Annotated in this window: 105 protein-coding genes, 5 pseudogenes and 1 riboswitch (2 of these 111 running past the window's edge); of the genes and pseudogenes, 28 read left to right on the top strand and 82 right to left on the bottom strand. The window is 57.0% G+C overall.

All coding sequences use genetic code 11. From position 1 onward, the window contains the following. Nucleotides 1–377: the 5' end (the start) of a Fic family protein gene (locus CVV65_RS01850; RefSeq protein ID WP_232796679.1), read on the bottom strand. Its footprint begins 682 nt before the window's first position; the window shows 377 of its 1,059 coding nt (coding positions 1–377); the start codon lies at nt 375–377; the stop codon falls past the left edge of the window. A 312-nt stretch (nt 378–689) separates the two neighbouring features. Here CVV65_RS01850 and CVV65_RS01845 point away from each other — a divergent pair, with 312 nt between their 5' ends. Next, a complete protein-coding gene (locus CVV65_RS01845) occupies nt 690–2,561 on the top strand; it encodes a PepSY domain-containing protein (RefSeq protein WP_100666702.1) in 1,872 nt (623 codons plus the stop codon). Between the two features lie 232 nt (nt 2,562–2,793). On the opposite strand, the gene CVV65_RS01840 is transcribed toward CVV65_RS01845, so the two are convergent. Continuing rightward, nucleotides 2,794–3,273, bottom strand: a complete 480-nt coding sequence (locus CVV65_RS01840; RefSeq protein WP_100666701.1) for a type II toxin-antitoxin system HicB family antitoxin — start codon at nt 3,271–3,273, stop codon at nt 2,794–2,796. Between the two features lie 699 nt (nt 3,274–3,972). Then, nucleotides 3,973–4,293, bottom strand: coding sequence for a DUF6922 domain-containing protein (locus tag CVV65_RS16660; protein ID WP_157935339.1), 321 nt, complete (start codon nt 4,291–4,293; stop codon nt 3,973–3,975). 166 nt (nt 4,294–4,459) lie between these two features. Between CVV65_RS16660 and CVV65_RS01830 the strand changes: the two genes are divergently transcribed. From CVV65_RS01830 to CVV65_RS01815, 4 genes are all read left to right on the top strand, one after another. Beyond that, nucleotides 4,460–4,795 carry a nucleotidyltransferase domain-containing protein gene (locus tag CVV65_RS01830; RefSeq protein WP_100666700.1) on the top strand — a complete coding sequence of 112 codons (336 nt, stop codon included), beginning with the start codon at nt 4,460–4,462 and terminating at the stop codon, nt 4,793–4,795. Continuing rightward, the gene (locus CVV65_RS01825) at nt 4,761–5,204 is read left to right on the top strand and encodes a nucleotidyltransferase substrate binding protein (RefSeq protein WP_100666699.1); all 444 of its coding nucleotides are present in this window, start codon (nt 4,761–4,763) and stop codon (nt 5,202–5,204) included. Before CVV65_RS01830 ends, CVV65_RS01825 begins: the two co-directional genes overlap by 35 nt. A gap of 113 nt (nt 5,205–5,317) precedes the next feature. Then, nucleotides 5,318–5,527: a type II toxin-antitoxin system HicA family toxin gene (locus CVV65_RS01820; RefSeq protein WP_232796746.1), complete on the top strand. Its 210-nt coding sequence runs from the start codon at nt 5,318–5,320 to the stop codon at nt 5,525–5,527. Nucleotides 5,528–5,566: 39 nt separating this feature from the next. Beyond that, complete coding sequence (locus tag CVV65_RS01815; protein WP_100666698.1) at nt 5,567–5,977, top strand: type II toxin-antitoxin system HicB family antitoxin; 411 nt, start codon at nt 5,567–5,569, stop codon at nt 5,975–5,977. A gap of 270 nt (nt 5,978–6,247) precedes the next feature. Here CVV65_RS01815 and splB read toward each other — a convergent pair whose 3' ends face one another. Continuing rightward, the gene (gene splB / locus CVV65_RS01810) at nt 6,248–7,273 is read right to left on the bottom strand and encodes a spore photoproduct lyase (protein WP_100666697.1); all 1,026 of its coding nucleotides are present in this window, start codon (nt 7,271–7,273) and stop codon (nt 6,248–6,250) included. Nucleotides 7,274–7,437: 164 nt separating this feature from the next. Here splB and CVV65_RS01805 point away from each other — a divergent pair, with 164 nt between their 5' ends. Next, the gene (locus CVV65_RS01805) at nt 7,438–8,583 is read left to right on the top strand and encodes an IS630 family transposase (protein WP_100666696.1); all 1,146 of its coding nucleotides are present in this window, start codon (nt 7,438–7,440) and stop codon (nt 8,581–8,583) included. A gap of 317 nt (nt 8,584–8,900) precedes the next feature. Here the strand turns inward: CVV65_RS01805 and CVV65_RS01800 are convergent, their stop codons facing one another. The 14 genes and pseudogenes from CVV65_RS01800 to rfbB form a co-directional block, all read right to left on the bottom strand. Then, nucleotides 8,901–9,401 (bottom strand): DUF4411 family protein, encoded by a 501-nt coding sequence (locus CVV65_RS01800; protein WP_100666695.1) that lies wholly within the window; start codon nt 9,399–9,401, stop codon nt 8,901–8,903. 2 nt (nt 9,402–9,403) lie between these two features. Beyond that, nucleotides 9,404–10,549 carry an ImmA/IrrE family metallo-endopeptidase gene (locus tag CVV65_RS01795; protein ID WP_100666694.1) on the bottom strand — a complete coding sequence of 382 codons (1,146 nt, stop codon included), beginning with the start codon at nt 10,547–10,549 and terminating at the stop codon, nt 9,404–9,406. A gap of 224 nt (nt 10,550–10,773) precedes the next feature. Then, entirely contained in the window at nt 10,774–12,138 is a 1,365-nt protein-coding gene (locus tag CVV65_RS01790) for a sugar transferase (protein WP_100666693.1), read from the bottom strand. 11 nt (nt 12,139–12,149) lie between these two features. Beyond that, nucleotides 12,150–13,109, bottom strand: coding sequence for an NAD-dependent epimerase/dehydratase family protein (locus CVV65_RS01785; RefSeq protein ID WP_100666692.1), 960 nt, complete (start codon nt 13,107–13,109; stop codon nt 12,150–12,152). Nucleotides 13,110–13,284: 175 nt separating this feature from the next. After that, nucleotides 13,285–14,382, bottom strand: coding sequence for a glycosyltransferase family 4 protein (locus tag CVV65_RS01780; RefSeq protein WP_100669104.1), 1,098 nt, complete (start codon nt 14,380–14,382; stop codon nt 13,285–13,287). 222 nt (nt 14,383–14,604) lie between these two features. Then, nucleotides 14,605–15,669: a hypothetical protein gene (locus tag CVV65_RS01770; RefSeq protein WP_133121188.1), complete on the bottom strand. Its 1,065-nt coding sequence runs from the start codon at nt 15,667–15,669 to the stop codon at nt 14,605–14,607. 549 nt (nt 15,670–16,218) lie between these two features. Beyond that, the gene (locus CVV65_RS01765) at nt 16,219–17,271 is read right to left on the bottom strand and encodes a glycosyltransferase family 4 protein (RefSeq protein WP_100666689.1); all 1,053 of its coding nucleotides are present in this window, start codon (nt 17,269–17,271) and stop codon (nt 16,219–16,221) included. Between the two features lie 522 nt (nt 17,272–17,793). Further along, nucleotides 17,794–18,090, bottom strand: a pseudogene (locus tag CVV65_RS01760) (transposase); the annotation flags it as partial. Between the two features lie 277 nt (nt 18,091–18,367). Beyond that, entirely contained in the window at nt 18,368–19,216 is an 849-nt protein-coding gene (locus tag CVV65_RS01755) for a glycosyltransferase family 2 protein (RefSeq protein WP_100666688.1), read from the bottom strand. Then, nucleotides 19,213–20,016, bottom strand: a pseudogene (locus tag CVV65_RS01750) (glycosyltransferase family 2 protein); the annotation flags it as partial. The pseudogene CVV65_RS01750 and the gene CVV65_RS01755, both read right to left, overlap by 4 nt. A gap of 62 nt (nt 20,017–20,078) precedes the next feature. Continuing rightward, the gene (gene rfbA / locus CVV65_RS01745; RefSeq protein WP_100666686.1) at nt 20,079–21,011 is read right to left on the bottom strand and encodes a glucose-1-phosphate thymidylyltransferase RfbA; all 933 of its coding nucleotides are present in this window, start codon (nt 21,009–21,011) and stop codon (nt 20,079–20,081) included. Between the two features lie 12 nt (nt 21,012–21,023). Continuing rightward, nucleotides 21,024–21,590: a dTDP-4-dehydrorhamnose 3,5-epimerase family protein gene (locus CVV65_RS01740; RefSeq protein ID WP_157935338.1), complete on the bottom strand. Its 567-nt coding sequence runs from the start codon at nt 21,588–21,590 to the stop codon at nt 21,024–21,026. Between the two features lie 5 nt (nt 21,591–21,595). After that, a complete protein-coding gene (gene rfbD / locus CVV65_RS01735) occupies nt 21,596–22,456 on the bottom strand; it encodes a dTDP-4-dehydrorhamnose reductase (RefSeq protein ID WP_100666684.1) in 861 nt (286 codons plus the stop codon). Next, on the bottom strand, nt 22,453–23,475 hold the full coding sequence (gene rfbB / locus CVV65_RS01730) for a dTDP-glucose 4,6-dehydratase (RefSeq protein ID WP_100666683.1): 1,023 nt from the start codon (nt 23,473–23,475) through the stop codon (nt 22,453–22,455). The genes rfbD and rfbB overlap by 4 nt, the downstream gene beginning before the upstream one ends. Nucleotides 23,476–23,674: 199 nt before the next feature. Between rfbB and CVV65_RS01725 the strand changes: the two are divergent. The 3 genes and pseudogenes from CVV65_RS01725 to CVV65_RS16875 form a co-directional block, all read left to right on the top strand. Beyond that, nucleotides 23,675–24,538: pseudogene (locus tag CVV65_RS01725) on the top strand (IS4 family transposase); the annotation flags it as partial. Continuing rightward, nucleotides 24,444–24,713 (top strand): annotated as a pseudogene (locus CVV65_RS17365) (hypothetical protein); the annotation flags it as partial. The pseudogenes CVV65_RS01725 and CVV65_RS17365, both read left to right, overlap by 95 nt. A gap of 48 nt (nt 24,714–24,761) precedes the next feature. Next, on the top strand, nt 24,762–25,037 hold the full coding sequence (locus CVV65_RS16875; RefSeq protein WP_198592214.1) for a hypothetical protein: 276 nt from the start codon (nt 24,762–24,764) through the stop codon (nt 25,035–25,037). A gap of 223 nt (nt 25,038–25,260) precedes the next feature. Here the strand turns inward: CVV65_RS16875 and CVV65_RS01720 are convergent, their stop codons facing one another. After that, a complete protein-coding gene (locus CVV65_RS01720; protein ID WP_100666682.1) occupies nt 25,261–25,623 on the bottom strand; it encodes an EAL domain-containing protein in 363 nt (120 codons plus the stop codon). A gap of 124 nt (nt 25,624–25,747) precedes the next feature. After that, on the bottom strand, nt 25,748–26,122 hold the full coding sequence (locus CVV65_RS16655; RefSeq protein WP_157935336.1) for an EAL domain-containing protein: 375 nt from the start codon (nt 26,120–26,122) through the stop codon (nt 25,748–25,750). 51 nt (nt 26,123–26,173) lie between these two features. On the opposite strand from CVV65_RS16655, the gene CVV65_RS17360 reads away from it, so the two are divergent. Continuing rightward, nucleotides 26,174–26,488, top strand: coding sequence for a helix-turn-helix domain-containing protein (locus CVV65_RS17360; RefSeq protein WP_157935335.1), 315 nt, complete (start codon nt 26,174–26,176; stop codon nt 26,486–26,488). Further along, nucleotides 26,460–27,026 carry an IS630 family transposase gene (locus CVV65_RS01710; protein WP_100666680.1) on the top strand — a complete coding sequence of 189 codons (567 nt, stop codon included), beginning with the start codon at nt 26,460–26,462 and terminating at the stop codon, nt 27,024–27,026. Before CVV65_RS17360 ends, CVV65_RS01710 begins: the two co-directional genes overlap by 29 nt. A 151-nt stretch (nt 27,027–27,177) precedes the next feature. Here the strand turns inward: CVV65_RS01710 and CVV65_RS16480 are convergent, their stop codons facing one another. From CVV65_RS16480 to CVV65_RS16870, 5 genes are all read right to left on the bottom strand, one after another. Then, nucleotides 27,178–27,873 carry a glycosyltransferase family 4 protein gene (locus tag CVV65_RS16480; RefSeq protein ID WP_133121187.1) on the bottom strand — a complete coding sequence of 232 codons (696 nt, stop codon included), beginning with the start codon at nt 27,871–27,873 and terminating at the stop codon, nt 27,178–27,180. 772 nt (nt 27,874–28,645) lie between these two features. Continuing rightward, nucleotides 28,646–28,993, bottom strand: coding sequence for a hypothetical protein (locus CVV65_RS17045; protein WP_100666678.1), 348 nt, complete (start codon nt 28,991–28,993; stop codon nt 28,646–28,648). After that, nucleotides 28,977–29,177 (bottom strand): hypothetical protein, encoded by a 201-nt coding sequence (locus CVV65_RS17040; protein WP_232796677.1) that lies wholly within the window; start codon nt 29,175–29,177, stop codon nt 28,977–28,979. Before CVV65_RS17040 ends, CVV65_RS17045 begins: the two co-directional genes overlap by 17 nt. A 21-nt stretch (nt 29,178–29,198) precedes the next feature. After that, a complete protein-coding gene (locus tag CVV65_RS17035) occupies nt 29,199–29,690 on the bottom strand; it encodes a GDP-mannose 4,6-dehydratase (protein WP_232796676.1) in 492 nt (163 codons plus the stop codon). Nucleotides 29,691–30,814: 1,124 nt separating this feature from the next. Then, the gene (locus CVV65_RS16870) at nt 30,815–31,162 is read right to left on the bottom strand and encodes a hypothetical protein (RefSeq protein ID WP_198592083.1); all 348 of its coding nucleotides are present in this window, start codon (nt 31,160–31,162) and stop codon (nt 30,815–30,817) included. Nucleotides 31,163–31,494: 332 nt separating this feature from the next. Between CVV65_RS16870 and CVV65_RS01670 the strand changes: the two are divergent. Beyond that, nucleotides 31,495–32,707: pseudogene (locus CVV65_RS01670) on the top strand (IS256 family transposase). Nucleotides 32,708–32,709: 2 nt separating this feature from the next. Here CVV65_RS01670 and CVV65_RS01665 read toward each other — a convergent pair. The 8 genes from CVV65_RS01665 to CVV65_RS01630 form a co-directional block, all read right to left on the bottom strand. Continuing rightward, nucleotides 32,710–33,255 (bottom strand): hypothetical protein, encoded by a 546-nt coding sequence (locus CVV65_RS01665; RefSeq protein ID WP_133121186.1) that lies wholly within the window; start codon nt 33,253–33,255, stop codon nt 32,710–32,712. A 35-nt stretch (nt 33,256–33,290) separates the two neighbouring features. Then, nucleotides 33,291–33,875, bottom strand: coding sequence for a Druantia anti-phage system protein DruA (locus CVV65_RS01660; protein ID WP_157935334.1), 585 nt, complete (start codon nt 33,873–33,875; stop codon nt 33,291–33,293). A gap of 135 nt (nt 33,876–34,010) precedes the next feature. Further along, the gene (locus CVV65_RS01655; RefSeq protein ID WP_100666672.1) at nt 34,011–34,799 is read right to left on the bottom strand and encodes a hypothetical protein; all 789 of its coding nucleotides are present in this window, start codon (nt 34,797–34,799) and stop codon (nt 34,011–34,013) included. 438 nt (nt 34,800–35,237) lie between these two features. Continuing rightward, nucleotides 35,238–38,054 carry an ATP-dependent DNA helicase gene (locus CVV65_RS01650; protein ID WP_100666671.1) on the bottom strand — a complete coding sequence of 939 codons (2,817 nt, stop codon included), beginning with the start codon at nt 38,052–38,054 and terminating at the stop codon, nt 35,238–35,240. Then, nucleotides 38,051–38,767 (bottom strand): hypothetical protein, encoded by a 717-nt coding sequence (locus CVV65_RS01645; protein WP_100666670.1) that lies wholly within the window; start codon nt 38,765–38,767, stop codon nt 38,051–38,053. The genes CVV65_RS01650 and CVV65_RS01645 overlap by 4 nt, the downstream gene beginning before the upstream one ends. 283 nt (nt 38,768–39,050) lie before the next feature. Next, complete coding sequence (locus CVV65_RS01640) at nt 39,051–40,769, bottom strand: hypothetical protein (protein ID WP_100666669.1); 1,719 nt, start codon at nt 40,767–40,769, stop codon at nt 39,051–39,053. Nucleotide 40,770: 1 nt separating this feature from the next. Next, nucleotides 40,771–41,205, bottom strand: coding sequence for a hypothetical protein (locus CVV65_RS01635; protein WP_100666668.1), 435 nt, complete (start codon nt 41,203–41,205; stop codon nt 40,771–40,773). A 259-nt stretch (nt 41,206–41,464) separates the two neighbouring features. After that, entirely contained in the window at nt 41,465–41,671 is a 207-nt protein-coding gene (locus tag CVV65_RS01630; RefSeq protein WP_100666667.1) for a hypothetical protein, read from the bottom strand. A gap of 243 nt (nt 41,672–41,914) precedes the next feature. Between CVV65_RS01630 and CVV65_RS01625 the strand changes: the two genes are divergently transcribed. Continuing rightward, on the top strand, nt 41,915–42,364 hold the full coding sequence (locus CVV65_RS01625; RefSeq protein WP_100666666.1) for a hypothetical protein: 450 nt from the start codon (nt 41,915–41,917) through the stop codon (nt 42,362–42,364). 71 nt (nt 42,365–42,435) lie between these two features. On the opposite strand, the gene CVV65_RS01620 is transcribed toward CVV65_RS01625, so the two are convergent. The 4 genes from CVV65_RS01620 to CVV65_RS01600 form a co-directional block, all read right to left on the bottom strand. Continuing rightward, the gene (locus CVV65_RS01620) at nt 42,436–42,975 is read right to left on the bottom strand and encodes a flavodoxin domain-containing protein (RefSeq protein ID WP_133121185.1); all 540 of its coding nucleotides are present in this window, start codon (nt 42,973–42,975) and stop codon (nt 42,436–42,438) included. Between the two features lie 222 nt (nt 42,976–43,197). Then, on the bottom strand, nt 43,198–43,665 hold the full coding sequence (locus CVV65_RS01615; RefSeq protein WP_232796675.1) for an Rpn family recombination-promoting nuclease/putative transposase: 468 nt from the start codon (nt 43,663–43,665) through the stop codon (nt 43,198–43,200). A gap of 276 nt (nt 43,666–43,941) precedes the next feature. After that, on the bottom strand, nt 43,942–45,402 hold the full coding sequence (gene ltrA, locus CVV65_RS01605; RefSeq protein ID WP_157935332.1) for a group II intron reverse transcriptase/maturase: 1,461 nt from the start codon (nt 45,400–45,402) through the stop codon (nt 43,942–43,944). Between the two features lie 686 nt (nt 45,403–46,088). Then, on the bottom strand, nt 46,089–47,288 hold the full coding sequence (locus CVV65_RS01600) for an RNA-guided endonuclease InsQ/TnpB family protein (RefSeq protein ID WP_100666662.1): 1,200 nt from the start codon (nt 47,286–47,288) through the stop codon (nt 46,089–46,091). A 22-nt stretch (nt 47,289–47,310) separates the two neighbouring features. On the opposite strand from CVV65_RS01600, the gene tnpA reads away from it, so the two are divergent. Both tnpA and CVV65_RS01590 read left to right on the top strand, forming a co-directional pair. Continuing rightward, a complete protein-coding gene (gene tnpA, locus CVV65_RS01595; protein WP_100669103.1) occupies nt 47,311–47,727 on the top strand; it encodes an IS200/IS605 family transposase in 417 nt (138 codons plus the stop codon). Continuing rightward, complete coding sequence (locus tag CVV65_RS01590; RefSeq protein ID WP_232796674.1) at nt 47,724–48,212, top strand: Uma2 family endonuclease; 489 nt, start codon at nt 47,724–47,726, stop codon at nt 48,210–48,212. The genes tnpA and CVV65_RS01590 overlap by 4 nt, the downstream gene beginning before the upstream one ends. Nucleotides 48,213–48,865: 653 nt before the next feature. Here CVV65_RS01590 and CVV65_RS01585 read toward each other — a convergent pair. Genes CVV65_RS01585 through CVV65_RS01565 form a run of 5 tightly spaced genes read right to left on the bottom strand, consistent with a single transcriptional unit; the run spans nt 48,866 to nt 54,454 of the window. Next, nucleotides 48,866–50,221, bottom strand: a complete 1,356-nt coding sequence (locus CVV65_RS01585) for an MFS transporter (RefSeq protein WP_100666661.1) — start codon at nt 50,219–50,221, stop codon at nt 48,866–48,868. A gap of 54 nt (nt 50,222–50,275) precedes the next feature. Continuing rightward, nucleotides 50,276–51,073, bottom strand: a complete 798-nt coding sequence (locus tag CVV65_RS01580) for a LamB/YcsF family protein (protein WP_100666660.1) — start codon at nt 51,071–51,073, stop codon at nt 50,276–50,278. Between the two features lie 19 nt (nt 51,074–51,092). Then, nucleotides 51,093–52,070, bottom strand: coding sequence for a 5-oxoprolinase subunit C family protein (locus tag CVV65_RS01575; protein ID WP_232796673.1), 978 nt, complete (start codon nt 52,068–52,070; stop codon nt 51,093–51,095). Then, nucleotides 52,057–52,791: a 5-oxoprolinase subunit PxpB gene (pxpB, locus tag CVV65_RS01570; protein ID WP_100666659.1), complete on the bottom strand. Its 735-nt coding sequence runs from the start codon at nt 52,789–52,791 to the stop codon at nt 52,057–52,059. Before pxpB ends, CVV65_RS01575 begins: the two co-directional genes overlap by 14 nt. Continuing rightward, complete coding sequence (locus tag CVV65_RS01565) at nt 52,775–54,454, bottom strand: thiamine pyrophosphate-dependent enzyme (protein WP_407928400.1); 1,680 nt, start codon at nt 54,452–54,454, stop codon at nt 52,775–52,777. Before CVV65_RS01565 ends, pxpB begins: the two co-directional genes overlap by 17 nt. 722 nt (nt 54,455–55,176) lie before the next feature. Between CVV65_RS01565 and CVV65_RS01560 the strand changes: the two genes are divergently transcribed. The 3 genes from CVV65_RS01560 to CVV65_RS01550 all read left to right on the top strand — a co-directional run bounded on the left by CVV65_RS01560 (nt 55,177) and on the right by CVV65_RS01550 (nt 58,610). Beyond that, nucleotides 55,177–55,935 (top strand): IclR family transcriptional regulator, encoded by a 759-nt coding sequence (locus CVV65_RS01560; RefSeq protein ID WP_100669101.1) that lies wholly within the window; start codon nt 55,177–55,179, stop codon nt 55,933–55,935. Between the two features lie 96 nt (nt 55,936–56,031). Then, on the top strand, nt 56,032–57,789 hold the full coding sequence (locus CVV65_RS01555; RefSeq protein WP_198592081.1) for a methyl-accepting chemotaxis protein: 1,758 nt from the start codon (nt 56,032–56,034) through the stop codon (nt 57,787–57,789). 182 nt (nt 57,790–57,971) lie between these two features. Next, complete coding sequence (locus CVV65_RS01550; protein WP_100666656.1) at nt 57,972–58,610, top strand: TPR end-of-group domain-containing protein; 639 nt, start codon at nt 57,972–57,974, stop codon at nt 58,608–58,610. A 123-nt stretch (nt 58,611–58,733) separates the two neighbouring features. Here CVV65_RS01550 and CVV65_RS01545 read toward each other — a convergent pair whose 3' ends face one another. The 3 genes from CVV65_RS01545 to CVV65_RS01535 form a co-directional block, all read right to left on the bottom strand. Beyond that, on the bottom strand, nt 58,734–59,774 hold the full coding sequence (locus CVV65_RS01545; RefSeq protein WP_100666655.1) for a zinc-dependent alcohol dehydrogenase family protein: 1,041 nt from the start codon (nt 59,772–59,774) through the stop codon (nt 58,734–58,736). A gap of 303 nt (nt 59,775–60,077) precedes the next feature. Continuing rightward, a complete protein-coding gene (gene galE, locus CVV65_RS01540; RefSeq protein WP_198592182.1) occupies nt 60,078–61,091 on the bottom strand; it encodes a UDP-glucose 4-epimerase GalE in 1,014 nt (337 codons plus the stop codon). A gap of 201 nt (nt 61,092–61,292) precedes the next feature. After that, a complete protein-coding gene (locus tag CVV65_RS01535; RefSeq protein ID WP_232796672.1) occupies nt 61,293–62,897 on the bottom strand; it encodes a multicopper oxidase family protein in 1,605 nt (534 codons plus the stop codon). Nucleotides 62,898–63,056: 159 nt separating this feature from the next. Here CVV65_RS01535 and CVV65_RS01530 point away from each other — a divergent pair, with 159 nt between their 5' ends. After that, complete coding sequence (locus CVV65_RS01530; RefSeq protein ID WP_100666653.1) at nt 63,057–64,040, top strand: multicopper oxidase family protein; 984 nt, start codon at nt 63,057–63,059, stop codon at nt 64,038–64,040. A gap of 240 nt (nt 64,041–64,280) precedes the next feature. On the opposite strand, the gene CVV65_RS01525 is transcribed toward CVV65_RS01530, so the two are convergent. The 3 genes from CVV65_RS01525 to CVV65_RS01515 all read right to left on the bottom strand — a co-directional run bounded on the left by CVV65_RS01525 (nt 64,281) and on the right by CVV65_RS01515 (nt 67,707). Continuing rightward, on the bottom strand, nt 64,281–65,411 hold the full coding sequence (locus tag CVV65_RS01525) for a Fic family protein (protein WP_100666652.1): 1,131 nt from the start codon (nt 65,409–65,411) through the stop codon (nt 64,281–64,283). Between the two features lie 249 nt (nt 65,412–65,660). After that, nucleotides 65,661–65,855 carry an Rpn family recombination-promoting nuclease/putative transposase gene (locus CVV65_RS01520; RefSeq protein ID WP_232796671.1) on the bottom strand — a complete coding sequence of 65 codons (195 nt, stop codon included), beginning with the start codon at nt 65,853–65,855 and terminating at the stop codon, nt 65,661–65,663. A 190-nt stretch (nt 65,856–66,045) separates the two neighbouring features. Continuing rightward, the gene (locus CVV65_RS01515) at nt 66,046–67,707 is read right to left on the bottom strand and encodes a sigma-54 interaction domain-containing protein (RefSeq protein WP_100666651.1); all 1,662 of its coding nucleotides are present in this window, start codon (nt 67,705–67,707) and stop codon (nt 66,046–66,048) included. Between the two features lie 224 nt (nt 67,708–67,931). Between CVV65_RS01515 and CVV65_RS01510 the strand changes: the two genes are divergently transcribed. The 3 genes from CVV65_RS01510 to CVV65_RS01500 all read left to right on the top strand — a co-directional run bounded on the left by CVV65_RS01510 (nt 67,932) and on the right by CVV65_RS01500 (nt 72,125). Continuing rightward, nucleotides 67,932–68,855, top strand: a complete 924-nt coding sequence (locus CVV65_RS01510) for a proline dehydrogenase family protein (protein WP_100669098.1) — start codon at nt 67,932–67,934, stop codon at nt 68,853–68,855. Beyond that, nucleotides 68,852–70,393: an L-glutamate gamma-semialdehyde dehydrogenase gene (pruA, locus tag CVV65_RS01505; RefSeq protein ID WP_100666650.1), complete on the top strand. Its 1,542-nt coding sequence runs from the start codon at nt 68,852–68,854 to the stop codon at nt 70,391–70,393. Before CVV65_RS01510 ends, pruA begins: the two co-directional genes overlap by 4 nt. 316 nt (nt 70,394–70,709) lie before the next feature. Next, complete coding sequence (locus tag CVV65_RS01500) at nt 70,710–72,125, top strand: amino acid permease (protein WP_100666649.1); 1,416 nt, start codon at nt 70,710–70,712, stop codon at nt 72,123–72,125. A 202-nt stretch (nt 72,126–72,327) separates the two neighbouring features. Here the strand turns inward: CVV65_RS01500 and CVV65_RS01495 are convergent, their stop codons facing one another. The 4 genes from CVV65_RS01495 to CVV65_RS01480 all read right to left on the bottom strand — a co-directional run bounded on the left by CVV65_RS01495 (nt 72,328) and on the right by CVV65_RS01480 (nt 75,387). Then, complete coding sequence (locus CVV65_RS01495; protein WP_232796670.1) at nt 72,328–73,242, bottom strand: Rpn family recombination-promoting nuclease/putative transposase; 915 nt, start codon at nt 73,240–73,242, stop codon at nt 72,328–72,330. Between the two features lie 256 nt (nt 73,243–73,498). Further along, nucleotides 73,499–73,858, bottom strand: a complete 360-nt coding sequence (locus CVV65_RS01490) for a YolD-like family protein (RefSeq protein ID WP_232059545.1) — start codon at nt 73,856–73,858, stop codon at nt 73,499–73,501. Nucleotides 73,859–73,876: 18 nt separating this feature from the next. After that, the gene (locus tag CVV65_RS01485) at nt 73,877–75,154 is read right to left on the bottom strand and encodes a DNA polymerase IV (protein ID WP_100666648.1); all 1,278 of its coding nucleotides are present in this window, start codon (nt 75,152–75,154) and stop codon (nt 73,877–73,879) included. Then, nucleotides 75,130–75,387, bottom strand: coding sequence for a YhjD family protein (locus CVV65_RS01480; RefSeq protein WP_133121183.1), 258 nt, complete (start codon nt 75,385–75,387; stop codon nt 75,130–75,132). Before CVV65_RS01480 ends, CVV65_RS01485 begins: the two co-directional genes overlap by 25 nt. 941 nt (nt 75,388–76,328) lie before the next feature. On the opposite strand from CVV65_RS01480, the gene CVV65_RS01470 reads away from it, so the two are divergent. Beyond that, the gene (locus tag CVV65_RS01470; RefSeq protein ID WP_100666646.1) at nt 76,329–76,970 is read left to right on the top strand and encodes a hypothetical protein; all 642 of its coding nucleotides are present in this window, start codon (nt 76,329–76,331) and stop codon (nt 76,968–76,970) included. Between the two features lie 183 nt (nt 76,971–77,153). On the opposite strand, the gene galU is transcribed toward CVV65_RS01470, so the two are convergent. From galU to CVV65_RS01445, 5 genes are all read right to left on the bottom strand, one after another. Further along, nucleotides 77,154–78,074, bottom strand: coding sequence for a UTP--glucose-1-phosphate uridylyltransferase GalU (gene galU / locus CVV65_RS01465; RefSeq protein ID WP_198592079.1), 921 nt, complete (start codon nt 78,072–78,074; stop codon nt 77,154–77,156). Nucleotides 78,075–78,383: 309 nt separating this feature from the next. Beyond that, nucleotides 78,384–79,679: an FAD-dependent oxidoreductase gene (locus tag CVV65_RS01460; protein ID WP_100666644.1), complete on the bottom strand. Its 1,296-nt coding sequence runs from the start codon at nt 79,677–79,679 to the stop codon at nt 78,384–78,386. 18 nt (nt 79,680–79,697) lie between these two features. After that, a complete protein-coding gene (locus CVV65_RS01455) occupies nt 79,698–80,231 on the bottom strand; it encodes a peroxiredoxin (RefSeq protein WP_407928399.1) in 534 nt (177 codons plus the stop codon). A 172-nt stretch (nt 80,232–80,403) separates the two neighbouring features. Continuing rightward, a complete protein-coding gene (gene tnpB / locus CVV65_RS01450) occupies nt 80,404–81,705 on the bottom strand; it encodes an IS607 family element RNA-guided endonuclease TnpB (protein WP_100666643.1) in 1,302 nt (433 codons plus the stop codon). Further along, nucleotides 81,702–82,280, bottom strand: coding sequence for an IS607 family transposase (locus tag CVV65_RS01445; RefSeq protein WP_100666642.1), 579 nt, complete (start codon nt 82,278–82,280; stop codon nt 81,702–81,704). The genes tnpB and CVV65_RS01445 overlap by 4 nt, the downstream gene beginning before the upstream one ends. A 200-nt stretch (nt 82,281–82,480) precedes the next feature. Between CVV65_RS01445 and CVV65_RS01440 the strand changes: the two genes are divergently transcribed. Continuing rightward, nucleotides 82,481–82,939 (top strand): PepSY-associated TM helix domain-containing protein, encoded by a 459-nt coding sequence (locus CVV65_RS01440; protein ID WP_100666641.1) that lies wholly within the window; start codon nt 82,481–82,483, stop codon nt 82,937–82,939. A 275-nt stretch (nt 82,940–83,214) separates the two neighbouring features. Continuing rightward, on the top strand, nt 83,215–83,637 hold the full coding sequence (locus CVV65_RS01430) for a GtrA family protein (protein WP_100666640.1): 423 nt from the start codon (nt 83,215–83,217) through the stop codon (nt 83,635–83,637). A 157-nt stretch (nt 83,638–83,794) separates the two neighbouring features. Here CVV65_RS01430 and CVV65_RS01425 read toward each other — a convergent pair whose 3' ends face one another. The 18 genes from CVV65_RS01425 to CVV65_RS01340 form a co-directional block, all read right to left on the bottom strand. Next, nucleotides 83,795–85,096 (bottom strand): efflux RND transporter periplasmic adaptor subunit, encoded by a 1,302-nt coding sequence (locus tag CVV65_RS01425; RefSeq protein ID WP_100666639.1) that lies wholly within the window; start codon nt 85,094–85,096, stop codon nt 83,795–83,797. Between the two features lie 21 nt (nt 85,097–85,117). Next, on the bottom strand, nt 85,118–87,481 hold the full coding sequence (locus CVV65_RS01420; RefSeq protein ID WP_232796669.1) for an ABC transporter permease: 2,364 nt from the start codon (nt 87,479–87,481) through the stop codon (nt 85,118–85,120). Further along, nucleotides 87,478–88,182, bottom strand: coding sequence for an ABC transporter ATP-binding protein (locus tag CVV65_RS01415; protein WP_100669094.1), 705 nt, complete (start codon nt 88,180–88,182; stop codon nt 87,478–87,480). Before CVV65_RS01415 ends, CVV65_RS01420 begins: the two co-directional genes overlap by 4 nt. A 94-nt stretch (nt 88,183–88,276) precedes the next feature. Next, a complete protein-coding gene (gene purD / locus CVV65_RS01410) occupies nt 88,277–89,569 on the bottom strand; it encodes a phosphoribosylamine--glycine ligase (RefSeq protein WP_100666638.1) in 1,293 nt (430 codons plus the stop codon). A 22-nt stretch (nt 89,570–89,591) separates the two neighbouring features. Then, nucleotides 89,592–91,130: a bifunctional phosphoribosylaminoimidazolecarboxamide formyltransferase/IMP cyclohydrolase gene (gene purH / locus CVV65_RS01405; RefSeq protein WP_100666637.1), complete on the bottom strand. Its 1,539-nt coding sequence runs from the start codon at nt 91,128–91,130 to the stop codon at nt 89,592–89,594. After that, nucleotides 91,115–91,825, bottom strand: coding sequence for a phosphoribosylglycinamide formyltransferase (gene purN / locus CVV65_RS01400; RefSeq protein WP_232796668.1), 711 nt, complete (start codon nt 91,823–91,825; stop codon nt 91,115–91,117). The genes purH and purN overlap by 16 nt, the downstream gene beginning before the upstream one ends. Then, nucleotides 91,822–92,982, bottom strand: coding sequence for a phosphoribosylformylglycinamidine cyclo-ligase (purM, locus tag CVV65_RS01395; protein ID WP_100666636.1), 1,161 nt, complete (start codon nt 92,980–92,982; stop codon nt 91,822–91,824). The genes purN and purM overlap by 4 nt, the downstream gene beginning before the upstream one ends. Beyond that, nucleotides 92,979–94,466 carry an amidophosphoribosyltransferase gene (gene purF, locus CVV65_RS01390; protein WP_100669093.1) on the bottom strand — a complete coding sequence of 496 codons (1,488 nt, stop codon included), beginning with the start codon at nt 94,464–94,466 and terminating at the stop codon, nt 92,979–92,981. The genes purM and purF overlap by 4 nt, the downstream gene beginning before the upstream one ends. Then, nucleotides 94,463–96,835 carry a phosphoribosylformylglycinamidine synthase subunit PurL gene (gene purL / locus CVV65_RS01385; RefSeq protein ID WP_100666635.1) on the bottom strand — a complete coding sequence of 791 codons (2,373 nt, stop codon included), beginning with the start codon at nt 96,833–96,835 and terminating at the stop codon, nt 94,463–94,465. The genes purF and purL overlap by 4 nt, the downstream gene beginning before the upstream one ends. Next, nucleotides 96,828–97,508: a phosphoribosylformylglycinamidine synthase subunit PurQ gene (gene purQ / locus CVV65_RS01380; RefSeq protein ID WP_100666634.1), complete on the bottom strand. Its 681-nt coding sequence runs from the start codon at nt 97,506–97,508 to the stop codon at nt 96,828–96,830. Before purQ ends, purL begins: the two co-directional genes overlap by 8 nt. A 2-nt stretch (nt 97,509–97,510) precedes the next feature. Further along, entirely contained in the window at nt 97,511–97,765 is a 255-nt protein-coding gene (gene purS, locus CVV65_RS01375; RefSeq protein ID WP_100666633.1) for a phosphoribosylformylglycinamidine synthase subunit PurS, read from the bottom strand. Beyond that, entirely contained in the window at nt 97,766–98,476 is a 711-nt protein-coding gene (purC, locus tag CVV65_RS01370; protein WP_100669092.1) for a phosphoribosylaminoimidazolesuccinocarboxamide synthase, read from the bottom strand. 29 nt (nt 98,477–98,505) lie between these two features. Next, nucleotides 98,506–99,822 carry an adenylosuccinate lyase gene (gene purB / locus CVV65_RS01365; protein ID WP_100666632.1) on the bottom strand — a complete coding sequence of 439 codons (1,317 nt, stop codon included), beginning with the start codon at nt 99,820–99,822 and terminating at the stop codon, nt 98,506–98,508. Between the two features lie 54 nt (nt 99,823–99,876). Then, a complete protein-coding gene (gene purE / locus CVV65_RS01360) occupies nt 99,877–100,395 on the bottom strand; it encodes a 5-(carboxyamino)imidazole ribonucleotide mutase (protein WP_013074858.1) in 519 nt (172 codons plus the stop codon). A gap of 321 nt (nt 100,396–100,716) precedes the next feature. Continuing rightward, a riboswitch (purine riboswitch) is annotated at nt 100,717–100,818 on the bottom strand. A gap of 118 nt (nt 100,819–100,936) precedes the next feature. Continuing rightward, nucleotides 100,937–101,143 carry a CLC_0170 family protein gene (locus CVV65_RS01355; protein ID WP_100666631.1) on the bottom strand — a complete coding sequence of 69 codons (207 nt, stop codon included), beginning with the start codon at nt 101,141–101,143 and terminating at the stop codon, nt 100,937–100,939. A 68-nt stretch (nt 101,144–101,211) separates the two neighbouring features. Next, on the bottom strand, nt 101,212–102,576 hold the full coding sequence (locus CVV65_RS01350; protein ID WP_100666630.1) for a Ger(x)C family spore germination protein: 1,365 nt from the start codon (nt 102,574–102,576) through the stop codon (nt 101,212–101,214). Then, a complete protein-coding gene (locus tag CVV65_RS01345; protein WP_100666629.1) occupies nt 102,539–103,669 on the bottom strand; it encodes a GerAB/ArcD/ProY family transporter in 1,131 nt (376 codons plus the stop codon). Before CVV65_RS01345 ends, CVV65_RS01350 begins: the two co-directional genes overlap by 38 nt. After that, nucleotides 103,617–105,458, bottom strand: coding sequence for a spore germination protein (locus tag CVV65_RS01340; RefSeq protein WP_100669091.1), 1,842 nt, complete (start codon nt 105,456–105,458; stop codon nt 103,617–103,619). Before CVV65_RS01340 ends, CVV65_RS01345 begins: the two co-directional genes overlap by 53 nt. 232 nt (nt 105,459–105,690) lie before the next feature. On the opposite strand from CVV65_RS01340, the gene CVV65_RS01335 reads away from it, so the two are divergent. From CVV65_RS01335 to CVV65_RS01325, 3 genes are all read left to right on the top strand, one after another. Beyond that, nucleotides 105,691–106,185, top strand: coding sequence for a DUF2231 domain-containing protein (locus CVV65_RS01335; protein WP_100666628.1), 495 nt, complete (start codon nt 105,691–105,693; stop codon nt 106,183–106,185). 120 nt (nt 106,186–106,305) lie between these two features. Continuing rightward, complete coding sequence (locus tag CVV65_RS01330; RefSeq protein WP_100666627.1) at nt 106,306–107,136, top strand: SDH family Clp fold serine proteinase; 831 nt, start codon at nt 106,306–106,308, stop codon at nt 107,134–107,136. 171 nt (nt 107,137–107,307) lie between these two features. Further along, on the top strand, nt 107,308–108,156 hold the full coding sequence (locus tag CVV65_RS01325) for a c-type cytochrome (protein WP_013074340.1): 849 nt from the start codon (nt 107,308–107,310) through the stop codon (nt 108,154–108,156). A gap of 137 nt (nt 108,157–108,293) precedes the next feature. Here the strand turns inward: CVV65_RS01325 and CVV65_RS01320 are convergent, their stop codons facing one another. From CVV65_RS01320 to CVV65_RS01290, 7 genes are all read right to left on the bottom strand, one after another. Beyond that, a complete protein-coding gene (locus tag CVV65_RS01320) occupies nt 108,294–108,974 on the bottom strand; it encodes a cyclase family protein (protein ID WP_100666626.1) in 681 nt (226 codons plus the stop codon). Nucleotides 108,975–108,979: 5 nt separating this feature from the next. Continuing rightward, on the bottom strand, nt 108,980–109,843 hold the full coding sequence (locus CVV65_RS01315) for a carbon-nitrogen hydrolase family protein (protein WP_100666625.1): 864 nt from the start codon (nt 109,841–109,843) through the stop codon (nt 108,980–108,982). 2 nt (nt 109,844–109,845) lie between these two features. Then, nucleotides 109,846–111,219, bottom strand: coding sequence for a purine-cytosine permease family protein (locus tag CVV65_RS01310; RefSeq protein ID WP_100666624.1), 1,374 nt, complete (start codon nt 111,217–111,219; stop codon nt 109,846–109,848). Further along, complete coding sequence (gene speB, locus CVV65_RS01305) at nt 111,212–112,177, bottom strand: agmatinase (RefSeq protein ID WP_100666623.1); 966 nt, start codon at nt 112,175–112,177, stop codon at nt 111,212–111,214. The genes CVV65_RS01310 and speB overlap by 8 nt, the downstream gene beginning before the upstream one ends. Nucleotides 112,178–112,434: 257 nt before the next feature. Beyond that, nucleotides 112,435–113,976, bottom strand: coding sequence for a sigma-54 interaction domain-containing protein (locus CVV65_RS01300; RefSeq protein ID WP_232796667.1), 1,542 nt, complete (start codon nt 113,974–113,976; stop codon nt 112,435–112,437). Between the two features lie 100 nt (nt 113,977–114,076). Beyond that, nucleotides 114,077–114,256 (bottom strand): hypothetical protein, encoded by a 180-nt coding sequence (locus CVV65_RS01295; protein ID WP_100666622.1) that lies wholly within the window; start codon nt 114,254–114,256, stop codon nt 114,077–114,079. 2 nt (nt 114,257–114,258) lie between these two features. Continuing rightward, nucleotides 114,259–115,343 carry the 3' portion of an NCS2 family permease gene (locus CVV65_RS01290; protein WP_100666621.1) on the bottom strand. Its footprint extends 298 nt past the window's final position, so the window shows 1,085 of its 1,383 coding nt (coding positions 299–1,383); its start codon lies beyond the right edge, outside the window — the gene reads right to left on this strand; it ends in the stop codon at nt 114,259–114,261.

The following is a 115,343-nucleotide window of genomic DNA, read 5'->3' as shown; positions in this document are numbered from 1 at the left end:
TTACCGGCATACTTCATCAGATCCCGGTGCAATTGGAGAATCAAATTTGAGGTTAACCGCATGTGTTCATGATGCTCGTGAATCATCCTCAACACGTCACGGTACCCCGCAATCTCGGCCTCCGACCGGGTTTGCGGCTCAGATGCGTGTCGCATGATGGACGTAAACCTTCGGGTCGGCACAACGATGCCCTCGATTCGGTTCGACGACTCCGTACTTTGAATGACGGCATACTCCCGCAACGTATCAAGCACCTGCGGGATTTGCCGCTGATACAACGCCTGCTTTCCGCGGTACTCGGCAATCCGGTTGGTCAGCACCACAATGCCTTTGCTGACAGGCCACCTTCCCATGACATCGGGCATAAACGAACGCACATGAACCACATCCGGTCGAGATAAATAGTATCATTTGATGGATACATTATAACCTTACTTTCATAGGTATAAAATACTGTTTTCGTAATCTGGAGTCAACAAACCGCTCCGCCACCGGAGTAACTGTTCACCACCAACCCAACCGGTTCCATTTTGAGCCCCTCCGAACACGCTGAATCAACGCATCCACCTCCGCCTGCCACGTTGAGGCTTCCTGCACTCCACCTTGACCGGAAACTATATCCAACCGTACAATAAAACCGAATATGTTTCGAACCATTCCCATCATTCCTATTTGGGAGGAGAAATTTGGTGAAACGGTTTTCTAAGATCGCTGTCTCGGCAGCAACCCTGGCCGTTCTCTCCACAGGGTATCCCGTCCCGAGCGGCCCCGTGCACGCCGCCCCGGGGCAAGTGCCCGGCCCTGCCGCGGCGCCCGACTCTGTCACCACACCGGACACCGTCGCGCCCGCCGGGCAAACGGGGACCCCGCCCGTCGCATCGGCGGTCCCTCCAACCGTTCCGCCGACGAAGGCGCCCACCCCGCCGCCGAACGCCATCAGCGAGAAAGAGGCGGTGGCCAAAGTTCGCGCCCTGTTTGACGGACTGGGAGAATTCCCCTATGTCACCGCGTACTATCTCCCGGGAGATCCCCGAGCCGGCATCTTTATGGGATCCAGACCCACATGGGATCTGACCTTTTTTGCGACCGATCCGTCCAAATTCCAAGGCCCGCCATCGGAGCCGCCGGACACGCTCAATGCAAGGGTTGATGCCATAACCGGCGCAATCCTGGACTTCTCACGGATGAACCCCGCGTGGACCGGCGATCGTCAGCCGGACAACCAACTGGCGCTTCAAGCCGCCACCGCTTTCTTGCAAAAGGTGGGCTCTCCTTTTCGCGATCAGGGGCTGGAGCGAATCGGCGGCGGCGGAATCACCCAAACCGCCACACCCGGAACAAAAACTTTACAGTGGCGGTTCGCAGTGGTAACGTTCAGCGAGAAAGTGCACGGCATTCCTTTCCCCCAAAATTCCCTGGACATCCGGGTGGATCAATTCGGTCATGTCATTGGGATGCAGATTATGCATCCATTTGACAGTTCGAAACTCCCCGACCCCTCCGGGGCCATCTCGTCGGACGAGGCGCAAAAATTGCTGGCGGCCCAACTCCAACTGGAAAAAATGTATCTCACGACGCCGTTCCATCTGGATTCTTCCGGGCAGCTCCAAAAGGGAGACCGGCCGGTCCTCGGCTATTTTCCCATGCGGCAGGGGAGCATCGACGCCTTTTCAGGGAAACCGTTTACCGGAGGACTTTCGATACCGCCGAATATGGAAATGAATAAAACCCTCTCCATCATCGGTCAGGGGCAGGCCCTTCAGGCCAAGGACAAAGACACGGCCGCACGCCTGGTGGCGGATTTCCTGCATATGGATCTTTCTGGGATGACTTTTGAGGAGCAGACACCGCCTCCGGACACCTTGAGCGGTTATCATCCGCGGGTGTTGACTTGGTCGCTCCGCCCGCCCGCGAGTTCCCCGGCCGCGCAAGGCTCAACCATTGCCCCCGCGGAACAGCCGAGCCACATCAACGCGGTGTTTGACGCCGACACCGGCCAGTGGCTGGACCTGAACGTGGATACCCAGATGCTTCGAGGCAAACCGGCGGTTCTGTCCATGGAACAAGGAGAAGCGAAGGCCCTCTCGTTCCTGCAGCAGATTTTGCCCAAGGGCAGCCAAACTGTTCAACTCGTTTGGGAAATGGACGGTTCCAAGCCACTGCCGAGCCCTCCGGACTGGTTCGACCCGGCCAAGGATCCCAACTTCATGCCGGAGCCGCTGCCGGTGTACACATACATCTTTCGTCCATTGGTTCAGGGCGTGCCCATCCTGGATCGCATCTACAATGTGCAAGTGGATGCAACCACGGGGCGGATCGTGGGATTCACACTGCCGCCCGCGTCATCGCCGGCGCTGCCGGATAATCGAGATACCATCACTCCGGAGCAGGCCAAAACGGCTTTTCTCCAGGCGCAGCCCATCCGGCTGGTGTACACATGGCCGGCATTCGGCAATCAGGCGGCCCCGCAAGGCCAGTTGGTGTACGAGTTCGATCCGAATCACCCGATCCAGTACATCGACGCCTTCACGGGGAAACTGGCATTTTTCGGCGGTCGTTAGGTGTATACCTTTCGGATTGGTCAAACGGACCGGTCCCTCCATCCCGCAACGGGCGGGTATGGAAGCGGGAGGGCGAAGCGGCGCGAGAACTGACTCCGGTCTGAAAAGGAGCATGGCACTGGTCGGCGAGCTTTGCGAGCAAAGGCCCCCGCTGTCCTCATTGGATCGGGGGCCTTTGATTTTGAGCCGTTTCAGCTTGTTTCCGGTGAACCCGAGCGATTGTCACCGATGTCTATTCTATCCAGTCCTCAGAGTCCGACGATCCCGACTTTATCGTGATACCAAGCTGCTTCATCAAAGCTTCTTGGAGGACGCGCGAAAAGTTAATGTGACGCTCTCCCACCGCTTTCTTTAACCAACTCGGCAGGGTCACGGTTTTTTTAACGGCCCGGGTTCGATAGTTTTCGCGGTAAGGTGGCATCCAGGCTCGAACCAGGACCACCTCTTGCTTTTCTTGCAGATCGAATCTCTTTCCAACGCTCGGTTTGGGAATCGGTCGGCCTTCTTCTTCGAGAATAGAGAGATATCCGGCCAACACGTCTTCCGCCAACCGATGTGCTTCCTGAACGTCCGAGCCGCCGGTGAAGCATCCGTCAAGGTCGGGAAACTCTACGGATACGCCGTCCTCCCCAAAGGTGAAAATGGCCGGGTAGAAATAGCTGTCGGGAATGTCACTTCTGAACTTTTCATCGGTCATTTTGTTACTCTTCATCGCTGTCCCACACCCACCCCAGGTTCGGAGATTTTATGAAGGTGTTTGCCGCCCCGAAGTAGAATTATAACATCCAGCGAGCTCGTCACAGACATCGGGAAAATCACGTTGCGTTTTCCAAGCCTTTTGAGTACTTGTAGAGGACACTTCCGATGGACCACGATCGAAAGCAATTTTGTCCCAATGAGTGGGGGAAAAAATGAGTGATGCAATTTGGCGCCGTATCCGCAGATATGTAGAACAGGGGCATGAAACGCCCAAAGTCGATCTCAAGTCGACCAATTCCCTCAAGTCTGATAAATGTCCACCCCACGCATACATTTTCAATTAATAGTTTTTCAAAAGGTGGACACCTCACCCCCTCTTCGTTTCGACAGCCCATAGTTTTCCACCCGGCCTCCCGTGCAGGGCATCGAAATCGGCAGGGGATGCAACCGGGCTTTTCACGGCTCCCGACGCTTAGTTCCACCGTTGTCCCGGTTCTTCTCTTGAGCAGGCATGAACGTTTGTCCGGTCAGTTCCTCAACCGCATGTTGCAGCTCTTGCATTGTAAAAACAGTTTGGCCGAAAAAAGCTTTTCGCCATCCTCCTCAAAAATTTCACCAGCCTCGCGAACGATATCCTCAAGGCTCATGATACCACTTTTTAACGGCGCGCGTTTCTGCGGTTTTGGGGTCGATTTGATCCAAAAACACGAGCCTACACCCCCGGAATTTTGCGAGTGGGTTTCCCCCGCTCCCCCTTGTGGAGCGGGGGAAGAGGCTTGCCCCAAAAGGCGATGGACCAAAAATTCGCCACGGGCCTGGGCAACTCCCGATTGCCCTCCAGGTCCTCGCGAACAACCTGCTCGAACCGGTCGCGGCCGTAGGTTTGGGCGGCCCACTCCACCTGTTCCCACGTACCCGCGACCATGACCGTTTTGATCACAAACTTCCAATTCCGGACCGGGTCAATGCTTTCGGGCACGTAGTTATGAAACAACGGCCAAAGAAATTCCGGTATGTTCTCAGGGATTGCCACTCCTCCGCGCCCCCTTTGCCTGTATTTTTATTATGGAGAATCCCGTGAATGATGTCCAACACCCCCCGTTGACAATCCCCACCAACATCAGGTAAAAGGTAGGCAACCGCCTGATCTCCTCGAACCAACTCCCGGTCGACGACCACCCTCGGAAAGGACGGTGCGGATGTTCATGGACCGCTTCGGTATCGGCGACCGTTTGTTGCAGGATATCGTCGCCGTCCTCAGCGGCAATGAACGCGTCGAACGCGCTGCCGTCTACGGTTCCCGAGCCCGGGGCGATTACCGCAGATCCTCGGATATCGACATCTGCCTGTACGGAGACAAACTGACCGCCAGGGATGTGAACCTGCTCCAGGACGCTTTCGAACAACTCCGAACCGCTCTCCGTTTTGACGTGGTTCACTATCAGCGGGTCTCGAATCCATCTTTAAAACAGGCCATCGACCGGGAGGGGGTGCAGATTTATGTCAACCAATCGGGTCTCCGAAAAATACCGTGATTACCAAAAAGCTCTTCGTCGGCTGGGCGAAAGTCTCACGATCGACCCGGATCAAGATATCGTCGTGGACGGCGTCATCCAACGATTTGAGTTTACCTTTGAGCTCAGCTGGAAGCTGATGCAAGCGTACCTGGCCCGAGAAGGTTTTGAGGTCAACAGCCCGTGGAGCGCGATTCGGGAAGCTTTTTCCGTCGGGCTGCTCGACGACGGGGACGGATGGATTGATATGATGCTGGATCAGAACCGTGCTTCCCACACGTATGACGAACAGACGGCGAGAGACATCTATCAGCGGATTAAAGAATCTCATTATCCGAAACTTTGCGACCTGGAGACGAAGATCGCCGGCTTTTTAAAGCAGGAAGGGCGAGAACCGAGAATCGATCGACCGGGCGGAACAGAGTCATGACGACCGAACACACCACAGCCATGTCTCCCGCCGGTGTTTCCCACGCCATCCATCCGAAGCTCTATACACGTATGGTCGTACGTATTATAATGGTCTCGAGAGTAAGTGGGGTGATGGAGCCGGTGAAAAGTTATTCGTCCCGAGAGCTCATTAAAATCATCGAGGCAGACGGATGGTACTTTGTGAGAGCCGTCGGTGACCATCACCATTTTAAACATCCAACAAAGCCGGGCAAAGTGACCATCACCCATCCCGTAAAAGATGTGCCGACCAACACAGTTCGAAGGATCTTTCAGCAGGCGGGCCTTCTACCTCCAAAATAGCACGCTGTCCTAGCGTAGATAGAGTGGGAGTGATCGCGCATGGCAAAGGATCGGTATGTGTATCCGGCAATATTCGAGTATGCCGACGACGGAATCTCCATCGAGTTCCCGGATCTTCCCGGATGTCTGCCATGCGGCCATACCACAGAAGAGGCCCTGAAAAATGCTCGTGAAGCACTGGCCCTTCACTTGTACAGTATGGAACGGGACGGGGACCCGATTCCGGAGCCGACACCGGTCAAGAAACTGCGTCCCGTGGAGAACCAGGTCATTGTTCTGGTTGAAGTGTGGATGCCGCCATTCCGTGACGAGATGGAACAACGTGCGGTCAAAAAGACCCTCACCATTCCCAAGTGGCTTGATGACCTGGCACGGGAACGAAATGTGAATTTCTCCCATTTGCTCCAGGACGCCTTGAAGCAATATCTTGGCGTGAAAGACCGCGTGTGATCCAACTGCCTCCACCGGGCCATCTGAGCTCGGTGCGATGATTTCGAGCTCAAGTTGACTGTTCTTGAACGCAACAACCAGTTCATGGACAATGACCGTCGCCGCAATGAGACTGTCCATCATCGGCAGTGTCAGTCCTTGCCGCACGGCTTGGTCTCTCAATCACCCCCGGAGAACCTTCTAAAAGGGGATCCTCTGGTCCTTGAAACGTGTCACCGGGCGACGGTGCCGACAGAACCGACGGCTTGGAGGGCTTTTCCCCATTCCGGATCACGTAAAATACTCAATGATCGCCCCGGGAACATAGTCGGCGATCCACCGGTGAAACCATTCCCGGATCTCCGCCTGTTGTTCGTCGGGATACACGAATTTGCCGATTCCGTAGCGGCCCCATTTATATTTGCGCCTTGACTCGTCCAGATCAAGCTTGGTCTTGGGATATCGTTTTTCAATGACCCGTTTTGCAGGGCGGGTGAAACGGTGCTGAATCAGTTCAAAGGTCACACCTTGGCGACGGTCCGGGGGCATGGCCCGGCTCACCCGCCTCACCAGCTCTTCATATTCCTCCCGCCATCCCTCGTACAGATAGATGGGCGCGATAATGAAGCCGAGGGGATAGCCGGCCTCCGCCACCCTGCGCGCCGCCGCCAGGCGCTCCTCGAGAGAAGCGGTGTTCGCTTCAAAATTCCGCACCACATAGTCGCTGTTCACGGAAAAGCGGATCCGGGTGTGACCGTTGTGGCGGGCGTCCAGCAGACTGTCCACCAGGTCGTACTTGGTCACAAACCGCAGTCGCCCGTATTCCTCTTGTCCCATGAATTCGATCAGCCGGCGCAGATTTCCCGTCAGGTGCTCCAGACTCAGGGGATCGGAGGTGCAGGCCGCTTCAAAACGAGTGATCCGGGGTCTGCGCTCGTCGATATAGCGATGCGCCCGTTCAAGGATTTCCGGAATGTTGACATACACCCGCACGTAGGGCTTGGCGCCCAGAGTGGTCTGCAAGTAACAATAGTGGCAGTGGCCGATACACCCGGTCGCGATGGGAATGGCGTATTCCGCCGACGGCCTGGAGGTGTCGAATTCCAGGCTCCGGCGAACCCCGACCACCAGGGTTCGTTTTGCGTTTCGATACCGCTGCAGGTCATCATCGCCGGGTATGCCGGTCACCCGGTTGTGGGACGTCGTGTAACGAATCTCGACGCCGAGATCCTGAAGACGACGGTAAATGTCCCGGCCAATAGGGTAGTCCAACGCCCGGGGTTCGAAAAAGGCGCGATCCGGAATGAACGGTTGCATCGTCTCTCCTCCGGGGACGCCGTGCCGTCAGCCTCCATCCAGCCGGGCTCCGGCGGGCGATATGATCTTCATCCCCTAGTAGATCGTTTCCCTTGTTTCGACAGCATTTGCAATCGACATATGATAGGGTAAGGTGACGATACGTGTAGAAATGAGGGAGCAGAATGCCGGGGCGTGTCTATCGAAAGTTGCATCCAGAAATTACACTGACGGAAGAGGAACGAATGCAGTTGGAACGCATTCGCCAATCCCGCTCGGAAAGTGTTCGCCATGTCCAAAGAGCGAGCATCCTTCTCCTGTGTGCGGACGGACAGAACAAGGCAGCCATTGCACGGGACTTGGGCATGAGCCTCGTTGCGGTCAACGGAACAATCCGCCGCGCTCGGAAAGTGGGCGTCTTGCAAGCCTTGGATGATCTGCCCCGCTCCGGTCATCCGGAGGTCATCACCCCGGAAGCGAAGGCTTGGCTGATCTCCTTGGCTTGCCAAAAGCCGACGGCCCTTGGATACCCGCACGAAGTGTGGACGTACAGCCTGCTGGCGCAACATGTCCGTGCACATTGTGAGGAGGCGGGACACCCGTCCTTGGCTCGCCTGGCGAAAGGAACCATCTCAAAAATTCTGAGAGCACAGGACATCCACCCTCACCGCATCGAATACTATCTGGAAAAACGCGACCCTGAATTTGACGCCAAGATGGCTGAGGTACTGGCGGTCTACCAAGAGGTGGAGATCTTACGGGAGGCCGGCGACCCGCAAGCTCCTCTGAAAGCCATTCTGTCATATGACGAAAAGCCAGGCATCCAGGCCATCGCGAACACGGCACCTGACCGACTCCCTAAACCGGGAGTGGGAGGAACGCTTCAGCGGGATCACGAATACGTCCGGTTGGGGACGCTCAGTGTTCTCAGCGGGATTGATCTTGTAACGGGCCATGTGCATCATTCGTTGTGCGAACGACACCGGAGTGCGGAGTTCATTGAGTTTTTGAAGGTGGTCGATGCGTACTATCCGCCCGGTGTAGAGATCCACATCATTTTGGATAACCACTCTGCTCATACGTCCAAGCAGACCCGAAGCTATTTGGAAAGCGTGCCGGGCCGTTTTACATTTGTGTTCACACCGAAACACGGTTCTTGGCTCAACATCATCGAATCTTTTTTCGCCCAAATGAGCCGGACTGTTCTGCGGCACATCCGGGTGAACTCGAAGGAGGAACTGCGGGAACGGATTGAACAGTACTTGGATGAACTCAACAAACACCCCGTTCCATTCCGATGGCGCTATGGGCTTCAAATGGTCAGAGAGTGACAAAACCTTTCAAGCATGTCGAATTATGCGGTGAACAGTTTTTCGGAAACGATCTACTAGTATGCCTCCAAAACCCTTCCCCACGTTCAATCTTCAGCGCGCGAACAACACTTCGGCTGCGTCTCCACCCACCTTCGCCTAACGTGTGCGATAACTCCTCGCGCCAAAATTCAGACGTAAGCCCACAGGTTCCCATCACCCATCCTGGAGCCCCTCCCCACTACGCCATTCCTATTTCTCCTGATTTACGATCGCCCGAATGTTAGTACTTTATTCCCGCTTATTGCAACATAACTTTGCACTCCGCAGGAGCAGGATCAGCCTAACCTCACGCCCAGTTCTCGAAGCATAGCAAAGGTATCGACACTTGTAACATCAAATGCGCGGCATACGTTTGGAATCGGAACCTTGCGCTTGATCTTGTCATCAAACTGCTCATGGGTGACGACAACATATCCACGCGTCCTCGCGAACGCAACGAGCCAACCATCCGCACCGCCCGCAAAATCCGCTTTCGCCGCATCCGAAAATTGACTCCGGCTGTGCACCCACTCCATAATTGAACGATAGCACTCGATGACGGAATGCTCTGCGGTGGAGACAAACCAGTCGTGAAACTCATTCTTTGCCCATTTGGCCAGGTCATCATTGCCCTTCTTGAGTTCCTCACTTACCCGATCGATACTCAACACGCGCCCTTGGATTGCATGTTCAATCAACGCTCTCCAAAATGCAGGAGCGAGATCAAAGGCATAGTATCTTCTGGCCGCCTCGATAAACACATTTGCGTCAAGTACATATGTTATCACATCCACCATGACTACTCCCCAGTATCAAGACGTTGGGCGTACCGTTCGAAGGATGTCCCGTATAACCCGGTCAGACGATACGCCTCATCATATAGAGTCCTACCCTCCTTCACGGAGCGGACAACAGCCTCCGCGAAGCGCCGGCTGATTCGAAGATGCTGCGTTAGATAGAAATTCCCACCGACATGATCCTGATCTTGACTGTCCCGTTCGCGGCTCACATAACCCCTGTAAAATTCCAGGAAGTCTTCACGGCTAATCAGGGCCAAATCAAGAGCCCTTCGTGCGATAACCAACTCACTGACCTTAAAATGGCGGGCAATCATTTGATAGGGTCTCGCCTCGTGTTTCATTTGGTCCCAAACCGACCGCAACTCCTCCGCAGGAACAAGGAACTCGGCGGCAGCGCGATCGCATTTTTGCTCCAGTTCGTCGTTCGCCGGCTGGAGTTCCCGCAGATCAAAGGCAGCGCTCTTACCGAACCAGATGTGTGCCAATTCGTGCGCCAAGGTAAACATCTGAGCCCCCTTAGCATCGGCACCATTCACAAAAACGAGGGGTGCGTATTCGTCAACCAGCACAAACCCCCGAAATTCCTTTACATCCAGTTTGCGGCGTGTATTGTTTCCCACGATACCGTTCACCACGACAAGGATACCGACATTCTCCATCTTCCTTTGCAACGCCCGCAGGGCTATCTCCCAAGTCGATTGCTTTTTTGCCCACCCGGCGTCAATGCCCAACGTCTTCCTCATCGCCCGAGCAATATCGCCGGGGTCACTCGCCGCACTTGCTGATCCAACAAAAGATAGCGGTTCCTGCCCTCGCTCCACGAGGTAGTCACGCATCCATGCCTGGCGTCTCTCCATCATGCGAACCGTTTCCAAAAGTCCAGGACTCGGTCGGGTCACGTGTTTACCGTCCAGAGTGCGAAACAGGTGTATCGGCAACCGCTCCTCAGGAGGCTCAGAAAGAAACAGATATCCGAGTGGGACGGAAGTCGCAACCGCGAAATTTTCAAGTTGCCGCAATGTTGGCTGGCTTTCCCCGCTAAGCCATTCAGGAAGTTTGGGAAACTTTTGTTGGAGCGCGATCGGGTCTGCCGTCCGGTCAATCGCCCATCGTAGCACCCGTTCGCTTACAGCCACGGTCGTCATCGGCCGACCTCCTTTCACTGGGGTCAGTAGAAAGCCAGAATAATAAACGGATTTTTTAGATCGCCTCCGGGTGGCCACCCCCCGGTCGTTGAGATGTTCTCCCATGTAAATTCGTCCGGTACGGCACATTTCATACCAGTGAGAGACTGAAGGGAGTACCACAACCGGGAATCGCCATCGTCCTCCATACTAGCATACTCGATCCTAATCTCGCGTGAATGTCCTCACCGCACCGCCTCTTTGGATACCTCTTCTCGGCGCACCCCCGCCGACCGGTCCCGGCGAAACAGGATCGCCAGGGTTTGAAACAGAATTTTGATATCCAACAAAATAGAATAATTTCGTATGTAAAGGAGATCGTACCGCAGTTTGTCTTCGGCCGTGGTACTGTAATTGGCCATCACCTGGGCCAGGCCCGTAATCCCCGGCTTCACCGCCATGCGGTACCCGTAATGGGGCAGGTCTTGCTCAAATTGCTCAACAAAATGACGCCGTTCCGGCCGAGGCCCCACCAGGCTCATGTCGCCTTTGAGCACGTTGAACAACTGGGGTAACTCATCCAACCGGGTCGAGCGCATCAGGCGCCCCAAGGGCGTGATGCGCGGATCATCCTCGGAGGCCAACACCGGGCCCGTCAACTTCTCGGCATCCCGCACCATGCTCCGAAACTTATAGAGCACAAAAGGTTTCCGCCGTTCCCCCAGCCGTTCCTGGCGATACAGGGCAGGGCCCGGAGAGGTCAACGGAACGAGCACGAACAGCAATATCATTAGGGGAGAAGTTAACATAATCAACACTGCAGACGCAACCACATCCATCAGACGCTTCACCGATCGCTGAAACGGAGACAGGGTCGGCGGCGTCACCGACAGCACCAGTAGGTCGTCGATCTGTTGCCACTGGGTCCCGGCCAAAAACAGCTCATAAGCATCGGGAACCAGCAGCACTTCCTTCCCACAGCGAACCCCGACCCGCAAAACAAACTCTTTGTGCTCTCTCGACAGCCGGGGCGAGAGCAACAGCACGTCCACATCATCCAGGATATCCGGTTCTTTTTCCAATTGGTCTGCCGTGGCCGTTCCCGCCACCGCAAACCATCCCGGCGCATGACGCGCCAGCTTTTCACGATACCGTGCCGCATCCAGCGACCCGGTGGACACGATGAGCACCCGGCGCTTGCCGCTGGTCATCCAATGGGTGGACCAAGCAACCACCCGGGCCGACATAGCCAGAATGGTCTCCAGGAACATCCCGAGGAAAATGACCGTGCGCGGAAAGGCGAATCCCCGGCCCCAGAAACTCAGGGCCATGATCACCAAGGCCAGCAACGCCTCGGACACGATCACCGATTGCAACATCTGAACCAGATGTTTCCTCGCCGTGGTGGCGTACAGATCGAAAAAATAAAAAATCAATAAGGCCGCCGCGCCAACCCAAGGGGCCAAAAAGAAGAATGGGTCAAGGTTCTCCGGCGGAATGCCGTGATGGAAACGCAGAACATAGGCGAGCATGAAGCTGCCGTACAAGATCGCGAGATCCAAGGCCATCCAGAGGATTTTCTTGACGATGCTGTCCCCGGAGGTATTCATGGCCCATCTCCTTACTTTAAAAAGCTGTCCTTGCCGACACCGGTCGGGGCACCAGCGAACCGCTGTTCATAATTCGCCAAGGTCCGCTCAAGCCCCTCCTGCAGCGTAAAGCTCGGCTCCCAGTCCAGCACCCGGCGTGCTCGATCGTTGGCAAGATAACTGTCACGGATATCCCCCGGTCGAGGCTCCCGATGAACGGCCCGGGCCTTCGAGCCCGACAATTGACGCAATGTATCCCACAGTTCATTCACCGAGGTGGGATGACCGGTTGCGATGTTCACCACTTCCCGAGACCCGAGGGTTATGGCCGCTACATTGGCCGCCGCCACATCTTCCACGTAGACAAAGTCCCGGGTCTGCTCCCCGTCCCCATCGATATAAGCCGTCTCCCCCCGCAACAGCTTGTCCACAAAGATTGAGACGACTCCGCCCTCCCCATTTGGGTCCTGGCGGGGACCGTAAACATTGGCAAAACGCAAAATCGTATAGTCCAGGCCGTACAAATCCGCATAACGTCGGATGTACAATTCCGGGGTGAATTTTGAAATGCCATAGAAGGAGGAGGGGAGGATCGGGTGCGCCTCGTCAATAGCCAGATACTGAGGCTCACCGTACACGGCGGCCGATGAGGCATAGATGATCTTCCGCACGCCGTATTCCCTGCACTGGTTCAACACGTTGACAGTACCCAGTACATTGACCCGCCCGTCGGCCAGAGGATCCCGGATTGACCTGGGCACATTGCTTTGCGCAGCGAGGTGAATCACCACCTCCGGACGAACATTCCCGAAGACATCGGCGAGGGATTGACATTCCACGGACTGAATATGTAACAGGGCCAAGGGATGGACCTGATCCTCTCGACCAGTGCTCAGGTCGTCCACCACCGCCACATCGTGGCCTTCTTCACACAGTCGGTCCACCACATGGGAACCGATAAAACCCGCACCCCCGGTTACCAACACCCGCACCCGTTTCACCTCCGCACCCCGATACTCGCGTTATTGAACCTCGGAGCATCGCCAACTCCCCAACGAATCCTATCGGCCCGAGACATACGAACAAAAGTTATTCTACGTCAAAGGACAAGGTTCGACAAGCCAATCCCCGCCCGCCAGGCACAAGAAAACAACTTTCAACGCCACCTCACCGCCGATGTTCGCGCAAAACCTCTTCATAGACTTGCCAGGTCCGATTTAGCATCTTGTCGAGCGTAAAATGCTGTTCATACCGACGCCTGCCGGCTTGTCCCATGCGTGTACGGAGGTCTGGATTGGTGATCAACCGCTTCAGCCGATCCCGCAGGGTCACCTCATCCCCCCGTGGCACCAAATATCCGGTCTCCCCGTCCACCACCGCCTCGCACACGCCTCCCACGTCCGACGCCACCACCGGCAGTCCCGCCCGCATCGCTTCCAAAATGCTGATCGGAAAGCCCTCCCAATTTGACGTCAACACAAACACGTGGGCTTTTGCCAAGAGTTCGGCCACATCTGCGCGGGCACCAAGAAAGGTGATTCGATGGCAAATCGAGGAGTTCGCTGTCAGGGCTTCCATTTCTCGGCGAGTTGGCCCATCGCCGACAAAGGACAAGGAAAACTCCCCATTGAGACCTTCAAGTGCTCGAATCAAAAGCGATTGATCTTTTGGTCGGGCAAAACGAGCCACCATCACAATGCGCGGCTCATCAGTGTTCGTCGGTTCTGCTCTCCGCGGCGTATCCGCAATCCCGTTGCGGATGGTCACCAAGGTGTTTTCATCGGCTATCCGATGCCGCAGAGCCAGGATGCGATCCGCTTCTGATACCGTAATGATCCGCTCACACCAGCGCCCCGCCCGCCGTTCGCTAACCGTGGCGACGATCTTGCGGCCCCACGGCACACCGTCTGCGAACGCCCATCCGTGGGCGGTAAACACCGCCGGTACCCCAGCCCTGTATGCCGCCAACCGCCCCAAAAACCCCGCCTTCGACGAATGAGCATGAACCAGGTCGGGCTGGAACTTGCGGATCAACGAATTGATTTCCCACAAAGCCAACCAATCCTTCGCAGGACTCACAGGCTGGACCAGATGGGGAAGCACATGAACGTCTATGCCGGAATCCCGAACCTGTTCAGCCAAATACCCTTCTTCCCCGACTCCCAGAACGATGTCGGCCCGACCCCGGAAACCGCGAATCAAATCCAACACATGCGTTTGCGCCCCGCCCTGCTCGCTGCGGGTGATGAGGTAGAATAGTTTCACCAAGCCACTCTCTCTTCCTTCCACATCTTGCTGACCTGTGTTCCGCTTAGCAGACGCAACACCCCTTCGGTGAGCGATTTACACAAAAAAAGAGGTACGGAAAAGTGCTCAGTAAATGTTTGGTAATGAACGGGTCCACGCGCATGCAACGCGTTCTTAGCAACTAAACACTGGTCCAACTCCATAATACACTGCCAAATCCCCCGGCCACAGATCGGGCCATCAAGACCGGTCGGCACAGAGGCGCCCTCCTTTTCCAGACGCAGGACTATCGTTAATCCCCCCACTCGTTAAGCGCACCCTACCTACCGCCCTAAGTAGCAAGGCAAACAGTAATATGGCTACGCTCCATTGGACAATGCCTGCAGTATCGCTCGTAAAACCGCCGCAAACCCAGCCCGCAAACACCACATAAAGCGTATAATCCCTGACCGTTTGAAGCCTAGACAAGTAACGATCAACAACGGCAGTAAGTAGGCCAGGAAGCCACCCAAGAAACAAACCAATCAAACCAAAATTCATGTACAGCTCTTGCGACATCGTTACATTAAAACCGAAATTTGTTTTCCAATAACTCTCGCCCCAATAATAGGAATTCAACGTATCAACTACTGTCGGCACATTCAGTTCGTTCCGTAATGACGGCGAAAAAAAACGCAAAGGAACAGCTAGATAGCCGGATCCCTCTAGTTCCCCGTTTCTCTTCACAAAGTCAATTACAACCGGCCAAACATCAGCATTATCAAAATTAGGCTTAGACAGTATATTCTCCCTTACAAAATCAGTGACACGAAGAGGCACGTTTTGGTCCTGATGTGTATCAACAGTGGGCCGTGATATGGTCAACACTTCGTTGACCACTGGTCTTATGGTAAATAAGAGTACCAAAGCCGCAACTCCAAATGTAACAGCTCTTTTCACACTTAACCGGTGGAGTCTGTCCAACATCCACAGAAATAATATAATCCCGATTAAAATAAAGCCGCGCTGGTACAAAAGTGACAGTAAAACCACGCATACACCGACTACAAGTGCACCCACAAGCAGGCGTAAAGGGGTCATCTTGTATTGTAGACGAACGAAAACTAACGGTAGAACCATCGTAAGTGGTATCACAGCAAGCGGGAAAAGATATTTTCCGAAAGGAACAACGGACGTGAGTGTTTGGCTTCTGCGGGTAGGCAACCACAACCCATGGGAAAGGAGGTGAATGGCCAAGACTGCCCCTAGCCCGAGAAGTAGCGATACTACTAATCCGGATTTTGATGGTTTAAGCTGAATCTTCACATGGTTACCCCATGTTGATCGGTATCTGATTAAGTAGCCAACAGCATAGGTAAACATAAACAGGAATTGGTATATCATTCCACTCTCATACGCCCAAGTTCCCCCGGCAGTAGGATACAAAGTATAACTATCAGCAATAGCACTCAACGCAGGCCGTATCCCGAAAGCTATACTGGCCATGATCAGAGTCAGATGAAACGTTGTCATGATCGGTCTAAATGTAATGAAAAAACATATAAGATAAAAAGCAACGTGCACCGCCGAAAGTACCAACCTGAATTCCGTATCACTCAAAGGTAACCACCCCCGGTCAGTCTCCTGAGGTCTACATGTGCATGGTCAAAATACAGTACGACATACATGTATCCGCACTACCTTTTCAAGTGTTAAAGTTCACCGTGCGCATCTATGTTCGGTAGACACGCAGAGGTTCTGGCAAGGTTCAAATAGACCGAATTGATTTCTCAACTATCGTTTCGGGGTAGGCCATGACGTCTCTACCTTGTTCCCCGCTTTCAAAGAACGTCCCCAGACGTGACTGACCATACGTCACCGAAGAATTGACATGTACATGTTCATAAAGCTATCAGCTAGTGAATCAAATTCGAGCTCACGTGGATAGACGGGCCGTCTGTGCAGCGCTTCGCCGATTCCTGCAACCAATGCGTTAACATCACCCGGAGGGACAAGTACACCATTCACCCTCGGAACATCTTCTATAAATCCCCCTAAAGAAGTTGCAACCACCGGCACATTGAAAGCAGCCGCAATCAAGGGAACGCTCGACTGCGTCGCATGTTTGTAGGGTAGAACACAAACTGAAGCCCATTGGAATAGATGAGCAACCTCTTTGTCATCAAGAAACCGGTTATGTAACTCAAAGACATCGGGGTGTTCTTTTATTTTTTGTAGAATCTCAGTCTCCAGGTTGCCAGGGCCCGCAATGACCACCCGTACCTTCCCTTTCAAGGCTAACCCAGCCTCAACCAATATATCAAGACCCTTATAAGCCTCTAATCTACCAAAAAATAGAACAATCGGCTCGCGTTGGATTCCTTGCTCCCTGTGCTTCAGAAATCTCCTTGCCAAGCTGCCATGAGGTATTATGTGAATGAAAGTTTCATCAATGCCCTGCTTAGCCAGTAGCGGCTTAAACCGTGCTGTATGGATGTGGATGGCTGTTGCCTGCTTCAGAGTGAATCCTCTCATTCGAGCATTCAGAGATTCCCATACATTTCCTGGATGTGGTTCTGGATCGTGTAGAGTTACAAGCAAAGGAACCCCAGCCTTTCTCGAAGCCCAAGCAAAAAAGAGTCCCCAAGGATATCCTTCGCCATTAAACAGATGGATTACATCGGGTTCTAATGCCTTGATACGTCTCCATACGCACCAAGCCTCTAAAATGTTTAACAGATGGAGCAGACGTCGACCACGAGTTTCCCCCATGTAAAAGCAATGTAACCGGTCGATACCCTCGGCATACTCGTAGTGAGAAGGGGCAAAAACGTAAAGTTCAACCTTGCCACTCAAACCCCTCGCGAGTTCACTAACATACTGCCCCATGGCCCCTCCCACGGACAATGCAATCACAACAACGCGCACGTTCTAATCCTCCTGAACCTGGATTTAAATATCCCCTACTCACACCCCGCCTAATCCACCAGTTGCTTATACACATGTATAAGTTTGTCCGCAACGCTATCCCACGATAAATGATCCAACACGTACTGTCTCAGACCCTCCTGAGGACCGTTTGTGTAAGCGTCCAGTACTGTTGCTTGTATGGATGATAGGGATCCTGGATCACAATAGTAGATTCTGGAGCCCACATAGTCATACAAAGTTGGGTATTTCCCGGACACGACGGCCGCTCCGCTTGCGGCAGCCTCCAGTGTAACCAAGCCAGGAGATTCAGTGATAAGGCTTGGGAGAACATGAACCCTAGGGGTCCTATGAAAAAGTCTTTGAGTCGGCGAAAATCTCCCATATGTAGTGTCCGCCTAACATTCAATGTACTATATATGCACGATCTTCATTGGATCAAGGACTTGTTCACAGGACCCATAGCAGATAGTTTCCTAAAAACTGTGCACCGCATAATTCGACATGCTTGAAGGGTCTTTGTCACTCCCTGATCACTTGAAGCCCATAGCGCCATCGGAATGAAACGGGGTGCTCGTTGAGTTCGTCCAAGTACCGTTCGATCCGTTCCCGCAGTTCCTCCTTCGAGTTCACCCGGATGTGCCGTAGAACAGTCCGGCTCATCTTGGCGAAACAAGATTCGATGATATTGAGCCAGGAACCGTGTTTCGGGGTGAACACACATGTAAAACGGCCCGGCACGCTTTCCAAATAGTCTCGGATCTGCTTGGACGTATGAGCGGAGTGGTTGTCCAGAATGATGTGGATCTCTACACCTGGCGAAGGCAAGCGTCTGTATGGGCTTGGCTGGATTCGGGCACGCCCGCAGACCACCAGCGAGACGGTCATCGCCCTTCAGATGCTGGTGATGAATCTGGAGCGCCGACTGCGAATTCTTTTGTGCACTTTTTTCGGATGGCTCTTCCGGTCAGGCCCCCTTTCCGTATGCGCCGATCGGAGATTCGTTCAGCAGGCCCTAAGTAGAGAATCAATCCATTCGTTTTTGGCTGTTCATCGGATTTGGTCTTTAAGTCCGAATGGAATCGTCCACCCTGTTTCATATTTTACTAGGTACAAACATTGACCTCACTATAGCCCTAACAGCCTTCCAATTCTTTTTTACGACAAGTTTAGCCAGACGCCCACCTACTCCAATGCTAATTGGAACCCATGGCATCACACAGTATCTTTGAAAGAAACGTTTGGCTGATCTATTGAAGTAAAAATGAAATGCCTCGCTACCTTCCCCTATCGACCCAGAAACTTTATGGAAAACCTTAGAATTTGGGGCTACTGCCAATTTCCACCCAGCTTTTCTTAAACGAAAACTTATATCGGTATCCTCCCAATACATAAAGTAGTCTTCGTCAAGATACCCTACATCTCGTAAGGCATCTGATCGGAGAAGGATACTCGCTCCAACAACATAGTCTAGACGTTGTGAGGGGACGGGAGTTATAAAATGTCCGGCCCTTCCAATCCATGTATTCACCCAACCACCACCCCAAACCTGGATCTTCTCAGGACAATTCATGTAATAAACTACCGAACCTACAGCACCGATGGTGACATCCGATTCTGCAACTTGCACAAGCTCAAAGAGAGCAGTTCGAGACACAGTAGTATCATTATTTAATAACCATACATATGCTGCATAATGATTCAAAGCATACCGAATCCCAATGTTATTGCCACGAGCGAATCCAACGTTCTCCTTGGCTTCCAAAATTATTACATTCGGATAATTTTTTCTTAGGAGCTCGACCGAACCATCATCAGATCCATTATCAATAACAATAATCCTGTAAGTTGGATACTCTAAATCCCGAAGAGATGTTAAGCAACGCGATGTGTCTTCATAACCATTCCAGTTTATAACAACGATATAAACCGACGGGCAGCTCACGTTTGTGTCACCTCGCGTTCATGTTCACGGACGATCTGTTCAGCCAGGTTCTGATAATCCCTGATTACACGTTCTCGACCTCCGTACCGCTGGAACTCCGTCAACTTAGTGAAAGTCGCTGCTCTGTAGAACATCATAAACAAAGATAGATACCAACCACGCCACCCGTCCCGGAAACCTTGCAACAAAACGTAGCGAATAAGAAACTCCTTTATCATTGTCCATATTATAGTTATCGTTGAGGGCCTTTGGCCTCGGTCATATGCCTGTACAGCTTCAATCGTGGTATACCGGTTCAATTTTTCAATAAATTGCGTGGCATCAATATAGTTGAAATGGATCAAAGCTAGACCCGGCTCGGTGTATTCTATCTCATACACACGTGCATCTGATGTGGGCTGAGGCGGCTTATGGATATCCTCACTCATGATCAGCATATTACGCTTAAAGAACCGCATATGCCTATCCTGACCCGGTCCCCAGCCACAAAAATACATTGGTGCTCCTAATAGATAGTTAAGCCTAGGTATCTTTACAACGTCTGCCCTATCATCCTCCACAATCTGACATAACATCTGGCTGAGAGACAGCGGAACGACTTCATCAGCATCTAGAACGAGAATCCAATCACCTTGAGTCCTGGATATAGCATAGTTACGCGCTGGTTCAACAAAGCCGATACGGTCATGATAAAAAACTTTAGCTCCATATTGCTTGGCAATCTCGGTCGTTCGGTCTTCACTATACATATCAACAACCACGATTTCATCTGCCCAATTCTTTACAGAGCGCAAAGCAAATGCTAAATTTTTTCTTCATTAAATGTATTTATGACCACAGAAATCCTAGTATCCACAACACTTCACCTCACCCGTGTTCGCCTCAACCAGTTAACATTTTTTCTGGACGATTCACCCAACCTCTTTACTTCGGTATACCAAAGGTATTCCAAGTACCCTCTGTAGTCCGTGTCCGGCATATCCCGGATCAATGCTTCCAGATCATCCAGCGAAATATATCCCACACGATAGGCAATCTCCTCAAGACACGCGATTTTGAGACCTTGGCGCCGTTCCACCGTGGCCACGAAATTCGCCGCATCGAGCAAACTCGGCGGGGTTCCCGTATCGAGCCAGGCGATTCCCCGCCCCATGATCTCCACCCGCAATTGTCCTCTCCGCAAATATTCCCGATTCACGTCGGTGATCTCAAGCTCACCCCTGGCGGACGGTTTGAGTGCCTTTGCGATCTGCACCACCTCATGATCGTAAAAATACAAGCCGGAGACCGCGTAATTCGATTTGGGCTGAGACGGCTTTTCCTCCAAACCGACAACTCGCTGATCCTCGTCGAATTCCACGACCCCGTAGCGCTCGGGATCTTTTACCCAATAACCGAAGATCACGGCCCCATGTTCAAGGAGGGTATGTCGACGGACCATCTCCCCAAGTCCGTGTCCGTAAAAAATGTTATCTCCAAGAATCAGACAGACCGAATCGTTCCCGATGAACGATTCCGCAATGAGAAATGCTTGAGCAATCCCCGCAGGTCTTTCCTGTTCCATATATGATAGTCTGATCCCCAACCGCGACCCGTCCCCCAAAACCCGCTGATAAAGGGGAAGATCTCTGGGTGTCGAAATCAGTACGATATCCCGGATCCCCGCCAATAAGAGAGTCGAAAGCGGGTAGTAGATCATGGGCTTATCGTAGACCGGCATGAGGTGTTTGCTGGCAACCGACGTCATGGGATGCAACCGGGTCCCCGAACCACCGGCCAACAGAATGCCTTTCATCGGTATCTCTCCTTACCCCTTCTGGATCTGCCAAAACGAATCACCCAATACATCCCACGGCAATCGGTTTTCATCGGGTTGCTCAGGATCAAATTGTTGGTTGACCAAGTACATCATGTACGCATCCTGAGCCCAAATGTTGGCCACACCGTGGGCAACACCGCGAGGGATGTAAAGGACCTGCGCTTTGCCCGCCCCCATCACGAAACGCATGGTGTTCCGATAGGTTGGAGAAGATGTCCGGACATCCAGCAGCCCCACCAACAATCGGACCGTGGGCGGGATAAACCAGACATCCTCTTGATTGAAATGAAAATGCCAGGCTTTCACCGCTCCCGGCAACACCACCGAATAGTTCACTTGGCGCACCTGAAATTCCGGCAATACGGCCAAACAACCTTGTTCGTCAAGTCGAGCCAACTCTGTAAAAGCACCTCCGTCATCCGTAAACCACCGCAGATCCAAGATCTGCACGCCCTCGATCCTGGGTTTGGGACCATACTCCTGGGTCGTCACAAGCTCGCGGTATTCAACCCCGATATCGTTCAGGGATAATCTGGGAAGCGCATGATCGTTCACAACTCTCACCCTTCTTTCTGTGCCTCGGTTAGATCGTGGCGCACAAAGTCCCGAAGCGCTTCCCGCCAGGGGCGTAAAGCCTCCAGCCCGTTCAGACGAATCGCCTGATGATCCAACACGGAGAAAGCGGGTCTTGCCGCCGCCCGCGCCAGTTCCCGCGAAGAAATGGGCTCCACCTGAACGTCACTGAATCCGGCCTCTTTGAAAATGGCCTTGGCAAATTCATACCAAGAACAACTTCCCGAGTTCGAAGCGTGGTAGGTGCCGAACAGATTGGTCGAAATCAGCCTTCCAATGAAACGGGCCAGATCCATGGTGTATGTTGGGGAGCCGATCTGATCGTTCACAACCCGGACAGGTTTTCCCTGACGGGTCAATTCCAGCATTGTCTTCACGAAATTTTTCCCGTTACGTCCGTATAGCCAGGAGGTGCGCACAATGAAATGCCGCCGATTGAAGAAAGCGGTCATCTGCTCCCCCGCCAATTTCGAACGTCCGTACACGTTAATTGGCGATGGGGTGTCGAACTCTGAGTACGATGGTTTCTTTCCGTCGAACACATAATCCGTACTGACATACACAACCTTCGCCCCCACCGCCTCTGCGGCCGCCGCCACGTTCCTCGCTCCGATGGCGTTTACCCGGAATGCTTCATCCGGATCTCTTTCGGCTTCGTCCACCCGGGTGTAAGCCGCGGCGTGGATGACCACTTCCGGACGCACATCCTCAATCACCCGAGACACTCGGTCGTTATCGGTCACATCCAGATCTCTGTGACTGAAGGGTACGACAGTGTCCTCGGTCTCCAACACCCGGATGAGGTCACACCCCAACTGTCCATTCGCACCCGTAACAATAATCTTCATCCTACAAACCCCATTCGCCTGCTGTATTGCCGTTCATAGTAGCGCATATAGTCTTTTGACTTTACCCTTTGCAGCCACTCTTGGTGGTCCAAGTACCATTGAATGGTCTGCCGTAACCCTTCTTCGAACCCATATTGGGGAGCCCAACCCAATTCCCTGCGAATTTTCGTCGCGTCGATGGCGTACCTGCGGTCGTGGCCCGGCCTGTCCTGCACATGTTGGATCAGTGATTCCGGCTTGTTCAACAGGCTCAGAATCCGTTTGACAACCTCAAGGTTCGTCCTCTCGTTATGTCCCCCGATGTTGTAAACCTCCCCGGGACGACCGTGGTGGATGACCTGATCAATCGCCCGACAGTGATCCAGTACATGCAGCCAATCTCTCACCTGTTGTCCATCGCCGTACACCGGTATCGAACGATTTTCCAAGGCATTGGAAATTGTAAGGGGAATGAGTTTCTCTGGAAACTGGAATGGTCCGTAATTGTTCGAGCAACGGGTGATGTTGACATCGATCCCATATGTATGATGAGCGGCGCGGACGAGTAAATCCGCACTCGCTTTGCTCGCCGAATAGGGACTGTTTGGGGACAAAGGCGTATCTTCAGTGAAATAGCCGTCGCCGTTGAGACTGCCATATACCTCATCGGTAGACACCTGAATATATTTGGAAACCCCAAACTCCCGAACGGCATCGAGCAAAACTTGTGTACCCAAGACGTTGGTACGGACAAAGGGAGAGGCATCAAGAATGCTTCGATCGACATGGGATTCCGCTGCAAAGTTGACTATGACATCAAACCCGTCGGAAACCAAATCGAATACAAGCAACCTGTCACATATGTCGCCCTTCACAAACTGGTGGCGCGGATCATCCTCGACGTTTTTTAGATTTTCAAGGTTCCCCGCGTAGGTCAATGCATCCACGGTGACGATTCGATAGGTGGGGTGCTCATTCAACATATAATGAACGAAGTTACTGCCAATAAACCCGGCTCCTCCGGTTACCAATAGTTTCATAACCAATTCCCCCCCCCAAGAATTGACCAACGCATATAACATGAGTATTATATAACTCAAGTTTCGCACCCAGCATGAACCTTTAGATCGTTGATTTCACTGGGTTTTTGAGTCATAGATAAGCAAAACATCCTCATCTTTTGCTAGACTGGAGTTACCAAGACCAGAATCTACGCCAAAAAGAGAGGATGTTTCCTACATGATACGTGATTCTCAGCATCCAGATCAACTCCAATCTATGGTAATGGCGTTCTTCAAAGAGTACCAGGTTGGGAAACTGCTTAGAAAATCCCATATCACGAAACAAGCCGGCATTTCTGTCCTGGAAGTCTTTCGCCTGCTGTTTACACTGGTCTTTTACCAGCGCATTCTGAAGAGTGTTCTGGAACATCAACTCATGGACAAGTTCGGCAAGGACACGGTGTATCGGTTCCTCAACTCTCCCCGGCACAACTGGCGGCGCTTTCTGCTGTTGCTCAGCTCTGCGGTGGTGCACCGCTTTGCCCGACTTACGTCCGAGAACCGAACCGATGTGTTCATCATCGATGATTCTCTGTTTAGCCGCAGCCGAAGTAAAAAGATGGAACTGCTGTCTAAGGTCTATGATCATGTGTCTCATCAGTTTGTACGAGGCTTTCGCATGCTCACGTTGAGTTGGTCGGATGGGAACTCGTTTGTCCCCTTGTGCTTGTCGTTGTTGAGTTCTGAAAACAAACGAAATCGGCTATGTGGCATCAACGAATCGGTCGATAAACGCACCTGCGGCTATAAGCGGCGACAGGAGGGGACACGCAAGGCCACAGACGTCATGTTCAAACTGCTGGAACAGGCTCAAGCCATGGGTATCTCGGCCAAATACCTGTTGTTCGATAGCTGGTTTTCCTACCCATCGACGATTCTGCAGGCCGTTCGCCACTCTCTGCACCTCGTGTGCATGCTCAAGAATATGCCCAAGGTCCGATACGGCTATGAAGGCCAGCACTTCAGGCTTTCCCAGCTGTACCAAGCGATCCGCAAGCGCCGGGGCCGAGCCAAGATTCTGGGCTCCGTCACCGTCCAGTTGGGAGAGGGAGAAAACGGGGCAGCCGGTAGCGGCCAAGATTGTGTTCGTGCGAGATCGAAGCCGTTCCCGCAGGTGGCTGGCGCTTCTATGTACCGACACTCACCTGGCCGACGAAGAGATCGTCCGGATCTATGGGAAGCGATGGGACATCGAGACATTGTTCAAGGTCACCAAATCCTATCTCCGACTGGCGAAAGAACTTCAGGGGCGCACGTATGACCAAATGTTCGCGCACACAACCATCGTGTTCACCCGCTCCATCATGTTGTCAGTAACCTCCAGAGACGCTCGGGATCCCCGAACCAGCGGCGGTCTGTTTTTCGATTGCTGTAATGAACTCGACGATCTACGATTTATCGATGCACTCAGACTCCTTCTGGAGTTGCTCAGAACCGCCTTGGATCGAATCATCACACAGGACCACGACGTGATCGAGCAGATTGTACAGCAGTTCATCGAGCATTTACCCATCACAATCAAGGCAAAACTCGCTGCCTGAGGTTGCGAAATTTGAGTTATATAATTTTCCTAGAACAGCCACCGCCCACAGCACACCCATGTTCAAACTGCGGATAACATAGAAAAGATCCAATGAGCGGGCCGGCTGTGCTATCGACATTATACGACAGTAGCAGGACAGGACCAAGATAGTGCCGCCATAGAATATAGACACGATACCTCCGTGACTGTGTACATGCGTCTCTGAGTTGTTGGCCCGTCATTTACGCCAATCTCATCCGACCGCGCGGCATCGCCTGATCACTCCAGCGCTCGGGCCGCCGGGCCGCCCGCCCGATCAGGCACCCTTGTCCAAGCTTCACACCCATATCCAGTAGGCAGGCGAACTCCTCGGCGGTCTCGATCCCTTCACCGATCACCCGGGTGCCCGCCTCCCGGGCGTAGTCCAGGAGCAGCGCCGCCATTCGTCGGGCCGCCGCATTGTCGGCGATGCCCCGCACCAAGAAACGATCCAATTTAAGAAACTTCGGCTGTAAACAGACGAGGGTCTGGAGGCTGTTGTACCCGGTTCCCGCATCGTCCACCGCCACCCAAAAGCCCTGGGACGTTAATGGTGGAGCAGGCAGGCGAACCGGCCGTAGTCCTCAATCGCCCCGCGCTCGGTCAACTCGAGCACAATTTGGGAAGGGGAAAAGCCGTAATCCTCCACTAGGCGCAGGGTGTGCCCGGGCCGAAACGAAGGGTCCAAAATCACATGGGGATGGATGTTGAGGAAGAGCAGGGCATCCTGCAGGTCTCACTTCTCCCGACCTGTTCCGCAAACCGGCACAGGGCCATATCCCGGCAACTGCGCTCCACGACGAACACCTGGGTGGACTGCCCGACATAACGGTAAAATGCCTCCGCATTGGCAAACGACGAGCTCAGCGGCGGCCGGTTCAACACCTCAAACCCGATAGTCTCCCCGTCGGCCAGAGGGATGATGGGCTGAAACAGTGTCACCATGTTGCGGTCCCGGATGAACCGCTCCAGCTCCCGACGCTGCACCGCCTCTTCATCAACTCCCACCTCCGCCGCACCCCTTCCCGCCCGGCGCACACCCATGCGGACAGCTCCTGTTTCCATGATCGGGGCCCCTGGGGCATTCTTCCTCTCCATAATCCCAATCAGCATGGATTGGAGGCCTTAAAACCCCGGTACAGAGGCGGACGACCGCGGACCTTTACCGAAGAACAAAGAGCCGCGATCATTGAGTTGGCCCAGATCCCGCCAAACACCTTGGGTTTGCCCTTTACCCATTGGTCACTGTCCAAGCTCAAAGAGGAGGCCGAAAGGCGGGGCATCGTGACCTCCATTAGCATTGAGACTATCCGTGTCATTCTGGAGGAAGCCGACATCACCTACCAGCATACCAAGACATGGAAAGCCTCGAATGATCCTGAGTTTGAGGTAAAAAAAACGAATCCAGTCGCTCTACCGGAATCCGCCTAAAGACGGACGGGTCATCTGCATTGACGAGTTTGGACCGTTGTCCATTCAGCCGTTTTCCGGTTGCGGATGGTACCCGAAAAGTCGGCCCGATCGATTGCCGGCAACGTACCGCCGCACCCACGGGGTGAGGCACTTGTTTGCGGCTCTGGATCTGAAAGCGGATAAGCTGTACGGGCACGTCTCATCCAGCAAGAAGCACCAGGACATACTGCGTTTTCTCAAGTTGCTCCGCCGGCGGTATCACCGGTCTGAACGGCTGTACGTGGTCTTGGATAATTTTTCACCTCACAAGCATCGTACTGTGACTGAGTGGGCTGCAGAAAACGATGTAGAACTGGTTTTTACACCGACCCAGGCATCATGGTTGAACCGAATCGAATGTCATTTTGCTCCGTTGCGATCGTTTGTGTTGCGTGGGAGTCACTATCCAAATCACGAGGCGTTGGCCACAGCGATTCGGTCGTACCTGCGTTGGCGAAACAAGCACAGCCGCCATGCCAGACTTCTACGTGAGCAAAAGAAGATCAAGGTTGTCTGAAAGGGCACTCGTTTAATTTCACATGATTTCAAGCCAACACCCAATGTCAACTTGCAACCGTACAGACATCTTTCTTCAATTCCCGCAACCAACGAGGACAGGGGGAATACCGCCCATCGAAATCATGATGAGATACATACAAGTGGCTGCATCACCTCATCTCCTCATCGAAAACGGCCTCTCGCGATTCGACGCTCTGAAAAAAGCAACGTTCCATTGCGTCGACCGAACGCTGCCAAGTAAACCGCTGAATAAACCGGTTTCCTCTGTATGCCAGGTCAATCCGCAATCTCGGGCTGGCAAGGAGCCTTTGAACTTGATTAGCCATGGCGGAAGGATCTCGTGGTGGAACGAGCAATGCCGTCTCCACATCCATCGCAAATTCACGGTGTCCCCCGATATCTGTGGCTACCACCGCCGCTCCGCAAATCATGGCCTCCGATGCTGGAAGCCCCCATCCTTCACTCCAACTAGTTGCCAAAAAAACAGCCGCCTCGTTGTACAATCGGCGAAGAACTCGCTGAGGAGGATTTTGAAAATACTCGATCCATGAGGGAAGTCCCGAAGGTTTCGACGGAACACCGAACAATGTCACGTGAAGATCCGGTTGGCATTCCTTCACCATCTCCAGAGCCCGCAATCCATCCCGGGATCCCTTCCAGTCATACTCGTGGTACAGCATCATGACACGGCATCCGTCCCGATCTTCAGGAGGAATGTCCATCCCAAACGCCTCAATATCCAAGCCATTTGGTATGTACTCGGCTGTTTCGCCCATCTGTTCCGCGATGTCCTGCAGCCATTTTGCGATGACGATCTTTCGAAGGGGAAGGCTCCAGGTGTTCATCACTCTTTCCTCAGGACCAGACCACGTTTCTTTGTGCTGAATGAGATAGAACTTCCTGCCTTTTGCCGGGGAATATTCCGCGACCCATTCGGCGGTTTGCCAAGCTGTTGCAACTATGACCTCCCCATCAGGGATATATCGTTCTTTCAAGGACGGCAACCACACCAACCGTACAGCTGGATCAGCTCGGAACCAAGAAGAAGGCCGATACGACCCATCCCAGCTTCTTTGTACGTAGCGTAACCATCCTTTACTCCGAGTCACCAAAGAAGCATCCTTTTTGAGAACTGCCGGATGCACCACCGTAACCTGATGCCCACGACGCGCAAGCCCATTGGCGTATTCATAGACAACCTTGAAACCACCCACAGGATGATGACCCGAACCTGGGAGAATGAATGTGATCTTGGCGGGCGTCCCCAACTGTCTCCGCCCCTTTCATTTATAGTTTGCACTAGGTCAATAAGCGGATGGCCTCGATCTCCTCACGACTTAGTCCGGTTCCTTCCGCCACTTGCTCCACAGTCAGCCCCATCCCCAAGAAGTTCTTTGGCACCTCCTTTCGTGCCTCCCGATCCCTTCATTCTCTCCCCTCTTTCCTCCCCTTGTTCTCTTCCCTCCTGCCCTGCTCCTTCCACAAAAACTCCAGCGTCGTCAACGCCTTTTTGACCGCCGGATCCCCCATAGCCAATCCCTCCAACTGCTCCTTCGTTTTCGCCGTGAAAACAACACCCGGCGGGCACCGCATATTCGGCGGCGCCAGAGTGTGGTCTTACCCAGCGTCCTCCGCCCAGTGCATCGCCCACCGCGCGAAGAAGCCCGACTTACCGCCCCTGACCCCGATGCCAAGCCCTCGCCGAGGCCACGATCTCCCGCAGGCCGTGCCGCGGTTGCGAGTCGATTTCCCGCAGCCGGCCTCCGTCCGCCACCAGCACCGGCGGATCCCCCGGACGCCGGCCCCCAGCTCCACCGGGACGGTCCGCCCGGACACCTCCTCGGCCATCCGGATCACCTCGAGCACCGAATGCCCCCGCCCCGTCCCGACGTTGAAAATCGCCGAAGGGTGACCGCCATCGAGTGCCGCCAGCGCCTCCAGATGGGCGTCAGCCAGATCCAGCACGTAGATGTAGTCCCGAATGCACGTTCCATCCGGTGTCGTAATCCGTGCCGAACACCGTCACCTGCTCCCGCCGGCCCAGCGCCGCCTCAAGCACGATGGGGATCAAATGCGTCTCCGGGTCGTGCCGTTCACCCAATCGCCCGGACGAGTCAGCTCCCGTCGCATTAAAATGCCTCAGTGCCACCCACTGCATCGGAAAAGTGGTCTACAGCCAACCCAGCACCTGCTCCAGCATCACCTTCGACGCACCGAACGGATTGATCGGCCGCACCGGGTGCTCCTCCGGAATCGGCACCCCTCTGGATTCCCGTACACCGCCGCCGTGGAGGACAGCACGATCCGACTCGCCCCGGCCTCGCACAACGCCCGAAAAAAACGCGATCCCCCTCGCGGCATTTTCCGCAAAGTACACCTCCGGGTGCCGCACGGATTCACCCACGACGCTTTTCGCCGCAAAATGCATCACCGCACCCACCCGGTGCTCTTCGACGATCAGGCGAACGCCGTCCCCATCGCCCACATCCCCCGGTACGTATGGAATCTCCCACCCCGTCAGCGCTTCCACAGCACGCACGGTTTCCCGATGCCCGGTGCTCTCATTCTCCAGCACCACCACCGGCCGCACCGCCTCCACCAACCGCTTCACCACATGGCTGCCGTGTACCCGGCCCCACCCGATTACCAATACTGTGTCCATTCCCCGCACCCGCCCTCTCCCGATTGGTTTCGCTCATTTGTACGGTTTTGACGGCAGTATACGCCATCACGGGGGCTTCGCTCAACACGCGGCTTGTTGCGGAGCCGCTGATTCCAGGGCGATCGGCAGCCGGCCGGAGATCGTCGCAGCGCATCTGTTGATCCAATCTTATTATACCAATTGGCGTTCGTTCGCTTCGCAGTAGTAGCTTTACAGGACATATGTCCACGAGACGCCTTGAGTTCCTGCAAAGTGGGGTGCGATAATATTGGTTGAAACGCACCAATTCGAACGATACAATCGTTTTCAGGGGTGGAGTCTGGCGATAACAAAGCTCACCTCGGGGATTTCTCAATTAAGGATGGTGGGAACGATGATCTTGATTTACCTTAAAAATGCCGAGGAAGTAAACCCTGAGACAGACTGTCTTGACCGTACGATGGTCGGGTGGAGGAATGGCATGTCGCCACAGGATCTTTACCAAGCAGGTCGAGCGTGTTAGAGGGTCAACCGCGAACGAGCCCGTGGAGAACAGTACGTCCTTTTCGTTGCCGGGAATACGGTGCGTGGAGCTATGGAAATTCAAGATGTTGTTCCATGTCATGATGGTCGGTGCCTATTCGAAGGAAAGATGCTTGAACGAGGAGATCCCATTTTCGATAAATATGTCGGCAGTCCTCCTCCCGTCCGGTCACACGGTAATCCCATTCACTACTGGGATCCTTGATCCTTTCAATAATTCAAAATCACAATAGACGTTGCGAACGATTTGGAGCAAGGCACTGCAAACCTGCACAGGGCCATTTCCCGGCAGGTGCGTTCCACGGCGAACACCTGGGTAGACTGCCCGCTCCAGTTCCCGGCGCCGCACCGCTTCCCGCCCGGCGCACACCCACGCGGACAGCTCCTGTTTCCATAATCAGGGGAGATAAATCGACATCATACAGTTACTTGTCTTTGCGCAACCACAAATGGACTTGGTCAAGTTGTCTACGGTATCTATAAACATTACGACAGCAACGCCGTAAACAAAGAAAAGGAGTTTAGGTGTACAAGCTAACTTACGGTTGAACAGACGCCCGCATCGTTGCGGTAACGGTCCGGCCGGCTGATGGTGTTACACTCTAAAGTTGTTCGCTTCCAAAAAGGCTTCGACTGTGTTGAATGCATTGAAAAAAAAGAGGCGTACCGGCAAAGGAGAGCGGGCTCACCGGGCCAATGGTCATGAACGAATATTGGCGGCTGGCGGTATCAAAAGCCGAGTGGGGATCCCGGAAAAGCTGATAGAGACCCAAAGCCGGCCCGGCGAAACCAACGAGCTGACGCAGCGCCTGAAATTCCTGACCAAAGTCCCAATCCAAACCCGAAAAAGAAGACGCGCAACTGTTGAAGGATCTCGGTGTGAAGGCTTGAAAGGGTTTGACTGATAAACAGCCATCCCAGCCCATATTTGCGAGTGGTACGCGCCGCATCCACGAGGACGTCCCGCACCCCGCGCCCCGTTGCTGCTTGATTCAAAACTTCCAACAGCCGTTTGATGACCAGCATTTGAATGTCCTCGTTCTACAACAAGCCTTCGACATGCTCTTTGGACAGATCTATAATCAAAATCGGACGTTGCTCAACATCGAGGTTCAACAGCCATCCCAGGGCTTTTTCAATCGGTCTTGCCTGAGGACGATTTTCGCGCGGAACGTTAGAGTCTCAAGTAGTGGTGTAAATTTGGCCCTCCACAATTGACGAGGAAGCCATCGTGCGTGTCTACTAGAGTGTGGAAACCAAACCAGTAGGAGGTCACGCAACGATGGCTTCTCTCAACAGTTTCGCAGTTCTTGAGTGGATTCGCAAGATCCAGGGTGAGGAACAGATCGATTTCTTGCGTGAACTGATGCAGATGTTCGCCCAATCTTTAATCGATGCCGAGGCCACGCAAAAGGTCAGCGCGAACCCTTACGAGCGCACTGAGGAACGCAGGACGCAACGCAATGGCTACCGGAAACGGGAGTGGGATACTCGTCTTGGGACTCTCGACCTGAAGATCCCCAAACTTCGCCAGGGAAGCTTTTTCCCGTCGATTCTGGAGCCACGCCGCCGGGCGGAACAGGCCCTAGCCGCCGTGGTCCAGGAGGCCTATGTCAATGGGGTCAGCACCCGGAAGGTGGACGATGTGGTTCGGGCGCTTGGGCTGGATGGCATCAGCAAAAGTGAAGTCTCTCGTTTGTGTGCTGGATGAGGACATCCAACAGTTCAAAGGGCGGCCGCTGGAACGGGAATATCCGTATGTCTGGCTGGACGCCACCTTCCCCAAGGTGCGGGAAGGCGGGCGGGTCCAGAGCATGGCCTTTGTGATCGCCATCGGGGTGACCGATACTGGGGAGCGTGAGGTGCTGGGGTTTGACATCGGGACCAGTGAGGACGGGGCATTCTGGACCGAGTTTCTCAGAGGGCTGAAAGAGCGTGGACTTCGGGGAGTCAGGCTGGTCATCAGTGATGCCCACCTTGGCCTGCGGCAGGCGATTTCAGAAGTGCTGACAGGCGCTGCGTGGCAGCGGTGCAAAGTGCATACCCTCCGCAACGTCCTGAGCCAAGTGCCGAAGAAACAGCAGCCGATGGTGGCGGCGATCATCCGGACCATCTTTGCCCAGCCCACCCAGGAGGCGGCCCGAGGACAGCTGCGCCGGGTGGTCGAGGAACTGCGGGGCAAGTTCCCGAAGGCCATGCAGATCCTGGAGGCGGCGGAGGAGGACGTATTGGCCTTCATGGCACTGCCTGGCGAGCATTGGCGGCAGATCTGCTCCACCAACCCACTGGAGCGGATGGGCCGTGAGATGAGACGGCGGATGGACGTCGTCGGGATCTTCCCGAATCGGGAATCCGTGCTGCGACTGATGGGATCCATCCTGCAGGAACAACATGAGGAGTGGATGGTGTCCCGCCGGTATTTCAGCCTCGAATCGATGGCGAAACTGAAGCCGGATCAGGCCCTGCTCGCGTCCGCATCCGTGCTACAGAAGTAAGTCTAAGCCTGAAGGGGGGGCGTGTATGCCACACGCAAACCTTGGCTTTGTCCCCTAGCTGCCGATACTCGCCCGGAAGGAGCGAGGTCAAGGGTGACCGACAGGTCAAGCGCAGCGTCCCTTGACGGAGCGACGACGGGCGATACACTTCCAGGCGGGGACAAAGGCAACCCTGTCACACTCTTGACACACATGGTGATTTTACACCACTTGACGGGACAGTACCCGCGGAACAGTTCTGCAACAGGTTTCCAATATTCGTGATAAAACAACTGCGGATCCGCTTCTTCCCATGCCTCGCGAAAACGTGCGCGTGAGGCCTCAGTTCTGTAGAAGATCTTCTGAATCCGTTCCTGCCCCAGCAACTCCCATACCATTTGAAAAGACTCATGGGTATGTAAATCCGTCAATTTGATCTTCTTTTTCTTAATATTATCAGCCAGGGTTTCGCACGCCGTCATGCGGTTTTCGCCTTTGGGCATGGTCAGATTTTGGAAAAAGGAGGATTCGTACAGGATCTGTATGAAGAGTTCCCAACGATCAAGCACCAAATTTCGCACCGTGATAACCAGGCTCTGTCTATTCAGCCCTTTGAGAATCCGGTTGATGGGAATCGTAAACTCGCCCCCTGTTGGCCCGCGGAGATTGGAATGCTCCAGTGCAGCCGTGCGTACCGGAAGAGCAACTCTTCCTCGGATCCGCGACTGACCTCCACCAGTGTTGGTGAGATCTTCTCCGGCACAACTTCAGATCCACCGGCTATGTATCGGAGAAGTCGATGTTCGTGCTGACGCAGGCCGCGCGCCTCATGAATCCGGTGCCGGACAGCGAGGGCGTGGAGTTGACGAATCCTTTCCTTCTGCACGTCGTGCGGCAGGGCGACACCGCGGTCTGTGACTTGAAAGCCTTGGCGCTTCAATGTCGAAATGATTTGGCCGCGTAACACCTCTGCTTGAATCTGCCGCAGCGTCTCTTCGACAAAAATCACGTTGTCGAGGCGATCGTCGGATTGCTTTGCATCCGGCTTTTGTTCTTCGGCTGTAACAGTCGAGGTGGATATGGAGTCAACGGTATTTACAAACGGTGTCTCCTTCCGGAACAAAATACATAAGTTTTGGCCTATAGTCCTATCTAATACTTTAATACGACTTAATACGACATCGGGCACAAAAATCCTTTGTCGCCAAAACACATCAGGTGAACGCGATGCGTCCCGAACTGAATCGAGGGCATCCACCGCGGGCCGATACGGTCGAACTTGCCGAACGGTCTTTCGGCCAAACTGGCCTTTTTTGGGCGGTATTTATAAGCCCATTCGTTGAATCACATTCTCGACTACCTCGGCAACTCTTTCGCGCTGAGGACCTTCGTGAAACTGTCCATAGTGATCCTTCGAGATGCGACAGCTCGTCCCTGTTAAAAAAACGAACTTGTCGGAGAAAAGATCAAAAACCTTGTCATAATACACTTCGCAATTAGCGCCTGAATCCAATTTCACAGACTGTGGCTTTTCAACGCGTCGTATTCTCAGATCCGTTAACGTCTTAAGCGCTTTATAAACTCCGGATCCATTGACGAATATGAGTTTGACGTGATCATTAAATAGTTGTGGTATCAACCAAGGGATGCAATTCGAGATATACGCGTCGTGGTCTTCCTTAATGTTACCCCACACCGGATCCGTTGGACACTTTACAATATCCACGTTGGCGACATTTTCCAAATGATTGATGCCAAAAGAGAGCGGTCCCCACGAATCTGTGTCAATCATGTTCAAGAAGCGCTCCGCCGGATCAAACCAATCCAGGTGTTCTCCAGTCTGAAAATAATCCCGTTGACGGTTCCTTATCCGTTGAATCTGGTCGCGATTCAGGCAGTCCCTTGCCGACTTACCGTCGTTGTTCAACGGTGAATACAATGGGTGCGTTTTGGCGCCCGGCCGGATACTTGTGTACTCCCGGTGGGAAGGGTTGAGACTCAACATCACGACGGGGGCACGAGAATTTCCGAACGCTTCAACCGGAATGAAGTACTCCGTATAACCTTGCAGGCCCCTACATTTTGAACAGAAAAACACCGCGGAATCAACCATGGTTTGTACCCCCTTGGATCATGTACATCCTGCTGAAGATCTCATATCGGAAGAATCACCCGGGCGTCCCCCGCGAGATGTCCCCATGCTTGTACCACGATATCGTTCATATGAACCGGTTTTTTGAATGCCTCGCTTCCTCGTCCTGCCTCAAAAACTCCAACGTCGTCAGCGCCTTCTTGATCGCCGGATCACCCATCGCCAATTCCTCCAACTGCCCCTTCGTTTTCGCCGTGAAAAACAGTGGTTCGGCTACTTTTTTCACTGGAAGTCAACGGAAAAGGCAGACGAATCAGAAAGCCTCGTCGGGAAATTCCGCCTACCGGGGCCCCGCCTCCACCAGCCGCTTCACCACGTGGCCGCCGATGTACCCGGCACCACCCGAGGCCAGTGTCGTGTCCATTTCCCATAGCTTCCTTTGTCCATCTGCTCTTTCTACTATCCCCAAATGTCTTGGATTAACTGTTTTATCTCATGTGAGCTGATTCCGCCGTTTTCATCGTCTTGCGTCACAATGAGTGTTCCCCTTTCTCCTCCACCTTCTTCAATCGGAAGGATGTTCTGAGAGCGATACCATTGCAGCTTGCGTTCCCATCGTTCCCGATACTGTGGATTGTAGAGCATTCCACAATGTTCCCAGTAATAAGTAATCCCTCTGTTATCATCTTCGATGGTAAAGTCCGGATAACGAATTTGCCCGTCCGTACCTCGCAAGGGCAACTCATAATGGTACTGGATCCCTGCCGAAGCCAGTGCATCGGCAATGATAACCTCTGACTTGGAACGCATCGGTTCGCCCTTCCCAGACTTGTGAATGAGATTGTCTTCCAGAAGGACATCGCCGATCGCCGTCGGCATCGGCCTTTCGAATAGGTTGGTCAATCTCCGTGCCGTATCGGAAAAGTAATCCGATGAATACTTCAGAATATCGGTGGGTTCACCCTGAATGAGGATGACGATTTTTTGCTGTTGTCTGGTCAATGCGGTGTACAAAAGTTCTCTTGTTACGGTTCGACACGGTTGGGGTAGGACCAAAAAACAGATTCCAAATTCGCTCCCCTGTGCTTTGTGAACGGTGATGGCATACGCAAGCTCCAACAGAGGATTCCCTTCATCACGAAAATCCCGGTTGGTATAGTCATACATAAACCCTTGTTGAGACGCGAACTCCACCTGGAGTTTTGTGGGCGCTGTGGTCATGCCTTTGTTTCTGAACTGGCCCACCACAATTCCGATCTCCCCATTGGCAACATATTTCAGAGCATCGGAGGTATTCGGATATACCCGGTCCCTCGAATGGTTTAACACATTGATCACTTTATCTCCGTAAACAATCCCTTCCGCCCCCATCGGAGAAGGTATCTTCCGTTGCCATGGCGGAAGCTTTGCTGATTGAATCATACGTCGTCGGAATGTGTGTTGAATAAAACGATTGAGATCACGCACGCCGTGTGCCATTCCTCGCACAGGAGATAATATTTGCCACTTTTCGACGTGCTTTGCCGCGCCTCGATTGAAGTAGACGTAACTCCCGAACACGGTCCCTCCCAAACGTAATTCGAAGCCCGTGGCATCCAGACGATCACTGAGCTCTAGTTCCTCAGATAAGACGGTCAGCAACTGCTCGTGCAATTCCGCTTCGTCCCTCCACGTTACGAACCGAAGATGCGGCGATTCATCCCGGGTCAGCGCCGCGTTAAATACCTCATCATCACCGGGTCCGAGTGCCCGACCGCTGAACCACTCTGCCAATTGCAGGTCTTCACGTGTTTCGCCCCGGTATCTGCGCCGAATGGTCAGTTCGGCATAACCCGCGCCTACTTTAGGTTGTCGGGTCGCGATATCGGAAGGTGTTAACCAATTCACGATGTCGACAAACGGCCGTCCCGCACCGATCGGTGGCAGCTGTCGTGGATCGCCCACGAGAATCAGACGCTGAACTCCCCTGAGTGCGTCCAGCAGGGCGGCGAGCTGGTTCTCTGTGAGCATGGACGCTTCGTCGATGATTACGGTTTTTGCCCCGGAGTACCGTTCGTGATCGGACATGTAGTAAAAACCCGTATTCTCATCATATCGTCCCCACTGCCGGAGAAACTGCGCCAACGTTTGAGCGTGAAAGCCGGTAGACTGTTGCAGTCGGACACGTGCCTTCCCGGTGGGAGCCAGAAGTAGCACCCCATCGTTACGGATTGAGGGCTCATTGCAAAGAACGGACAGCAATGTAGTCTTTCCTGTCCCGGCCGGGCCGACCAAGACAGAGATCCTTGACTCCGCGAGTTCTTTTAAAGACGCAGCCTTCTCCTCACGAGCCTTGCTTTCAAGCTCGTCGTTTACGGGACCGGGCAGTTTTTCATTGAGCCGCTGTACCCAATCGACGGACAACCCGTGCCGCTTTCCTTTGATGCGCTGCTTCACGGTCTTTCGGATAAATATTCCTATTTCGTTAAATTCTCGAAGTTGGTATGCCGCTGAACCGTTTTTGAGTTCGCAGACATGAATATCCGGCGCAAACTGATCTTGAATGGCATCCAGTAAATCGCCGTCTATGTCACAGGACGGGTCGATGTTGAGAGCCCTGAATTGACGGATCAACTCTGCACGAGGAAGCAAAGTGTGCCCGCGATCCGCAGCCCGGTATAACAAGAAAACGAATATCGCGCGCAGTCTTCGGACGTCGGCGTTGCTTTCCATCGCCGATAAGGCTGGAAGGGGATGTGAGCGGAGTACCGATGCGCCCGGCAGCACGCCCCGGTCAATCGTCCATATGCTCACCGGATCGACCGCCATGTGATCACGTTCGAAGATCAGATAGGGATTCTGAAGAATCTCATGGTCGGTGACATCAATCCCTGCATCCGCCCGTCGTTCGGGATCATACCATCGTTTGGCTTGGTCTGCGGTGAGTTCAAATCGAGACAAGAGCTTCAGCAACTCAATGCGCTCGGGTTTATTCTCATGAAGGTCTTTCCACTTCGCTTGCAACACGCTCGTGACTTGCCCTTGCATTGAGGCGGGCAGTGCGGTCGGATTTCGAAATACATGATCAACCAAGGACCACGGATCTTCGTCGCCCTGCAATTGAGCGGCCAACTCATAAGCCAGAAAACTGCCCAACTGCACACCGAAGGCGGATAATGCGGCTCCAAGGCCGGGGTACGGGCCACGCAGTTGCCAAAGTTCGCCCAGTCTTTCGTCAATCCATTGTAGAACCCTCTCCCAAGGGCCTTCCACCAAGGTCATCGAATTCTCGATCACCGTTTACACTCGAGGAGTCCCGCGATAGCGGCATCATGAAGCACGTGTTCTGCAGCATAGGAGAATTCGATCTGCCTATCGTCGGGGGCAAAAGCGACAAAGTCCTCCGGATTGAAGGACGAATCTGCTTGGAGTTTTCCCAGAATACTGTGGTACGGAAGCAGAAAGCCGTCACGGAATTCCGGCTCGATGGAATGCTGAACCACACGATCCCAAATGTATGAGCGAATGGGTCTGTCCTCGGCATATTCATATTCTACGAGCGGTCCGACATGTTTTACTCTGCCCACACCGACGATGACCCGCCGCTCGTCTTCCATCAGCGGGGTTTGCTTGGCATAGAAGAAACACAAAGACCGTTCCGGCTGGATGGCGCTGAAGAAACCTTCAAGCAAGGCTTTTTGATTGTCGGGCGACTGTACCCAACGATTATTTCTCAACCATTCGGGATCCGTAGGTTCTCGATCCGGCGACGCATCTATCCCATGTTCTTCAGCCAACTGCCAGGCGAACTGTCGGTTCATCCAGCGGAATGGAATCGCCGCCACAGAATAAGGCGGCAAACGCAGTTTGGTCGGTAAAATATGTTTGTGTGCTTCGCTTGTTGGACTATATGGCTGAACAACAGTCCGAACAATTTCAAATGGTGCCATCAGGGTGCCGCGTTCCGCGATACACGCAGGCCATTGGGATTCCGGCAACTCAGAGAGCAACCTCCCGGCAACTGCGGACTCGTCATCATCCTTGCGTGACTCACGTATTCTATCAAGCGCTAAACAAGCTGCGTTCCCTCGTGGATTCGTACAGACACGTCCATCCCAGGCCGTATCGTGCCAAGGAACGCGAATGGAAATATGGCGTAAAGGAAGCGTGGTCATTGGCCCTCACCTCATACGCGTTACTCTATTATGCTATTCTATCATACAGGACCCTCACCCCTTGGCCCAACATACGGTGTTGTGGCCGTTGGACGCTGATATAAGCCATCGATTAGACCTAGTTGCGGACAACTTGATGCGAGGGAAACACACCTGGAGCAAACCCGTTAGCTGGGTAAAGCAATTCCCGGACTCGATCCGCACTGACAATCTGTGAACCCGGATCTAAGAACACATCGGGGATGCCCCGGGCGTATGCCCGCACATATTGCATCCCGAATATGGACCACATGGACTCAACCATTTGAACGAAAGACATATCGATCCCGGACCTTTCGGATACACGCTGAATGTGCGCTTTCAATTCGTCTCCAATCAGCCATTTGTCCGGAGCCGATGGATCATATCCAACAACAACCGAGCAGTATACCGATTCAGCATGATTCTTTCGCGCGGTAAAAACGCTTCGATATATGAAGTCGTCCGGCGGCACCGAGTATCCGAGAAATACAAGATGTCTCGCCCCTTCCAGCGAGGCTCTCATGTCTCGCTGGATCTGTTCAAGGGACGGACCATGACCGCCTTTAAAATTAGTCTGAAGAATCAGCGGAGTGTCCTTCAATTCGGTGATCTCACCGCAAAATGGGCACTGGACTCCGTCGAAACATCCACGGACACGTCGTGCCATCACCTCCTCCCGAGATTTGGCCCGAAATCCAAACTGAAGTCCCGGTAGCGGCAATGGGGGGAAAATACCAGGCGATTGCAAGGACCATTCATCTCCGAGACACACCACCACCTTGCCGCAATTCGGACATTCTCGAGACGAAGAACTTCCGTGCGGAAAAAAGAATTTCCCCACGCGGGCGCGGCGTCCGGTGACGTGTTCCGGGTCATTTATGCGTTGCACCACAGTTTCGTTAAACGAATACCAGATGTCGGGCGTCTTGCCGTCGACCTGCCGTACCCCTGAAAGAGCGCCGATATCAAGAAACAACTTCAATTTTTGTGGCGGATTCCCAACGTAGGGGGCATGGACAGAATTATTCCCCCTTTTATGGCAATTCAACATGAGCCACAGCAAAAGTGGATCCCAGTTCATGCTAATAACCGAGTAGCTGAATAAATAAAAGTTGCGCTCTTGAAGTGGCTTCCCTTCCCGCGCCAACCGTAATCCTTCCTCGATCATCAAGTCATACAGAACAGTCGCAAATTGTTCAAACGTCTTCAAAACAGACTGTTTGTTATGGATCAACTCTTGGTAGCCGAGACTGTGGAGCAACAAGAACAGCAATATGAGTGCGTTTCGTGCATGCCTCAAGCGATCGGGGCGTATGAACATTCCGGGCGACTGACCGTGTCCCGGCACCCGAAACCCGAGTCCGCTCCCGATATGTAAATCCAACACATTGAAAATGTCTTGTATCGGGACATATTGGCCGTCCGGCGACTCACCGCGACGGATCGGACACGCATGGATCACTTCGCGCAACGTCGCCCAGTCATAAGTCACTCTGAGATACTGCACAATTTCCATGATATCCGTTTCCGTATGCGCCGCAAACTGCCGTTTTCCGGCCTCAATTCCCAGGGGCATTGAATCGTCGCCAAGAATCAGCAGGAGGTCGCGAATCACATGCCCATACCTATCATCAATCCAATTTCCAAATGCAGATCGGACCCGTTCCTCCAGCGTCAAATTTCTATCTGCCAAGGTCCAAATCGACTTTGCCAATTGAACTGTCGTTTTCATACCTAGAGACGCGGTGGCGCCGCCGCCCCAAAATATGGCGGTCTCGGGCCACCGTGGTCGGTGCGATTTGATCTCAGCTTCCACGTTATGATCCCACCAATCTGATTTCATCAACAACGATCGGCGTGGACGCTTGCCCATCCGTGACATTAATGTTTTTAAAGAGGAAAAACGCAGGCATGCTTTTTTCAGTAATATAAAGAAGTGTTTTTTTGATATAAAAGGAATTCCTACCGGTCTTAAACCAACAATGCTCAGTCAACGCAATCACACTTTGACTGTTATCTATCTCTGCCTGTAGAAACCCCTCCTGATCCAGACGGCACGGAAGAAACAGATTGGAAATTTTGGAGCGTCCTTGATACTCATGTTTTACAGTGTACTCTGGAACACATGCCAACCGAAACATATAGTTATAGCTATTGGTGGCCCCTGTAGATAATTCTTTAACCTTCGCTTTTGTAATATACCAGCGGCAGTTATCCGCATTAACACCATTCTGGTTTGGTTTTTTTTCCATGTTCATCCCCCTTGTTACGGATCAGAACACTGGCCAACAGCGGAGGAATTTGATCCGAACCCTAGATCCAAAGAGCTCGTGTAACATCCTGCATGCTTAACGTGATCTTTTCGGTCTTTCAATCGGTACGGCAACAGACCGGCGACGATCCGTGCAAACTCTCCGCCCGAGAAAACGTGTTTGGATCTTCATTGTCTTTCCGCCGCCTTCATCCCGGCGTCCTCCGGCCTTGGCTTTTCCATCATACCGGCCACCTTCTTCAGAGCCCGTTCATGTATTGAATGAAATCCTCCCATGAGATGGCTTTCCCATTCTTGGGTTGCGTTTTCCCTTCGCACCATATGAGTTGGGTCTTTGTAACGACCAGATCACCCAAATGTTCATCCTTGCTGTTTCTTACTTCGAATTCAAGCCCATTGTTCTTGATCTGCATTTCTACGTTGAATTTTTTGATGAAAACCCTCACGAATCTACATCCTCCCTAACAGATAGTTAACCGGTCTATGCGATTCATAATATCATATACTAGGTTTCACGCCTAGATGAGCCCACAGTTCCTTGATCTCGCCAGGCTACCAGTATCCACTGTGATTCGGATATCTCGCAGAACGTTGTTTCGTTCACTTGCATCCTTTAAGACGATGTGTTAATTTAACACTATGTGGCAATAAAACACAAAGTGTTGAAGCTGACAAGGAGGAAAACGAACATGGACGAAAACAAGGTAAGGTTCAACATGTACATTGATTCCGACCTAGACGACGGGTTGACGGCTTTGGCGGAAACTACAAAGTTAAGCAAAAATTCGCTTATCAGCCTAGCTATAGCCAAGCTTCTCATGGAGTTTAATTTAATCCAACATACAGAAAAAATCAATAGATTTGACGTGATCAAAAGAACTGATTACTGCGACCTTCTAAAACAAGCGAAGCTAAAGGTAGGTGATACCGTAAGTGCAATTGAGCGAATTTATGTTCACCAAACGCAGCAAGATGAAATCCGCTTCGCATATTACAAGATGAACAAGAACGACAATGAACGACTCATTCTTCGCCCTCTTGACATCAATGAAGATGAACTGCTCGTTCTCATGGTTGACGCCGCAAAAAAAGGCGTTTTCACCGCTGACTTTACACGCAGGCTCAAAGCATTATTGTAAGACAATGGCCACGTAAAAGGCCCCCCGGCAAATCGAATCCAGAGGGCCCGCATGGTTGGTTTACCATTAGTTTACTTGGACGACTTTAACAGGGTGGCCATGTACTGGCCGTAGTGGCGAGCCAGATCCAGTTCTTCCTCTCTTGGTTTATTGATGGGGGCATCCTTGCTGGCTTCCACCGGAATCGTGGCGGCAATTCCATAAGGGCACGCGTAGAGGGCGTGTTTTTCATCCGGTAAGCTGGGAGGCGAAACGACAATCATACCGTGGTGATGCATCGGAGCCGCCAGTGCGCGCAGAAGGTTTTCAATGCCTCCATGGGCCGTTGACGTGGTTCCGAAGACGCCTCCGAACTTTCCTTCCAGTTTCCGCATGAACCACTGCTGTCCAAGTTGAACAAAGAATTGCACCATCTCCGGATTCGGGTTGCCGAAGACGCCGGAAGAACCCCAGATAATGGCATCAAAAGCTTCCAGTTCGGATGGCGAGGTGTCCTTCACCGCCTTTTGGACCACCTCTGTCCCGGTGACGCTCCTGGCTCCGGCTGCGATTTCATCAGCCAGGAATTTGGTGTGACCATTCATGCTGGCGTAACCGACAAAAATTCTCATGTTCCTTTCGCCCTCCATATCGTCGATGTTTAGACAGGAGATTGCACCTCGATGGATACTTTAACCCATTAGCTTTAAAAAGTAAAGTTAATATTCCTTGATATGTATACTTCGGAGTCATAGCAGAACGGTAACTTTCATGACGTACCGCCATTTCCCAGATTTTCGCGCCCAATGGCTCATGGCACCATCGGCCCTTGTCCAACCACCGATGGCCGCCCGTCACTGATCAGGCCCCATCGCTCTCCGGATCACCTCGACCTCTTCTTTCGACAGCTTTGTGACCTGTACAACCTTTTCCGAGTCATCCCCCATGTCAAGCAACGCCCTCGCCAACTCCTTTCGAGCCTCCCGATCCCCTTCCTCTCTTCCCTCTTTCCTTCCTTCCTCTCTCCCCTCCTGCCTTGCTCCTTCCATATCCGCCAGATACGTCTGCAAGCCCTTCATCCGCTCCTCATACAACCTCCGCGCTTCCTCGTCCTGGCTCAAAAACTCCAACGTCGTCAGCACCTTCCGAATCGCCCGATCCCCCATCGCCGTGAAAAACAACATCCAACGCACCAGCCACTGCTCCAACCCCGACGACTGCTCCCGGAGTTTCGGCAACTCGATACAATGAATCTCCGCCAGGTCGGTCAGCGCCTCTTTATCCAGAAACGGATTCAAGATCTCCACATCGGCGACCAGCATTTCGACGGAATCTTCAAACACCTCTGTCATGACGGGTTAATAAATAATGTTGAACCGTGCTACAATGCATGTAAGATGCGAACCAAAGAAGGAGCGAGGGGCTGTGGAGGCTAACCGGATTGACGAGTCAAAGTTTGAGCGGTGGGAGCGAATTGATGGCGCGATTTACGATATGTCGCCACCGCCGACCTCTGATCTTGATAGAGTAGGCCAACCCCTTTCGGGGCCAGCCCCTCAATGAACGGCTCGTGCGGTTTTCCCGCAAACCGCTCTACGTCACTTACTCTCGAACTTGCGTACTCGTTCCTGGGCTCGTTGATACGCAGCAGCTCGCTTGGCCCAGTACGCTGCGTCATCAGCTTTGCGTTGCCGCTTGGCAGCGGCTGCCTTCTCCCTGCGCTGACGGATAAGCGCTAAATACTCGTCATCTGTCAGCGGCAGGCCCGTAGCCGCATCCCGAACAATTCTCTCGGCATATCGAAGTCCCGCCTTTATAAGGCGCTCGTGGGTGTAGATTGACCTGAGCATGTTAGCTCTCCTGTACGTCTTGCTACCGCCACGCTGAGGCAGGCGGCAACGCCGAATACGTTGACGGACATACGCATCTAGCCTGCTCGTCTGTTGACCGAGGAGCGCTGTGGCACAGCGGCATCGGCCTCGAATTGATTTATACACCTGCACCGCTTTAGCAGCTTGTGCCCAGTACGCCGCCTTTCCCATGATGATCGGGTTCACTCTCTCGACCAGCGCTGCCAGACTTAGGGTATGCGTCTTTGGGGTCTTTTCCTTCACTGCCACTCGGAAATCCTTCATGGCTTCCGAGGTACATTTCAGCCCAAAGCTCCATGTTCCGTCCCGTTTTCGAAACCATCCTTGGATTGCCACTCCGAGGTATTCGAGTTCAGGAATTATCCTTCCGTCTGAGGTGCGTTCCTCCATCAGGTGCAGGGTCTTGGTCTTTTCAACCGACAGTTCGAGCTTTAGTCTTTTCATCACAGTTCGAACGATATTTTCCCCATGCTTGACGCCTTCTTCATTCTTTGCGAAGACCAAAAAGTCGTCGGCATAGCGCACAAACTGCACTCCAGCCTTACTGAGCTCCCAGTCCAACTCGTTGAGGTAGACATTGGCCAGCAATGGAGAGATGACTCCGCCCTGCGGCGTACCCGCCTTGGAGAAACTTCTCACACCATTCTCCATGACCCCAGCCTTTAACCACTGCCAGATGAGGTCCAAAATGGATCGGTCGGCAATCCTTCGCTTCATAACCTCCAGCAGTATTCGATGGTCTATACAGTCAAAGTAGCCCTTGATGTCAGCATCGTACACCCAAACATAGCCTTGCTCCATCAGGTGAATGATGCGTCCGAACGCATTGAACGCACCTTTTCCGGGACGGAAGCCGACGGAGGCCGGATGAAACTCCGTCTCGTATAGAGGTTGGAGTATATCCACCACCGCTTGCTGTACAACCTTGTCCCGTATAGACGGAAGGCCAAGTGGACGTTTCTTGCCGTTTCGTTTCGGAATGTAGCGTCTGAGTACTGGCATTGGCTTATAAGTCTTGGCTTTGAGGTCTCTTAGAAGCTCTTGGAGGTTTTCCTCCAATTTGCTTTCAAAAGCGGACAGACTGATTCCGTCTACTCCGCCAGCCCCCCGATTCGCCTTCACTTTTAGCCACGCCTCATACAACCGTTGATAGCTGAGCAAACGTCCGTAAAGATTGTGCCACTTCAAGTTCGAGCGTCTCCTCGCAAGCAGGACCATCTTGGCAGTGTTTCGCAGCGGAGGCTTACCAATTAGCATGCCTGCTTCTGAATCAACTTTTTCAGCAACGACGCCTTCCTTCACTTCACACCGAGTTATGGTCTCGGGGTTACTTCGCTACTATGAAGGCGCTCTGACTTCTCTCGGCACACGAGCAACTTCGGATACCCTTATATGCCCATGCCCACTACGGTAACCGAGAGATCTCGACGGGTCACCCACATTGGCTACAGTGCACATGTCTCACCCTCCACGTGATGAACCGCATACCCCGTTATCGTGGTCGACAGGGCTGCCTCACCCCTCCCTCATGGGGGGGTTTTAGGTTCCGCAGAGAACGCAGCGTCCCCAGTTCATCCCGCCGCTTTGGCATTCAGCATTTCGCTTTCAACCTGCACACTTCGGATAGGGACCTCTCGGCACTCCCTCTCTCCTTCGCCACGTTCCTCACGGAAACGCCCTAGAAGTATCCTTTGCTGCACTGACCACTATGCAGCGCTGACCTGTCCAGCAGTCCAACCGTTGCTGGATGTTCAGCATCCAATGTGGGCTGCCGCCCGCACACCTCCTCCCCCGCCTGAAGGCGGAGGATTCCTTCCTGCCACCAGGGGCCTTGTTGCACCCCTTGGATCGGTCGAACAACCGACTCCCCGGCGCTACACCGGAGAACAGGCGATCCGGGCCAGTCCAGCCCTTAAAATGTTCATCGCTCCCACTGTGTCGGCATTGCCCTCATACCCGCACCTCTCGCACCGGAATGTCGTTTGCCTCGGCCGATTCGCTTGGCTCACATGTCCGCATTCCGGCACCGGACAAGTCTGGCTCGTGTACGGGGCCGGTACGGCCCCCAGCCAGCCTCCCAACCAATGGAGCTTGTAGCCCAAGAACGTTTGAAACATGAACCACCCTTGGTCCAGGATCGCTTTGTTCAGCCCGCTCTTGGCCCGCACGTTCTTTCCCGGATTCTCCCTCGTCCCCTTGGCTGACCGGCTCATGTTCTGGATCCGCAAATCCTCCACAAACACCATCGCGTGGGTTTTGCTGATGGCCGTGGAGGTCTTGTGCAGAAAATCCCGCCGGGCATTCGCAATATGCGCATGAAGACGCTGAAGCCTGGCCTTCTGTTTCTGCCAGTTTCGCGAGAACCTTTTCTTCCGCGACAGCTTCCGCATTTCCCAAGCCAGTTTCTTTTCATGCCGCCGGAACCATCCCGGCGCATCGACAAACGTGCCGTCCGACAGTGCCGCAAAATGCACAATTCCCCGGTCGATCCCCACAGCCGACTCCGACGGGTGAACCGGCTCCGGCACGTCGATCTCCGTCTGGAAAGAGATGTACCAGTGCCCGGCTTGCCATGTTACCGTGGCATTCCGAATCGTCCCGTCGATGGTCCGGGACTTGCGGAACTTCACCCACCCGATCTTGGGCAGGAAAACCTTTGGCAAGACACACCGCCCGTCTGCATCCTTAGTCGACAGGTTGAGCTTGATCTGTTTCGGGTCTGGAAAGCGCAGGCCCGCCTCGTACCGATTCTTTTTCTTGAAGGTCGGGAAGCGCGCCGGGTTGGACTTGTCAAACGCCGCCCGGATTGCCCGATCCAGGAACTTGAGCGTCCATTGCAAAGGGTGCACAGGGGCGTTGGCCAAAAAACCGTATTCCTCGCTGTGTCTCCAGAGTGTCAGGAGCCGGGCAAGCTCCTCATACGAGAGTAAAGGGTACCCGGCCTCCAGTCGCCCCTTTTGCAAGGCCAGCGCCTTGTTCCAGACCAACCGCGCACATCCCCGGTAACGGGTGAGGCACTGGGATTGTTCCGTTGTCGGTTCCAAACGGAATCGAAATGACTTGAGAATTTTCATGTTTTTAGGATATACTTGGTCTATGACAAAGTCAAACGAGATCCGTACAGGTCGACATTGCGTATATAATCTTCATGTCCATTTGGTCTTTGTGACTAAATATCGGCGCGGAGTGTTCACCAAAGAGATTTTGGAAGACCTGCGCGAGATTATGGCCTCCGTCTGTAAAGGTTTTGAAGCCGAATTGTTGGAATTTGACGGTGAGGATGACCACGTGCACCTTTTGGTGACCTATCCACCCAAAGTGGCCATTTCCACGCTGGTGAACAGTCTGAAAGGCGTGTCCAGCCGCCTGATTCGAAAGAAAAACTATACGCAAATTCGCCGAAAGCTATGGGGTGGACATCTCTGGTCCCCAAGTTATTTCGCCGGGAGCTGTGGCGGCGCTCCTCTGTCCGTTATCCGACAGTATATCGAGAGTCAGAGAACACCTAAATGACGCGCCTTATCCTCTTCCTGAAGGAAGAGGTTTGCGGCGCGTTTTTTTCAGATCAAAGTATCGTGAGTAACCTGATACGGGAAATAAGTGTGTACCTGAAGGGGAAGACGTGGAAAGTGTTTCCCGCACCGTTTGGTGTCTGGCTCGATGCTGACGACTACGGAAACTACGTTGAGCCGGACATAACAGTTGTGTGCGATCCAACCAAAATCCATCGGCAGGGCTGTGTTGGCGTGCCGGATATGATTATCGGAGTGCTTTCGCCATCTACAGCTGTTAAAGACAAGACGGTTAAATTGCGTGCTTACAGGGTGGCTGGTGTGCGAGAATATTGGATTGTGGATAGTTCAAACCAGATTGTCGAAGTCTACATGCTTTCGGAAAATGTGTTTGGGGCACCGATAGTATACGGAAAGGATCAAGCCGTAACCGTTGGAATTTTCCCGGATTTAACGATTGACTTGAAAGATGTTTTCTACTTCTAGGGCGACCTTCGGGGCGCCTGGTGGCGCTCTCCTTTCTGTCAGGCCGGAGTTTCGGCAGCTCGATCACATGAATCTCCGCCAGGTCGGTCAGCAAGATCACCGTGGTGTCTTCGCGCAGATGAAAGGTCGAGTGATACCGGTCGGCCGGGGCTACCCCCACCGAGCATCGCCACAGATGAAGCGGATGCACCCGGGTTTACGACCCTCGCAACGAGACAGAGCCAGCTCTTCTTCTCTTGGTTGGAGAAAGGGAACGCGGTGCGACGCCTGGATCACCGATCGACCCCCAACTCCCTTTGAATCGCTCATCTCGGCTTTATTGGCCATCGATATATTTTTCGGCCATCCAGCCGATCAAAATGCCGCTTTCCTCCTGACGGTCATTTCCGCCGTCGCCACCCTGGGCGGCATCGCCTTTTCCCTGTACGCTGGTGCTCGTCCGAGGAAATTCCGAGCCAGGTGAAAAAAGGGTTCAAGAGCGCATGAGACGGCTTGCGACTCGGCTGAACAAATCGGTTCACCCGAGTCAATCGACTGGTATCATCTGGCGAAAAGCCGTCGGCGGCGATACACGCGCCGGTGACCGAAAACGCCGTGAGCCCCGACCGGGGCTCACCTGCCTTATTCGTTGCTCACGATGACTTTGAACCGATTCACTCGGAACCTTCTTCGACGGAAGACATCCCCTCGTACATGCCGAGCGGCATGGACGGCACGGCATTCGCATTTTCTTTTAATGGGGTGCGGCTGGTTTCCACCATGCTCGCCAAAGTAATTAATGTTAACACGGCCGAACCGATGACATAATACGACGGGCTCAGAGGGTTTTTCGTTGAAGCAATCAAATATGTGGCGATAAAAGGGGCAAATCCCCCGAATACTGCAACAGAGATATTATACGCAAGAGACATTCCCCCGTAGCGGATGTTTGTCGGGAAAAGTTCGGCCATCGTGGCCGGGATCGGCCCCAGAAATATCCCGACCAGAATGGATGTCGCCACATGGGCGAGAAGTGCCAGACCAAAGCTGTGCTGACTCATGAGCAAAAACAAAGGATACGTCAGAACCAGAGCAATCCCACAGGACCAGCCCAGCACCCGGCGCCGCCCGACCCTGTCGGACCACGCTCCCGCGATGGGCATGAAGAGAATGGCCAGCGCCATGGAGATAACCGACGATAACATCGACTGCATCTGGGAAAAATGAAGCTGTGTAGTAAAATAAGTGGGCATGTAGGTCAATATGATGTAAATTCCCACATTCTGATATATCGCAATCCCGAATGCCTGAAACAGCGGTACGCGGCTGTACCGTACAGCTTCGCCGATGGGCGCCGAGACAATCAGCCCTTTTTCTTTCATCACTTCAAATGCCGGACTCTCACCCATTCGAATCCTGAGGTATACGCCCACCGCACCCAGCGGTGCAGCACACCAGAAAGGGATTCGCCAACCCCATGCAACCAATTCACTCTGGCTCAAAGTTGCGGACAAAACGAACGCGCAGAGTGATCCCAATAAAAACCCGCTGATCGCACCGGCTTCTGTCCAACTGCTTTCGTACCCTCTGCGCTTTGTCGATGCAAACTCTCCGACGAACGTGTAGGCCCCCGTCAGCTCTCCACCCGCACAAAGCGCCTGCAACAAACGCAACAGAACCAACAAGGCCGGTGCTGCGATACCGATCGAAGCATACGTGGGCAGACACCCGATCAAAAAGGTGAGACACGACATGAGAATGATACTCCAAGTGAAAGCGGACCTGCGACCGAACCGATCGCCCAAACTTCCGAATAAGATGCCGCCGATGGGCCTCATAAAAAATGCAACGCCAAAGGTCGCAAAGGAAGCCAGAAGTGATACTGTCGGATTCTGTGACGGAAAAAACACTTTGCCCAGAATCGCGGCAAGAAATCCGTAAGCCGCAAAGTCATACCATTCGATCACTGTGCCGATGGTGCCGCCGACGATAGCCCTTTTCATCTCTGAGGACAAATTTCGCGCGATCAACAGATCTCCCCCTCACATCAATGAAGCGTAAACAGCATCAGCGTCCTTTTCGTTCTAACAACTGCATCGCTTGTTGCTTTTCCACCACTGAGAAATCGGCGCCACCACAATGCCCTGCCGGTCGAATTTTTCCCTGATTCTGCGCACAATCTCAAGCGCGGTCGGTGTATCGCCGTGAACGCAAATCGTCTCCCCTCGAACCTCAAGTGTATCCCCCGTGATCGAGGTGACCCGGCCTTCCGTCACCATGCGGACCGCACGCTCCGCCGCAACTTCCGGATCTTTGACGACCGCACCCGGTTGTCGGCGGGAAACCAACGTCAGGTCGTTGTTATACGCCCTGTCGGGGAAAAGTTCCAGTACGAACGGCAACCCCTTGGCTTCGGCGACCCGGTGCAACTGACTGTTCGGTTTTACAAAGATCGGAACATCGGGAAGTACGGCAAGGATCGCATCAACGATATTCTCAGCCATTTCCTCGTCGGTGTCGGCCATATTGTTCATGTTTCCATGGGGCTTGACATGCTGAATCACGGTCCCGTGCTTGCGACAGAACGCATCCAATGCCCCGATTTGGTAAATGATCAAATTCATGAGATCTTCCCGGGCGATATCCATATTTCTGCGGCCGAATCCCAACAGATCGGGAAACCCCATGTGCACGCCGATCCCGACGCCGTATTCTTTTGCCATCGCCACCGTTCGGTCCATCACATTCGGATCGCCGCCATGAAAGCCACAGGCAACATTGGCCGAGGAGATGAGTTTTATCACTTCTTCATCCATGCCAAGCTTATACACTCCGAAGCTTTCACCCATATCGCAATTCAAATCAATGTATCTTTTTGACATACCGCATCCTCCTTTTCATTCATGCCGACAAATGGCTCGAACCCCATACTTTTATCGCGGCAAAGAAACGCTCGTACTCCCGAAGCAATCGGTGCGCTTCGGCCACTGTCACCTGACGAAAGCGGATCGTGTCGCCCGGTTTTAGCTGGGCCAGCCACGGCATGTCCACAGTGATGACCCCGGCAATCTTTGTATAACCGCCGACACTCTGGCGACCAACCAAAAACACAATCGGCTGACCGTTTTGCGGCACTTGGACAGCGCCCATAAACAGTCCTTCGGACAAGATATCGGCTCCGTGTTTGTGGCCAACTGTCGGCCCCATGAGGCGAAGCCCCATTCGATCCGACGTCGTGCTGACCGTGTACTCGGAAGACAAGAATGTGGCGATACCATCGGGAGTAAAGGCGCCTTCCTGAGGCCCGAGCACCACCCGCACTTCCACCTGCCGGGGATACTGGGGAACCCAGTCCGGATGCAGCCGACGCCTGAGGACCTTGTCTGCAGGAACCCGAGCGGGACCGGCGAAAAGAAGATCCCCCTTTTCGAGTTTGCGCCCTGCAACCCCCCCTATACCGCCCAGCAAATCTGTAGAACGACTCCCCAGAACAACGGGGACATCAATCCCCCCGGAAACGGCCAGATAAGCCCGACATCCTGATTTGCAACCGGAGAAATGGATCACATCTCCCGGGTGAACCGGAACCGTGCTCCACATGGGGAGGGGTTGTCCGTTCAGCCTGGGATCCAAGTCCCCGCCGGTTATGGCAATCACCGCCGGCTTCAGCACGCGCACTTTCAGCCCCATCAGCGTGACCTCGAGAGTGGCCGCATCCACGGGATTGCCCAGCAAGAGATTGGCCATCCGATGCGCATGAGCATCTGCGGCGCCGGATACGGCCAATCCGTATTTTTGATAGCCACGCCGTCCAAGATCTTGAACCGTTGTCAGCATTCCCGGATGGATGACCTCGAACACCGGCTCAGTTCGGCTCAACGGACTCCCCCCTCGTCATCGGGCGGTACCTCCCTTGCAAAACGGATTCATGAATCTCTGAAAACTCGTCTTCGTTGATGGGTATAAATTTGACCCGATCGCCCGCTTGGAGCAAGAAAGGAGGAGTGCGGTTGGGGTCGTAAAGACGCAGCGGTGTCCGTCCTATCAACCGCCATCCGCCGGGACTTTGAATGGGATAAATGCCCGTCTGTTTGCCCGCGATCCCGACACTCCCCGCGGGAATGGCAACGCGGGGACTGGAAAGCCGTGGCGTTGCGATTTTTTCGGACATACCGCCCATAAACGGGTAGCCCGGTATAAAACCCAGGAAGTAAACATGATAATCACCGCCGCTGTGAATCTCCACAACTTCTTGAGGCGTCAGGCCGTTATGAGCGGCGACATCTTCCAGATCAGGCCCCCATTCTCCCCCGTAGAGAGTCGGAATCTCGACAAGGCGCGCTTCGGATCTTTGGATCACTTCCGGTTCTTGCCCCCAGCGTTGAAGCCATTGGATCACTTCGTCATCAGAAATGATCAATGGGTCGTAATTGACCAACAACGATCGATAACCAAGGATCACCTCGCCAAACCCGGGAATGGAGCAGGACTCGACCTTTTGAGCCAAGCTTCTCACCTTCCCGCTCGTGCGAGGATCGATTCCTTCACCGACCTCCACCAAAATCGCCTGATCCCCGGCATACTTAAACTGCAGCCCCATTGTGTTGCCACCCCCGCCGCAACTGTTCGATGGTTAAGGCCGCCGATATCTGTTCCGGATCGGCCATCACCTCAATCACCGCCGGTCGGTTGGACTCCAGGGCCCGTTCCAGCGCAGGCAAAAAGTCCCGGTTGCTGCGAACCGTTTCACCATGCCCCCCCAGCAGACGCACATACTCGGCATAGCTGGGATTGCTCAGATCCGTGCCGATCACTCGCTCCGGATAACGTTTTTCTTGATGCATGCGGATGGTTCCATACATGTTGTTGACGACCACAACGGCCACCACCGGAATCTGATAACGTATCGCCGTTTCCAGTTCGGCCATGGTCATCATAAATCCCCCATCGCCCGCAAAAGCGATGACGGTCCTGTCCGGCCGGGCCAGTTTCGCCCCAATGGCCGCCGGCAATCCGTACCCCATCGCCCCCGAGGTGGGACCAATATACGTCCCCGCCTCCCGGAATCGATAATACCGTGACAGCCATCCGAAGAAATTCCCGGCATCACTTGTAACAATGGTCCCTTCCGGCAATGCTTCTTGAAGGTCGTGCATGAGTCCCTCAAGATCAACCGTCCGGTCCCCGTGGTTTGAACGGGGTTTGGAATAGGCCGAATACGCCTCCCTCAGTCCAGAGGTGTAGGATTCGCGTTCCGCCATCAGATCGGCCGTCATCCCACCCGCCGAAACCTCTAACAAATCCTCCAGAAAATAACCCACGTCCGCGACAATACCGATTGCCGGTCTGTACACCTTATTGATCTCATCCGGCGAGATATCGACATGGATCAACTGTGTTCCCGGGCGAATGAGCGTATAGTCCTGGGAAGTCACTTGCGATAAACGGGTTCCCAACGCCAGAACAACATCGGCCTGTTGTACGGCGTCAACCAGGTAGCTCGGGGCATTCAGCCCGAGGTGGCCAATGTAACACGCATGTTGGTTCGGAAAAGCATCCATGCGCCGAAAGGCTGTCGCAACCGGAAGCCGGAACCATTCCGCCAAAGTCACCAACAGATCCGTCGACTTTCTTGCACTGATGCCACCGCCGGCAATCACCACCGGGCGGTGAGCCGTTTGTAAAAGGGAAGCAACACGCGCGACAGATTCGCGCTCGGGTCGGGGCGAGCTGTAGACCCGAGCCTGTTGGAATCGCATGTCCGCCGTCCCGTTCAACACATCCTCGGGCAAGGATATCAGCACTGGACCGGGGCGGCCCGTTTGCGCAATATGGAAGGCCCGGTAGAGCAATTCAGGCGCGCGTGACGCCTCTCTCAGTTCCGCGGTCCACTTCACAAGGTGCCGAAAATACGCCGCAAGATCGATTTCCTGAAACCCTTCCCGGTCCCGAAAAGCCTGTTCGACCTGGCCGATCAGAGCCACGACCGGAGTGGAATCCTGCATGGCCGTATGTAGTCCAATGGACAGATTGGCGGCCCCCGGGCCTCGGGTGGCTAGACAAACCCCAACCTTACCACTGGCTTTTGCGTATCCCTCCGCCATAAATGAAACTCCGCCTTCATGGCGCCCCGAGATGAGTTGAATGTGATCATGGTCATACAAAGCATTCATTACGTCCAAATAACTCTCGCCCGGTACACAAAAAACGTTTTCCACACCCTCTTGAGCCATGACTTCAACAATGGCCTCGGCCGCCGTCATTCTTTCCATAAAACATGCTCCTCCAAAACTCGCAACTCCAATGAATCTTGCATCGCGACGATCTCCTTTTCAACAATTTCTGCTTTATCGCCGGCATGTCCGGGAACGCCCAACGGACGCGATCCAAGTGCTCCACCGCCGCATGCTCAGAAGGGCGCGTCATCTCTTTGATTCAGCACCGAGCAGGAATCCTGATCCGCAAGTGGCCTTTGTTTCAATTAATGAAACGTCGTTTCATCATTTATGCAAGTCAGGACTTTTTCCGTCCACCACCCTCCACCAATATTTCGAAGCCCCAATACCCCGCCCACATCGCTGAGGTTTGGTGCAAATAATCCATTTTGTTCGACTGTACCACGCCCTCTGACAGGTGTCAACATATCGACGCAAGTCCCCGGGATCACTCAACTTCGCACACGACATGAATACGCAAAATAGGTTGACAACACGTTTGAGACAACGGTATAGTCTAGGCAAGCCAATAATTTACACCAAACGAGCGGAAGGAGGCGGAATGTTTCGCGACGGGATAGGGGACAAGCTGTTCTTTACGCAAGTTTTACTGCGGGCTTTTGAACTCCCAAGTGGCTCGGCGGTTCATCGACCGGCTGCTCCATCCACTCCAGACCAAAGTTGACGAACATGGTTGCCTGTGAATGGCGAAGGAGAGGTCGTGCTTAAATGATGAAATGCCATTTCATTTTGTGAAACGGGAGATGCTGATGAATGAGAGCGTCTTGAAGGCATTAAAATTGCTGGATTTTTTTATTGAAGAACCCGAGTTGACGTTGAGAGACTTGGCGCGTCTTTCCGGCATGCCGAAACCCACGGTATACCGTTTTTTGGCGGCGTTGGAGAAATACCATTTTGTGAAAAAAATAAAGTACTCCGAGCTTGATATCCGTTATAAATTGGGCACGAAATTACTGGAACTCGGAAATGTGGTGGCGGAACAATTGGAATTGCGCAAGGTGGCCCTTCCACACATGCAACGGTTGGGCAGCGAAGTCGAAGAGGTGGTGCATCTCACCATTCGAGAGGGAAATGAGGCTGTGTATATCGAAAAGGTGGAGAGCAAAAAGGCCCTGCGGCTGTTTATTCGAGTGGGGAAAAGGGCCCCGTTGCATGCGGGTTCCGGACCCAAATTGCTTCTTGCTTTCACGCCGGAAGAGGAATTCCAACAAATCATCAGCCACTATCCGCTGGAGTCATTAACAAAAAATACAATCACAGAGAAAAGAAAGTTGCTCGAGGAAATGAAAAAGATCAGAGCCGACGGTTTTGCTGTCAGTGAGGGGGAACAAGATGAAGATACGGTTGGGATCTCCTTCCCGGTTCGGGACTACACGGGGAATGTGATCGCCGCCCTGGGTGTCAGCGGATTAAAATACGCGTTCCGCGAGCCGCGCTTGACAGAAATCAAAGAAAGGGTCAGGGTGGCGGCGGAGCAAATCTCAAAGGAATTGGGTTTCATACATTGACATTGGCCGGGGATGACCCCGGGACACGACCCCACATTGATGCAAACAATCCGTCAACAAACGTCTCCGGATTGGCGTCGTAAGGAGGAAAAGGTTTTGCGCAGGCTGAAATTCAATGCCGTATTTTCGTCGTTGAGGACCAAGCTGCTGACGATGTCTCTTGCTTTGACGCTGATTCCGAGCCTTGTGATCGGTACAATCTCTTACAAGATTACCACAAAACAACTTGAGGCAACCGGAATGGCACAGTTGAAACAGGACACCCTGCATGTTTTGGCCCTGATTGATGAGGCGGACAAACAAGTGAAAGCAGGCAAGATGAGACTGGAAGACGCTCAAGAAATGGTCAAACAAGAAGTGTTGGGGCCAAAGAACGAGAAAGGACAACGTCCAATCAATCCAACCTTCGCCATCGGCAAGTACGGCTATGTGTCGGCCGTCAATGATCGATCGGTGTCCGTCATGAACCCGGTCACAGAAGGAAAAGATTTTTCGAATACCAAAAGTCCGGACGGTAAGTTGTTCGTGCCCGACATGGTTCGTTTGGCAAACAACGGCGGCGGATATTTTACATACATATTCCCATTCCCCAACTCTGACCAAGTTGGTCAGAAGATCGTTTACGTCCAAAAAGATCCCCATTGGGGATGGAACGTGATTTCCAGTTCGTACATGGTTGACTTTAATGCGCCGGCCAATCAAGTGTTGAATGTGTTGATCATTGCCCTGTGTGTCGAGGTCATCTTGAGTGCAGTGATCAGTTTGTGGCTTGCCAACCGCATCTCCAAACCTGTTTCCCTCATGGCGCAACAAGTGGAGCAAGTGGCTCGCGGCGATCTGAATTTGGAGCCCCTCGTGAAAAAAGGGAACGACGAAATTTCCCGTCTTGCCCACGGCTTTTCATCCATGACCAACCATCTGCGCGATCTCGTCAAAAACATCAGCGATACTTCTGAACAACTTGCGGCATCCGCCGAAGAGCTTACGGCCAGCACAGAAGAGAACACGAAAGCGACTGAACAAGTGACTCAGGTTGCACAAGAGATCGCCGTCGGCGCCGAGAAACAGGTGAAAACGGTGGATCGAAGCCGCTCGACTGTCAACGACATGACCGATACAATGCAACAAATCGCCAACAACGCGCAGATTGTATCCACATCTGCGGGAGAAGCCTCCGACTTGTCCAAATTGGGGAGCCAATCCATCCAACATGTGCGCATGCAAATGGACACCATCCAGAAAACGGTTGATACCCTGTCCGCGGTTGTCAAAAGCCTGGGCGAACGATCCGGCGAGATTGGGCGAATTATAGAGGTGATTACAAACATCGCCCAACAGACGAATCTCCTGGCGCTCAATGCGGCCATCGAAGCGGCGAGAGCCGGGGAAAGCGGGCGAAGTTTTGCCGTGGTGGCGGAAGAAATTAGAGAGCTGGCCGAAGGCGCGGGTAATTCGGCAAAACAAATCGTCGAGCTCATCAAGAATATCCAAGAGGAAAGCAGTCTGGCGGTCGAGTCCATGCAGAATACAACCACGGCGGTGGGCGCGGGCCTTGACGCGGTAGACCAGGTCGGAGAATCCTTTGCCCAAATCGAGCGATCGATACATAGGGTCGTCGAACAGATTGAGGGAGTTTCTGCAGCCCTGCAGCAACTGGCCGCCAATGCCGAAGAACTGCGCACGACGATGGGTGAGGTAACCGAAATCACGGAAGCAACGTCAACGGGCATGCATACCATTTCCGCCTCAACAGAGCAACAGCATGCCTCCATGGAAGAGATTGCCGCATCGGCTCAGTCACTCAGCCGTCTGGCAGAACAACTCCACGACCTGGTGAGGCAATTTAAGATCTGAATGGCTGAGGCAAATCAGGAATCCTGCGAAGAGAGGATCGCTAGTCCGGCGAAGGGGCGCGAGGCCGGGCCGGAGGCACCCTGTCGCGCGGCTGGGGAACAATTTGCCGGAGCCCGAGGCCTCCGCCCCACTCTTTTGTTCGGTCCGACCTTCCGGTACAATGGCCGTAGGGAGGGAGGACCATGAGGTATCTGATCGTTCTTGCCGTTTTAGCCTTATTGGTCGTCGGGCTCTTTTTCGGCCATTCCGCCGATCAACAGGCCGCCTTCCTCCTCACGGTCGTTTCCGCCAGCGCCACCCTGGGCGGCATCGCTTTTGCCTTGTACGGCTGGTACTCGTCCAAGGAAATTCCCGACCTGGTGGAAAAAAGGGTTCAAGAGCGCATGAACGAAATGGAGAAGCGCCTGGAAAAGCGGCTCCTCGCCCAACAGGAAGCCATGCAGAAAGTGATTGCCGCCTACGGCGTGACCGGCGATCCCGACCGCAAAATCGCCCTGTTGCGCCAAGCTCTGCAGGTCGATCCGTCGGTGTACAACGGTTATGTGGCGCTGGGCTACGTGTATTGGTATGAAAAAGGCGATCTCGTCGCCGCCGAGGAATGTTTCCGGAAGGATCTTGAGCATCATCCGGACAATTACCAGGCGGCTTGCGACTTGGCCGCGCTGTATGCGGAACAGCAGGAATGGACGGCCGCCCTGAGCTGGATGAAAGAAGCGGTGCGAATCCGCCCGGAGTCGGCGAAGGATTTTGACAACGACCCTCGGTTCGATGCGCTGCGGTCGAACCGGAGAGAGGATTACGAAAAAGTGCTGGGGCGTTGACGGATCTTTAGGAAGCTCATTTGGTCGGCGTCCTTGAGCAGGTTCTGAATGAAAATGCTCTATTCGCGACCCCGGAAGAACGTATTCGGCAGTGAGCCCCGGGCCGGCCGGGGCTCACCTGCCTCATTCGTTGCTCAAGATGACTTTGAGGGCTTTTTCCCGGGCGGCGTTGGCGAAAACGTCGTAGGCCTTCAGGATCTCGTCCAGTTTGAAGCGATGGGTAATGAGGTGCTGCGGCTGGAGTTTGCCCGCCCGGACCATTTTTAGCAGCATGGGGGTGGTCACCGTATCCACGAGCCGGGTGGTGATCGTGATGTTGTGGGACCAGAGGGTCTCCAGATGCAGATCCACACTTTTCCCGTGCACGCCGACATTGGCGATGCAGCCGCCAGGCGCCACGATGCTCTGGCAAATGTCGAAGGTGGCGGGAATGCCGACCGCCTCGACGGCCACGTCGACACCTTTGCCCCCCGTTAACTCCATGACTTTTTCCACGGCGCGTCCGTCTGCGCTGTTGACCGTCTCCGTCGCCCCGAATCGCCTTGCGACTTCCAGGCGATTGTCGTCGAGATCGACCATGATGAGCTCCGAAGGGGAATACAACTGAGCGGTCAGGAGCGCCGCCAGACCGACGGGACCCGCCCCCACCACGGCCACCGTGTCGCCGGGCTGAACTTTGCCGTTGAGCACGCCGCATTCGAAGCCGGTCGGCAAAATGTCGCTCAGCATGACAAGGGCCTCTTCTTCCACGCCCTCCGGAAGCGGGTAAAGGCTCGTATCGGCGTGGGGGATGCGCACATATTCCGCCTGGGTGCCGTCGATCAGATGACCGAGAATCCAGCCGCCGTTCTCGCAGTGCGAATACATGCCCCGTTTGCAATAATCGCATCTGCCGCAGGAAGTGATGCAGGAAATCAACACTCTGTCGCCAACCTTAAAATTGGCGACGCTCTCACCCACCTCTTCGACGATGCCGACCCCTTCATGCCCGAGAATCCGGCCGTCGGCAACCTCCGGCACGTCCCCTTTCAGAATGTGGAGATCCGTTCCGCAAATGGTTGTTTTTAAGATTTTGACAACGGCGTCGGTGGGCTGCTGCACGCTCGGTTTGGGCTTGTCCTCCAGACTTTTCTGTCCCGGGCCATGATACACCAGAGCTTTCATGTCAATCCTCTCCTTCTCAAGGGTTTCGTCCCTTTCGGGAGGTGTGCCGCCGGAATGCGGGCGGCAGACAGCAGGTTGTCTCTGCGGCCATCCTACAACGGAAAAACGAGCCATTCAAGGTCCGGATGTACCATTGACAATGGAAACGATGTCCGTCATCGCACAAAAAAGGAACCCGGCCAATAAAGATCAAAGGTCGGTCCTGCCAATGATCCCCCGCCCCTCCAACTCGGGACATCACATGTTTGACCACCGTGTTGCTCCAGGGAGTGGGCGGACAGGTCCTTACCGAGCCCGCTTTGCTTAAACCCGCCGTGGGGCATCTCCGACGTCCCCCGAATGCCACGCCCATGCCGACGCCACGATGTCCCACAGCCCGTATCGCGGCTTCCAGCCCAGCTCCCGCAGCCGACTGCCGTCCGCCACGAGCACCGGCGGATCCCCCGGCCGCCGCGCTCCGTACTCCACCGGCACCGTCCGCCCCGACACCTCTTCGGCCACGCGGATCACCTCGAGCACAGAATGCCCGCGCCCGGTGCCCACGTTGAACACTCCCGACGGGTGACCGCCCTCCAAAGCCGCCAGGGCCAACAGGTGCGCGTCCGCCAAGTCGAGCACGTGGATGTAGTCCCGAATGCACGTCCCATCCGGCGTCCCGTAATCCGTCCCGAACACTGTCATCCGCTCCCGCTGTCCCAGCACCGCCTGCAGCACGATGGGGATCAGATGCGTCTCCGGATCATGCCGCTCCCCCAGTCGCCCCGACGGATCCGCCCCCGCCGCGTTAAAATACCTCAGCGCCACCCAGCGGATCGGAAAGGTGGTCTCCAGCCATCCCAGCACCTGTTCCAGCATGATTTTCGAGGCCCCGTACGGGTTGATCGGCCGCACCGGGTGATCTTCCGGGATCGGCACCCGCTCGGGATTGCCGTACACCGCCGCCGTGGAGGACAGCACGATCCGCCTCACTCCCGCTTCGCACAACGTCCGGAAAAATGCGATCCCCTTCGCGACATTTTCGGTGAAATACACCTCGGGGTTCCGGACGGACTCGGCGACGACGCTCTTCGCCGCAAAATGCATCACCGCGCCCACCCGATACTCTTCGACGGTCCTGCGGACGGCCTCCCCATCCCCAACGTCCCCAGTTATGTATGGCACCCTCCAACCGGTGAGCTCTTCCACCGCGCCCACCGTCTCCCGGTGCCCGGTGGTTTCATTGTCCATCACCACCACCGGCCGGCCCGCCTCCACCAGGCGCTTCACCACATGACTGCCGATATACCCGGCCCCTCCCGAAACCAGCACCGCGTCGATCCTCCTCGCCCCCTAACATAATTTCGCCCTCTCATATGCGTCCATACAAAGGCATTCGAGGGCAGTATACGCCAGCTTGCGAATGCAATCAATGCACCCAAGCCCGCCGGGATCCCGCGCGCGCCCCACTCGCTCAACTGTCGAACTTCCGGAGCAAAAAAGGGGGCTCGCCGCCCCCTCTGCTCGATCGTTGCTCCTCGATCATTCGCCTACCTTGGACAAGTCGATCCGGTAGTTGCTCTGGTAATCCTGATACTTCAGGAGGGTCATCATCCCCGCCGAAGCATGGTGAAGGTCGTGGCAGTGAAACGCCCAGTTCCCCGGGTTGTCGGCCGTAAAAGCGATTTCATAAGTCTCTCCCGGCCGAACCAGCAGGGTGTCTTTGTTGATGGGAGATCCGGTGACAGGCTTCCCGTTGTATCGCAACACCTGGAAGGTATGCCCGTGAAGATGCATCGGATGATCCGACTTCCCGTCGTTAATCAGCGTCACTTTGACCCGTTCACCCTTGCGGACTTCAAGGAGATCCGTATTCGGCCAGGTTTTTCCGTTGATCGTGTATACTTGGTCATTGCCCTGGAAGGTGGAGTTTAGATGTAAGGTGTAGGACTTGTCGAATCGGCCTTCGTCCACCGAACCGCCGGTATTTTGACCATACGTCGTCAGATCCAAGACGGGAAGATTCGCTTGATCCGCAACCGGTTGAGCCGTGGTGTTTCCGGCGACGTGAACGGGAATGACGGCCGTTTTTGCACCATTGGTTTGATCGTGCAGATCAATCGCAAAATCTTTCGCTCCTGCTACAAAGGTCACGTCATATCGCTCACCGGCTCCAATCGACAAGAGTTTGTCTTGAACCGGAGATGGATTTGCAATGGGGTTACCGTCTGTTGCTGCCACTTGGAAGGTCTGTCCCTGCAGATGCACAAGGTGCGTCATGTATCCGGCGTTAATGAATCGAAGGCGAACCTTTTCTCCTTCTTTCACCTCAAGGGGTTGAATGAGCGATCCGGACTTCCCGTTCACCGTGTACACGTTGTACATCATTTTCATCATTTGATCATGGTCCATGACCGGCATGTTGTTGCTCGGCGTCGCATTGGCTGCCGGTGCGGATTCAGTGGAAGACGGCCCCATGTTCATGTTGGAGTGATCCATACCGTTCATGTTGCCCATATTCATATTCCCCATGTCCATATTGCCCATGCCGTTTCCCGATCCGGACATACTCATCCATTCGTCCAGAACCAGTGTATAATCCCGGTCATATTTAACCGGCTCGTTTTTCGGAAGGACGACGAAAACTCCGTACAAACCCTGATCGACTTGTTGGGCGCTGTTGTAGTGGGAATGATAAAAATAGGTACCCGGCACTTTCGCCACGAAATCATACGTGAAACTTTGTCCAGGGGCCACCGGATCCTGAGTCACTCCCGTCACTCCGTCCATGGCGTTGGGGACTGGGTATCCATGCCAATGGATCGAGATCGGTACGTTCAGTTGATTGACCAATTTGATCCGAACCCGTTCGCCTTCCGTGACCTGAATTTTGGCGCCGGGTACCGTGCCTCCATAGGTCAAGGCATCCACCTGAAAATTGGGGGCAATTTGCCATTTGACCTGTTTTGCTGTCACCGTAAAGTCCTTGACAGTCCGCCCTTCGTTATCCGTCCACGTCTTGTCGGGTTCGAGCGGCTTGTCCGCTGCCTCCACGTTGGATTGACCCCTGAACAGGTATACGCCGACGGGAATCAAAGCGACGATCAGGAGCAGGACAAGTCCTATCCACCATTTTCGCCGATTCAATTCAAATCCCCCCGTTCCTTCATCAGTATGCCGGTGCACCCGGCCAAGGTCAGCGTAACACCGACTTGTGAAGATCCGATGAAGACCCTTGGGTAACCGTCCGAAAGGTGTGCGCATACCCTGGAATCACACGATCCGTGATGAAGGGGGATTGTATCCATGGGGAATGCATCCCTGTATCCTTCTCGGCACCTCGGCACTCCCCGACTCATCGCTCCGAACGCGGCCTTCGCCCCATATGAGGTTGTCCACGGCATTCGACGCTTTCATTTGACGGCGGAGGTCATCGCGCACGAACTGGTCCGGGGTGTGGTCATCCAAGCCTGGGGATACAACGGGTCGATTCCGGGACCCGTCATTGTGACCCATGAAGGTGAACGGATCCAAGTGGCATTGCACAACCGGCTTCCCGAGCCGACTGCGATTCATTGGCACGGCTTAAACGTTCCGAATCAGGTAGACGGGGTTCCGGAGATCGGAGCGGGTCCGCTGGTACTGCCCGGGCAAACCTATGTATACGATTTTGCGGTTCCCCAGTCCGGCACTTTTATGTATCACGCCCATGCCCACGACGCCAAACAGGAAATGATGGGATTGGGAGGGATGTTCATCTCCCTGCCCCGTCACCTCCAAACGGCGGATCGAGAATTCATCATTCTCCTCCAAGAATGGAGTGTTCGCGACCAAGCGGCGACGGCACCCGCCACGGCGGGGCACCCTGATCCTTCCATTTCCGCAGCTTCTGTTCAACCACGCGTCGTTACCTCGATACGAACCATCGACCCCATGAGCATGGATTTTAACTACTTTACCATGAACGGAAAATCGTATCCGGACACTGAGCCGCTTCTTGTCCGATACGGGGAACGTGTTCGGATTCGCTTGGGAAATCTGAGCATGGATTCCCACCCCATGCATCTGCATGGACATACGTTTCACGTGGTTGCCGGGGATGGGTGGCCCCTACCCGTCCGAGTGCTGAAGAACACGATAAATGTGGCCCCGGGAGAGACATGGGATATTGAATTCATAGCTGCAAACCCCGGAACATGGGCCTTTCACTGTCACAAGCCTCATCATATGACGAATGCCCACCGGACTCCGATGGGAGGAATGTTTAATGTTGTGAAGTACGCCTATTGAGGTCCGGATCAACCATACGGTGATTTTCGTTAAGGAATCCGTAAAAAACAAGACACCCAGGCATCACTAATCCTCGTCCGCCGGAAACACTTGTACAGCGGCCAAGGCCCGGCGCCACGCCTCCCGCTTCTGCAATCGAACCCACGTAACCAGCTTGGAAGGCTGGGGCTCTACCATTGAGCTACACACCCGCAAGTGGCGCACGGGACGTTTTCACAGCCCCCCATCCCCCGTCCCGCATCAATCCCCCAACAGATAGCGATACCGCTCGGGATCCTCTCGAACCGCTTGCGCCAGCTCTTCGTAGCCCTCGGTTAAGACCACAGAGCGAATGCGCTTGGCGTGTTCATCCCGCGGCCGGAGAAAGCCCTCGGCGATCCACCGTTTCAGCCTCTCCCGCACCGTCCGGTCCCGCAAATTCAGCAATTTTGCAAGATCGCTCGTGGTCAAGACGGGAGTCCGAAACGCCATTTGCGCAAAAACCACCCGCTGAGATGGATCCAACCGCCGCAGCAGATCCGGCTCCACCGCCATGAACGACAGACTTTTACTGCGGACCAGCTCCGCGGCTTCTCGAAACACTTCCGCCAACCCATCGATAAAAAAGTCCAGCCAGGGCGTCAGGTCCGCATCATTTCGCCCAAAATAGTAATTATGAGGCAGCCCCATCTGCAGGTTTTTGTAGTAGCCATCCAAATTTCGGTCATAATAGGATTCCAGAACAAAAAGACCTTTCAACCACAAATCGTGTTGCCTGAGAAGGTAGGTTGCTAAGGCCCGCGCCGTCCGCCCATTGCCGTCGACATACGGATGGATCGTCAAAAATTGCCACATAAAGATGCCCGCCTGAATCGGAGCCGGAATGTCCTGGGTCTCCGGTCGATTCACCCATGCCACGAGGTCTTCCATCAAGGTGGGCACATCCCGGGGTTCCGGCGGCAAATACACGATGACACCGGTACGCTCGTCGGCCACCTTGTTTTGCACAGTCCGATACCCACTTTGAGCCGGCCTTTTACCGCCCGGGATGACGCGAATGATCGCATGAAGCTGTTTGATGAGTTCCTCGGTGATCGGCAGCCTGCGTTCGGCACAGCGATCGAGAAAATCCATAGCCTTCGAAAGGTTGACCACTTCCTGTTCCGCCGAGGAACGTTGTCCAACCTGCAGCGCCTTCCTCATTTGTCGTTCGCTCAGTCTGGAGCCTTCGATCTTTGTGGACAAAATTACTCGATTGATCGCCGACTCCCGCTGCATTTCCTGCAACACATTGCCCGGAAGCGGCAAATATTCCACGACGGTGTTCGCCTCTTGGATTTCCATTAACCTTTTTGCCATCTTTGGAGGAATCGAGAACCGCGGTTCAAACACCCCTGCCAGCCCCCTTTCTCTCCATTATAGCCGGAAAACACCGATTGCCGCTATATTGCCGCAAAAAGTGCAGAACGAAACAAAAAAAGCTGCGATGTGCCCCTGGACTGCCAAAGGCTCCGCAGCGTATTCTATTCACCCTATTACCGACCGTGCCACGCATGGCCAGCCCTCACCGATCGGCCTCCAACCCCCTTTGGATCGCCTCAATCTCTTCCTTCGGTAACTTTGTTATCTCAACCACCTTGTTCATGTTATCTCCGAATGTCTCTCTAACCACTTCACCCGCTCTTCATAAAGCCGGCGTATCTCCGGATCCTGGCTCAAGGACTCCAGCGTCGTCAGCGCCTTCCGGATCATCGGGTCTTCCTTCGCCAACTCCTCCATCTCTTCTCGCGTCTCCGCCGACAGGAACCTCATCCACCGCTCTAAACTGCTGCCCACGTCAACAACCTCCCCGTTGCTTTTCCTGCCGCCAACCTTTCACCGCCAAACCCACCTGTATTTCCACTTTCCCTTTAATCTGAGTTATTTCTCAATTCAAACGCGAGTACGCCCCCTGTGGACACCGAGTTCCGCAAAAGGTGGACAAACACCCCCCTCCCCCTTCGACATATCCATATTTTGCCGGTCCCTACCCCCTCAACCCTCCCAGGCCCATCGCCGAATCGAAGGCTCGGGGGTCGAGACCCAGGGATCGCAGGCGGTTGTACAGCGTTCCCCGGGAGATCCCGAGCAGCCTCGCCGCGGCCGCCTTGTTCCCACCCGTCTTTCGCAGCGCCTCCAGAATCAACTCCCCGTCCGGTCTCGCGGTACCCGGTCCAGCACCCGGACGACCCAAACGCTGAGGGGCCGTCTCCCCCGAGGGACTCCCCACCAGGTGACCCGCCTCCGGGCCACCCGCCTGGAGGAGCATGGCCAGGTGCCCGCTGTTCCACGATTCGTCTTCCACCGTGACCACCAGGCGCTCCAACACGTTCCGCAGTTCCCTGACATTGCCGGACCACGGATGGCGCATCAACGCAACCAGAAAATCGGGCTCGAGGTGCGGGGCGGGCCGCCCATAGGCCGCACACAGATCTTCCAAAAATGTCTCCACCAACACCGGGATGTCGTCCAGTCGCTCTCTTAGGGGCGGGATGAAGATCCGGACTACATTCAGCCGATAGTACAGGTCTTCCCGAAACCGGCCCTTGGCCACCAGATCCTCCAGGGGCTGGTTCCCCGCCGCGATGATTCGGGCGTTCACCTGAATCGGCCTCGTGCCGCCGATGCGATAAAAGGTCTGGTCCTGGAGAACCCTCAAGAACTTCGCCTGAAGCTCCACGGGCAGCTCGCCGATCTCATCCAAAAAGAGCGTCCCCCCGTGGGCGAGCTCCAGCTTCCCCGGGCGCCCGGACCGGTCTGCGCCGGTGAAGGCGCCCCCTTGATAACCGAACAATTCACTCTCAAATAAGGGCCCCGGGATGGCGGCGCAGTTCAGGGCGATAAACGGGCCGGCACTCCGCCGGCTCGCCGCGTGGATCGCCTGGGCAAACAGATCCTTCCCCACCCCGCTCTCCCCCTGCAACAAAACCGTAGCGTCGGTGGGCGCCACCTTTTTGGCCAAACGAATCGCATGCAGGAGCCGAGGCGAACCCCCTTTGATCGTGTCAAAGGGATCGCGATCGCCGTGCCGCAACTGTTGATCCGCCATCCACTGGCGATACGTCCGCTGCAACTCCTGATGCATCCGCACCAACTGGGTGATATCCTTTTCCGAAGCCACCGCCCCCGCCATCTGACCGTCCACCATCGCCGGACCGCCGGAAAGAAGCACATGGGTATTCTCCCGGGGAGCGTGGTACACCTGTCGCACAGGTTTGGGATCCCGGAGAAGCCGCAGAACCGCCAGGGCCTCGGGCTGGAAAAACCGGTCAATGGGCCGCCCGAGAATCCGCTGGGCCGGGATGTCGTAGATCTGCTCCGCAGTCCGGCTCCAACCCCGGACCACCCCCCGGCGATCGATCACGGTCACCGCCTCTTGGACAATGTCCAGCACCTGTTCAAAAAATGCCCGCTGGCTCCGGCACAGATCGAGAAGAAGTTCGGTGAACTCCCGGGGGCCCAGAACCCCCACCCACTGCCCATCTTTATAAATCGCCACGGGCTCCCCCGACCGACAGACCTCGGCGAGCTCGTCAAAATCCACTTCTTCCGAGTGCACCGATAGGCTCGCGTCGGGGAGCGCGATATCGGGCGAAACCGGCCGCATTCTGGTTCGCAGCTCTTCCCAGGAACACCACAGAATGCCCATGCGCCTCTCTCCCGTTGCCCGAATTATTTTTCCGTTTCTCCACCTCATCTTAGCATAGGTTTCCGGGCAAACAAAGGAGGAGGCAAAAAACTTCGGCTGTTCAAATCCGTGTCTGCACAGAAGTGTTCAATTTGAACAACTATGTTCAACCCGAGAACGGACATCGGCACCATCGGGGGTGGCACGATATTTGCGTAGGATCGGGGTGAGGGGAGGCCATGGGCATGGAGCAATGGATGAGGCAGGGGTTTCACTGGTTGGCGGCGAGTCCCTCGGCCAATCGCATGGCCAGGAGGTGGGGGTTGCGATTTGGCGCAGCCCGGTTCGTCGCCGGCGAAACCCTCGAAAAAGCGCTGGAGGTTGTGCGGGATTTGAACCATCGGGGACTGGAGGTGACCCTGGACCATCTCGGCGAGTCGGTATCCGATGCCGCCGAAGCGGCGGAGGCCGCCCGGGCTTGTCTCGACACCCTGGAGGGGATCGAGCGCACGGGAGTACGGTCCCACCTGTCGGTGAAACTCACCCAACTGGGACTCGACATCGACCGATCCCTCGCCGAAAAACATGTGGGGCAAATCCTCGAACGGGCGGGACAGGCCGGGACGTTCGTGCGCATCGACATGGAAGATTCGGCTCACCTGCCCGCCACCTTGGAGCTGTTCCGGGAGATGCGCCGGCGCCACGATCACGTGGGCATCGTGATCCAGGCGTATCTTTACCGAAGTGAACAGGATCTTCGAGAGTTGGAGGACCTCGGGGCGAATGTGCGGCTGGTCAAAGGGGCGTATCGCGAGCCCCCGTCCGTGGCGTTCCCCGACAAGCGGGACGTGGACCAGAACATGAAAAAGCTGATCGACATGCATTTGCAAAGCGGCTGCTACACGGCGGTGGCCAGCCACGATCCGCAGATTCTTCGGCACACTCGGGAGCGGGTCGAGCAGTGGGGGATTCCCCGGGACCGGTTTGAGTTTCAAATGCTCTACGGCATCCGGCCGGACCTTCAGCGGGATCTGGTGGAACGGGGATACCGCGTACGGATTTATGTGCCCTATGGAACGGACTGGTTCGCGTATTTTATGCGGCGATTGGCCGAGCGGCCGGCCAACGTGTGGTTTGTACTCAAGAACGTGGGGAGGCATGTGGGATGATCGAGTTTCGGAACGAACCGTTGTCGAATTTTCACGACCCCGCCGTTCGGGATCGGATGAAGGAGGCCTTGGCCCAAGTCGAGGGAATGCTCGGACAGTATTACCCGCTGGTCCTGGACGGCCGGCGCGTCGACACGGCGAGTCGCATCACATCGGTCAATCCCGCTCAAATCGACCAGATCATCGGAGAGGTGGCGGCGGGGGACGCCAGCCACGTGGACAAGGCGGTGGAGGCGGGGTGGAAGGCGTTTCCGGAGTGGGCGCGGCTGCCCGCGGAGGCGCGGGCGGGCTATCTGTTTCAGGCGGCGGCCGCCCTGAGACGGCGAAAATTCGAGTTCGCGGCTTGGATGGTGTACGAGGTGGGCAAAAACTGGGCCGAAGCGGATGCCGATGTGGCCGAGGCAATTGATTTTCTGGAGTATTATGGAAGAGAGGCCATCCGATTGGGGAAGGGAGCGCCCCTTGTGCCGTACCCCGGCGAGGACAACCGCATGACCTACATTCCCCTCGGCGTTGGCGCCATCATCGCCCCGTGGAATTTTCCCGTGGCCATCCTGGTGGGGATGAGTTCGGCCGCTTTGGTGACGGGAAATCCGGTGATCATCAAACCCTCCAGCCAGGCGCCGGTGGTGGCGGCCAAATGGGTGGAGCTGCTGGAGGAGATCGGGGTTCCGGCGGGTGTGGTGCAATATCTTCCCGGCCCGGGCGGCGCGGTGGGGGATGCCCTGGTGGACCATCCCGGCGTGCGGTTCGTGAATTTTACCGGGTCCAAAGAGGTCGGGCTGCGGATCGTGCAGCGGGCGGCAACTCCGGCTCCCGGGTGCCGGTGGATCAAGCGGGTGGTGGCCGAGATGGGGGGCAAGGACGGGATCATCGTGGACGAAACGGCGGACCTGGGTGCGGCGGTGCAGGGGATTCTCACGTCGGCCTTTGGTTTTCAGGGGCAAAAATGCTCGGCCGGTTCCCGGGCGATCGTGGTGCGGTCGGTCTACGACGAGGTGGTGGAGCGGCTGCGGGAAGGCGTTAAGCAGTGGACGGTGGGAAAGCCCGCGGACAACGCCCCGATGGGTCCGGTGATTGACGAGTCCGCGTATCGGAAGATATTGCATTATATGGAGATAGGCCGGGAGGAGGGGCGTCTGGTGGCCGGGGGCGGGCCGGCGGAAGGGCCGGGATTCTATTTGCAACCGACGATTTTCGCCGAGGTCCACCCCAAAGCCCGGATCGCCCAGGAGGAAATTTTCGGGCCGGTGCTGGCGGTGATCCCCGCGGAGAACTTTGAGGAGGCCGTGGAGATTTTCAATGATACGGAATACGGCTTGACCGGTTCGTTGTACACCCGCCGCCGGGATCGGGTGGAATATGTGCGGGAGCACATGTTCTGCGGCAACCTCTACATCAACCGCAAATGCACCGGGGCGCTGGTGGGGGTGCATCCGTTCGGGGGATTCAACATGTCCGGGACCGATTCGAAGGCGGGCGGGCCGGATTATCTGCTCCTGTTCACCCAGGCGAAAGCGGTCTCGGAGGTGCTGTAGCCGGTTGAAGGAGGCTCGGAAAGGTTGATATACTGGGTGCCGCGACGGGGGGAGGCGTGTTGGAGGACCGCGGACGGGCGTCGGGAAGTGGCTTCAGCCTCCCCGTGCCGTCCCGGGTCCCGGTACGGCCCCGGGTCCCCGTACTGCTCCAGGTCACCGTACCGCCGCCCGGGCCATGCTGCCGACCGGCTCCCCGTACCGCTGCCTGGAGTTGGGCCTGATCGCCGTCGCAGGACCTCCTCTCATCCGGGCCCACCGGAGACAGGCGAACCGGGGCGAACCGAGGTCACAGAGATAAACAAAGGGGGGCGAGTCATTGTCTGTTCTCACGCGAAAAAAACCGATCGACCAGTTGTCGGAACACGCTCTCTCTGACACGGGGCTCAAACGGGTGTTGGGGCCATGGTCTCTCACCGCCATCGGACTCGGCGGCATCATCGGTGTGGGTATTTTCGTATTGACGGGGATCGCCGCGGCAACCCAGGCGGGCCCCGGGGTGCTGTTATCTTTCGTGATCGCCGGGTTGGCCAGTGCCGCGGCAGCCCTCTGTTATGCCGAATTTGCCGGGATGATCCCGGTGGCGGGCAGCGCGTACACGTACAGCTACGCGGTGTTGGGAGAGCTCTTGGCCTGGATCATCGGTTGGGACTTGCTTTTGGAGTACACACTGGTGGTTGCCGTGGTGGCCATCGGTTGGTCAGGGTATCTTTCGTCCGTTCTTCACGAGCTGGGATGGACACTTCCCACCTGGGCCCAGGGGGCCCCCGGTACGGGACCGGGCCACGTTTTCGACCTCCTGGCGGCGCTCATCAACCTGGTCATCGCCGGGCTCTTGACCATCGGAATTCAGTGGGGATCGCGGTTTAACTCCCTGCTGGTGGGCATCAAATTGGCGATCATTCTGCTCGTTATCGCTATCGGGGCGTTTTATGTCAACCCGGCGAATTGGCATCCGTTTCTTCCCTTTGGATTTAACGGAGTGGTGAAGGGAGCGGCGCTGGTCTTTTTTGCCGTCTTCGGCTATGACACTTTGACGACGGCGGCGGAGGAAGCCCGAAATCCCCAGAAGGACCTCCCCCGGGCCGTGATTTTCTCCCTGGCCATTGCCCTGGTGCTCTATATCGGCATGTCCCTGGTGTTGACCGGCATTGCACCTTCATCCAGTTTGAACAACCCGGCTCCGGTGGCCAAGGCTTTTTCTGACCTGGGGCTAAAATGGACGACGGTGGTCATTTCCATCGCGGCGGTGGCCGGGATAACCAGCGTTTTGTTCTCGTTTATGTTGGCGGCTGCGAGGATTTGGTTTGCCATGAGCCGGGATGGGCTCCTCCCCCGATGGTTTGCAAAGATTCATCCCGGGTTCAAAACCCCCTACCGGCCGACTTGGATTATCGGGGTGGTCACGGCGGTGGTGGCGGGGTTGACGCCGATTGCCGAAGTGGCAGAACTGGTGAATATCGGAACGTTGATGGCCTTTGTGATCGTGTGTGCCTCCGTCATGGTTCTCCGGGTGCGGCGGCCGGACCTCGAACGAAAGTTCCGCACTCCGTTGGTCCCGCTGATCCCTTTGATCGGCATCGGCTTTTCGATCTGGTTGATGGTCAGTCTGCCGGCCATCACCTGGCTGCGGTTTATAACGTGGATGGTCATCGGTTTGGCGATCTATCTGCTGTACGGTATGCGGAACAGTATATTGGCTGAGGGGCACCAAGACCTGCCGAGCGAGCCCTAGGGGAATGCGACACGCAGTCTATCCCTATCCGCATGCACGGGATATCCCGCCAACCTTTCTCCCGGGCCAGGGGCCACATTTTCCGCATCCCACGGGTGGCCGCGGTCCGGGCCTCTCCACGCCCGCCACGGGTGAGGCCTGCAACCCGTCCGACACGTCAGAGTGTTCCAGACCCTTGACCTTCCTCGGTACCCAGCACGCATCACCGGCCGCTTTCCAACTCCCTTTGAATTGCCTCGACCTGTTCCCGGGGCAGTTTCGTCAACCTGACCACCTTCTCCACATTGTCCCCCGCCTCCAGCATGGCCCGGGCCATCTCCCGCCGCGCCTCCCGATACCCTTCCTCCCGGCCCTCCTTCCTACCTTCCTCCCGGCCTTCCTTCCTGCCTTCCTCTCGGCCTTCCCGTCTCGCCCCCTCGATATCCGCCACATATGTCTGCAACCCTTTCATCCGCTCCTCATACAGCCGCCGCGTCTCTTCGTCCTGACTTAAAAACTCCAACGTCGTCAGCGCCTTGCGCATCACCGGATCTCCCATCACCAACACCTCCAATTGTTCTCTCGTTTTCGCTGTCAAAAACAACATCCACTTCACGAGCCGCCTCTCCGTCCCCACGGACTGCTCTTTCAACTTCGGCAACTCCACAAAGTGTATCTCCGCCAAGTCGGTCAACAGCAACCCCGTCTTGTCTTCCCGCAAGTGAAACGTCGAGTGATACGCCTCCGTCTCAATGTACCGAAAATCCACCACATTGATTGTCACAGCCTTCTGCAGCGCATAGTAGCTGTCGCCTTCCTTCAGCTGGCTCTGGAACAGCTTCGCCCAGTAGTACAGTGTTCGCTTTTCCATATCCTGGTGGTTCCACAGCTGGACCTCCACGTTGATCAGCGTCCCGCTCTCCGTCCGGGCTTTCACGTCCAACACCGCCAACTTGTCCGACAGCGCTTCTTTTTCCAAAAACGGATTGAGGATCTCCACATCGGCGATCAGTGGTTCGCCCGAATCTTCAAACACAGAGTTCAAAAAATGCGCTAGGACATCTTTGTTTTCCTCGGTGCCAAAAATCCGCTTAAAAACGAAGTCGACCTTGGGGCTCAACAGCTCCACCCGGCTCACCCCCGCCCCTTCTCCTTTCATTATAGCCTCTGATCCTTCGCCGTTCCATCCACAAGGCCCGGCTGGACCAACCCGAATCCTCCGAAAGGCACAAGTCCCTAACAGTCTCCATCTGTCCGCTCCCAGTGGACAGCGAGTTCCGCCAAAGGTGGACACACACCCCCTCCCCATTTCGACAGGTCAGCCCGCCTTCCTCCCAGGACAACCACCCGAACGACCCGAACCTCACCCGATCCCCTCGACCATCCTGACCGCACTATTCCGCACGCGACGGCTCCCGCCCGGCCATCCCCAACTTTTCAATCGCCACAACCCGCTCAAGCGGCACGGCCCTCCTCCCCGCGCCGTCCCCTGCCTCCAGATACACCCGGCCATTTCGCAAAACTGGAACCCCCTCCCACACCTCATCTTCATAGGGCCCAAACAGCGAGATCCTGACCCGGCTTCCCGTCCCCACGGCCTCCCCCAGGACATATTCGATCTCCGACCACCGATCCTCGGTCCACTCCGGCGCCCGACGCCGGCTGGCTTCCCGCTCCAGCCGTTCCACCATCTCCCGGTGCTCGGGCAGCGTCAGCCTCATCGCCGCAAAAAGATTCCCTTCCGTGATCCGCACTCGGCACCCTTCCTTTATTTACATAAAATGTCCGCCGATCTTTTGGCTGCGGTCCCGCAGTTGGCCTGCCGGCAACAGACTCGCCGCCCGCATGATACTCGTCTCTCCGAACCGGGCGCGAACTTGGTCATAGACCTCGGACAGCCGCCTTCGTTTCGCCACGTCCTTAAACAGCGAAAGTTGCATCGTATCCGACTCGGGCTCCAGCAGATCCACCCCCACACTGACGGCCCGCACCCCGGACCCGTCCCACCAGCGATCCAACAATTGAATCACATGAGGATAAAAGTCCTCAGCCGCATTGAAAGCACGGCCCAGCGTCTTCGTCCGGCTGAAACCACCCTCGAACCTGGCGTATGTGAGGCTGAGACCCACCCGCCGGCCCTTCTGCCGGACGCTCCGCAGCCGGGCGCACACCTCGTCCAGCAACTCCAGAGTCACCACCGCGATGTCCTCGCGTTCAGAAAAATCCCTGGGCAGGGTGATCCGGTGACTGAATCCCTTGTTCGGAGCAGCAAAGGCATTCGGGTCAATGGGGGAATCATCCAGGCCGTGACTCCACCGGTGAATGATCGTTCCCCACACCCCGAATCGCCGCCGCAAACGCCATTCCGGAATCGCCGCCACGTCCCCGATGGTCGTCGCGCCAAACTCACGGTCCAAGATTTCCGCCCGACGCTTCAACCCCCACATCTCATACACGGACAGGGAATGCAGCCGAGAGGATACATCTTTCTCCGTCCACCACACCACTCCGCTCGGCTCCTTCTTCGCCGCTCGATTGGCCATCTTCGCCATCCACTTATTCGGCGCCAAACCCACGCGACATCGGATGCGAAACAGGTCCCAAATCGTTTCTTTGAGTCTCCGCGACGCCGCGATGGGGTCCGGAAACAGGGCGGAGGGGTAGGGTAAGGCAAAGAACGCTTCATCCACGCTAAAGGGCTCGTGAAGGGGGAACATCTGCCGGATCGTATAATGAATTCGAGCGCTCGTCTCCAGATACAACCGCATCCGCGGCTTGACCACCACGGCCTTTGGGCACATCCTCAGAGCCTCGCCCAGGTTCATGGCGGTGGACAACCCCGCCGCTTTCGCCGGAGGTGTCGCCGCAAGCACGATCCCAGAGCGGCGTTCAGGATCGCCGGCCACAATCAAAAGGGGATCCGTCTTATCGTCATCTTCCCGGCGATGTCCGGCAAACTCCGGTCGGCTCGCCGCCTCCACCGAGGCATAGAAACTTTGCATGTCCACCAAGCCATACACCCAAGTCACTCCGGGATCTCGCCCAACCATCTGCGCAATCCCCCTTCGACCTCGGCATAGAGCATGGGCGTCATGAACAGCGCTTCCTGGTGACGCTCGTTCACTTTATAGTGCACGCGGACATCCAGGGGACGGTTCTCCACCTCGATGACCGTCACCCCCCGGTCCCGCAACTCCTGTTTGACCACCCTCATCTCCCGGGTCAGTTCGTTCTGAAGGTATTCGATCTGCAACATCCTGCGAATCAGCGCAGTGGGACGCATGGCCACCTCCAAATACAAACGTATGTTCCTGATCCATTGTATACCCGAGGCCCGCCCGAATCAAGCACAAAAAGACCTTGGGACGGGCAGGTGCCCCTCAGGCCTCCCAAGGTCTCAAACGAGTATTTAGACAACGGAAATTGTGATATGATGAGTTCAAATACAACAACAACGGTTCACAGGTGGATCCTACGAATCACAGGGAGGGACGGATGTTGAAAACAGACACTGGGGCGGCCCTTTTACATTCGAAACTGGACCTTCCACCTCAATTGGGCCATCCTGGCCATGGTGTTTCTCCCGTTCACCCTCTGGTCACTCTATCTGCCAATGGCCATCACGTTTTCCTGGACTATGCCCTTCCAAATTGGGATTGACTTGGCACCCTATTTTGAGTTTTTCCCAATGATCGCGGGATTCGGCCTAATCAGCGGAATTTTGGGCGATCGCAGGTAGGCCCTTTTCCCCCTCCAAAATCCAGGGCCGCGCACTCGGAGACCCGAGGATCCACCCGACCATCGACGGGTACACCCGCGAAGCGATTTTCACCTCGTCAAGTCTGGGCCCCCACTGCCCCTTAGCGGTCGCCCCCGCCCGGGAATAAAGCCTCCGCATACCACTTAGCCACCAGTTCTTTGAGATACGCCTCCATCGCCGGCCTTCAAAAGGCAGCGCCCACACGCCCTGGGTGCGGCACGGGACATTCAGCCCATCCGTGAGCTGAATCTCATTGCCCTTCCTGGCGGAAGATCGTCGGAGGATCGCGAAAATCTCCGGCGCGCTCACATACCGCCCCACATTCCCACAGAAGCACGGCCTTCGTCTCCACACGAGCCCGGCTCCCGGATCCTTCCCCGCATGCGCAGCTTCCGTCTGCCTCCCACTGCTTCGAACATGCTATAATGGCACTGCCATCCAAACATCCGGGAAGGGGATTCGTCATGCAAATGACACCAAGTGCCGCTCATTTGTTGAAGGCCCTTTTTCGTCCCTTAAAATGGGCTGCGGTCGCCGTCGCCTCGGTGACCCTTTTGATAGGCTGTGGACCTGCGGCATCGCCGCCTTATCAAGGACCCAGACCTGGCCAAGGACCTGTACCCAATCCGCCGGCCTCCAATCCACCTTTTGAGAATAAACTACAGCAAAACGTCATCACCCCGAGCCCTAATTTTCAGCCGAGCCCAGCCCCCGTCGACCGAGTGACCGTCCTGTCCGCCGACGGAAAAGAGATGACTCTCGATCTCACCAAGCTACCCGTTTTGTTCCAGGCCTATTGGTGTCCCCACTGCCAGCGCACCCTCGTATTGCTGTACCAGCATCGGGACACCGTCCGGCAGCCGATCATCGTCTCCACCGGATTCGTCCCCGGCACCACCCTGAAAGAGGCCATATCATTGACCGAGCAGGAAGAGACGGCCCTGGGAGTTCATTTTTCCAGCATCTACTATCTCCTGGACAACAACGTGCGGTCCCGGGTTCTGCACCAATACCCGACCCTCTACTTCCCGAGCGGCGGAAAACCTCAGGTGATCACCGGAGAACGGACCCTGGAAATCTGGCAACGGGCGCTTTCCTCTAATTGATAGCCCGGGGCTCCGGCACTGCAATGGCGGATCAATACCGGTTGCCGCTGTGTGCCCCACTCTTTTGTTCCGGCCGGCCTTTCGGCACAATGCCCGTTTGGAGGCCCGTGAGAATTATCATCTTGAGCATCATTCTTGCAACCTCAGGCCACGGTCCGGCCGGCAACATGAATGGAGAAACAATCACCGCTTCTCGTCGGCCGGTATCGCCACGGCTGCAGATTGTTGCATCCCCACAACGTCGGTTAAAAACGCGGCAAACTCATCCCGCAGGTCCTCCCGCAGCAGAGCCACCTCCACAGAGGCGCGGAGCAGACCCATGGGATTGCCGATGTCGAACCGGCGCCCCTCAAAGGGCATCGCCCACACCCCTTGCGTTCGGCACAGGGCGTTCAGGCCGTCCGTCAACTGGATCTCGTTCCCTTTTCCCGGCGGCAGCTCATGGAGAATCGAAAAAATCTCCGGGGTGATAACATACCGTCCCATGATGGCGAGATTCGAAGGGGCTTCTTCCACCGCCGGCTTCTCCACCAAAGCTTTCGCACGATGGCCCCTCCCCTTTGGCCCCGGCCCGTCGGGATCCACAATCCCGTACCGGCTGACCTCGGCAGGCGGAACCTCCTGGACCCCGACCACCGTCCCGCCGGTCTCCTCATAGAGGTCGATGAGCTGGGCGATACAGGGCCGCTCGGCAAACATCACGTCATCCCCGAGAAGCACCGCGAAAGGCTCATCCCCGACAAAACTCCGGGCGCAGGCCACCGCATGTCCCAATCCCCGGGGCTGCTTCTGGCGGATGTAATAGACGTCCGCCAGTTCCGCGATCCGCCGGACCTCCTCCAGGGCTTTCTCATCCCCCTTGGCCTCGAGTTCCATCTCCAGCTCGATATTGCGATCAAAATGATCCTCGATGGCCCGCTTGTTCCTCCCGGTGATGATGATGATGTCCTCGATCCCCGCCGCCACCGCCTCTTCGAGGATATACTGAATCGCAGGCTTGTCCACGATCGGAAGCATCTCTTTCGGCTGCGCCTTGGTCGCCGGCAACAGCCGGGTCCCCAAACCCGCCGCAGGAATGACGGCTTTCCGCACTGGCTTCAACAATTCCTGTCCAACCTCCTTCGAGCGCGCCGGCATAGACCCGCCGACACCCCGCGCCGGCCCCTCCGTACGATCATTGCGCGATTATGCCCGGCGCACGTTCCTTCCAGAGAGTCGGCAACGGCCGAGTACGGAGCCCATTATACCCGAACCGTCTTTGGAACAGAAGCCACCTCGGCCCCCGCATGGCGGACCGCCTCCGTGATTCGGTTGTCTTCACCGGGGAAGAAGCGGTGGAGACATGGAACGAGTGCTCCCCCGGGATCCGTGAACCGGGGGAGCGGCATGATCAGGTGTCCGGGCAACCCGCATTTAACTGTACTGAACCCGAATTTTGTCTCTCCCGTTGACAAACTGGTCCGCTCCCAAAGCGGCCACGCACCCGTCGGCAGCCGAAACCACCGCCTGCTTGGCGGGTGTGCGGCGGGCGTCGCCGCCGGCAAACACGCCCGGGACGTTCGTTCTCAACTGTTCATCCACAACCACATACCCTTCCTCATCCCGCTCAACTTGGTCCATCAGAAAATCCGTCCCGGGTTTCATGCCGGCCAGATACAGGAAAACCCCGTCCACTTCCCACGTTTGTTCCCGCCGTTCGCCGTCCAGCACAACAATGCGCTCCACCGCATGGCCCCCCAATATCTCCTTGATGCGGTGCCTCTTGTAAAGGCGTACGTTTGGCCTCTTTTCCAATCCCGACAGGTCCACTTCCCCCCTGAGTTCTGAACCCGGGATCAGCAAGCGGACTTCTTTACAGAATTTGGCCAGAACTTCCGCCTCGCGCACCGCTTCCTCACTGTCCCCGGCGACGGCGACCACCCGGTTTTCAAAAAACGCCGCATCGCACGTGGAACAATAGCTCACCCCCCGGCCGACAAATTCTTCTTCTCCTTTGATCTTGCCGGAAGGGGCTTTTGCGCCGACGGCGATCAACACACTTTTGGCGCGAATAACCCCTTCCGGAATGTGGACTTTCTTCTCATTCGGATTGGAAAAATCCACTGACAAAACCTGGGTGCGCACAAAGGTGGCCCCGAAGTCTTTGGCCTGAAGTTGCATCTCCGCAAGCAGTTCCCAACCGGTCATCGTTTTGCGGACCCCGGGATAGTTGGCAATCTTGTGAGTCAAGGCCAGGGTGCCGGACGCGGGAGCTTTGTCGATGACCAGGGTTTTCAACCGGCCTCTGGCCGCATACACCGCGGCCGAACTGCCGGCCGGGCCGCCGCCGATGGAGACGAAATCATACACTTCGTTCAATATCTCCAAAGTGACGGGCTGAAAAATATCCTCCGGCGGCACCGGTTTCTCCGGTCCGGCTCCTGCCTGATTCTCCGTTTTTTCCTCATGTTGCCCGGCGTCCGCCTCCGCCTGTTGCTCCAACCCCAAAGCTTTGCGCATTTTTTCCGGTTGAAACCCGAGAATGAGTTTGCCGTTGATCAGGGTGGCGGGGGTGCCGAAAATCTTTTTGGCTCTCAATTCATCAAAATATTCCTTGACTTTGGAGACATTCCTCTCTTCAAAGGGAATGTCCCATTCTGAGAGCTGCTCCTTGACCCTGTGGCAGTAGGGGCACCCCGTGCTCGTGTATACGATAACCTCCGTGGACATCCGTGTTCTCCCTCCCAATTACAGCAACGGGTCTCCCGGATTCCAATTGGCCGCGCACAATCCCCCGGATTGCAGCGCCTGCAACACCCGAAGAGTTTCTTCCACGCTGCGCCCCACATTGTTGTGGTGAACCACCTGGTATTTCACGATTCCTTCCGGATCAATGATGAACAGCCCGCGCAAGGCCACCCCTTCTTCTTCTATGAGAACACCGTAATTGCGGCTCACCTGTTTGGTGATGTCAGAGGCGAGAGGAAAGTGCAGGGGCCCGAGCCCGCCGTGCTCCCGAGGGGTGTTGATCCACGCCGCATGGGAATATTTACTGTCGATGCTGGCCCCCAACACTTGCGTGTCCAATGCCGCGAATTGTTCGTGGGCATCATTCAGCGCAGTGATCTCCGTGGGACAAACAAAGGTAAAATCAAGGGGATAGAAGAAAAATACCAACCATCTTCCCCTGTAATCGGACAGGGCCACTTTCCCGAAGTCCCTCCCGTTTCCGAGGGCCGTTTCCATGTTGAAATCCGGTGCGGGCTTTTCTATCAACGACATTGTCAACTCCATCTCCTCCTTAAAAAATGTTGGGATCATGATGGACTTAGATTAACAGATTATCTTATACAAGTCAATCTTAAATTATAATCAATATAAATTTATCCCTGCCCCGGCCCAACTTCTCACCGGCATCGCTGCCAAACCGTTACTTGAAACATATACATCTGTTTCAAGTACCCGTCCCTTGCGGGACAGGGGCGCCGGTCTTACCCAGTTGCCTAGTGCCGGCTTCCCGTTTCATCGAAGACCGCCCGGCGGGGCCTGGTCTTACATCCTCTCGACGGGCGTTTTTCGTCTCCGGTCCACTCCCGGCGACGGCGGCCGCAAGAGCCGCCAGATTCCTCGCCGCATTCTCGTCCCGGTCCATCACCGTCCCGCATACGTCACACCGGTACACCCGTTCCCAAAGCGGAAAGATTTCCTTGATCGCCCCACACCTGGAGCAGGTCTTGGAACTGGGATACATCCTGGGGGCCTGGACGAGACGGGACCCGTACCACTCGCATTTATACCGCAACTGCCGTCTCAACTCCGCCAGCCCCGCGTCGTAGATCGCCCGGGACAATCGCCGGTTCCGCCCCATCCCCGCCACATTCAGGTCTTCCACCACGACGGTGCCGAACGTGGTCGCCAGCCGGTGAGTCAGCTTGTGCATGGCGTCCAAGCGAATTCTCGCCACCCTCGCGTGGGCCCGGTTCAGACGCCGACGGGTATCCTCCCAGTGTCGGCTTCTGCGTTTTCGCCGGACCAACTCCCGGTTCAACCGCGCGATCTTTCGCAATGCCTTGCGCAAGGGTCGCGGGTTCGGCACCTTCTCCCCCGTGGACAGGACCGCCAGGTGTTTCAGCCCGGCGTCCACTCCCACCACGTCCCGGGGGCGCTTCGGCCGCCCGGCGTCCCGCTCCACTTCGCAGGTGAAACTCACAAACCATCGCCCGCCTTCCCGGGAGACGGTCGCCGACAGAATCCGCGCCCGGTCACTTTGCACCCGCTCCAAAAGCGCCGTGGTCATCTCGTGCGTTCTCACCCGCCCGATCCGGGGCAAAACGACGTGGCTTTTGTCGTCCACCCGGATCGCTCCCGTCGTGAACCGCACCGATTCCCGATCCCGGCCCTTCTTCCGGAACTTCGGAAACCCCACCCGACGCCCCTTCCGCTTCCCAGACCGGCTGTCGAAAAACGCCTTCAGCCCCCGGGCCAGGCCGTCCAGCCCCGCCGAGTACGCTTCCTTGGAATTCTCCCGCCACCACGGGGCGACTTGTTCCTTCTGCCGGTTCCACTCCCTGCGAAGGGCCGCAAGCGTCCACGGCACTTCGACGTCTTCGCCTCGTTCTCTGGCCTCCAATCGCTCTTTTACCAATGCCAGCCCCCAGTTAAAGGCAAACCGCCGGGCTCCGGTGTGGGAGGCCAGCATCCTCTCCTGATGCGGCGAAGGATCGAGTGCAAAGCGGTACGCCTGAAGCGTCTTCATGATTCTTTCCCATCCTTTTTTGCGGCGGTCACAGCCCGCAAAGCCCGATTCCTCGCTCCCCGTCGGCCGTACAATCGGGCGCAGAACGATGTCAAGACCTCGATCATGTCCCGGACCAGATCGTCGCGGGTCTCCCCGGAATCCACCACCACGATGTGACGGCCCTGAGCAGCCAGTGCAGATTCCAGGTACTCCACGCCAAACCTCGCCAGTCGATCCTGGTGTTCCACAATGATGGTCGTCACCCGCGCATCCGCCAAAATACGCCGGAGCTTTGGACGTTTCCCGTTTATCCCCGATCCGACCTCCGTCACCACCTCGTCCACGACGAGATCTCGCTCGGTTGCCCACTGGGTGATTCGAGACACTTGCCTGTCCAAGTCACTCCTCTGGTCGTGAGAGGACACCCGGGCATACACGACCGTCCGGCCGCCTTCACGGGTCGGAGGAACATCCACCAGGATCGTACCGGATTCGGTCTGACGGGCGGGTACAGGCAGCTTGCCATCCTTCCACCAACGCCAAGCGGTCATGTAGGAGATTCCTTGTTGTCTAGCCCAATCAGATAGTTTCATGAGACGATTGTACAACAGAAATATATGTTCGTCTATAGATGTTTATGAACTTCCAGGCTGTTGATCACCCCTTTCTCGGCAGCGGAATCTCAACGATTTCTCCAAACCTTCTCCACCGTGCCATCAAAGTATGGCGCTAGAATGAAACCGCAATGTCCGGCTCACAGAGTGCCCCGATAGGGCCGTGAAATACCCTTGCCGTGGAGAAAGGAGTTGGAGTCTTGAAACGGGTTCGCAGAATTCATTTGTGGATCGGGCTTATCTCTTCGCTGTTCATATTCCTGGAGGCGCTGACAGGGCTTCTCTTGATGGAACCCCGATTAATTGGTGGGAATCCCCCTATCGAACAACGATTCGGTGACAGCGGAGGTTCGGCCGTGAATACCCAAAACATAGAAAGAGCCGTACAAGGGAACGGGGTTATTCCTCCCCGAGAAAGCGGGACGTTCCAGCGAGACAGAGAGAACTTTGGAATCATGGGGATTATTCGCGGCCTGCACGTGGGCCGCATCGGCAATATCAACGTTTCATGGCTGACCGACCTCGTGGCCGTGGCGATGATGTTGTTGTCCGGAACCGGCATTTATCTCTCGCTGAAGATTCTCCGGGCGGAAAGAAGGAGAAAGTTCACCCCGCAAAGCGAAGAAAACGGGGTTTGAACGGGCGAACCTCTTCCCGAGCGGCACAGAAGCGAAGGCCCCGTAGGGAAACCGGCCGGGCAATTCCTTTCGTGAGGGGCCTGCGTGAAATCGTGAACTCGGCCTGGATCGGTCGGATCTACTGTGGCTTTGTTCGGTTATCCTGACCGGCAACGGTCTGGTGTTGACCGGTATCGGCATAATGGGGCAGTATGTATCGAGAATTTACGACGAGGTCCGTCAACGCCCCCTCTACATTGTGGAGAGCGCCAGACGGTTGAAAAGGACGTCATCCCATGAATGAGGCAGCCAAGATATGGCGGAACCGGGCCGGGCAATGGATGCGTTTCGGTATGGTCGGGATGCTGAACACCGTGGTGGACTTCCTCGTGTTTTTTGTCCTGGTCCGGGGGGCGCACTGGGGAGCCGCCCCCGCCCAGGCCGTGTCATACACGTGCGGAGTGTGCAACAGCTACCTGTGGAATCGTTCGTTCACCTTTCGGAGTCGGGTTCGGCCCGGTGCCGCGGAGTTCGCCAAATTCCTGCTGGTAAACGCGTTGTCCTGCGGGATTTCCTCCCTCGCCGTTTTGATACTGGAGAAAAGATCCTGGTCTCTGCCCCTTGCCAAAACCGTGGTTACTCCCCTGGCCATGGGCATCAATTTCGCTGGGAGCAAACGGTGGGTATTTCGTTCGGATAAAGGAGGAGCCCGGCGGTGAAAGGTGGTCGTACATGGGATTGGAATGCTGGGAAGGTTCCTGCTTTTTCTCGCAACTGTATACGCGGCCCTCTATCTGTGGCATCGAAGGGAGATCACGGTGGAAGCTCTGCTCAAGGCATCTGCCCGGTGTACAGATTCCGCATCGGCCTGTCATGCTACTGCGTCGGCGGCCCGACCGCCACCCGTTTCCCCTCTTTCAGGCCCTCCAGTTGGGGATTCTTGATCACCAGATCCCCGGCATTCAACCCCTGCGCGATGACCACCAGTTGGTCGGTCTCCATGCCCTTCCTCACTTTCTGTATCCGGGCTCGGCCGTCCCGCACCACCCAAACGGCGTCGCCGTCCCCGAAAAAGAACAGGCAGGTTTTGGGTACCGCCAGCTTGTTCGCCTGCTCCAATACGCGAAACTGAACGTCAAGAGCGTAGCCCGGCCTCAGATCTGGGGCATTCTCGCCGGGCTGGACAGTCACCTTCACCCTGTGTTCGGTCAGCCCCAAGGTGGACACCTTTTCCACGGCCGAGGGAGCGACAGCGGTCACCGTGCCGGAAAAGCGGTAATCCCCGTCCTTCCGCTTTTGTATGAGGGTCACCTTCATCCCCGGCTTGACATACAGCACGTCTTCGGTAAGAACGTAAACGCCGACCCGGTATCCACCCGTTCCCGTCAAGTTCATAAGCAAGCTCTGGGGGGCTACCGCCATCCCTAGCTTCACGTTCAGTTCCCGCACCACCCCGTCCACGGGCGCGGTAATCCGGCTGTCAGCAATCCGGCTCTCGACCTGCCGAATCTGCGCGTCCACCTCCTCGATCATACCCTGAAAATATGCCTCCGTAGCCGTCGTTGCCGTTGCGGCGGTTCCAGTGCCGCCCGGCGCACCCCCTGGCGAAGCGCCGCTCACCTGGGCCTGCAAGAGTTGCAGCTTGGACTCCTGCTGGGACTGTTCGTTTTCCAACTGCTTAACTTTGCCCTCCGCCGCATCCAAATCCGTTTTGGACGCCGCCCCCGCCTCGTACAGACCTTTCGTGCGCTGGTAATCCTGCCGGCTCTGCTCCAACTGCCGCCGGACTTCCCCCAGCACCAACTGCTGCTGCTGGACTTGCTGGCCCAACTCCTGGAACGACTTGTCCCTCTGCCCTTCCAGACTCGTGCGCTGAGCCTTCAACCGGGCCAGTTGGTATTCCAGATCTTTTGTATCGATTCGGGCAAGAAGGGTACCCTTCACCACCCGCTGTCCTTCCTCCACGGGCAGTTCCGCAATTGTTCCACCGATCGGGCTGTAGACGGGCCGATCCACCGCCGCCTCAACAATCCCTTCTTCCGTAAAATCCATCGACACTGTTAGCGGTTTCACCACGATCAGTTCCGCTACAAGCGGCCGCTGGGTGTTCCAGACGACATAAGCCGCAGCGGCAACCGCCCCGATCAGGACAAGCGCCCATTTCACCCACCGTTTCATCCTTGGTCCCTTCCTCGCCCGTTACTCCCGTTCTTTCAAAACCCCGACTATATCTAACTTCGCCACCTTCCAGGCCACCCAACTCTGCGCCAGCCACACGGCCAGCACCGTGCCTGCCAAAGCCAAAAACAGTGCAGACAGCGGCGTCAAAGCAGGTATCGAATACAAGTCGCTACTCAAACTGCGGGAGATGGCCCAGTTGACCCCGTAAGTCAGCGGGACGCCGCCTGCAATCCCCGCCACGGCGAGCAACCACTGCTCCAAGGAGATGACCTCCGTCACTTCCCGGGACCGCAAGCCCAGCACTCGAAGGGAAGCCAGTTCCCGTTTTCGTTCCGCCAGGGAAATGACACTGGAATTGTACACCACGGCAAAGCCTGTGACGACCGCCATCAGGTCCATCACCCAAATCATAGACGAATACGAGGCCATCAGTTGTTGATATTTCTCGATCATTTGGCGCTTGTCTTCAATGGTGCTCACCCAGCGGGCCTCGGCAAAGGCGTCCTTGAGGCCCGCGACAGAGCCGGGATCGACCGCTGCCAGCACGGAGGTGGCGGCCTCCTGCTGCCCCAATAGCCGGAACATCGCCTCCCGATTCATATAGACGTTGGAGCCCAGATACTGAGGAACGACCTCCGCCACCCGGACAAAGACCGGCAACTCCTTGGCCCAGGGACTCTCGACCCGGATCACGTCCCCGACCCCCGCCCCGAGGCTGTCGGCAATCTGTGCGGACAAGACCATGCCATCCGCAGGAATCCGCACCGGGTTCCCAGCTTTGTCCAGGGGCGTGAAAAGTTGCGAGTCCGGCTCCAAAGCCAGAGCCACCACGTCCTTTTTGCGATACTCATACTCAAGGCTCATCGGAACCTCCGCCAAGGGTTCCGCCCGTTTGACCCCCCCGGCCCGCTGCAGCTCCCGTGCGGCTGGGTCCGCCGGCAACGGCTTGCTGAAGGAGATTTTGACATCGTATTTCTGCACCTTGGTGAACTGCTCCATGACCATGAAGTCTTCGGCGGAAGTCAGAGACCACAAAACGGCCATGATGGTGAAGGTGAAAACGGTCCCGATCCATGTAAAAAAGCTGCGCCCCTTGTTTCTCGCGATGTTGCGCACGGCCATCCGACCCTGGACCGTGAAGGCCGTCCAGAATCCAGGAATCTTTTCCATCCAAAATCTCCGGTTGAAGACGGGAACCGGCGGGCGCATCGCCTCGACGGGCTGCAATTTCAGAACACCCTTCGCCCCCTGAAATGCGGCGAACAAGCTGAACCCCACCGCCGCCATGACACCGCTTAACACATATTCCCAGGAAAACCGGCCCGTCAACCCGGGCAGACTGAAATATTCCCGATAGATCGCGGTCATGGACGCCGACAGGGCCGCACCGAGCAGCCCTCCCAGAATCCCCCCGGCGACCCCCACGATCAGACCGTAGGAAAGGTAGTGCCGCAAGACTTCCTCATTGCGGTAACCGAACGCTTTCATGATGCCGATTAGACCCCGCTGGGAATCCACCAGCCGCTTGAGCATGATGTAAAGAATGATGGACGAAATCGTCAGAAACAGCAGCGGCACGCTCCGCGACACCTTATTCAACTGCTCCAATTCCTGGCTCAATATCGCGTCGCTGGGCTGGTCCTTTCGGGGGTAAAGGGTTTCCAGACCGTACCGTTCCAGTTCTGTCCGGACGTAAGGGCTGACGTCGTCGAAGGCGTATCCCTGCTTTAACGTAAACGCCACATCGTTGATCAGCCCTTTTTGGCCAAACAGGCTCTCCATCACCGGATAAGGCACATATGCCACTTCGAAGGTCCGGGGGTCGGGAAAAATGTTCTGGGCGTCTTTCATGGCGTAAATGTACTCCGGACTCTGGCCGGCCCCGGCGATTTTGAGCTCCACCTTCTTTCCTTCGATGATGACGGTCAAGGAATCCCCCGGAGAGAGCCCGTTGGCCGCGAGAAACTTATAGGCGACAACCATCGCCTCATCCCGCTCTCCGGGAAACGAGCCCTGGGACAGCTTCACCGCATTCAGGCTGCGGGGGTTTTGCGTGTCGTAGGAAATCAGCCTCAGGTACACGTTGTCCGCCGGGTTCGCCGTCCACACCCGGACATCCTCAACCAGCCGCCCTTGGACCTCCCCGATGCCCGGGATCTCCCGCAGGCGGTCCACCTGGGACAAAGGCATGGCCCTCACCCGGGCAAAGCCGTCTGCAAAACGGTATTCCCGATAAAAGCTTTCTCTGGCCGCCAACAGATTGTCCCGGGCCATGAGCATCGAGGTGTAGGTCGCAAGCCCGATGACGATCACGGCGATACAGGCCAGATAAGCCGTTTTGTTCTCCCAAACATCCCTCCACATCTTTTTGCCGAGAATCACCACGAAACCTCCTCGGGCGGCACGGGGTCCGGCACGGCCTCGATGCGGTCCAACCTCCCGTCTTTCAAATAGAAAACCCGGTCCGCCATCCGTGCAATTCCCGAATTGTGGGTGATGATGATGACCGTTTTGCCGTATCTCAGATGAAAATCCCTAAGCACTTTCAACACCTGGATCCCCGTGGCCGAATCCAGCGCCCCGGTGGGCTCGTCGCAAAGGAGAATCTCCGGGTTTTTGGCAACAGCCCGGGCGATGGCCACCCGCTGCTGTTCACCCCCGGACAGTTGGGCGGGAAAATGATCAGCCCGATCGCCCAGTCCCACCTGGGCCAACACCTCGTCCGCCTTCAGGGGATGTTTGGCGATTTCCACCGAGAGCATGACGTTTTCGTAGGCGGTCAGGTTCGGCATGAGATTGTAGAATTGAAAAACAAACCCCACCGCGTCCCGCCGGTATTCGGTCAGTACCCTTTCCGACGCGCCGTGAAGGGGTTTGTTTTTGTAATAGATCTCTCCCGCCGTGGCCGTGTCCATGCCGCCGATGAGGTTAAGCATGGTGCTTTTGCCCGATCCGCTGGGGCCAAGGACCACCACGAACTCTCCGGCGTAAATGTCGAAGGTGACCCCTTTGAGGGCGTCCACACGGACCTCGCCCATCTGGTACGATTTGGTCAAATTGCGCGCCTTGAGCACGATCTCCATGAGTTTCCCCCCGGCCCGGCAGTACGCCACAGACAGCATACCGCGGCACGAAGCCGTAGCATCCCGTGAGGCAAGAGCTCCGCGGCACCGGCGGTCACGCTAAGTCCGCGGCTTGTGCGGCGATATCGGTCCGGTGATGCATTCCTTGAAACCGAATGTGTCCTACCGTGGCATAGGCAGCCCTTCGGGCATCGGCAAGACTGTTGCCGAGTCCCGTCACACCGAGCACCCGTCCCCCGGCCGTCACCAGGCTGCCGTCGTCCGCCCGGGCGGTTCCGGCGTGGAAGATCAGCGCCTCGTTTTGGTCGCCTCGTTGCAAGGAGCCGTCCTCATCCAGTCCGGTGATCGAGTCCCCTTTGCGATACGACCCCGGATACCCTGCCGCTGTCAAGATCACACAAACCGCGGCCTGGGGGGACCATCTCACCTCAATGCGGTCCAAGGTTCCGTCCAACACCGCCTCGAGTACATCCAACAAGTCGGTCTCCAGGCGGGGCAGCACCACCTGGGCTTCCGGGTCCCCGAAACGGGCATTGAACTCGATCACCTTCGGACCTTCGGCGGTGAGCATGAGCCCGGCATAAAGTACCCCGTAAAAGGGCCGCCCGTCCTCAACCAAAGCCCGGGCCACCGGCCTTAGGATCTTGCTCTCCACCCGGGTCATGGTGTCCTCATCTATCCACGGCACCGGTGAATAGGTCCCCATCCCCCCGGTATTGGGCCCGCGATTGCCGTCAAACACCGGCTTGTGATCCTGGGCCGGGACCATGGGCACCACCGTCTCCCCACTGACGAAAGCCATCACCGTGGCCTCCCGGCCCTCCAACATCTCTTCCAACACCACCCGCCGGCCGCTCTCGCCAAACACGCCATCCACCATCATCGACCGGAGCGCCGCCTCGGCTTCCTCCACCGTCCGGGCCACCACCACGCCTTTGCCCGCCGCCAGGCCGTCTGCTTTCACCACCACCGGAGCCCCGCGGCTCCGAAGATACCTCAGCGCCTCCTCGTAGGAATCAAACGCCGCGTACCGGGCTGTGGGAATCCCCACCCGGGTCATCAGCGCCTTCGCATAACCCTTTGATCCTTCGATCTCCGCCGCCGCCCGGCTCGGTCCAAAGATGCGCAGCCCCGCCTCTCGAAACCGATCGGCAAGCCCGGCCAGGAGCGGAGCCTCGGGACCGACCACCGTCAGATCGACCCTCTCCCGCTCCGCCAACGCCAACAACCCCTCCACATCCTCCGCCCCCACCGGCACATTCCGGCCCCATTCGGCAGTGCCGGGATTCCCCGGGGCACACAAAATCTCCGGCCTCCGGGGACTCTGGGCGAGCTTCCACACCAGGGCGTGCTCCCGCCCACCTCCGCCTACCACGAGGATTTTCATCCCGATCCCTCCCGTCCCGCCTTCATCCGTGGCGAAAATGCCGCATCCCCGTGAACACCATGGCGATGCCCGCTTCGTCCGCCGCCCGGATTGACTCCTCATCCCGGATGCTGCCCCCGGGTTGCACAATGGCCGTCACCCCGGCCTTGGCCGCCTCCTCCACCGTATCGGACATCGGGAAGAAGGCGTCCGACGCCATCACCGACCCTCTGGCCAACTCCCCGGCTTGCGCAATGGCGATCCGGGCCGAACCCACCCGGTTCATTTGGCCAGCCCCGACCCCCACCGTCCGCCGACCGTGCACCAGCACGATAGCGTTCGATTTTACATGCTTCACCACTCGCCAGGCCAGAGCCATCTGCTCCAGTTCCGCTCCAGACGGGATGCGTTTTGTCACCGGCCGCCAGCTGTCCGGCACCACCGGCGCCACATCCGTCCCCTGGACCAAAAGCCCCCCGGAAACCGTTCGGGCCGATACCCCCTCCCGCACTGGCTCGAGAAGCCCCGGGATTTCCAACAAGCGCAGATTTTTCTTCGTCGTCAAAATCTCCAATGCCTCGGGGGTAAACTCCGGAGCGATCACGATCTCGAGAAAAATCTCCTTCATCTGCCGGGCGGTCTCCCCGTCCAGCGGGCGGTTTACGGCGATGATCCCGCCGAAAATCGACACGGGATCGGCCTCGTAGGCCTCGTGAAAAGCATCGGCCAGGGTCTCTCCCCACCCCACGCCGCAGGGATTCGTGTGTTTCACCGCCACCGCCGTCGGCCCTTGGAACTCCCGCACCAGATGCAGGGCCGCATCGGCATCGAGCAGATTATTATAGGAAAGTTCCTTCCCGTGAAGCTGGCGAGCCCCCGCCAAGGTCGACGGCCCGGCGAAGGGCTCCCGATAAAAGGCCGCCGGCTGATGAGGATTCTCCCCGTACCGCAGACTCTGCACCCGGTCGTAGGTGAGCGTCAGCTGCTCCGGGAACCGCTCCCCGGCCCGGTCGCTCAAGTATCCGGCGATGACCGCGTCGTAAGCCGCGGTGTGCCTGAAGGCCTTCGCCGCCAGGGCGAGCCTATCCCCCTCCCCAAGGGGCGCCCCGCCCCCGGCCGCCTCCGCCAGGCGGTCATAATCCGCCGGGTCCACCACAACCGCCACGTGGCGGTGATTTTTCGCCGCCGCCCGGATCAAGCTCGGGCCGCCGATATCAATCTGCTCGACAATCTCCTCAAACCGCGCCCCCGGGCGGCTCACCGTCTCCCGAAACGGATACAGGTTCACCACCACGGCATCGATGGGCTCCAGCCCGTGCTCCTCCATCTGCCGGCGGTGCTCCTCCCGGTCCCGCAAGGCCAAGATGCCCCCGTGGACCCTCGGGTGAAGAGTTTTCACCCGTCCGTCGAGAATCTCGGGAAACCCGGTAAAATCGGACACGTCCTTCACCGCCACGCCAGCCTCCCGAAGGACCCGGGAGGTCCCGCCGGTGGAGAGAATTTCCACCCCCGCCGCCGCCAGCTTTTGTCCGAGTTCGACGATACCCGTTTTATCCGAAACGCTGATCAGTGCCCTGCGCATTCTCTGCGACTCCTTTCTTGATCCTGTCGGCCCGGGACCCCCGCGCCGCAGATCCCCCGCCCGCCAGAGGCCTGTGGGCGCCAGTGCACTTGGCCATTTTCAAGCCAAACCTCCCCCCGGCACAACGCCCGGACCACCTCCGGGAGCAGCCGGTGCTCCACCGCGTGGATTTTCACAGCCAGCGAGTCCGTGTCATCCCCGGGGTCAACCGGCACCGCCTCCTGGGCGATGGCCGGGCCGGTATCCATGCCCTCGTCCACAAAATGAACGGTGACGCCGGTCCGGGACACCCCGGCGGCCAGCGCCTGGCCAATGGCGTCTTTTCCGGGAAAATTCGGCAACAACGACGGGTGGAGGTTGATGATCCGCCCACCATACGCCTGAAGCAGCACCTCACCCACCAGGCGCATGTACCCGGCGAGAACAATCCAGTCGATCCGGTGCTCCCGGAGCCGATCCAGGATCTCCCGCTCATAGGCGGGCTTGTCCGGATAGGCCTTGGGGTAAAAGGCAAAAGTCGCGACGCCGGCCGCCTCGGCCCTCTCCAGCGCCCGGCAACCCGGCTTGTCCGACACCACCAGCACCACCTTGCCCCCACCGAGTTCGTCCAGCCGGCTCAAATCCAAGAGGCGCTGGAGATTGGAACCCGTGCCCGACGCGAACACCGCCAGGTTGACCGGCGCCAGTCCCGTCATACGCCCCCGCCCCCTTCCGGACGATGGGCTCCCCCGGGCCCGCCGCCCGAAGCCTCGTCGCTCTTATCAACGGCCACCCCGGTCTCCGCCCGCCGCATCACGACCCCCGATGCGGCGTGGGGCGTGCGGATCACCACGCTCCGGTCTCCGGCTTCCACCCGACCGATCTGCACAGGTCGTCCTCCGTTTTCCTTCAAAACGGCCATCGTCCGATCCACATCCTCCTGGGCGATCATACACACAAACCCGATCCCCATGTTCCACGTCTGGTATAAATCTTCCGCCGTGGGCGACTCCACCGCCAGCCGCCTGAGCGCCGCGAACACCGGCGGCTCCTCCCAGGCCGTGGCGTCGAGCACCGCCCGACACCCCTCCGGCAGCGTCCGGATCACGTTATCAAGCAACCCGCCCCCGGTAATGTGCGCCATCCCCCGCACATCCACCCGTTCAAGCAGAGCGAGAATCGCCCGTACATAGATCCGGGTGGGGGCAAGCAACACCTCTCCGACGGTGGCCCCGCACTCGGGCAACTCATCCTCCACCGACAACCCCGCATCTTCAAACACGATTTTGCGGGCCAGGGAGAACCCGTTTGAATGCAGCCCGGCGGAAGGCAAGCCGATCACCACATCCCCGGGGCGCACCCGAGAACCGTCCACAAACCTCGCCCTCTCCACGACCCCCACGGCAAATCCGGCCAAATCATAGTCCCCCGGCGCATACATGCCGGGCATCTCCGCCGTCTCGCCCCCGATGAGGGCACACCCGGCCTCCCGACAGCCGGCGGCCACCCCCGAGACCACCGCCTCGACCTGGTCCGGATCCACCCGGCCCACGGCGAGGTAGTCCAAAAAAAACAGGGGCTCCGCCCCGTGAACGACGATGTCGTTCACGCACATGGCCACACAGTCGATCCCCACAGTATCGTGCCTTCCCACCGCCCGGGCGACCAAAAGTTTCGTCCCCACCCCGTCGGTACCCGAGACCAGCACCGGCTCCTTGTACCGAGCCATATCCAGGGCAAAGCCTCCCCCGAACCCGCCAAAAGCCCCCCAGACCTCGGACCGCCGGGTGCTCTCCACGTGGCGCTTCATCCTGGCCACCGACCGGTCGGCCGCGGCGATGTCCACCCCTGCCTTGCGATACGCCTCGCTCATGAATACCCTCCCCGATGGGCGGCCATCTCCATGACATGTTTCCCCAGATCGTCATACAACCGGGTCGGGTACCACCCGTGAAAACACGCATTACAAAACGTATCCCCGGGTCCCCCCTGACCGCGTCCCTCCGCTTCCGGCCCGGCTCCGAGGGCCTGAAGCATTCCATCTTCAGACAAAAAAGCCAGGCTATCCGCCCCGATCGCCCGGGTCATCTCCTCCACGGACAACCGGGCCGCCAACAATTCCTCCCGGGCCGAGGTATCAATGCCGTAATAGCAGGGGAACCGCACCGGCGGGGAAGAGATTCGCACGTGAACCTCCCTGGCCCCGGCGTCCCGGAGCATTTGGACAATGCGGCGGGAGGTGGTGCCCCGGACGATGGAGTCGTCCACCATCACCACCCGTTTCCCCTCCACCACCTTGCGCACGGGATTTAATTTTAGACGCACCCCGCGCTCCCGAAGGGCTTGGGAAGGTTGGATAAAGGTCCGGCCGATATATTTATTCTTGATGAGACCCATCTCATAAGGAATTCCCGCGGCTTCCGCGTAACCCACCGCCGCCGAAATGCTCGAATCCGGCACCCCGATCACCACATCAGCTTCCGTCGGCGCTTCCTCCGCCAGTCGCTTCCCCATGGCTTTGCGCACCAGGTGCACGTTGCGGCCGTCGATGTCGCTGTCCGGCCGGGCAAAATAGATATATTCAAAGGTACAGAGGGCCTTTCGGGCCGCCTCGGCGAACCGAACGGGCTGCACGCCACCCCCGTTGATGACGAGCAGTTCCCCCGGCTCGATATCCCGAACGAATTCGGCACCGATGGTATCAAAGGCGCAAGTTTCCGACGCCACCACCCAACCCGAACCGAAACGTCCCAGGGCCATGGGGCGGAGCCCCTGGGGATCCCGGGCGGCCACGAGTCCGTCCGGGGTGAGAAAGACAAAGGCGTAAGCGCCCTGTACCGTGCGCAGGCTGTCCACAATGGCGTCCACCAACGACCCGCCCCGGTGCCGGGCGATGAGGTGGGCCACCACTTCCGTATCGCTGGTGGACTGGAATATACTCCCTTGGTCTTCGAGCTCACGGCGCAACACCCCGGCGTTCACCAGGTTTCCGTTGTGCCCCAGGGCCAGGGGACCGCCGTGCACGTCAAACACCATGGGCTGGGCGTTCACCAGTTTGTTGGCGCCCGTGGTCGAATAGCGGACGTGGCCAACCGCCGCCTTTCCCGCCAGGCGCTCCAAATCCTCCGGGCCAAACACCTCGGCCACCAGTCCCAGTCCCCGGTGGTGAAACATTTCCCCGCCGTCCACCGTGGCAATCCCGGCGCTCTCCTGGCCTCGGTGCTGGAGGGCGTACAGGGCGTAGTAGGTGAGCTGTGCGGCGTGGTCGCACCCCCAAGCGCCGAAGACGCCACATTCTTCGTGCCAGTGCCGGCCAGACCCCGCATCCGGCCAAGCGTCCCCCCACTCTCCATTCACACCGATGACGCCGCGCCCCGGTTCTCCGCTAGCGCCCACGGGATCGCCCCCTTCCAGACCTCACTCAGCCGCGCCACCGCCACATCCACCCGTTCCTCCCCGGCCCCGTCCGCCACCCGGATCGCGAGCCGGTCGCCGCCGGTGGTCCCGAGCACCGCCAAGGGAACGCCCGCTCCGGCAGCCAGGGCTTTCACAGCTTCCACCTTCTCCGGTTCCACCCCGAGCACGATCCGGGAACCGGCCTCGCCGAACAAGAGAACATCCGCCCGAACCGGGGGCCGGATTTCACCCTGCGAATCGCTCCCCGCAACCTGTTCGCCGCCCGCTCCCGGCGTCTTGGCCTCCGCCTTCGCCGCCGGCCCGCCGGACAGTGAACCCAGGTCGATCTCCGCCCCGACCCCGCCGGCCATCGCCATCTCGGCCAGGGCCACCGCAAGGCCCCCTTCGGACACATCGTGGGCGGCCGCCGCCAAGCCCTGCCTGATAGCCTCCAGGCACACGTGCTGCACCCGCCGCTCCATCTCCAGATCCAGGGGCGGCGCGTCCCCGGCCAGCCGGCGGTGCACCCGCAGCAGGTACTCACTCCCGCCGAGCCACGCCCCCTCCATCCCTGGAGCCGGCGCACCGGGGCCCAACAGAACCACCGTCAGCCCCGCCCTCCAGGCCGGGGTGCAAATCTGATCAATGTCTTCCACCAGCCCCACCGCCCCCACAACGGGGGTCGGGTCAATGTCAACACCTTTGCTTTCATTATAAAAGCTGACATTCCCGCTCACCACCGGCGTTTTCAGGACTTCGCAGGCCTGGCTCATCCCCTCCACCGCCTGCTCGAACTGGTAAAACACCTCGGGCTTTTCCGGGTTGCCGAAGTTCAAACAGTCGGTGATGGCCAGGGGCCTCGCTCCGACACACACGAGATTCCGAGCCGCTTCGGCCACGGCGTGCATCCCGCCCACCAAGGGGTTCAGGCGCACATACCGCCCTTGGCCGTCGGTGCACAGCGCCACGCCTTTGCGCGTCCCCCGGATCCAGATCACCGCCGCATCCGCCCCGGGCCGCACCGCCGTGGACGCCTGCACCATGTGGTCGTATTGCCGCCACACCCATTCCTTGTCCGCCAAATCCGGCGACCCCACCAGAGTCAGCAGCACCTCGTCCAGCCGCTCGGGCCGCGGCACGTCCTCCCAGCGCCAGGCCCGAAGCCCCGCCAGTTCCTCCGGCTCCCGGGCCGGCCGCACGTACATCGGCGCCTCGTCCACCAGGGCGGGCACCGGCACCTCCGCCACCACCCGGCCTTCTTCCCGGATACGGAGCATCCCGTCATCCGTCACCCGGCCGATCACCGTCGCCTCCAGGCCCCATTTTCGAAAAATCTGTTCGGCCACGCCCTCTTTGCCCCGCTCCATGACGACGAGCATCCGCTCCTGGGACTCAGAGAGCATCACTTCATAAGGGGTCATCCCCGTCTCCCGGCGGGGAACCAACGCCACGTCGATATCCAGTCCGCTCCCTGCCCGGCTGGCCATCTCGGCGCTGGAGGAAGTCAGCCCGGCGGCACCCATGTCCTGGATCCCCACCACTCCACCGGTGGCGATCAGCTCCAGACATGCTTCCACCAATAGTTTCTCCATAAAGGGGTCGCCGACTTGAACCGCCGAGCGCTCCTTCTCCAATGGATCCTCCGCCGAAGCGAAGGTCGCGCCGTGAATGCCGTCCCGGCCGGTCTTCGCCCCCACCACCATCACCGGATTGCCCACTCCGGAAGCGGTCCCCCGGGCCAGATCTTCGTGGCGCATCAGCCCCACGCACATAGCGTTGACCAGCGGATTCTCCCGGTAGCTCTCGGCGAATTTCACCTCCCCGCCCACGGTGGGAATGCCGATGGCATTGCCGTACCCGGCAATCCCCGCCACCACCTCCCGGAGCAGGTACCGCTGGCGGGGATCATCCGGCGGCCCAAAGCGCAAACTGTCCAGAAGGGCAATGGGCCGAGCTCCCATGGTGAAAATATCCCGGATGATGCCGCCGACCCCGGTGGCCGCCCCTTGATACGGCTCAATGGCCGAGGGGTGGTTGTGCGACTCCATTTTGAAGGCCACCGCCAGCCCGTCCCCGATATCCACCACCCCGGCGTTCTCCCCGGGGCCCTGCAAGACCTGGGGCCCTTCCGTGGGAAACCGCCGCAACACCCGGCGGGAACTTTTATAACTGCAGTGCTCCGACCACATCACCGAGAAGAGGCCCAGCTCCACCCAGTTCGGCCGCCGCCCGAGCAGCTCCGTGGCCCGGCGGTATTCCACATCGGTCATGCCGAGATCCCGGTAGAGGGCCTCGGCTTCGATCTGCTGTGCCGTCGGATCCTTAGACAAGCTGTCGTTCCCTCCCCGCCTGCCAAATCGCCTCGATCATCGCCCGGCCGTCTTCGGAGCCCAACAACCGGTGCACCGCCCGCTCGGGGTGGGGCATCATCCCCAGCACATTGCCCGCCTCGTTGACAATCCCGGCGATGTCGTGGCGCGAGCCGTTCGGGTTCTCCCCGGCATACCGAAACACCACCTGACGATTTCGCTCCAGAGCCTCCAAGGTCTCGTCATCGGCGTAATAATTCCCTTCGCCGTGGGCAATGGGCAGCCTGAGCACCTGGCCGGGCGCGTATTTTGACGTAAATGGCGTGTCCGTTCGCTCCACCCGCACCGGCACGATGGCACAGCGAAACTGCAGATGGTCATTGTGCAACATCGCCCCGGGCAAAAGCCCCGCCTCCAGAAGGATTTGAAACCCGTTGCAAATCCCGATCACCAGCCGCCCGTCTTCCGCCGCTTTTCGCACCCCGTCCATCGCCTCGGCAAACCGGGCGATGGCCCCGGCCCGCAGATAATCTCCATAGGAAAACCCCCCGGGCAGAAAAATCGCCCCGTAATCGGACAGATCCCGCCGCCCGTGCCACACCAGATCCGGCTCGGCTCCGGTCACATCCCGGAGGGCCATCACCGTGTCCATGTCACAGTTCGACCCGGGGAACTGCACCACCGCCACCCGCACGCTCATCCCTCCGCCTCAACGGCTTCGATCTCAAAGGTTTCCATCACCGGGTTCGCCAGAAGCTCCCGACACATGGCTTCAACCCGCTCCCGGGCGCTCTTCTCATCCGGCGCCTCCAGGGTCACGTCGATGGCCTTCCCGATCCGCACCCCCCGGACCTCCTCGTAGCCCAGGGCGTGCAAAGCCCGCTCCACGGCGCTGCCCTGGGGATCCAACACGCTCGCCTTCAGGGTCACATACACCCGCGCCCGAAACATTCATTGACCTCCCAGCCGGTGAAGAACTTCTTCGTAAGCTTCCTCAACCCCGCCCAGATCCCGGCGAAACCGGTCTTTGTCGAGCTTCTCCCGGGTGGTGGCATCCCAGAACCGGCAGGTGTCCGGCGAAATCTCATCCGCCAAAAGCACCCGGCCCTCGGCGTCCAGCCCAAACTCCAGCTTGAAATCCACCAGCAGGATGTTCCGCGCCCTCAGATACGCCGTGAGGATCTCGTTGATTTTCAGCGCTTGGGTGGTGATATCATCAAGTTGCTCCGGGGTGGCCACCCCGAGGACGGCGATGTGGGACTCGTTGATGAGCGGATCCCCCAACTCATCGCTCTTGTAATAGAATTCCACCACCGGCCGGGGCAACTCCCGGCCCTCTTCCCAGCCCAGTCGCTTGGCCAGGCTGCCCGCGGCGATGTTCCGCACCACCACTTCCAAGGGGATGATCGTCACCCGGCGAACCAGCTGTTCCCGGTCCGACAGGCGCTTCACGTAATGGCTGTCCAGTCCCTTGGATCGCAGAAGTTCGAAAAACAAGGCGCTGATCTTGTTGTTCAACTCGCCCTTGCCGGCGATCTGATCGCGTTTTTGCCCGTTGAACGCCGTGGCGTCGTCTTTGTATTCAATGACGTACAAATTGGGATCATCCGTCTTGAAAACTTTCTTCGCTTTGCCCTCGTACAACATGTCCCGCTTCTCCATCATCAAGCCCCTCCCTTGAAGTGTGCCTCTCAGTCCCGCGCCTTGGGGTCGTCATCGAGCCCCAACCGCTCAAAAATCTCATCCACGTGCTTGAGGTGCCACTTGGGATCAAAACAATCGTCCAATTCCTCCCGGCCGAGCTGCGACGATATCCACGGGTCGGCCTCCAGCAGCTCCCGAAAGGGCCGCTGCTCCTCCCAGGCCTGCATGGCCCGGGACTGAACGGCGTCGTAAGCTTTCTCCCGGGTGGCGCCCTTGTCGATGAGGGCCAACAGCACCCGCTGGGAGTAAATCAACCCAAAGGTCTTGTCCATGTTGCGCCGCATATTCTCCGGGAACACCGTCAAATCCCGAAGAATCCCCGTCATCTTGCGAAGTAGATAATGAATGAGGATCGTCGCGTCCGGCAGCATGACCCGCTCCACGGAAGAATGGGAGATATCCCGCTCGTGCCACAGGGGCACATCTTCCATGGCGGGCACCACAAACCCCCGCAATACTCGGGCCAGGCCGGAGATCTGCTCGCAGCTGACCGGATTGCGCTTGTGGGGCATCGCCGACGAACCCTTTTGGCCTTTGTAAAAAGGCTCTTCCACCTCCCGGACCTCCGTCTTCTGCAGAGCCCGGATCTCCGTGGCGATTTTGTCCAGGGTCGTGGCGGTGAGAGCGATCATGGCGATGTAGTGGGCGTGCCGGTCCCGCTGGAGCGTCTGGGTGGAGATGGGGGCCGGCTCGAGGCCCAGATTCCGGCACACATAGGCTTCCACAAAAGGATCGATATTCGCGTAGGTCCCCACGGCCCCGGAAATTTTCCCCACCCGGACCTGCTCCGCCGCCTCTTCCAGCCGCTTCAGGTTGCGCTGCATCTCGGCATACCAAAGGGCCGCTTTCAGCCCAAAGGTGGTGGGTTCGGCGTGAACCCCGTGGGTGCGGCCCATCATGACAGTATATTTATATTTTTTCGCGAGTTGTGCAAGTGTTTCGATCAAACGATGCACTTCTGGCAGGATCCGCTCGTTGGCCTGCTTTAGCAAAGCCGACAACGCCGTGTCCACCACATCCGTCGACGTCAGGCCGTAATGGACCCATTTGCGCTCCGGCCCGAGAGACTCGGATACCGCCCGGGTAAAGGCCACCACATCGTGGCGGGTTTCCCGTTCGATTTCAGCGATGCGCCGGACGTCAAAGCGGGCGTTCTGCCGAAGGGCCCGGACATCCTCCGGGGGGATCACGCCCAGCTCCGACCAGGCCTCACAGGCGAGAAGCTCCACCTCCAGCCACATGCGAAATTTGTTCTGTTCGGTCCAAATCTCCGCCATCTCCGGCAGTGTGTACCGCGGTATCACCCGAATCCCTCCTTGATTGACCGGCGATCCCGAAGCCGACCTTCTTGCGGGCCTCTAGGCTCGCCCGGCCAAATACCCCGCCACGCCCAGGCGCTGCAGGTCGTCGTCTTTTTTCTCCACCTGGGCGGCCAAAGATTCCCGGTACGCCACCAGGCGCCGGCCCAACTCCGGGTCGCCCGCCGCCAGAATCTGTGCCGCCAAGAGCCCGGCGTTGTACGCCCCGTTCACGGCCACGGTGGCCACGGGGATCCCCCGGGGCATCTGCACGATGGCATACAGGGCGTCCACTCCACCTAGGCCCCCGCTCTCAATCGGGACGCCGATGACCGGCAGCACCGTATTCGCCGCCACGACCCCGGGGAGATGAGCCGCCCCGCCGGCCCCGGCGATAATCGCTCCGAAGCCGCCTGCCGCCGCCTCGCGGGCCAGCCGGGCCGTCTTGTCCGGCACCCGATGCGCCGAAGAAATGCGAACTTCGTATTCGACCCCGAGAGCATCGAGGGCATCGCAGGCCCCTTTCATGACTTTGAGATCCGAATCACTGCCCATCACGATCAGTACCCGCTGACTCACGCTGTTCCCTCCTAGGTCGCCAAGTTTTTTCTATAGAATTCCACCAGTGAGGTCCCTTCACAAGAAAACCCAGGCTCCAGGCTCCCCCGAGTGAAACCTGCCGCCCGGGCATCCTGACCCGTTCCCGCCCTCCCACCCATCCCCATCGCCCACACTCCAAGTCGTGGCTCAACTCCCCATGACATACCTCACCGCAGCCCGGTTGCCCCCCGGGAAACTGAGGGCACCCGAACCCTTGAGGCACCCCCTGATCGCAAGCGGCATCGGTGCGCCAACCAGGGGCGAGTGTCGGGCAAACGGGAAGTGGACAGGACAGCAGCTTGCGCGGCTCGGCTTCCTCGTAGTCCGGCGATTCACGGTCGCCGGGTAGAGACTCTCGGGCCGGATTCCCGAGGATATACGAGTTCGCCTCAACCTGTCGATTTCTCCTTGCGCCCTTTCAGTCTATCAATCCCCTCTTCCCCTGTCAACGAAAAGGCGAACGTTCTACGGCTCGGCTCCGGGAATGTTCGGATTCTCGCCGATCCGGACCGTTCAGAACTCAAAACCACCATCGATCGTGAACCCACCTGGCGATATACAGAAGAATGCCGGCGGCTACATTCAGCCATCCGATCCCCCGGGCCCAGGCGGCCTCCCGGACCATATGGCGGTCTGTAAAGGGTCTGACGTCAAACCGCAGTACCGCAAGACCGGTGAGAATGAACAGGGCAGAGATATACCCGGCGTCGCTCCACCAAGCTTCCATCATCGCCCCCCTCTCTGTGCCCTCTGGCCGCCAAGGCCCCGCACGCCGTGTTTTTCCCGGGGCGGGCGTTACCGGTTCAACGTGCCCGTGCGGCGCAGATTCACGGTTACCTCCACTTCCACCGGCATCTCGGCATAGATCCGGTCCCAATCCGCTTTGGTGCGGACGTTGTGCTGCCAATAGTCGTACATCTGGGCCCGAACCAACTCGCCAAAGCCGAAGATGTCACACCGGTCCCGCTGGGTCCGGCCAATCAGATCCTGGATCTCCCGAGTCAGATCCCGGGCGGCCGAAGCTTCCACAGCCCGCATCTGAGCCACGGAACTGAGATTGATTTGTCTCCCGGTTTTCTCCAATGCCATCGCTTCCACATGACTGCGCACCCGGATGCCTGGCCGGTTTTGCGCCCAAAAAACCTCGAGATGGGATTTCCTCAAAGTGGACCGAATCATGACAAACTGACCCGTGCCGGGCACCTGGACATAGGCGCTGTACCCCGCGGGGTTGAGACCCTTCACCGTCATGAACACCCCGACCTCCCAGGGGTTCAGGGTACCGATCATCTGGTTTCCACGAAAATACGCCAAGCCTCGGATGAAAATATTTTGCTGCTGGCGCAGCTCCAGGTAGGGCAGGCTCGGCTCCTGCCCTGTGGTGGAAAGCGCCCGCCAAAAAATGTTGGCATGGCCGAGAGGCAATCGCCCCAGCTGTTGGGCTTTGGCGAGGGCGCTCCAAAGATAGAGGGCCGGAACCCGTTCCAGGGGCGGCGTCGCCTGCATCAGTGCCCCGGCTTCCCCTCTCGACACCGTGAGCCACAAGGTCCTCCGGATCTCCGCGTTTCGCCGCAACCAATCGCTGATCGGCGAGGGCCCTCGCCGGGCCACAGCCTCGGACATGATGAGGATGCGCAGGTGCCCCCAGAAAAGGGGTTCGGCCACCTGATTCTGCAAGTTGGACACCGCATCTTCCATGGTGTATCCAGAGGCAGAAAGCACCCACACCGGGCGCTGCCCGGCGGCTCCGCCTCCTCCGCCCCCACCCCCGCTCCCCCCGCCGCCGCCATCGCCCGGCCCCAAAGGTATCCGCCCGGGCACGGCGATCTGGGCGGTCAGGCGCACCGGAGCCGCCCCACCACCCCGGGGTGGCCGGCTCAACTTGCGGGTCGTTCCGGCCTGCCGCAGATCTGCAGGGGTGGCTTCATCCACCGCGATCCCGAGAATCATGGCCCTCTGTTCAAGTTCCAGCCGGTCCCAGCACCCGGTGAGGAGAGGCAGCATGAGCGCACAGAGGCCGACGACCCCCATCACCCGTGTCCCTGTCCGGAAACATCTCCCCGGGGCGTGCAGCCCCCGCCCCGGCTCAGCCAGGCCTCCGGAGGGCGGCCTCAGATCCCGATTACGACCCGCCCGGAGGCGCCACCGTCGACCCTTCATCCGCCACTCGCCCCCTTTTGCCGCGCAACCAGGCCAGAATCAACACGATGGTGGGATACCCCACCGATGCTGCGTCGATAAAATACCCCACTCGGCCGATCCATCGGTAGAGCTGGTGCACATCCTGCGGCAAAAGAGCCAAGCCGACAATCAACGGAAGCACAGCCAAGGCAAAAGGCCGGTGGTCTTTGAGCCGCACGATTTCCCCCAAAACGTAGACGGTCAGGTAATAGCTCGAAAATAACGTCGTGTACACGGCCACCACCCACACGATGGTCAACAGAACATCGATGCGCTCCAAGATCTCGCCGGGCAAAGTCATGGATCGGATCATTTCGAGAGTCGGCCAGAAAAACTGCTTCGCCTCCTCGGTGCCCAGCACTGTCAACGCCGCCACCACCGCCATGACCATCAGCAGGCCGACGATGCCCATTCCGAGGGTCACGGCGATCCAGGCGGCCCGGGGCCGATACATGCTGGGAATGAGCACAGTGATGATAAAGGCGCCCTGAAACAACGAAGCGGTGAGCAAAGCCCCTTTGGCGATCCCCCACCATTCACCGTTGTACAGGGGCATCACCTGAAAAGGGTCTCCATAGCGCAACGCGATGGTAAGCATGATGAAAGCGGGAATCAGAATAAAAGGCAGATAAAACGAATGGATATAGGCAAAGGTGGCGATGTCGTGCCGATTGGACACAGCCGCCATCAGCAAGGTCAAAGTAAGGATTACCTCCAAGGGGGTTCGGTGGAGCAACGTGGTGGTCACGATCTCCCCAAACTCCCGGGCCGCCAGGGCCGTGAGCCCGAGAAACAAAGCCGCGATCCCCAGCCCCGCCATGCGGCCGATCCACGGTCCGAAAACTTCCTCACTGTACTGCACCATCGACAAGGTCGAAAACCGCAAGCTCACTACGGTGTTGAGCGCCAAAGCGATCAGGACAAACACCACGCCCAAAACTGTGGCCAAGGGGGCGGAGGATCCGGCCAAGGATGAAGCAAAAAATGGCAAGGACAGGACGCCGACCCCGATGGCGGTGCTAATGACCACCGCCGTCGCTTGGGTTGTGGTGATCTGCTTTTGACCCGGCACCGGCCCCTCCCTCTTTCTTCACGTATTTGGACGGCTGTAGCGGACTTCCGGTCGGCCTCATCATCGCTTGGATCGTTTTCTTCCCAACCCGGGTCGGGTTACGGGTGAACAGATGGGCGGGCCGCTTGGTCAATGTCCACAACGGACTGCGCAGGAGGGTGTCTTTGATCCCTTGCCAGTCGGTGGGGACCAAGGGGCTAAAATACGGAACCCCGAAGGAACGAAGGGACAGGAGATGATTGCTGATGGCGATCAGCCCGATCATCACGCCATACAGCCCGAACATGCCCGCCAGGATGGTGAGGGGGAAGCGCAGCATCCTCAGAGCCACCGCCGCGCTGTAGGCGGGGGTGGCAAAGGATCCAATGGTGGTCAGCGCCACCACGACAACGGTGATCGGGCTGGCAAATCCAGCCGATACGGCGGCCTGGCCAATCACCAGGGCCCCGACGATGGACAGGGCGCCCCCCACCTGCTCGGGCATGCGGATTGTCGCCTCCCGGAGAACCTCGATGGCAATCTCCATGATGAGCACTTCAATGACGGCGGGGAAGGGCACCCCCGCCCGACCCCCGGCCACCGCCACCGCAAACCGGGTCGGAATCAGTTCGGGGTTGTAGGAAATTAACGATACGTACAGGGACGGGAAAATCAGCGAGAAAATGAGCGCCACAAAACGGATGGTGCGCACCATGCTCGCCATGAGAAACCGCTCGGAATAATCGTCGATGGTCTGGAGAAACTGGGCGAACACAGCCGGGACGATCAGGGCAAAGGGCGTCCCGTCCGTCAGGATCACCACCCGGCCCTCCAGCAGGGAGGCCACCGCCTTGTCGGGACGCTCGGTATTCTGCACTTGGGGGAAGGGGGATGTGTGGTGATCCTCGATCAGCTGTTCAATGTAACCCGCCGCCTCCACGGCATCTATGGTGATTTTCGACATGCGTTCCCAGACCTCTTTGACCAGCTCGGGGTTCACAACCCCTTCGATATAGCACACCGCCGTCTTAATCTTCGACTCCCGTCCCAACTGGATCATTTTGACGCGAAAATCCGGCGTTTGCAGGCGGTACCTCAAGAGTGAGATGTTCGTGCTGATCAGCTCGATAAACCCGTCCCGGGCCCCGCGAATCACCTGTTCCGTTTCAGGCTGGTCCACCGACCGCTTTTCGATGGTCCGGGTGTCGATAAGGATCGCCTCGTCCATTCCTTCCACGACGATAGCCGTCTCTCCCCGAAGCACCGCTTCCTGCACCTTTTGAGGATCGGGCTCCAATTGGGTCTCGCAATGATAAATGGTCTCGTTCAGCAGGATCTTTTTCAGTTCCGGGGGGGAGAGTTTCCGATCCCGTGGATGGGCGGGCCCGGCCATGAGGGGCCGGAGGATGTCCTCGTTCACCACGGTCAACTCCACCATGGCGGAGAAAAAGAAAAGGGCAGCCGGAAACCGTCCGAACACCGAAAACCCCCGCACGACAAAATCGTCGCTTTGTCCGAGGGTATCCCGCATCCACTGAACTACGCCGCTCACATCCCTGAGAAGAGAACCGGCGCTTTTAGAAGCCGCCGACTGCGAGGAGCGGTCTTCCGATCTGTCCCCGCCCGAAGAAGACCCGGTGTCCGGGCTTTCGCTCCCTTGCCCCCGGGCGGAGGCCTGGGGGCCGGGACTCCGGGCGGCCCGTCCTCGACCGAGCAAAGGCAGGGGGTGGCGGAAGGAGCCATCCTTTCGGCGGCTTTTCGCCGGTCCCCACCCTTTTTTCGATCCTTCCTGATCTGAAGTATTGGACACGGTTTCCACCCCCCACAGGCCCCGTCAACCTGGCGGTTCCACATGAGCCCGTCATCCCCCGGCACGCCTGGGAATTAGTGTGTACCATGGAAAAGGATCCATGCAATCAGAGATAAAACCTGTTTAGAATGAGAAATCCTTTTCGTGTGTTGTTATGGAATTGTTACCAACCTGTCAGGTTCCTGTTAGTCCCGGTGGGTAGAATGGGCAGAGACATCGAGGAGGTTGAGCCATGAGCGGTTTTCTGCTGGACCTATTTCGTCACCCCCATCCCATTGTTGTCCACTTTCCCATCGCGTTGATCGTCGTCGCAGCCGCTTATGACCTGATCACCGTCGTCCGCCATCGGGAGATCCCCCCGGGCCACGGCCTCCTGCTGTGGCTCGTCGCCGCAGCTGGGGCGGCGCTGGCCGTGGCCACGGGACCGGAGCACGACGCCCGGGGGATCTCCGCCTCGTTTGAACCCCATGAGCGATTGGCCGACGTAACCCTCATACTCGCGCTGATCGTCGCAGCGTGGCGGCTTTGGGCGGCTTGGCGCCGTCAGGTTGTTAAGGGACCGGTGAGAAAGGCTGCCTACACAGTCCTTTCCGTGGCCGCCGCCGTCGCCGTGCTGGTCACCGGCTATTACGGGGGCCAGATGGTGTATGAAGAGGCCATCGGCGTTTCCATGAACGGCAATCTGGTTCATCCACCGATACCGGGAAGTCACGGCGAACACGACTGATGCCGGGGGGCATGCACCCCTCCGGCATTTTTTTGTCCCCCATCCATTGCATCCGCGCCACGGGGCATGTTTATAATAAAGCAACGTAATCAGGCAGGCGGCGAGAAACGAGGGGGATTCATGTCCAACATCATTTGGTTCCTGATTTTTATCTCCTTCCTGTGGCCGATGGTCCACCAGCGCACCGTGGAGTTCCAGCGGATCCGAGCCATCCGCCGATGGGAAACAAGGCGGGGAACCCGGATGATCACCTTGATCAACCGCCAGGAAACCCTCAGTTTCCTCGGCGTGCCCCTGCGCAACTACATCAACATCGAAGACTCCGAGCAGGTGCTTCGGGCGATCCGCCTGACTCCCGACGACATGCCCATCGACTTGGTATTGCATACCCCCGGCGGCCTGGTGCTGGCGGCGGAACAGATCGCCGCGGCCCTGAAAGCGCATCCTGCGGACGTCACGGTGTATGTACCCCACTATGCCATGTCCGGGGGTACCCTTATCGCCCTGGCCGCCGACCGGATCGTCATGGATGAGAACGCTGTGCTGGGCCCGGTGGATCCCCAGCTGGGACAATGGCCCGCGGCATCGATCCTCCGCCTGACCCGCACCAAAGAAGCGAAAGACATCGATGACGAGACCTGGATTATGGCGGACATGGCGGAAAAGGCGATCCACCAGGTGCGGGAATTCGTGGCGAGTCTGTTAAGAGAGCACTTCCCCGACAACCAAGCCCGGGATCTGGCCGAGATCCTCTCCGAAGGAACCTGGACCCACGATTACCCTCTCATGTACCGGCAGCTGCGCGATTTCGGCCTTCCGGTGAGCACCGACATGCCCGAAGAGATTTATGCCCTTATGGACCTCTATCCTCAGCCGCCTCAACGCCGGCCCACGGTGGGCTATGTTCCACTCCCCTACCACCGACCGCGCCCCCCGGCGCAAAACCGTTAGATCTTATAACCTTGGCGGAAAAAATAGTACGAATGTCCCAATGCCAGCTAGCGCATTCCTCCCAAGAAATCGCCTCCTCAACATGTCATAATACGTTCACGGGCACAGGTATTTTTTTCACAGTGATGTCGGAATTTCACTATATTCTACCGGTGATGGGGGGCGTCCCGCATGGGCTCACGCATCGCCCTGTTCTCTGTCGCTGCGGCAGCGGCTGTTTTGTTGTCCGCTTGTACGGCGCCAACCACTGGCCCCGCCCCGTTGAAAAGTCCCTCTCCGGAGGGATCGACGGCGGTGACATTCAATCCTCCCAGTATCGACAGCGTGCCGAACGACGAGAACGGAAAAGCGATTAAACTTGGCTATGATCTCATGAACGACACCAAGAAACTGTTGCCGAACAACGTCGGGAACCAGCTGTCCTGTTCGAGTTGCCACGCCCAGGCAGGAACGGTCGAGAAGGAGTTGAGCCTCGTCGGTGTAGCCTCCGTCTATCCGCAGTACCGGGACCGGGAAGCGGCAATCTCGACCTTGGAGGACCGGGTGAACCAATGCCTGCAGCGCAGCATGAACGGCAAGCCGATTCCGTACGACAGTACAGAAATGCGGGCATTCTCCATGTACATGTCTTACATCTCCAAGGGAATTCCTGAAGGGACCAATCCACCCTGGAGGGGGCAAAATGTAAAAATCGACGTCTCCAATCCCAATCTTCAAGAGGGTCAGAAACTGTACCAACAATCCTGTGCCGCCTGCCATGGAGCGAACGGTGAAGGTACCCCGGCGGGACCCGCGGTTTGGGGCCCGAACTCTTTCAACGACGGGGCTGGAATGGCCAATCTCTCCAAGATGGCCGCTTTTGTTAAAGTGAACATGCCAAAAGCCCCGATGGGCGGGGAGAACCCCGGGGCACTGACCGACGCCCAGGCCCGGGACGTCTCGGCCTGGATTTTGTCCCACGACCGGCCTCATTTTCCTGGAAAATCGAAGGACTTCCCGAAAGGGAGGCCGCAGAATTAGGTTGAATGAGAGGCTGACCTCCTTGCGGGCGGTCAGCCTCCCTGTGCCCGCCACTTCAGGAACAATCCGGCATCCCCGATTCGCCACAAATAGTTCATTCTAACCACGCATTCCTGCCGGCCGATTTTCTCGGCCGATCACCCCTCCCGAACCGCCGAACCTCCATCTCCCAGATCCATGGCCACCGCCCGCACCGGCGATCCATCGGCCCCCTCGATCCGGAGGGGAAACACCACAATGACAGGATCGGCGAAATCCACCGCGTTCAGATTGCACAAATTTTCGATAATAATCCCTCCTGCCGCGGTGATCGCCCGGTGCACGGGATAGTCCGTTTCCCCGGTGGGATCGATGTTCATGGCATCGATACCGAAGACCCGAACACCCCGATCAAGGAGTGCCTCGATCACCCGCACCTCGACATAGGGATGGCGAACGTAGTCGGCCTCCCCGGCCTTGCGCCACCATCCCGTCGCAAAAAGGACCAGTTGTCCGGGTTTGGCCCGCTCCACCCACGGAGCCACCTCCTCGAGGCAGATGCATTCCCTCGGTCCTTTTCCCGGGACGGGAATGATCAGCCCCGTGCCGACGAACCACTCCAGGGGCAGGGAGTCAATCCGGGCGCCGCCCTCGGAAAAATGATACGGCGCATCCACATGGGTGCCGGTGTGGGTTCCCAAGTGAAGATGGGAGACATTAAAGCCATCCTTGTCAAGGGTAGCCGCGGGTTGCAGATCCGGCTGGGGATCCCCGGGATAGACCGGCATGCCCCTTCGGATGGGCATGGAGAGATCCACGATCTTCCGAGGTCGAAACATCGGCATCACCTCACCGCTTCATGATAACATTCCGGCCGTCTCTCCCGCAGCATCGTATAAAAATGGCTTCGGTGCCGATCCACATCGGCGAGATCGATCCACGCCGCCGCCAAACCCGGCTTTTCACCGAGCCCCGTCACCGATACCCCCGTGGGATCGTATACGGCACTGTCTCCACAGAAGTCCAGGCTCCGAGGTTGGCCCACCTGGTTACTGACGGCGAGAAAAAGCGTATTGTCCAGGGCCCGGGCGGCGGCAAAGCGCTGGAAAGGCCCGCCATAGGGTTTCTCCCAGGCACTTCCCGCCCAAATCATCTCGGCCCCGGCCAGGGCGAGGGTGCGGGCCAGTTCCGGAAAGGCCAGATCCCAACAGATCATCAGGCCCACCCGGCCCATGGGCGTATCGAACACCACCGACCCGTCGCCGGGCGTGAACACCTCGCCCTCCGCTCCGGCCAGGTGAATTTTGCGATAGTTCCCCAAGGAAGATCCCTCCGGGCCCACGCACTGCAAAGCATTGTACATCCGCCCGTCCTCACTTCGCTCCGCATATCCGTAGACCACATAGGCGGACGCCCGGCGAGCCATGGAGGCCACGCGACGGAACGAGGGACCGTCCCTCGGCTCAGCGAGGTCCCCCATCTCTTGCGGCGTGGCTTCATAGCCCGGGACGCACAACTCCGGAAACACATAAACCCGCGGCGAATCCGGGGAGGAAACCGCCGGCTCCTCCCCATTGGCCCGCCCCTCTCTCTTCACCCGGAACTCGGCAACCAAGTCCTCGGCCACGGCCCGCTCCATCTTTGCCAAATTCTCTTCCACCGCTCCGACGTCATAGCGATCCTGCACCACGGCGATGCGAACCTTCATCCTCACGCCTCCTCACCCAGGCCATACTCCGCCCGGGACTCCCCCTCGGCCGACGCCCCTACCTTCATAAGCACCCAGTAAACCCCCGAGGTGAGCAGAAACGTCAGTACCGTCGCCCCGGTGGGCAGGGTGTGGACGTAGGAAAAATAATACGCGAACGCCGCCCCGATGATGTAGGCGAGATAGGCCCGCACATTCACCCCATTTCGGTACCAGTAGAGTTTCTTGTGGCCCGTCACAATCTCCAGGGCGTCGTAGTTCTTGCGGCGCAAGATATAATAATCCGTCAACAGGATCGCCCCCACCGGAATGAACAACGTCCCCACCATGAGCAAAAAATTTTGGAAATGTTCGAGGAGCCAATTCTGCAACATGGCCCCGGCGGTGGCAATGATCCCCATCACCGCAGTGGGAATCCAATATCGATGACCGGGAAAAATGGCCAAATACGACATGGTTGCGCTGTATAGGGCCATGACGTTGGTCGAGACGACGGACAGGAAAATGACCACCGCCGCCACAAAGCCAAGGGCAGGATTCGCTTGTCCAATTAGTTCAGTCGGATCATAGGTCTGGGTCATGTTCCCCAGAATCGAGAATCCGGACACCGTGGCCCCCAAACCCATGGCCACCAGAGTCGCCACGTTGTAGCCGAAATACGTCCCGACGATGGCCGTTCTTTCCGCCCGACAATTGCGATTATAATCGGAGGCCGAGGACAACCAGGAGAAGGCTGTGGCGACGACGATGTCAAAGGCGACCATCACTGTGAGCTGAGGATGCTCGCTCGCCGCCATAGAAATCAGATTCCCGATGTTAAATTTCATGAACATATAGCCGAACACCACCACGGACAACACGAGCATCGCCGTGGCGATGAGGTTCTCTGTCCGCTCGATCCCGCGGTGGCCGTAGATGGTGATGACCACGACAATGATCTCCGTCAGGATCGTAAACAGGGCCACATTGCTATAACCCGTCAGGTACTCCACCGCGTGATCGAGGCTCAACCCCGCCATATAAGCCTGGATCCAACTCCATCCGATAAGAACAATCGTATTGACCGCCGACGGGAGGGCCGCACCCCGGTGGCCAAAGGCCCCCCGGGTGAGGATCATCGTCGGCAGTCCGGTGCGCATCCCGATGTTGCCCGTCAGCGCCAGGGCCACACCCCCCACCAACGAGCCGAGAAGAATAATCGCGATCGCCTGCAGGTACGGCAAATCCGGCACCAACAGCATCCCGGTGAACACCGTGGTAACGACAACATTGGCCCCTACCCAGAGCGAGAAGGTGGAAAAAAAGCCCATGGAGCGCCGGTCCCGGGGAACCGGGTGCACACTGTCCTGACCAAACGAAGACGTAAAATCAGCCATCCCGATGACCTCCTCTCTTTTGCAGGGCGAGAAGGGCAATAAATTCGTACACCACGTTCGCCGCGGCCGCGGCGGTGATCTGTCCACTGTCGTACGCGGGCAGGACCTCCACCAGGTCATACGCGACGATGTTCAGACCCGCGAGTCCCCGTACCAACTGTTGAGCCTGGGCAACCGTGACACCGGCTACCTCTGGAGTCCCCGTCCCGGGTGCGTACACGGGATCGAGAAAATCGATATCAAAGGAGAGAAACGTTGGCCCGCTCCCGACGCGCTCCCGGATCAACCGGATCATCTCGGGAATTCCCATGGCGAGCAAGTCGTCGGTGGTGTACACGGCAAACCCCAACTGCCGGGCATCGTCGAGATCCTGTGGCCCGTACAGCGGCCCGCGCATCCCGACCTGAATCACCCGCTCCGGAGCCAACAGCCCCTCCTCCGCAGCCCGGCGGAAAGGCGTCCCGTGATTGTATTTTTGGCCAAAATAGCTGTCCCAAGTGTCCGAATGGGAGTCGAAATGGATCAGACCCACGGGGCCGTACCGCTTCGCCACGGCGCGAAGCTCTCCCAGGGTGATACTGTGGTCCCCGCCCAGGACTATGGGCACAATGCTGCGATCGAGCAGTGGCGTCAAGCCTTCGACCATCCGGCGATACGTTTCTTCGATATACCCTGGCACCACCGGAAGATCTCCGTAGTCGATCCCGGAGACATAATCAAAAACGTTAATGTCCTGCTGGGGATGATAGGGTCGGAGCAACACGGAAAAATCTCGGATGTGGGCCGGCCCGAACCGGGCGCCGGAGCGATAGGACTGGCCGGTGTCGAAGGGCACCCCCACCACGGCAAAATCGATCGGTTCTCCGGCGTCGAGATGTTCCACATAAGGCAGGCGCATAAAGGTGCGAACCCCACAAAATCGGGGCGACTCAAAAGAATCCTTCGGTTGATACGGCATTTCGATCCCTCCTGTGCGAAGGGATCATGCAGGATTCGTACCATGTTAGAATACATAACGTATCGAAGAGAGGTTTGAAGGGTCAGTGGGGACAGAGTACAGGAAATTCAAGTGGTTTTTGAGGCTGTCTGGTGCTGGCTCCATCCAGCAAACGAACAGCTTGGTCGTCAAATTTATACAGATCTGTATAAGTTCCTATACAAGTTCGTATAACAGCACCCCTTCTCAACAGCCAGTCCGCCTGGCCAGTTCCCGGCCTAGCCCGTGGAACCAAAATACCGCCGCAGCTTCCGGACCACCGTCGGTTGACTGACGCCGAGAAGGGAAGCCATCTCCGTGGTGCTCCGACATCGGCGCCGGGCCTCGTCAAGCAGATGCCGTTCATAGGCCGCCATCAGGTCAGGCAAGGGCAGGGCCCCCAAACCCGGGGACGGAGGATCCGACAGGTTGTCGTCCATCCTGTGCCCGTTTCCCGCAGCATCACCGAAAGGTAGATCGGTCGGCTGGATGACCTCGCCCTCTACGAGGAGGACCAGGCGTTCGATCAGGTTTTCCAACTCCCGCACATTGCCGGGCCACGGATAGTCGACCAACTGCCGAAGCGCCCCGGGATCGATCCTCTTCCGGGCGTGGTATTTCGCATTATACCGTTCGAGGAAGTATGCGGCCAGCCCCGGGATATCCTCCCGCCGCTCCCGCAAGGGCGGAATCGTCAAGGGAACCGTATTTAAACGATAAAACAGATCTTCCCGAAAAGCCCCTGCCCGCACTAACGCCTCGAGATCGCGATTGGTCGCGGCAATCAGGCGAAAATCCGAGTGGACCGGCGCCCGACCGCCAACGCGATAAAAGGTTTTTTCCTGGATCACTTTCAAGAGTTTGACCTGAAGGGGAAGGGGCAGATCACCCACCTCATCGAGGAACAACGTTCCCCCGTGGGCCAGTTCAATGAGCCCGATTTTTCCAGATTTCAGAGCGCCGGTAAAGGTCCCTTGTTCGTAGCCGAACAATTCGGATTCCGCCAGGGATTCCGGAAGGGCCCCACTGTTGATCTCGATAAACGGGCCCTCGGCCCGGGGGCTGTGCTGGTGCAGATAGCGAGCGAACACGCCCTTGCCCACCCCGGATTCCCCTCGAAGTAAGACGGTGACATCATGCTTGGCCAATTGGGCCATCTGGCGCACCAGACGCTTCATGGCCCCGCTCTCCACCACGAGTCCATCGACTTCGGTATCCAGGCTTCGCCGATGTTCCAGCTCTCGGGTGACCCGGCCCATCTGCTGTTGAAGTTCGGCGAGATGCTCTTTTAATTCGATCAATTCGGTGACGTCGCGGGAGTACGAAACCACCCGGACTATCCGCCCTTCGGAATCAAACACCGGGGTGGCGGTGACCAACTTTTTACTGCCATCGGCCGTGGTTTGGATCACCGTCTGCCGGGTCCCGGTGGCGAGAACCCGCAGAGTGATAGATGGGCGAAAAATGCCTTGACGTTCGAGTTCCGCAACAGATTGCCCCACCAGCTCTTCCGGGCTTCGGCCGTACACACGCTGACAGGACCGACTAGCCCGCAGGACGACCCCACGGCCATCGGTGATAACGATGTCGTCGTACACGGAGTTCAAGATCATCTCCAGTTCCTCTTCCGGCCCGGGGTCCCACTCAGGTTCCTGCGGCGGCTCGGTCTGTCCGGAGAGCGCCGGCTGCACGTCTCGGTCCGCCGGGAAACTCTGACCTGAAAGACCCTGGCCGTGCTCGGAGGTATCCGTACCCCGGCCCTTCCGATCGTCTCCTGCCATTCTGGCATCCCTCCATTCGGAAAACGGCCACCGCCCAACCGCCCTGTCCGGTTCCCTGACGTATCGTGCATCCATTATACCTTGACCGGTCAGCGATTCTCTACAGAGCGCCCACCACGTCCGTTACCGTTTTTCCGTCCCGGACGGCTTCGCGCAGGTGCTGTTCCAACTCCGCCTTCATCTCGTCCACTTGGGTGCGCGGAATGTTCCGAACAATATTGATCGTAAAATAACCGGGGTCGCGCTGGATTGCGCAAACCCCGGCTAAAATCTCCCTCACGGTCAAACGCCTAAGAAAATATACCGCAGCACCACCAACACGGCGAGAATCCACATCAGCCAGTGGATCGGCTCTTTCTCCTTCGTGAACAGATTTCGCAGGGCCGCGAGCAGGACGTAAAACACGATGCCCGCGGAGATACCGTTGGCGATGCTGTAGGTGAAAGGCATCAGAGCGATGGTGAGAAAGGCCGGAATGCCCTTGACGGGATCGACAAAATCAATATTCCGCACCGCCTGGATCATGAGCACCCCGACGATGATCAGCGCCGGCGCCGTGGCCGAGTCGGGAATCACGGCTGCAATTGGCGCCAGCAAGAATGTGGCGAGCAAAAAGAGCACCCCGGTGGTGATGGCCGTGAGCCCCGTACGCCCGCCCTCGGCCACCCCCGAGGCGCTCTCGACGAAGGCCGTGATGGTGCTGGTCCCCAGCAGCGCCCCCAGGCTCACCCCGGTGGCATCCACGAGCATGGCCCGGCCCAGGGTCTTCTCCCCTTCCGGCCCTTTCAACAGCCCGGCCTTGTTGGTCGTCCCGATGAGGGTCCCAAAGGTGTCGAAGAGCTCCACGAAGGTGAACACCGCCACCACTTCAATCAAGCCCATGTGGATCGCGCCCATGATATCCAGCTGACCCACGGCCAGATGTTCAGCACTGGGGAGCATCGGGGTCTGGGTCAGTTTGGAGAGGTCCGTTTGTCCCATCGGAATTCCGATCACCGTGGTGAGCAGGATCCCGATCAGCAGCGCCCCCCGCACCCGCAGGGCCATGAGCACCGCGATGATGATCAGGCCGATAATCGTCAACAAAGCCCCGCGGTTCTGGATGAAGTTCGTCAGAAGGATATTCCACTCAAAAAACTGCAACACCGGGGTGCCCCCGCCGGCGATGGCATTTTGCGACGGGCCCCCCACGTACTGCACACCGGTGATCTGCCCGGTTTTTAACCCGATGAGTGTGATGAATAAACCAATGCCCACGGTGATGGCCATTTTCAGCGCATCGGGAACCGCCACCACCAAAAGCTGCCGGATTTTCGTCACCGTCAGGATGATAAAAATGATACCGGATATAAAAACCGCCCCAAGGG

The sequence above is a fragment of the Kyrpidia spormannii genome (assembly GCF_002804065.1).
Classification (GTDB): Bacteria; Bacillota; Bacilli; order Kyrpidiales; family Kyrpidiaceae; genus Kyrpidia; species Kyrpidia spormannii.
The sequence above is the reverse complement of the archived record's forward strand: the minus strand, read 5'-3'. Positions and strand labels throughout refer to the sequence as shown.

Excerpts from the sequence above, each read along its gene's own strand:
- CVV65_RS01840 (WP_100666701.1), bottom strand. The coding sequence starts at position 3,273 with ATGAAGAGTAACAAAATGACCGATGAAAAGTTCAGAAGTGACATTCCC.
- CVV65_RS01830 (WP_100666700.1), top strand. The coding sequence starts at position 4,460 with ATGTTCATGGACCGCTTCGGTATCGGCGACCGTTTGTTGCAGGATATC.
- CVV65_RS01825 (WP_100666699.1), top strand. The coding sequence starts at position 4,761 with ATGTCAACCAATCGGGTCTCCGAAAAATACCGTGATTACCAAAAAGCT.
- CVV65_RS01820 (WP_232796746.1), top strand. The coding sequence starts at position 5,318 with ATGGAGCCGGTGAAAAGTTATTCGTCCCGAGAGCTCATTAAAATCATC.
- CVV65_RS01815 (WP_100666698.1), top strand. The coding sequence starts at position 5,567 with ATGGCAAAGGATCGGTATGTGTATCCGGCAATATTCGAGTATGCCGAC.
- splB (WP_100666697.1), bottom strand. The coding sequence starts at position 7,273 with ATGCAACCGTTCATTCCGGATCGCGCCTTTTTCGAACCCCGGGCGTTG.
- CVV65_RS01805 (WP_100666696.1), top strand. The coding sequence starts at position 7,438 with ATGCCGGGGCGTGTCTATCGAAAGTTGCATCCAGAAATTACACTGACG.
- CVV65_RS01800 (WP_100666695.1), bottom strand. The coding sequence starts at position 9,401 with ATGGTGGATGTGATAACATATGTACTTGACGCAAATGTGTTTATCGAG.
- CVV65_RS01795 (WP_100666694.1), bottom strand. The coding sequence starts at position 10,549 with ATGACGACCGTGGCTGTAAGCGAACGGGTGCTACGATGGGCGATTGAC.
- CVV65_RS01790 (WP_100666693.1), bottom strand. The coding sequence starts at position 12,138 with ATGAATACCTCCGGGGACAGCATCGTCAAGAAAATCCTCTGGATGGCC.
- rfbA (WP_100666686.1), bottom strand. The coding sequence starts at position 21,011 with ATGAAAGGCATTCTGTTGGCCGGTGGTTCGGGGACCCGGTTGCATCCC.
- rfbD (WP_100666684.1), bottom strand. The coding sequence starts at position 22,456 with ATGAAGATTATTGTTACGGGTGCGAATGGACAGTTGGGGTGTGACCTC.
- rfbB (WP_100666683.1), bottom strand. The coding sequence starts at position 23,475 with ATGAAACTATTGGTAACCGGAGGAGCCGGGTTTATTGGCAGTAACTTC.
- CVV65_RS16875 (WP_198592214.1), top strand. The coding sequence starts at position 24,762 with ATGTTCGCGCACACAACCATCGTGTTCACCCGCTCCATCATGTTGTCA.
- CVV65_RS16655 (WP_157935336.1), bottom strand. The coding sequence starts at position 26,122 with ATGGAAACAGGAGCTGTCCGCATGGGTGTGCGCCGGGCGGGAAGGGGT.
- CVV65_RS16480 (WP_133121187.1), bottom strand. The coding sequence starts at position 27,873 with ATGAACACCTGGAGCCTTCCCCTTCGAAAGATCGTCATCGCAAAATGG.
- CVV65_RS17035 (WP_232796676.1), bottom strand. The coding sequence starts at position 29,690 with ATGGACACAGTATTGGTAATCGGGTGGGGCCGGGTACACGGCAGCCAT.
- CVV65_RS16870 (WP_198592083.1), bottom strand. The coding sequence starts at position 31,162 with ATGCGGCGCGTACCACTCGCAAATATGGGCTGGGATGGCTGTTTATCA.
- CVV65_RS01655 (WP_100666672.1), bottom strand. The coding sequence starts at position 34,799 with ATGGTTGATTCCGCGGTGTTTTTCTGTTCAAAATGTAGGGGCCTGCAA.
- CVV65_RS01635 (WP_100666668.1), bottom strand. The coding sequence starts at position 41,205 with ATGGAAAAAAAACCAAACCAGAATGGTGTTAATGCGGATAACTGCCGC.
- CVV65_RS01625 (WP_100666666.1), top strand. The coding sequence starts at position 41,915 with ATGGACGAAAACAAGGTAAGGTTCAACATGTACATTGATTCCGACCTA.
- CVV65_RS01620 (WP_133121185.1), bottom strand. The coding sequence starts at position 42,975 with ATGAGAATTTTTGTCGGTTACGCCAGCATGAATGGTCACACCAAATTC.
- CVV65_RS01615 (WP_232796675.1), bottom strand. The coding sequence starts at position 43,665 with ATGCTGGTCGCCGATGTGGAGATCTTGAATCCGTTTCTGGATAAAGAG.
- CVV65_RS01600 (WP_100666662.1), bottom strand. The coding sequence starts at position 47,288 with ATGAAAATTCTCAAGTCATTTCGATTCCGTTTGGAACCGACAACGGAA.
- tnpA (WP_100669103.1), top strand. The coding sequence starts at position 47,311 with ATGACAAAGTCAAACGAGATCCGTACAGGTCGACATTGCGTATATAAT.
- CVV65_RS01590 (WP_232796674.1), top strand. The coding sequence starts at position 47,724 with ATGACGCGCCTTATCCTCTTCCTGAAGGAAGAGGTTTGCGGCGCGTTT.
- CVV65_RS01580 (WP_100666660.1), bottom strand. The coding sequence starts at position 51,073 with ATGTCAAAAAGATACATTGATTTGAATTGCGATATGGGTGAAAGCTTC.
- pxpB (WP_100666659.1), bottom strand. The coding sequence starts at position 52,791 with ATGGGGCTGCAGTTTAAGTATGCCGGGGATCAGGCGATTTTGGTGGAG.
- CVV65_RS01565 (WP_407928400.1), bottom strand. The coding sequence starts at position 54,454 with ATGACGGCGGCCGAGGCCATTGTTGAAGTCATGGCTCAAGAGGGTGTG.
- CVV65_RS01560 (WP_100669101.1), top strand. The coding sequence starts at position 55,177 with ATGAATGAGAGCGTCTTGAAGGCATTAAAATTGCTGGATTTTTTTATT.
- CVV65_RS01550 (WP_100666656.1), top strand. The coding sequence starts at position 57,972 with ATGAGGTATCTGATCGTTCTTGCCGTTTTAGCCTTATTGGTCGTCGGG.
- CVV65_RS01545 (WP_100666655.1), bottom strand. The coding sequence starts at position 59,774 with ATGAAAGCTCTGGTGTATCATGGCCCGGGACAGAAAAGTCTGGAGGAC.
- CVV65_RS01530 (WP_100666653.1), top strand. The coding sequence starts at position 63,057 with ATGGGGAATGCATCCCTGTATCCTTCTCGGCACCTCGGCACTCCCCGA.
- CVV65_RS01515 (WP_100666651.1), bottom strand. The coding sequence starts at position 67,707 with ATGGGCATTCTGTGGTGTTCCTGGGAAGAGCTGCGAACCAGAATGCGG.
- CVV65_RS01510 (WP_100669098.1), top strand. The coding sequence starts at position 67,932 with ATGGAGCAATGGATGAGGCAGGGGTTTCACTGGTTGGCGGCGAGTCCC.
- pruA (WP_100666650.1), top strand. The coding sequence starts at position 68,852 with ATGATCGAGTTTCGGAACGAACCGTTGTCGAATTTTCACGACCCCGCC.
- CVV65_RS01485 (WP_100666648.1), bottom strand. The coding sequence starts at position 75,154 with ATGGTTGGGCGAGATCCCGGAGTGACTTGGGTGTATGGCTTGGTGGAC.
- CVV65_RS01480 (WP_133121183.1), bottom strand. The coding sequence starts at position 75,387 with ATGCGTCCCACTGCGCTGATTCGCAGGATGTTGCAGATCGAATACCTT.
- CVV65_RS01470 (WP_100666646.1), top strand. The coding sequence starts at position 76,329 with ATGCAAATGACACCAAGTGCCGCTCATTTGTTGAAGGCCCTTTTTCGT.
- CVV65_RS01460 (WP_100666644.1), bottom strand. The coding sequence starts at position 79,679 with ATGTCCACGGAGGTTATCGTATACACGAGCACGGGGTGCCCCTACTGC.
- CVV65_RS01455 (WP_407928399.1), bottom strand. The coding sequence starts at position 80,231 with ATGTCGTTGATAGAAAAGCCCGCACCGGATTTCAACATGGAAACGGCC.
- tnpB (WP_100666643.1), bottom strand. The coding sequence starts at position 81,705 with ATGAAGACGCTTCAGGCGTACCGCTTTGCACTCGATCCTTCGCCGCAT.
- CVV65_RS01445 (WP_100666642.1), bottom strand. The coding sequence starts at position 82,280 with ATGAAACTATCTGATTGGGCTAGACAACAAGGAATCTCCTACATGACC.
- CVV65_RS01430 (WP_100666640.1), top strand. The coding sequence starts at position 83,215 with ATGAATGAGGCAGCCAAGATATGGCGGAACCGGGCCGGGCAATGGATG.
- CVV65_RS01425 (WP_100666639.1), bottom strand. The coding sequence starts at position 85,096 with ATGAAACGGTGGGTGAAATGGGCGCTTGTCCTGATCGGGGCGGTTGCC.
- CVV65_RS01415 (WP_100669094.1), bottom strand. The coding sequence starts at position 88,182 with ATGGAGATCGTGCTCAAGGCGCGCAATTTGACCAAATCGTACCAGATG.
- purD (WP_100666638.1), bottom strand. The coding sequence starts at position 89,569 with ATGAAAATCCTCGTGGTAGGCGGAGGTGGGCGGGAGCACGCCCTGGTG.
- purH (WP_100666637.1), bottom strand. The coding sequence starts at position 91,130 with ATGCGCAGGGCACTGATCAGCGTTTCGGATAAAACGGGTATCGTCGAA.
- purN (WP_232796668.1), bottom strand. The coding sequence starts at position 91,825 with ATGACGGGACTGGCGCCGGTCAACCTGGCGGTGTTCGCGTCGGGCACG.
- purM (WP_100666636.1), bottom strand. The coding sequence starts at position 92,982 with ATGAGCGAGGCGTATCGCAAGGCAGGGGTGGACATCGCCGCGGCCGAC.
- purS (WP_100666633.1), bottom strand. The coding sequence starts at position 97,765 with ATGTTTCGGGCGCGGGTGTATGTGACCCTGAAGGCGAGCGTGTTGGAT.
- purC (WP_100669092.1), bottom strand. The coding sequence starts at position 98,476 with ATGGAGAAGCGGGACATGTTGTACGAGGGCAAAGCGAAGAAAGTTTTC.
- CVV65_RS01355 (WP_100666631.1), bottom strand. The coding sequence starts at position 101,143 with ATGGAAGCTTGGTGGAGCGACGCCGGGTATATCTCTGCCCTGTTCATT.
- CVV65_RS01350 (WP_100666630.1), bottom strand. The coding sequence starts at position 102,576 with ATGAAGGGTCGACGGTGGCGCCTCCGGGCGGGTCGTAATCGGGATCTG.
- CVV65_RS01335 (WP_100666628.1), top strand. The coding sequence starts at position 105,691 with ATGAGCGGTTTTCTGCTGGACCTATTTCGTCACCCCCATCCCATTGTT.
- CVV65_RS01330 (WP_100666627.1), top strand. The coding sequence starts at position 106,306 with ATGTCCAACATCATTTGGTTCCTGATTTTTATCTCCTTCCTGTGGCCG.
- CVV65_RS01325 (WP_013074340.1), top strand. The coding sequence starts at position 107,308 with ATGGGCTCACGCATCGCCCTGTTCTCTGTCGCTGCGGCAGCGGCTGTT.
- CVV65_RS01320 (WP_100666626.1), bottom strand. The coding sequence starts at position 108,974 with ATGTTTCGACCTCGGAAGATCGTGGATCTCTCCATGCCCATCCGAAGG.
- CVV65_RS01315 (WP_100666625.1), bottom strand. The coding sequence starts at position 109,843 with ATGAAGGTTCGCATCGCCGTGGTGCAGGATCGCTATGACGTCGGAGCG.
- CVV65_RS01310 (WP_100666624.1), bottom strand. The coding sequence starts at position 111,219 with ATGGCTGATTTTACGTCTTCGTTTGGTCAGGACAGTGTGCACCCGGTT.
- speB (WP_100666623.1), bottom strand. The coding sequence starts at position 112,177 with ATGCCGTATCAACCGAAGGATTCTTTTGAGTCGCCCCGATTTTGTGGG.
- CVV65_RS01300 (WP_232796667.1), bottom strand. The coding sequence starts at position 113,976 with ATGGCAGGAGACGATCGGAAGGGCCGGGGTACGGATACCTCCGAGCAC.